Genomic DNA, 114,740 nt, shown 5'->3' with positions numbered 1-114,740 from the left:
TGGGGGAGATGTCCCGAAGGGACAGAGGGGGGCGACGCAATCTCTGCAGGTTCTGAAGCCGGCGAAACATCTACAGCAGGCGCTTCCTGTTCTACAACAGGCGTCTCAACCTTCTGAGAATCCTCCGCAGGCGTCTGCTCCTCAGCCGGCTTCTCACGGCCGAAGGTGAAGACTTTTTTTATGAAACCGAGCGCCATGAAGTGTCCGTTGAAGCATTAAGCCGCGTCGGCGGCCAGAAGTTGCATGTCGAGATGCTTGCCATTGTGGCCGGTGATTGCGACCTGCACAAGGTCGCGCGGGCAAAGGCCAGGAGCGGCGACAAGCGTGAAGTTCTCCGTATGCGCCAGTCCGCCATTCTCCACAAGCAGCCATTGCCGTGTGCCGACCATCTTGTCCAAATGGGCTTGGTGCAATCTCAGCCCGGCCTCGCGCAGGCGGGCGGCGCGCTCCTTGATCACGCCGCGATCGAGCTGCGGCATGCGGGCGGCCGGCGTGCCGGGGCGCGGGCTGTAAGGGAAGACGTGCAGATGCGCGATGCCGGCTTCTTCCGCCAGACCGATAGCATTGACAAACATCTCTTCCGTCTCTGTCGGAAAGCCGGCGATCATATCGGCGCCGAAGCTCGTCTCTGGGCGCAGACGGCGCACATCCTCGATGAAACGGATAGCATCGGTGCGCGAGTGCCGCCGCTTCATGCGCTTGAGGATCATGTCATCGCCATGCTGCAGCGAGAGATGCAGATGCGGCATGAAGCGCGGCTCGTCGGCAATGAGATCCATCAGGTGGCCATCGGCCTCGATGCTATCGATGGAGGAGAGACGCAGCCGGCGGATCTCCGGAATCTGCTTCAGCAGCGTCTTCCCAAGCAGGCCGAGCGTCGGCGTTCCCGGCAGGTCGGCGCCATAGCTCGTCGCATCGACGCCGGTCAGCACGATCTCGCGATAGCCGCTTTCGACCAGCTTACGGGCTTGATCGACCACAGCACCCATCGGCACCGAACGCGAATTGCCCCGGCCATAGGGAATGATGCAGAAGGTGCAGCGGTGATCGCAGCCGTTCTGCACCTGGATGAAGGCGCGCACATGGCCATCGATATGGCGGATCATCTGCGGCGCGGTCGCCCGCACGCTCATGATGTCGTTGACACGCAGCTTCTCTTCGGCCGACACACCGAAATCCGGAAGCGCGCGGTAGGAGGCGCTCTTCAGCTTCTCCTCGTTGCCGAGCACGGCGTCCACTTCCGCCATTTCGGCGAAGGTCTGCTTCTCGGTCTGCGCGGCGCAGCCGGTGACGATGATGCGGGCATGCGGATTGTCGCGCCGCGCACGGCGAATTGCCTGGCGCGCCTGGCGCACGGCCTCGCCCGTCACGGCGCAGGTATTGACCAGAATGGCATTGTCGAGCCCGGCTTTCTCCGCCTCGGCCCTCATCACTTCGGATTCATAGGTATTGAGACGGCAGCCGAAGGTAATGACCTCGACCCCGCTCACCGCGCCTGAGCCCCCTGCTCCGGATCGCGCGAGAAGCTGCCAGTGACCGGATCGACCGTGCCGGACCATTCCCATTCGGCGGGCCCGGTCATGACCACATGGTCGTTACTGTCTAGCCATTCGATGGTGAGCTTGCCCGGCGCGGGTGCTGAGGCAACCTCGATCGTCACCTTGCGGCCGGTGCGGCCGGTGCGCGCGGCGCTGACGGCGGCAGCACAAGCGGCCGAACCGCAGGCAAGTGTCAGGCCGGCGCCGCGCTCCCAGGTGCGGGTGCGCAGCGAGGTCGGCGACAGCACCTGCGCCAGCGTGATATTGGCGCGCTCGGGAAACATCGGGTGGTTTTCGAGCAGCGGGCCGAAACGATCGAGATCGAAGGACATCGGGTCCTTGTCGACCCAGAAAATCGCATGCGGATTGCCCATCGACATCGCCGAAGGCGAATGCAGGACCGGATTGTCGATCGGCCCGATCTGCAGCTCGATGCGGCTGGTATCGGAAAATTCCTCGGCAAGCGGGATCTTGTCCCAGTCAAAAACGGGCGTGCCCATATCGACCGAGATCGTGCCGTCCTCATGCTCTCTGGCATTGAGGATTCCGGCGACGGTCTGGAAGGTGAAAACCTTCTTGCCGGTTTCGGCCGCCAGCGCCTGCACGACGCAGCGCGTGCCGTTGCCGCAGGCCTGCGCCTTGGTGCCGTCGCAGTTCAGAATGTCGATCCAGGCATCGGTGCCCTGCAGCTTCGGATCGTGGATCGCCATGATCTGGTCGAACTGGGTGGCCGGATCGGCATTGAGCGCGATCGCCGCCGCGGGCGTCACCACATCCTTGCGGCCGCGCATGTCGACGACCAGGATCTTGTTGCCAAGCCCGTTCATCCTCGCGAATTCGACCGTGTTGCTCATGAGATCATTCCTGTTGTCGAGCTGTATATGGCGGAAATGCGGGGGAATTACCAGTGGTGCGTGAAGGACGGCACTTTCAAGATTTACCAGAGTGATCCGGGCCGTCTCTATCCTTCGAGGCTTCGCTCTTCGAGCTCCGCACCTCAGGATGAGGCGGGGTTAACATCGTCGCTGCGCCATGATTTGTGCTGCAGTGCCTAGTTTCCGGAAATGTATGGTCGACACAAGAGATTAGCCCTCATGGTGAGGAGGCCTGCAGGGCCGTCTCGAACCACGAGGGCGGGTGGCTCGTCCTTTGACCACAGCGAAGACCTCACCCAGAAACCTTGACGGAATTCATTTTGAGAAAAAATCATTCTCGATGTCGGAATATCAAAAGCTGCCACGTCCTAGGCTCGTCCACTCCGTCAAACCATAGGGATTATGACCATGCCGAACACCATACGCCTGCACCGCGTTCTGGCCACCAGCCCGGAAAAGGTCTATCGCGCATTTATCGAGGCCGACGCACTTGCCAAGTGGTTGCCGCCGAATGGCTTTACCTGCAGCGTGCATCACTTCGAAGGGAAAGTCGGCGGCACGTTCAAGATGTCGTTCCGCAACTTCACGACGGGCGAGAGTCATTCCTTCGGCGGCGATTTTCGCGAACTGATCCCGGGCGAACTTGTGCGCTACACCGACAAGTTCGACGACCCGAACCTACCCGGCGAAATGGAAGTGACCGTGACCTTGAAGAAAGTCCTCGTCGGAACTGAGGTCAACATCACACAGGCGGGCGTACCCGATGTCATCCCGCCGGAAGCCTGCTATCTCGGCTGGCAGGAATCGCTGATCAATCTGGCGAAACTGGTCGAGCCTGAGATTAAGCAGTAAGGTTCGCCGACGCACGACGCAATCCTTCTCCCCTCGGGGAGAAGGTGCCGACAGGCGGATGAGGGGGCTTGCCCGAGCACGCTGAACTCAATGAATTCGAGGCGACTTAACCCCCTCATCCGACCCTTCGGGCCACCTCTCCCCAGGGGGAGAAGGGATATTTGGCGCCCCCTCACACAATCGGCACGTCAAAGACTTCGCCAGCCCGGAGCGGGCGAAAGCGATCCGGCTCCACGCCCTCGGCCTTCAGCGCGACATCCAGCGCCTGCACCGGCGCATCGATCCCTTCGTCCGTCAGCTGAAAGGTCGCGAAATGATGACCGGCGACATAGGCTGCATTGCAGAGCTTCATGCCCTTGACTGCTTCTTCTGGATTCTGATGTTGGCCCTTCATGAACCAGCGCGGCTCATAGGCGCCGAACGGCAGGATTGCGAGGCGGAAGCCTCCATGCTTTTGCCGGGCGGCCTCATAATTGATGCCGTCGTGAAAGCCGGTATCACCGACATGGTAGATCTTGCCCGCTGGCGTGTTGAGCACGAATGCCGCCCAGAGCGCCATGCGCCGGTCTCCCATGCCCCGCGCCGACCAGTGATGGCAAGGCTCGGCATCGATGGTCACACCGGCCTTGAGGGCGATACGATCGCCCCAGTCGACAACAGTGATGTCGGCATCGGGAACGGCACGGCGGATGATCGTGTCGTTGCCGAGCGGCGTGACGATCTTTGGCCGGTGCGCCTGCTGCAGGCGGGCAAGGGTCACGAGATCGAGATGGTCGTAGTGATTATGCGTCACCAGCACGAGGTCGATATGCGGCAGGTCCTCGAAGCGGATGCCAGGCGGCACCACGCGCTTCGGCCCGACGGAGCGGAAGGGGCTCACCCGCTCCGACCAGACCGGGTCAGTCAGAACGTTCAGTCCTGCAATCTGCACCAGCATCGAGGCGTGCCCGACCATAGTCACCCGCATCTGATTGCCGAAGACATGCCGATCGGGCTTGGCCAGCGGAAAGGCGCTGATGACGGGATTGGGCCAGCGCACCCTCCCGCCGCCGAGCTGCCAGCGCAAAAGATCGAACGCATCGCCGGGCGCGACACCACCAGGATTGAAGAAACGTTGGCCATCGAAGTGGTCGGATACCGGACCCTGATAGTAGGGGTTTTTCCTAGCCGAGCGGGATGAGCTTGTCATGCCTTGTCCGCTCCTTGCGCGCCCGTCGCTTCGCCGGCCGGCACACCAATCCTGGCGAGCCATTCCACCACCTCCTGCGTCGTCAGCGCCTCATCGACCACGACGTTCGCCGGCATTGCGAATAGCTGCGGCGTGAAGAAACTCGTGTCCCACAATGCCGCGCCTGCCACCGGCGGGGAAAGCAGGATGACCCGCCGGCCATCGATGCGCGAAATCGTCTCGACAGAGGCCTCGCCGGAAATGTCGACAAGAGCTGACTCATCCGGCCGCATCGTCTGATAGCACCACCAAGGCTCGTCATTGCCCTCTTCTGCCACGGTCACGCAGCGCGCCATATCGACAATGAACCTGTTGGGCGTACGGCCGCCCGGCAATCTCTCGCCGAAGGCTGCCTGGATAAGCGTGAACAGATGAAAGCAATTGACGATATTCTCATACCGCAGACGAAAGCCCTGGCGGCTCGGTAGATGCAGCACCAGCAGATCGTCGCTGCGGCTCAACAGCACCTGACGGACCCAGGCGGCACCCGGCGTATAATCCTGCAGTTCGGCAAGCTGCGCCATCAGCGCCTTGTCGCCAGCCGCAAGCTTACGCTGCTCCGGCATGCCGGAAAGATGCGAAACCGCCGATTGGCCAAGCAGCTGAAATGCATCCAGCAGCTGCCTTTGCCGCGGGCTCAGCTCCTTGCGGCCGGCAAAGCCGCGATGGATCTGCGGCAGCCAGGCCAGATAAAGCTCCCATACGGCCGGACCACTGCGCTCCACCGCGCCACCCTTCTCGACGATGGTGCCGAGCATATTGGCAAGGATCGCAGCACCCGGTGGCGGCAGGCGGCCAAGCTCGCGCGCTGCCCGCGCCGCGATCTTCGGCTGCGCCATCGCCCCCGCGTAGAAGGTCTGCGCCACCGCGTTGAAACGGGCGTCGACCCGGCCACCGGCATAGTTTCGGCAGGCGGCGAGGAGATCGGTCAGGGCTGCATCATTCATTCGGAGCTGTCTCGGGGAATCATTTGGCGGCCGGGGATCGATACAACAATTCGAAGACGGTGGTATGGTCAAATCGACATCGATATCGTGATGTCATCCGTGCATTTCAGGCATTTCGGCCGCATTGGGTTGACTTTGCCGGCCTTTTCCTGTTTATCGTCCGCAATCTGCGACGAGCACAAGCCTCCGAGCCACCGACCGGGACCCATTAAGGTATAAAGAGATCCCGGAGGTCAACACCCGACAGCGCGATGCGCCCTCGGGTGCTTTTTGGCTTTGCGTCTTGTTTTCGTCATGGAAAAGCACGACGTTTTCGGGCGAGGAACCGCGCAAACTTGCGCCAAATCCAAATCCCAAGCGATCGATAAGGAAGAAACGATGTTTGAAAACCTCCAGGACCGTCTTGGTTCCATTCTGAATGGACTGACAGGCCGCGGCGCGCTTTCGGAAGCCGATGTTTCCGCGGCACTGCGCGAGGTTCGCCGTGCGCTGCTCGAAGCCGACGTGGCGCTGGATGTCGTGCGCTCCTTTACCGATCGCGTCCGCGAAAAGGCCGTCGGCGCCGAGATCCTGAAGTCGATCAAGCCCGGCCAGATGGTCGTCAAGATCGTCCATGACGAGCTGATCGAGATGCTCGGCGGCGAAGGTGTCGGCATCGACCTGAATGCCCCCGCCCCGGTCGTCGTTATGATGGTCGGCCTGCAGGGCTCGGGTAAGACCACTACCACGGCCAAGATCGCCAACCGCCTGACCAGCCGCGACCGTAAGAAGGTCCTGATGGCCTCGCTCGACACGCGCCGTCCGGCCGCGCAGGAGCAGCTGCGCCAGCTCGGCGTGCAAACCGGCGTCGACACGCTGCCGATCATATCAGGCCAGTCGCCGACCGATATTGCCGCACGCGCCGTGCAGGCCGCCAAGCTCGGCGGCCATGACGTCGTCATCCTCGACACCGCCGGCCGTACGCATATCGACGAGCCGCTCATGGTCGAGATGGCGGATATCAAGAAGAAATCCAATCCGCACGAAATCCTGCTGGTCGCCGATAGCTTGACCGGTCAGGACGCCGTCAATCTCGCCCGCAATTTCGACGAGCGCGTCGGGATTACCGGCCTCGTGCTGACCCGCATGGACGGCGACGGCCGCGGTGGTGCCGCCCTTTCGATGCGCGCCGTGACCGGCAAGCCGATCAAGCTGATCGGCGTCGGCGAAAAGATGGGCGAGCTGGAGGAATTCCATCCTCGCCGTATCGCCGACCGCATCCTCGGCATGGGCGACATTGTCTCCCTCGTCGAGAAGGCTGCCGAGAATATCGACGCCGAGAAGGCAGCCGCCATGGCTGCCAAGATGGCCAAGGGCAAGTTCGACCTCAACGATCTCGCCGATCAGCTCCAGCAGATGCAGAAGATGGGCGGCATGGGCGGTATCATGGGCCTGATGCCCGGCATGTCCGGCATGAAGGACAAGATGGCTGCCGCCGGCCTCGACGACCGCCTGTTCAAGCGCCAGCTCGCCATCATCTCCTCGATGACCAAGGCCGAGCGCGCCAATCCGGATCTCCTCAAGCATTCCCGCAAGAAGCGTATCGCCGCCGGTTCCGGCACCGACGCCTCCGACATCAACAAGCTTCTGAAGATGCACCGCCAGATGGCGGACATGATGAAGATGATGGGCGGCAAGGGCAAAGGCGGCATGATGAAGCAGCTGATGGGCGGCCTTGCCGGTAAGATGGGCCTCGGCGGCGGTATGGGGGGAATGCCTGACCTGTCGAACATGGACCCCAAGCAGCTCGAAGCCCTGCAGAAGCAGGCCGAAGCAGCAGGCCTCGGCCGTCCCGGCGGCCTGCCGGGTGGTTTGCCTGGCCTGGGCGGCGGGGGCGGTTTGCCGGGCCTCGGCGGCGCCAAGCTACCTGGTCTCGGCGGTGGTTTCCCGGGCCTCCCCGGTTTGCCGAAGAAGAAGTGAGAGGGATCGCTGACCATGATTGATCCAGACGTCAAAGCCCAACTGGGCAAATACCGCCAGTCGATCGACAATATCGATGCTGCACTGGTGCACATGCTGGCCGAGCGCTTCCGCTGCACCAAAGAGGTCGGCGTGCTGAAGGCCAAGTACGACCTGCCGCCGGCCGACCCGGCACGCGAAGAATTTCAGATCGAGCGTCTGCGCCGCCTGGCAAAGGACGCCAATCTGGACCCGGATTTCGCCGAGAAGTTCCTGAACTTCGTCATCAAGGAAGTCATCCGGCATCATGAACAGATCGCTGCGGATTTCAAAGGGTAACCCCCTGGCCGCATGATCCCGAAGACGCAGGACGTTTTCAGGGGATCACGCAGCAAGAAAAAAGCAGCGCGACGTAACCATACCGCACAACGAAGCGGTCAAGAAAAGCCTAAGGAGAATGAACATGGCATTGAAAATTCGTCTCGCCCGCGGTGGCTCCAAGAAGCGCCCGTACTACCACGTTGTCGTAGCCGACGCTCGCTCGCCGCGCGACGGCCGTTTCCTGGAGACCCTGGGCTCCTGGAACCCGATGCTTGCCAAGGACGACGCCAAGCGCGTTGAACTGAAGGTCGAACGCATCAAGCACTGGCTCGACCACGGCGCACAGCCGACCGACCGCGTTCTGCGCTTCCTCAACGAAGCCGGCATCGCAAAGCGCGAAGCCAAGAATAACCCGGAAAAGGCAAAGCCGGGCAAGAAGGCTCAGGAGCGCGCTGCCGAAAAGGCACAGAAGGCTGCTGACGCCGCTGCTGCTTCCGAGTAATCGGACCCCGCATTGATTGAAAACGGGTGGCATGGCGACATGCCGCCCGTTTTTTGTTTCCCATCGGCAAATGTTCAGCCTATGAGAGAACCAAAGACAGCGCCGCGTGTCACAAATGAGTGCCAAGGTCGGTCGCTGTAGCATTTTGGATCTGCTGCATAATCCCGGCAATCGGCGAAGAGACCATGACGAAACTGCAAAATCCGGTATTGATGGCCACCATCGGCGCCGCACAGGGCCTGAGGGGCGAGGTGCGTGCCCGCGCCTATACATCCGATCCGACCGCGCTTGGCGATTACGGCCACCTGCACAGCATGGATGGCCGCAGCTTCGAAGTTCTGGAAATCCGCGAGGCCAAGAATGTCGTCATCGTGCGTTTCCGCGGCATCAACGACCGCAATGCCGCCGAGGCACTGAACGGCTTGGAACTCTATATCGAGCGCGACCACCTGCCGGATGATGAGCTCGACGACGACGAATTCTTCTACACCGATCTCGAAGGGCTGGAAGCCGTCGACGACCAAGGCGTCGGCTACGGCACTGTCAGCGGCATCTATGATTTCGGTGCGGGCGACCTGCTGGAGCTGAAGGGGCCGGGCAAGCGGCCCGTGCTGATCCCCTTTTCCGAAGCCGCCGTGCTCGAAATCGATCTCGAGGGCGGCAAGATCCTGATCGATCCGCTGGCCGCCGGCCTGATCGACAACCCCGACGATCTTATCGGCAAGCCGGCAAAGCCGGAAAAGCCCCAAGGCAAGCCGAAGAAGTGATCCTTATTGGGAAGTGACCGCGCCATGAGTTTTCGAGCGACTATCTTGACGCTCTATCCCGAGATGTTCCCCGGCCATCTCGGCACGTCGCTTGCCGGCAAGGCGATGGAACGCGGGCAATGGTCGCTGGACACCGTGCAGATCCGTGATTTCGCCACCGATAAGCACCGCACCGTCGACGACACGCCGGCCGGCGGCGGCGCCGGCATGGTGCTGAAACCGGATGTGCTTGCCCGCGCCATCGACCATGCCAGCGAAAACGACGGCCGCCCCCGCCTGCTGATGAGCCCTCGCGGCAAGCCGCTGACGCAAAAGCGCGTGCGCGAGCTTGCAGGCGGCGATGGCGTCATCATCGTCTGCGGCCGCTTCGAAGGCGTCGACCAGCGCGTCATCGACGGCCGTGGCCTCGAAGAAGTCTCGATCGGCGACTATATCCTCTCGGGCGGCGAGCCGGCCGCCCTCATCCTGCTCGACGCTATCGTTCGCATCCTGCCCGGCGTCATGGGCAATGATCTTTCCGGCTTGCACGAAAGCTTCGAAGGCGGCCTGCTGGAACACCCGCACTATACCCGCCCGCAAATCTGGGAGGGCCGAGAGATCCCCGCCATTCTCACCTCTGGCAATCACGCGGCGATCGCCAAATGGCAGAGGGAGCAGGCTGAGAAGCTGACGAAAGAGCGGCGGCCGGATTTGCTGGACGAGTTGCGAAAGAAGTAGCGACAACACGTCTGGATGAACGACATTGGTTCAAGCGCGCCGCAAAACTGGCGCTAATCGCCACTTAATTCAGCCGCAAGGGGTGACAAAGGCGTGACAATAGGGTATGTGCGCGCCCGGCATGGGAAATTTCCCATCAACCAGCAAAGAAGAGCAGACGTATTCGCTCCTGCCTGAACGGGCATATATCCGAGGCGTGATCTCCGGGTCCGACCAAAGATAGAATGATGAGCGCTCTGGCTGTTGAACCAACAACGAGGTTGATACTATGAACATCATTCAGCAGTTGGAAGCCGAACAGGCTGCCAAGATCGAAGCCAAGCGCACGCTTCCCGAATTTTCCGCTGGCGACACCGTTCGCGTCAACGTGAAGGTCACGGAAGGCAACCGTACCCGCGTTCAGGCCTATGAAGGCGTTTGCATCGCTCGCTCCGGCGGCGGTCTGCAGGAAAACTTCACGGTTCGCAAGATCTCCTACGGCGAAGGCGTCGAGCGCGTATTCCCGGTTTACTCGCCGATGATCGAAAGCGTCGAAGTCGTTCGCCGCGGTAAGGTCCGTCGCGCCAAGCTCTACTACCTGCGCGACCTGCGCGGTAAGGCTGCCCGTATCGTCGAAAACACCGGCACCCGCGCCCGCAAGCTCAACGATGCCGAGCGTCAGGCTCTGGCCGATGAGAAGGCACGCATCGAAGCCGAGAAGGTTGCAGCCGCTCAAGCGCTCGCAGCCGAGAAGGCCGCAGCCGAAGCCGCAGAAGCAAAGGCAGCTGCCGAAGCTGCTGCTGCAGCCGAGCCGGCAGCAGAATAAGTTTCGATCCACTTGGGATCGCAAAGCTTGAAGGCGGCCCTCGGGTCGCCTTTTTGCTGTCCGGCTCACGCCCACGAAAGAAATTTTCTCCGCCGGCTCCCCGCTTAGAGTTGCTTTTCCATTTTTATGATCGCAGCCATGGCAATGGCCTTGCCATTCACTTTCCAAATATGACAGTTTTCCGCCAGCCTGGCGCCGGATGATTTCAGGTCGAATCGACCTGAAATCTAAATCCGCGCCAGAATCAAATAAGGAGAGCATGATGTCGTCCGAAAACCGCTGACACTTTTCGGCATCATGCTCTAATCGGGGAGATTTTCATGGCATTCCGTCGTTCGTTCCTTCTGGGCCTTGGCGCCCTCGTGCTTGCACCTTTCGCCGCCTTCGCCGCCGATCTGCCGAACCTGAACGGCAGGACCGTCGTCGTCGTCACAGAGAATGCCTATCCGCCGCTGCAGTTCATCGACCCCAAGACGAACAAGGCGATCGGCTGGGAATATGACGCGATGAACGAGATCGCCAAGCGTCTGAATTTCAAGGTCGAGTACCAGAACACCAGCTGGGACGCGATGATCCAGGCCGTTTCCGAAGGCCAATACAACATCGGCATGACCGGCATCACCATCAAGGAAGACCGCAAGCAGAAGGTCGATTTCTCTGATCCCTATATGCGCTCGCAGCAGTTCATGCTCGTGCGTGGCGACGAGAAGCGCTTCACGGATGCCAAGAGCTTCGCCGCGGTCAAGGAGGCCCTGATCGGCGCGCAGCCGGGCACGACGCCCTTCTACACCGCCGTCTATGAAGTCCTCGACGGCAACGAGCAGAACCCGCGCATCAAGACCTTCGAAACCTTCGGTGCGACAGTGCAGGCACTGAAGACGGGAGACGTCGACATGGTGCTGACCGATGGCACCGCCGGCAAGGGCTATGTCGATGCCTCCAACGGCGGTCTGAAGCTGGTCGGCGGCCCGCTCGGCACCGAGGATTTCGGCTTCATCTTCCAGAAGGGTTCCGATCTCGTCGCCCCGATCAACACCGCCATCGCCAGCCTCAAGGCCGATGGCACGCTCGACGCGCTGAACAAGAAGTGGTTCCTCGACTACAAGATGGGCCAATGAGCTCTGAAGACCGATATATTGGAAGCCCGCTCTGATGGCACCTTTGGCAGGTCCGGGCGGGCACCGCGGCAAGGAAGACTTTCCCTGGTGGCTGGTCGCCCTCGCTATCCTCGGCATCGCCGCCTCATTCGCAATTGCAGCGAACGGCCTCTATGCCCAGATTTTCTCTCTTCTGCTGAATGGCATCGGCGTCACGGTCTTCGTGACGCTGGTCGCCTTTACGCTGGCCATGCTGCTCGGCCTGGCACTGGCGCTGCTCGGCCTTTCCGATTTCCTCGTGCTCAGGCAGATGGCGCGCTTCTATATCGAGATCGTGCGCGGCATCCCGATGCTGGTGCTGCTCTCCTATGTCGCCTTCGTCGGCACGCCGGCCTTCGTCGCTGTCTATAATTTCATCACGTCTCCATTGGCCTCCGCTGGCTGGACGACACCGCTCGTCACCCGCGATGTGCCTTTCGTCTGGCGCACGATCATCGCGCTGACGATTGGCTATTCGTCCTTCATCGCTGAAATCTTTCGCGCCGGCATCCAGGCCGTCGACCAGGGCCAGATCGAAGCGGCAAAAGCGCTAGGCCTCAGCCGCTTCCAGCGCTTCCGGCTCGTCGTCTTCCCCCAGGCGATCCGCGTCATCTTGCCGCCGCTGTCGAACGATTTCATCGCCATGGTGAAGGACAGTTCGCTCGTGTCCGTGCTCGGCGTCGCCGATATCAGTCAGCTCGCCAAGCTCTATTACTCGGCCAATTTCCGCTACTTCGAAACGCTGTCGATCCTCGCCTTCATCTATCTGCTGCTGACGATCGGTCTCTCGCTTTTACTCCGGCAGCTCGAAGCCTGGATGCGCCGCCGCTCCGGCAGCGACCGCTCCGCCTTCCCCCGTCTGGCCGCGGGCCAGCCACCCGGTGCGCAGGTGTGATGGCCAAGGCGACCGTACCGATACTGCCTATCGTCGCCATTGCCGAAGGTTTTGAAAATTGATATGAGCATGGCCATGAGTAAGATCATGAGCAAAGACGGACGTTACGTCACGGCTTTCGTGCTGCAGGACCATAAGCGCCTGCCGGCACGTTTCTTTGCGATGATTTCGGGCGCGCTCAACAGCCGACTTCGCTGATCACACCCGAGGCCGGCGGTCCTGATCCGTCACCCCCCATCTTCGATAATGCCAATATGGATCTGTAGCCATGAGCGCTCCACGCACACTGTACGACAAAATCTGGGACGACCATCTGGTCGACGCCCAAGACGACGGCACCTGTCTTCTCTATATCGACCGTCATCTCGTTCACGAGGTGACGTCGCCGCAGGCTTTCGAAGGTCTGCGCATGTCCGGCCGCAAGGTTCACGCGCCGCAGAAGACGCTGGCCGTCGTCGACCATAACGTGCCAACCTCGCCGGATCGCCACCTCGGCATCAAGAACGAGGAAAGCCGCATCCAGGTCGAACAGCTCGCCAAGAATGCCGCTGAATTCGGCGTGGAATACTACTCCGAAAACGACAAGCGTCAGGGCATCGTCCACATCATTGGCCCCGAGCAAGGCTTCACCTTGCCCGGCATGACCATCGTCTGCGGCGACAGCCACACCTCGACCCACGGCGCCTTCGGCTCGCTCGCCCATGGTATCGGCACCTCCGAGGTCGAGCATGTGCTCGCCACGCAGACGCTGATCCAGAAGAAGGCCAAGAACATGCTGGTGCAGGTCGACGGCCAGCTGCCGCCGGGCGTCACCGCCAAGGACATTATCCTCGCCATCATCGGTGAAATCGGCACCGCAGGCGGCACCGGCTACGTCATCGAATATGCCGGCGAAGCCATCCGCTCGCTGTCGATGGAAGGCCGCATGACCATCTGCAACATGTCGATCGAAGGCGGCGCCCGCGCCGGCCTGATCGCTCCGGACGAGGTCACCTTCGAATATATCAAGGGCAAGCCGCGCGCGCCGAAGGGCGAGGCGCTGGAGCAGGCAATCGCCTACTGGAAGACGCTGAAGTCGGATGAGGGCGCACATTACGACCGCATCGTCAAGCTTGATGCCGCCAACCTGCCGCCGATCGTTTCCTGGGGCTCCTCTCCGGAGGACGTCATCTCTATTCAGGGTATTGTTCCGAACCCGGATGAGATCCAGGACGAAACCAAGCGCGCTTCCAAGTGGCGTGCGCTCGACTATATGGGCCTGAAGCCGGGCACGCCGATGACCGAGATCAACATCGATCGCGTCTTCATCGGCTCGTGCACCAATGGACGCATCGAAGACCTGCGCGCCGTTGCCAAAGTCGTCGAAGGCAAGACGGTGGCTTCGACCGTCGACGCCATGATCGTTCCGGGCTCCGGCCTCGTGAAGGAACAGGCGGAAGCTGAAGGTCTCGACAAGATCTTCAAGGCTGCCGGCTTCGATTGGCGCGAGCCTGGCTGTTCCATGTGCCTCGCCATGAACGACGACCGCTTGAAGCCGGGCGAGCGCTGCGCTTCGACCTCGAACCGCAACTTCGAAGGCCGCCAGGGCTTCAAGGGCCGCACGCATCTGGTTTCGCCGGCTATGGCCGCCGCCGCCGCGATCGCCGGCCACTTCGTCGATATCCGCGAGTGGAAATGATCTGCTTCGATTGATTGACTGCAAAAGGCGGCCTCAGAGCCGCCTTTTTTCTCTGCTGTGAAAATTCTCCCACCTGAGCCGTCTATCTCGGAATTCAGCGACAGCTCTTAGCCGTACCGCCTCAGGCCCGGTTTTCGCGACACCCGCTCGTCTTATATTTCTGAAATTTCTATTTGAGATTGCAGCCGGAAGATGATTTTATGCGGCCCGTCTGACTCATTCCCCGCGCTCCTCCCGATTTTTGATCCGAGAGGCCCATGTCGATTTCAGATAAGATCTACCGCCCTTTCGAAAGGTTGATCCGGCCGCTCGACATCCCCTACCGGCCACTGCCTCCCTCGGGGCCACTGGCCGTTCTTCTTCACTTCATCCTCATGTTTCGCGGCATTCTGATCACGCTCGCCCTCTGCATCATGGCGATTGAAGTCATGAGCCTGACCATCGTTTGGGGCCTGTCCGTCATTGTTGATGGTGTCACGCAGCAGGGTGCTGCCGCTTTCCTGCATAACGACCGGATGCTGCTGATCTTCCTTGGGCTGATGCTTTTCCCCTGCATCCCGATTGGCTCTTTCCTCGTCAATACGTTGAACTCGCATACGCTTGGGATCGGCATGCCGGCCGCCATTCAATGGCAGGGCCACAGGGCGGTGGAGCGGCAGGATCTCGCCTTCTTCCACGATCTCTATGCCGGCCAGGTCGCCTCGCGCCTGCAGCAGGTAGCCTCAGCCGTCCAGCAGCAGGTCGTTTCGGCCTTCCAGTCCATTCCGCGCTTTATCATGCAGATGGTCGGCTCCGTCATCCTTCTGGGCGCGCTCTCCTGGCAGCTTGCCCTTCCGTCCATCATCTGGATCACGCTCAACGTGCTTCTCGCCGTCAGGCTGGCACCTGTCTTCACTGAGCGCTCACGCCGCTCGGCCAAGCGTCGCAGCCTGATTTCCGGCGCGATTACCGATCTCTACGCCAATATGCAAATGGTCAAGCAATTCGCCGCGGAAGACAGCGAGGCCGGCGCCATCAGAGGCATAATCGGCAAGGCTATCGAAGCTCAGCAGAGCGAACAACGCATCTACCGTACCGCTGAGGTCATCGTCGTCGTTCTCAACATGATGCACTGGCTGGCTATCCTGTCGATCGGCTTTACCGGGCTCGTGGATGGCTTCGTCACGATCGGCGAATTCACCGCCGCCGTTTATGTTCTCAACCGCCTCTCCGGTCACACATTTACTTTCCTGCAGATGGGCCAGCAGATCTTCCAGGCGATCGGCACGATCAAGGACGCCATGCCAGTCATGACGACGCCGCCCACCATTACCGACGGGCCGGACGCGCGGGATCTTGTCGTCCCGAACGGCGAAATCCGCTTCGAGAATGTTCGTTTCGCCTACAAATCTGGCAAGCCCGTCATCAATGACCTTTCGCTGACGGTGCGGCCGGGCGAAAAGGTCGGCCTCGTCGGCCTCTCAGGCGCGGGTAAGACGACGCTCGCCAACCTGCTCCTGCGCTTCTACGATATTAAGGACGGCGCGATCTTGATCGACGGGCAGGATATCCGCGCCATCACGCAGACAAGTCTTCGCCGCGCGATAGGCGTCATCGCGCAGGATGTCGCGCTGCTGCATCGCTCGGTCGGCGACAATATCCGCTACGGACGGCCGGAGGCGACCAAGGACGAAATTGAGGAGGTCGCGAAAATGGCTAGCGCCGATGCCTTCATTCCCGATCTCGCAGATAGCGAAGGCCGCAAGGGCTATGACGCCTTCGTCGGCGACCGCGGCGTCAAGCTTTCCGGCGGCCAGCGCCAGCGCGTGGCCATCGCCCGCGCCCTGTTGAAAGACGCACCGATCCTGGTGCTGGATGAGGCAACCTCGGCGCTGGACAGCGAATCCGAAGCCGCCATCCAGGATAAGCTCAATTTGGTGATGGAGGGCAAGACGGTGATTGCCATCGCTCATCGCCTTTCAACCATTGCCAAGATGGACCGCATAGTCGTGCTTGATCACGGGCGCATCGTGGAAGAAGGCAGGCCCGAGGAACTGGCCGAACAGAATGGCCTGTTTGCCCGCCTGTGGAAACGCCAGACTGGCGGCTTCATTCCTGAAGACATCAACGAACTTCTGCCGACATCGTCTACCATCTGATATCAGAAGTCCGGAGGCAACTGCTGCCTCAAGCATGTCGCGCAAAATACGAAGCGGTTTGCGATAACGACATGCGCAAAATCACGAGCCCAAGCGCGGCAAGCGAATCTGAAAGATCGCCACGCGCCTTAGCAGCCTTCTATCCTCTCGGCGCGGTTGCTGGGTGCCTGGCGGGTGCTGATTTTTTGGTGGATGGGGCCTGCTGCGCCCGCTGGCTCAGCCAGACGCTGCCGAGCACGATGACGATGCCGAACATCTGCATCGTGCTCAGCTGCTGGCCGAGCACGACCCACCCCAGGATCACCGCCGTTGTCGGACTGAGGAAGCCGAGCGGCGAGACCATCGAAGGCTCGAGCCGCGAGAGACCCCGAAACCAGAGAATATAGGTGAGTGCTGCGCCGATCAGCCCGAGATAGGCGAAGCCGAGAATGTTGGCGCCGGTCAGATGCGGCAGCGGTGGCTCAAGCAGCAGCGCCACCGGCAGCAACAGCATGCCGCCGGCCGTCAGCTGCCATGCCGTAAAGGTCAGCGGCGAGACATCGGGCCGCCAGCGGCGGCTGAGCACGGTTCCCGCCGCCATGGAGAAGGCACCGGCAATACCCGCAGCGATGCCGATCGGATCGAGCGTCGCATTCGGCGTCAGAATCAGCAGTGCGACACCGCCGATGCCGGCAATGGCGGCAACAATCGAAAGGCCGCGGATGGGCGATCCCAGCAGCAAGCGCGCCAGCACGATGACGATCAGCGGCTGGACTGCACCGACCGTCGCTGCCACACCACCGGGCAGGCGATAGGCCGAAATGAACAGCAGCCACCAAAAGACGGAGAAGTTCAGTGCGCCGAGGGCCAGCGTTTTCAACCACCAGATCCCGCGCGGCAGCCGCCGCACGATCACAAGCAGCAGCAGCCCGGCCGGCAGGGCGCGCAGCATCGCGACCGTGAGGGGATAGCCCGCCGGCAGCAGTTGCGTCGTTACCAGATAGGTGCTGCCCCAGATCGCCGGCGCGATGGCGGTCAGCAACAGGTCGAGATTGCGGTTCATGATCTTGGCCTCAATTTATCTCGACCTCAAGATAACCTGAAATACCTTGACGTCAAGATAAATTCATGGCGAAGTTCCGGCATGGATCGCATCGACAAAATTCTCGCCCAGTGGCGCCGCGAACGACCGGATCTCGACACCACGGCCATGGGCCTGTTCGGGCGCTTGCGCAATCTCGCGCTCCATCTCTCGCGCGAGATGGAGAAGACCTTCGGCCGCTTCGGCCTGAACTCGGCAAATTTCGACATGCTGGCGACCCTGCGTCGCTCGGGCGAGCCTTATACTCTCTCCCCCAGCGACCTTATGGAGACGATGATGGTCTCGTCGGGCACGATGACCAATCGCATCGATCAGCTGGAGAGGGCCGGCCTCGTCGCTCGCAGCCAGAACCCAGATGATGGCCGCAGCTTCCTGATATCTCTGACGCCGAAAGGCTTCGAGCTTATCGATGCGGCGGTGACGGCGCATGTCGAAACACAGAAACGCCTGATCTCCACCCTTTCCGAAGGCGAACGCATGGCTCTTGACCGCCTGCTGCGCAATTATTTAGCCGACTTCGAATCTGATTGATCGCTCCGACGCGATCCGGCGCAGACGTCGCGAATGCAGCCCCTCAGCCAGCGGTGCGCCGGGTCCGCATCCATGCGCGGATGCCAGAGCAGCGAGATCGTCACATCGGATGTCGGCATCGGCAGCGCGAAACTATGCATGCCGACACGCAGATTGCCCGTATAGCGCTCCGGCACACTGACGATCAGGTCGGAGGCGCGCGCCAAGGCCAGCGCCGCCGAGAAGCTGCCGACAATCGTTGCGATCTGCCGCGCCAGCCCCAGTTTCTCCAGCACCTCGTCGATCTGACCCTTCTGCAGGCCACGCCGCGAAACGAGAATATGCCGGCCGGCGGCATAACGCTCCGGGGTGATCTCCCCCTCGCTCAAGGGATGCCCGCTTCGGACCACGCCGATGAAGCGATCATGAAACAGCGCCTGCGTCCTGAGCTCCGGACCGGTATCGTCTCCCACCACGCCGGTCTCGAAATCGATCGTGCCGTCGCGCAGAGGCATGCTGTCCTTGTCCAGCTTCTGAGTGAAGTAGAGCCGAACGCCAGGCGCCTGCTCGGCAATGCGTGCGATCAGTTCGGCGCCGAAATTCTCCACGAAGCCTTCGCGGGTGCGCAACGTGAAGATTCGAGCAAGCTGCTTCAGATCGAGGCTTTCGGCGGGCCGCAAGGTCGCTTCCGCCTCCTGAACAAGATGACCGACGCGCTCGCGTAGCTCCAGCGCCCGCGGTGTTGGCACCAGTCCGCGCCCAGCCCTGACCAACAATGGATCGCCCGTCGTCTCGCGCAGCCGCGCCAGCTGCCTACTCATGGCGGACGGGCTCAATCGCAATCGCCGGGCGGCGCGCGCGACGCTGCCCTCGGCAAGCAGGACATTGAGAGTGGCGAGCAGGTTGAGATCAGGCGTGGACATGATGCGACCATAACATGGTTTTCTTGATGCATAGCGTCAAATGCACTGATCAAGTGCAAATGCTGCGTATTCCGCCATATCATGCCGAGAGCTACCTTTCTGCCGGAAGTTTTATTACGTCACTAGAAATGGAGCTCATGTTGCAGCCAATCATTGAAGATCCGGACAAAGCCGGCCACACAAAGTCCACATCCTGCATCCGCTGGGCCCTTACCAGCCTATCGCTGTCCATGCTGATGCCTTCGCTCGATACCAGCATTGCCAATGTCGGGTTGCCAACGCTCGCCCAGGCATTCGGCGCCTCCTTTCAGCAGGTGCAGTGGATCGTGCTTGCCTATCTGCTTGCCATCTCCACGCTGATCGTCAGCGTCGGACGGCTGGGTGACATTTTCGGCAGGCGGCGCCTGCTGCTGATCGGTATCAGCCTTTTCACCCTCGCCTCGCTCTTCTGCGGCATTGCGCCGACACTCTGGCTATTGCTCGCCGCCAGAGGTCTGCAAGGTCTCGGCGCCGCCATGATGATGGCGCTCACTGTCGCGATGGTCGGTGAAACCGTGCCGAAAGAGCGCACAGGCAGCGCCATGGGCCTGCTCGGCACAATGTCTGCGATCGGCACTACGCTCGGCCCGTCGCTCGGTGGCATCTTGATCGCCAGCCTCGGCTGGGAAACCATCTTCCTTGTCAACGTGCCGCTCGGGATCGTGAATTTCCTGCTCGCTGCGCTTTTCCTGCCAACTGAGCGGCAAAACAGCAAAAGAGCTCAGGGACGCCCGGACGAAATCGGCACTTTTCTGCTGGCTCTGACGCTGGCTGCCTATGCGCTGGCAATGACGATCGGGCATGGAAGCTTTGGCGCTTTGAATATCGGCCTGCTGTTGGCCGCAGCTTCAGGCATCGCCCTGTTTGCCTTCACCGAAACGAAGGTAAAGTCGCCGCTGCTGCGCCTTTCTATGTTCCGCGATCCTAAGCTCAGCACGGGTCTTGTCATGAGCACCCTCGTTTCCACCGTCATCATGACGACGCTGGTGGTCGGGCCTTTCTATCTCTCCCGCGCTCTCGGCTTCGATGCGGCCCAGGTCGGCGCCATCATGTCCGTCGGCCCGCTGGTGTCAGCGCTGACGGGAGTGCCGGCCGGTCGCATCGTCGATCGCTTCGGCGGCCACCGCATGACTATGACAGGTCTTGTGGGCATGATCATCGGCCTGGTCCTGATGGCAGCACTGCAAGGCAGATTCGGAGCCGCTGGCTATATCGGGCCGCTGGTCATCATCACCTCCAGCTACGCGATGTTTCAGGCGTCCAACAACACCGCGATCATGAAGGGCATAGGCTCCGAGCAACGCGGCGTCGTTTCAGGCATGCTGAGCCTGTCGCGAAACCTCGGGCTGATAACGGGCGCGTCTGTCATGGGCGCCATCTTCACACTAGGATCGGGAACGAGCGATATTATCACAGCACGCCCGGAGGCCATTGCAACAGGCATGCAGATCACCTTTGTGGTCGGCGCCCTGCTGATCGTCGCGACGCTGGCCATCGCCGTCACAGGCATGGCACGTTCAAGGCGTGGCGCCCTTGCGCAAGAGGTCTCGTGAGAATGAGCCGAGAGGATGGCGGAGGATAATCCCGCCATCCGGTCACACCGGTCCGTGGCCGCCGAATTGCGCCGAAACGAAATCGAGAAAGCTGCGGAGCTTCGGCGTGATGCGGCGATCCGGCGCATAGAGAACATGCAGCTGGCGCGTCGGCACGCTGTACCCGGGCAAAAGCGGCACCAGTGCTCCGGTTTCCAGGCTCGACTGAATGAGTTCGGACGACTGCAGAACGATACCGAGCCCTGCCAGCGCGGCTTTCAGCAGCGCCTCACCATTGTCGATCATCAGCCGGCCGGAAATCGGAACGCTCACATTCCCCTGTGGTCCTTCAAAATCCCAATGAGTCCTCAACATTGTATGCGAGAAGATCAGGCACTCATGATTTCGGAGATCGTTCGGTGTGGAGGGGGTGCCGTGGGCGCGCAGATAGCTCGGCGCAGCACAGATCACCAGGCGATAAGGCCCTAGACGGCGGGCGATCAATCCGCTGTCAGCGAGCTCACCGATTCGAAAGACCGCGTCATAGCCCTCGTCGATTAGATCCACCATGCGGTTCGTCAGCGACAGATCGATAGAAACTTCCGGATTCGCACTCAGATATTTCGGAAGCACCGGCGCGAGCGCATGGATACCGAAGGTGACCGGGGCATTGACCCTCAGCTTGCCGCGCGGCACGGCCCGGGTTTCCGCCGCCAACGCCTCCGCTGCCTCGACTTCTGCCAGAATATTGCGCGAGCGCTCGTAAAACTGGCTGCCGACCTCCGTCAGGTGCTGACGGCGCGTGGTGCGGTGGAGAAGCCGAACACCAAGATGTTGTTCGAGAAATTGTACATGTTTGCCGACAAGCTGCGGCGACATGTTCAAGGCCTCTGCCGCGGCGCTGAACGAGCCGAGCTCGACTGCCTTGACGAAGATGCTCATGCCGGACAAACGATCCATTAGAAACAATCCATTTCAAGTATCGATATATCTAGATCATTTATCTGAATATGGATATAATTTTATGTGTTTGTCAGTCACAACAAGGAGCTGACGAACATGAAAATCGCTGTCATTGGTACCGGAAATATGGGGGCGGGACTGGCTCGTCTGCTGACCCAAGCAGGGTCTGACGTGGTCATTGGCCATCGCGATCCCGCAAAGGCAGCAGCCTTTGCCGCCGAACTGGGCGCTGGCGTCGAAGCGGGCGGAGTTGCCGCCGCTATCAAGCTTGCCGATATCGTCATACTGGCGCTGCCCTATAGCGTTATCGCGGAAACGCTGAAGGAAGCCGGAAATCTCAAGGGCAAGGTGCTGATCGATATCAGCAATCCCGTCACCGCAGATTTCAGCGGCCTCGTCGTCGGGCACTCGAGTTCGGCCGCCGAAGAAATCCAGGCGCTTGCGCCCGAGGCGACGGTGGTGAAGGCTTTTAATACAATTTTCGCACCGCTGCTGCCCGCCGAAGGACGTAACGGCAAGGTGCTGCAGGTCCTCATTGCCGGAGACGACGAGAAGGCCAAGCGCGCCGTATCCAGCCTCGTCAAATCCATCGGCTTCGAGCCGGTCGACGCGGGTCCGCTCCGCAATGCCCGTTTCATCGAACCGATCGGCGAGATGAACATCCACTTCGGCTTCTTCCTCGGCAAAGGTCCGACGGTGGCACCGGCCTGGGTCCAGCTCTGACGGCACTCAGGACTCTAAAGCGCGTCGCGCGATCTTTCAGAGTCGTTTCCCACGCTTTAGGTCTTTGATTTTGTGCATGTCGTTGTCGCAAAACCGCCGCGCACTTTTGCGCGACATGCTTTAGGATGAAAAAAGGGCTCGGAGCCTTCACTCCGAGCCCCTTTGCATAAGCGGATCGCAACCTGCGATCAGAAACTCGCCGTCAGCGGGTCCGGGCCGATGCGGCCACTGGCCGAATCGAGCTTGGCCATCTCGGCCAGGTCTTCGCCGTCGAGCTTGAAATCGAAAACCTTGAAGTTCTCCTCGATGCGGCTCGGCGTCACCGATTTCGGGATGACGATCAGGCCGTTGTCGATATGCCAGCGGATGATGATCTGCGCTGGCGTGCGGCCATGTTTGGCGGCGACCTTGCCGATGGCGGCGTTGGTGAGAAGCTTGCCCTGGCCGAGCGGGCTCCAGGATTCTGTCTTGATGCCGAGCTTGTCGTGAACGGCACGCAGTTCCTTCTGCTGGAAGGTGGGATGCAGCTCGATCTGATTCAGCACAGGCGTCACGCCGGTCTCGCCGATGATACGTTCGAGATGCGCGGCGGCAAAATTGGAAACGCCGATCGAACGGGCGCGGCCTTCTTCCTTCAGGCGCACGAAAGCCTTCCAGGTGTCGAGGTAGCGGTTGCGGTGCGGCGACGGCCAATGGATCAGGTAGAGATCGACATAATCGGTGCCGAGCCGCTTCAGGCTTTCGTCGAAGGCCTTCAGCGTGGAATCGAAGCCCTGCGCCTCGTTCCAGAGCTTGGTTGTGAGATAGATATCCTCACGGGCGACGCCGGACTGGCGCATGCCTTCGCCGACCCCATCCTCGTTGGCATAGATGGCTGCGGTATCGACATGGCGATAGCCGGCTTTCAAAGCCGTGCTGACGGCCATCGGCGCAACATTCTCCGGCGTTTGCCAGACGCCGAGGCCGACCTGCGGAATGGAATGGCCGTCATTGAACGTGATTGTCGGTTGCGTGGTCACGATAAGTCTCCAAAGGATGATAAGTGGGTGGAGTGAAGGCGTGATTTAAATTCTGAAAGGAAAGGGCCGGCCTGGTCCGCACAGGCGACCGGTCGAAATCCCATATAGTGGAGAATATCGGGATGTTAACCCCGGGCGACCTTTCAGACAACCCGGACCGTCATACCTCTTCGCAATGATGGCAGGATGCGCTTCATGTCGCGCAGGCTGACCGCGATGCACCCGGCCGTCGGCTCATATCCCGGCCTGATCAGGTGAAAGAAGATCGCCGAGCCGCGGTTGCGCCTGCGAGAGCTCACATTCCAGTCGAGCACCAGGCAGACGTCGTAGAGGCCGTCGCCTCGCCGCAATTCCTCATGGCTCGGCCCGAAGGGAGCCTTCACCAGCCTGTTGTAGTTGGGATCGCCGGGCTGGTCGCACCAGAGCATATCCTCCCGGATATGCCGCATCGGCAGCGCCGTCCGCAAAAAGCGGACCCGATCGCCGCGCGTGAAGCCGTGAAGCAACTTCATATCCGCAATTGGCGTCGCGCCGTCGCCCTCTCGCTTCAATATGCTGCGCCCGGATCTGCCGATCGCCGCCGGTACCGTCATGCTCCCCACCTGTACCAGCGCCCGCGTTTTCTTACCCGGCGCAGGACGCACGACGATTGTCGAAGCGGTCCGCCCTGCCCCCGCCCTTGTCTTTTGCATTTTCCTCACATGTTTTTGCTTTGCGCGTGATTTCATTTGAAATCATAGCAGTTTCAACCAAACGACCAAGCCTGAGCCGCGTCGCGACTTGCTAAAAATGCAATTTGGCGTAGGACTTAAGTGGGATTAGAACGAGGACCCGAACGGCATGACCGCACGCACCATTCTCCTGGTGGACGATGATAACGACCTGCGTGAAATGTTGGTCGAGCAATTATCGCTTTACGAGGAATTCAACGTCCTGCAGGAGGCGACCGCCGGAAAAGGCGTGCAGACCGCGCGCACCGTACCCGTCGATCTCCTCATCATGGATGTCGGCCTGCCCGATATGGATGGCCGCGAAGCCGTGAAGCTGCTGCGCAAGAACGGCTTCAAGGCGCCGATCATCATGCTGACGGGGCATGACACGGATTCCGACACTATCCTCGGGCTTGAAGCCGGCGCCAACGACTATGTGACGAAGCCCTTCCGCTTCGCCGTCCTGCTCGCCCGCATCCGCGCACAATTGCGCCAGCACGAGCAGAGCGAGGATGCGACCTTCACGGTGGGACGCTACCTCTTCAAGCCAAGCCAGAAGCTGCTCACCACGGAAGACGGACAAAAGATCCGGCTCACCGAAAAGGAAGCCGCCATTATCCGGTATCTCTATCGCGCCGACCAGAAGGTCGTGACCCGCGATATCCTTCTCGAAGAGGTCTGGGGCTACAATTCCGGCGTGACCACCCATACGCTCGAAACCCACGTCTACCGCCTTCGCCAGAAGATCGAGCGCGATCCCTCCAACGCCGAAATCCTTGTCACGGAAAACGGCGGCTACAAGATCATTCCATAGGCGATCGATGGCGCTGAACGACGATATCCGACTGCTGTCGCAACTGCCGCTGTTTCACGGCATGGGCGATGAGCCGTTGCGGCTGATCGCCTTCGGCGCCGACCGCCGCCATGTGAATGAGGGCCAGACGCTGTTCCGGGAAAAATCGCCCGCTGAATGCGCCTATGTCATCACGCGCGGCAGTTTCGAGCTCAGCACCATCGATGCAAACGGCCAGACACAGGTGGAAGCGGTGGTCCAGGCAGGCACCATGCTTTCGGAACTGGCGATGGTGACCTTGGTAGAGCGGAAATACACGGCCGTTGCCGCCGAAGAATCCGACGTGATCCGCATCACCCGCGCCCTCTTTCACCGCTTGATCGAGGAATATCCAGACGCCGGCCTGCTGATCCAGAACCGTATCCGCGAAAACTTCGCCGCCCTTGCCAGGCAGGCAGCCGCAATGCTCGGCCGCTTCTCCTGACAGCAATTCCAGGAAAAGTATGAAGCGGCTTTCCGTCCGGAATTGCGTAAATACAAAAGGATAGAGCGTTTTCGCGATTCAAAGAAAAGCGCAAACGCTCTAGCAAGTTCAATCCCGCTTCAGAGATTGAAATGCGCCACGACCGGCACATGGTCGGACGGACGATCCCAGCCGCGCGCCGCCTTCAGAATCTCGATCCGCTGCAGATGCGGACCCAGATCGGAGGAGGACCAGATATGGTCGAGGCGGCGACCGCGGTCGGCAGCCTCCCAATCCTTGGCGCGATAGCTCCACCATGTATAGAGCTTCTCGCTTTCCGGCACCTGCTGGCGCATCAGGTCGAGCCAAGCGCCGCGTTTCATCACCTCGAGCAACCCTTCGGTCTCTACAGGCGTATGGCTGACGATCTTCAGGAGCTGCTTGTGCGACCAGACGTCGTGCTCCAGCGGAGCGATATTGAGATCGCCGACGAGGATCGCAGAGGTGTTCTGCTCGGCATTGGCATGCAGCTTCTTCATCTCCTCGATGAAATCAAGCTTGTGGCCGAATTTCGGATTTATCGTTCGATCCGGCTCATCGCCACCCGCCGGGACATAGAAATTGTGCAGGCGGATGCGCCGGCCGCCGCGCTCGAAGATGGCCGAGATATGCCTGCTGTCGCCAACATTGCAATAATCCTGGCGATGATCCTCGGTCAGCGGGAAACGCGATGCGATGGCCACCCCATGATAGCCCTTCTGGCCATGAATGATGATGTGCTCATAGCCAAGCGCCCGGAGCGGCGCATGGGGGAAAAGCTCGTTCGGAACCTTGGTTTCCTGCAGGCAGAGAATATCGGGCCGGGCCTGCATGACGAACTGCTCGACGATCGGCATACGCAGCCGCACCGAATTGATATTCCAGGTCGCAATCGAAAATCCCATACCCGAGCCTTTTCCTTGGAGCAATTCGAGGAAAAGTGCGCAGCGGTTTTCCGTCCGGAATTGCGTCAAAACAGACAGTCGGAGCGACTCGGCGATTCGATGAATCACCGCTCTCTCCGGTCAGCGTAAGGCTTTAGACCGGCTGTAGTGGAAAGAAAAGCGCCATTCGCCGCTTATCTATGGCTCGGGATGGAGTCGACCGTCAGCGCGTATAGTCGATGCGGAAAACGCTGTCGTCGAAGGCGACGTTCGTCTTCACGTTGTTGATGATAACATCGGTTGTCTTGCCCTGCGGATCGATAACGGTCCATTGGCGCAGGTCGTAGCTTTTCGAATCGAAGATCATCGTGATCGTCGAATCGCCAAAAACGGTGCGGTTGCCGAGCGTGATCTTGGTCAGATCCGGCTGCGAATCGACATTGCGCACCATGTCGGCCGAAAGGTCGATCTTGTTGGCGAGCAGCAGGCTCAGCGGCGTCTTCGATAGCTGATACATATTTCTTGTCTGCGTCTGGTCGTTGATGACCTGTACGTTATTGCCGTCGCAGATTACGCGCATGCGCGACGGCGGATCGTAGTTGAAACGCATCTTGCCGGGCCGCTGGATGAAGAATGCGCCGCTCATCTGATCGCCGCGCGGTCCGATCTGCAGGAAACCGCCCTTCATCGACTTGATGGATGAGAAATGATCGGCAATGGCCTGGGCGATACCGGGATTGAGGGTCGCTGCAGCTGCCTGCGTCTGTGCTTGAGCCTGCGCGAAAGCCGAAACCGGCAGAGCGCCTGCCCCGCCGACGGCGAGCACGGCGCCGAGTAGGTGCCGGCGGGTCAGGGACAGTCGGCTAGACGGCTGCGCATCAAATTTCGTCATCGAATTCTCCTTCATGCTTCGTCCATGGCGCGCAAAATCGGCGTCTTCATGGCGCAACGGCCCAAGGCCGGTAAGGGGCGGCAATCAAATTTCCCTGAACATAGACGGGATATGCGACACGGAAAGGCTGATTGCCTCAGCGATCGAGAATATCGGCTTCGGTGGGAACGAGGATCTCACGTTTGCCGGCGTGGTTGGCCGGGCCGATCACACCTTCCTGCTCCATGCGCTCGATCAGCGACGCTGCACGATTGTAGCCGATGCCCAGTCTCCGCTGGATATAGGAGGTCGAAGCCTTGCCGTCGCGCAGCACGATCGCAACAGCCTGATCGTAGGGATCTTCCGAATCGGAGAGATTGGACGTGCCAACCGGACCGTGGCCGTCATCATCCTCGTCATCATCGGCGGTGATGGCATCGAGATATTGCGGTGCGCCCTGCGTCTTCAGATAGGCGACGATATCCTCCACCTCGCCATCGGAGACGAAGGGGCCGTGAACGCGCTGGATGCGCCCGCCGCCGGCCATGTAGAGCATGTCGCCCATGCCGAGCAGCTGTTCCGCACCCTGCTCGCCGAGAATGGTGCGGCTGTCGATCTTCGACGTCACCTGGAAGGAGATGCGGGTCGGGAAGTTCGCCTTAATCGTGCCGGTGATGACGTCGACGGACGGACGCTGCGTTGCCATGATGACATGGATGCCGGCGGCACGCGCCATCTGCGCCAGACGCTGCACGGCGCCTTCGATATCCTTGCCGGCGACCATCATCAGATCGGCCATTTCGTCGATGATGACGACGATGTAGGGCATCGGCTTTAGGTCGAATTCTTCCGTCTCATAGATCGCCTCGCCGGTCTGGCGATCGAAGCCGGTCTGCACGGTCCGGCTGATCGCCTCACCCTTTGCGACGGCCTGCTCGACGCGCGTATTGAAGCCGTCGATGTTGCGCACGCCGATCTTCGACATCTTTTTGTAGCGCTCTTCCATCTCACGGACGGTCCATTTGAGCGCAACGACGGCTTTCTTCGGATCCGTGACGACGGGCGAGAGCAGATGCGGAATGCCGTCATAGACGGAGAGTTCGAGCATCTTTGGATCGATCATAATCAGGCGGCACTGCTCCGGTGTCATGCGGTAGAGCAGCGACAGGATCATGGTGTTGATCGCAACGGATTTACCCGAGCCGGTGGTGCCGGCCACGAGCAGATGCGGCATCTTGGCGAGATCGGCAATCACGGGTTCGCCGCCGATCGTCTTGCCGAGCGACATGGCAAGCTTCGCCTTGGACGTCTCGAAATCGCGGCTGGCGATGAGCTCGCGCAGATAGACCGTTTCGCGCGTCGAGTTCGGCAGCTCGATGCCGATGGCGTTGCGGCCGGGAACGACGGCGACACGGGCGGCAATCGCGCTCATCGAACGGGCGATATCATCGGCAAGGCCGATGACGCGGGACGATTTGATGCCTGGCGCCGGCTCCAGCTCATAGAGCGTGACGACCGGGCCGGGGCGGACGTGAATGATCTCGCCCTTGACGCCGAAATCCTCGAGCACGCCTTCGAGCATGCGGGCATTCTGCTCCAGCGCATCGGCCGAGAGCGTCGCATCGCGGGCGACGGCCTTCGGCTCGGCAAGCAGATGGACGGCGGGGAGCTGGAAGCCATAGGGACGGATGAAGGAGGTCTGCGCCTCGCGTTCCGCCCGCGCACCCGGTTTCGGACGCGGCGCGGCCGGAGTGACGCGATGGCCGGCAGCGGCTCCCTTTGGAGCAGCCGGGGCCAACGGCCACTCGTCATCCTCATCGTCAGGCAGGATATCGGCCGGGCGCCGCGGATCGCGATCATAAATCGAATCCTCGTCTTCATCCTCGTCATCGCCGAGACTGATCGACGGCGCGGAAACGACGCGGCGCGCCGGACCATCCATGGACGGCTCCAGACGGTCGCCCCGAGCCATGGGTGCCTTGGCGCGCACCGGCTCGTTCAGCGTACCGAATTCGTCGTCGTTGAAATCATAAGGCGCATCGAAGGCATGGTCGCGGCGCTTGCGCGGCCCCATGCCGAACAGCCGGCGCAGGCGAGCCTGCGTGTTGTACCAGGCATGCATGACCGCACCATAGGCCATGAAATTGGCGAGGAAACCGCCACGGTCGTCATCCTCGTCCTCATCGCCGACCCGGCGGGCACGGCTGCGGGTTTCCTCGTAATCGTCCTCATCACTTTCGTCTTCCACGAGGTTTTCGCCGATGACGCCCGAGGCGAAGAGCATGAGCCAAATGGCCGGAACGGCGAGGACCGAACCGATGATGATGGCGACGACACCGCTCGGATAGGTACCGATGAAGAGGGCTGGAAGACGCAGAAGAAGATCGCCGACGACACCGCCGATACCGTTAGGAATCGGCCAGGTGGGCGGCGCCGGGAAGCAGGCGATGGAGCCGGCCGCGACGATGCAGCCGCCGAACCAGGCGCCGAGGCGCGAGGGCACACGATGAAGCTTGCGGTTGGCAATCAGCGCGAAGGCCCAGGCGACGACGGGTAGCATCGCCAGGATCGAGGTGAGGCCGAGCGACTGCATCATGATATCGGCAAAAGCGGCGCCGGGAAAACCGAGCAGGTTGGTCGGCGCATTGGCAGTTGCGTAGGAATAGCTCGGGTCCATGACGTTCCAGGTCGCCAGCGCTGCAACCGCAAGCGCCAGCAGGAACAGTATCGCGAAACCTGTCAGCCCCTTGATCTGACGCCAAACCACGCTCGAAAGCGATAAACGGTCGGGGCGACCGCTCAACGCCGCCGAATTGCTTCTGCCCATGATATCCAGCCCCGTTCCTGTCCAAAGCGCAAACGAATCGGTCCATGCCCACTCGCCGGCAGGTTAGCCATACCTAATCAGAGGAGGGTTAATGGCATGTTAACCATGCACGCCAACCTCATGAATCGCCTGTCGTCTGAAGAAAAATGGCTGTGCACGAACGAAAAGGGCCCGAACCAAGGTCCGGGCCAAGGGCGCCTATTTGCGATGAAATAGGACGCGACGGGATGTTGAGCGAAACCGGAGAGTTTGCTCCGGTTTCGCAAGCTCCGATCAGGAATTGTGGTAGGCGGCTTCGCCGTGCGAGGCGAGGTCGAGGCCTTCGCGTTCGGCTTCCGGAGCGACGCGCAGGCCGATGATGACGTCGACGACCTTGTAGAGGATAGCCGAGCCGATGCCGCACCACAGGATTGTCGTGACGACGGCGGTCAGCTGGACAACGACCTGGCTGCTCATCGTGACACCATCGGCATAGCCGACGCCGCCGAGCGAGGCGCTGGCGAAGATGCCGGTTGCGATGGCGCCGAAGATACCACCGATGCAGTGTACGCCGAAGACGTCAGCCGTATCGTCGTAACCGAACTTGTTCTTCACGACCGAGACGAAGAAGTAGCAGAGCGGTGAGACGATCAGGCCCATGACGATAGCGCCCATCGGACCGGCGATGCCGGCTGCAGGCGTGATGGCGACGAGGCCGGCAACCATGCCCGAAGCGCCACCGAGCATGGAAGCCTTGCCGCGGGTGAAGGTTTCGACCAGCGACCAGGAGATGATGGCGGCTGCCGTTGCGACGAAGGTGTTGACGGTTGCGAGCATCGCGCCGCCGGAAGCTTCGAGGTTGGAGCCGGCATTGAAGCCGAACCAGCCGACCCAGAGCATCGATGCGCCGACCATGGTGAGCGTCATGGAGTGCGGAGCCATCATGTCCTTGCCGAAGCCGACGCGCTTGCCGACGAGAATGGCGCCGACGATGCCTGCAATACCGGCATTGATGTGAACGACGGTGCCGCCGGCGAAGTCGAGTGCACCCATCTTGAAGAGCATGCCGTTGGAATCCCAGACCATGTGAGCGATCGGGAAGTAGACGAAGGTCGCCCACAGCGCGCAGAAGAGCACGGCTGCGCCGAACTTGATGCGCTCGGCGAAGGCGCCGATGATGAGCGCCGGCGTAATGGCGGCAAAGGTCATCTGGAACAGCATGAAGATGAATTCAGGGATGACCACGCCCTTGGTGAAGGTCGATGCCGTCGTCGAAGTCGAGACGCCCGACAGGAACATCTTGGCCGTGCCGCCCCAATAAGGGCTCGAACCGCCGCCGAAGGCGAAGGAATAGCCGTAGAGAACCCAAAGGATCATCACGACCGCGCCGATCATTGTGCACTGCATCAGAACCGAGAGCATGTTCTTGGCGCGGACGAGACCGCCGTAAAACAGCGCCAGACCCGGCACCAGCATGAAGAGCACGAGAATGGTGGAGATGAACATGAAGGCGGTGTCGCCCTTGTCCGGAACCGGTGCGGCGGCGGTCGCAGCGGCTGCAGCCGGAGCGGTCTCCTGCGCAAAGGCGATCGCCGGCGCAAGCAAGGCCGCAGAAAGCGCACCCACCCGTGTCAAGGCGGAGGAAAGCTTAGAAAATGACATGCAAATAACTCCCTGATCCGCCGTGTCTTACAGCGCTTCTGAATCGGTTTCGCCCGTACGGATGCGTACGGCATGGTCAATGGAATAGACAAAGATCTTGCCATCGCCGATCTGGCCGGTCTTGGCTGCCGACGCGATGGCCTCGACGGCCTTGTCAACGGTTTCGGATGCGACTGCGACCTCGATCTTCAGCTTCGGCAGGAAGCTGACGGCATATTCGGTGCCGCGATAAATCTCGGTATGCCCCTTCTGGCGCCCGTAACCCTTCACTTCGGTCACAGTCAGGCCCTGGATGCCGACAGCCGTGAGGGCCTCACGGACCTCATCGAGCTTGAACGGCTTGATAATGGCCATCACAATTTTCATCTGGTTTCCCATCCTTTGTTAGCCTCGGCACGGAGCCGACTCTCCTTGCCGCCGACGAGTGTTTCTGCAGCGACTGGCCATATACATTCAAAGGACGTGCCAGATTCGTGACACATTTATAACGTGTTGAAATAAAACAGTTTTATTGCACAGACCCAATAAAGCGGCATTTCTCATTGTGAGAGCCGCACAAATAAAGTGCAAATTTATAAATTTGCCACAAATTTAAGCATTTGCCTTTTTACGAATCAGCCCTTCCTGCGCTACCGACGCAATCAGGATACCGGATCGCGTAAACAGGCTGCCGCGGGTAAATCCGCGGGCGCCGGAGGCACTCGGGCTCTCCTGGCTGTAGAGCAGCCAGTCGTCGAGCTTGAAGGGACGATGGAACCACATGGCATGGTCGAGGCTCGCCACCTGGACGGTCGGATCCAGTACCGATGTGCCATGCGCATTCAGGGAAACATCGAGCAGCGTCATGTCGGAGAGATAGGCGAGCACGGCATTCTGGTAAAGCCGGTCATCCGGCACCGGCCCCGTGAGGCGAACCCAGATATTCTGCCGCTGGCTCGGCTGCGCGCGCGAGAAATAGCTCTCGATCGAAACGGGCCGGATCTCGATTGCCCGCTTGCGCTCCCAATAGCGGCGGACATTCTCCGGCGCGTGAGCAAGATAGCGCTGCTTCACCTGCTCCTCGTCCATCAGTTCTTCCGGCATCGGCACGTCGGGCATGTCGCCCTGATGATCGAAGCCTGGCTCGTCGACCTGGAAGGACGCCGTCAGCGCAAAGATCGCCTTGCCGTGCTGGATGGCCAGTACACGCCGCGTATTGAAGCTCGAACCGTCACGCAGGCGATCGACCTGATAGAGGATCGGAACCGAGGGATCGCCGGGCAGCATGAAATAGGCGTGCAGCGAATGCGCGAAGCGATCCCCATCCACCGTTCGCTGCGCCGCCATTAAGGCTTGGCCGATGACCTGCCCGCCGAAGACGCGCTGCCAGCCGACCTGCGGGCTATTGCCGCGAAACAGGTTCATCTCGATCGTTTCGAGATCCAGTGTCGCCAGTACGGTTTCCATCGGGGTGAGCTTCTCGGTCTCTCGCGACATTTTGCTTGAACTCCCATGGTAGGAACCGTCAACAGGATGCTCTATATAGAGCAGGACGTGACAGTAAGACACAGGGAAGCGCTATGTTGGACATGCTGGTAGTGGGTGGCGGATATGTGGGTCTTGCCGCAGCGGTCGCAGTCAAGCAGGCAGCCCCCCACCTCGATGTCATGATCGTGGAAGCCGCACCGGAATCCGCCTGGAAGAAGGATATGCGCGCATCGGCGATCATCGCCGCTGCCTCCAAGATGCTTGAAGTCCTCGGCGTCTGGAACGAGATCGCGCCGGAGGCCGAGCCGATCACCCGCATGATCGTCACCGATTCGCGCACAGGCGATCCCGTCCGCCCGGTCTTTCTCACCTTCGACGGCGAAGTGGCCGACGGCCAGCCCTTCGCACACATGGTGCCGAACCTCACCATGGTTGGCGCGCTCCGTGGCGCCTGCGAGCGTCTTGGCATTACGATCAAGCATGGCCTCAGCGCCACGGATTTCGTCACCGACGACAACAAGACCACGCTCACCCTTTCGGACGGCAGCACGCTCGAAACGCGGCTTCTGGTTGCCTGCGACGGCGTGCGCTCGAAGCTGCGCGACATGGCTGGGATCAAGACCGTCAATTGGGATTACGGCCAGTCCGGCATCGTCGTCACCGTCGAGCATGAGCGCCCGCATGGCGGCTGCGCCGAGGAGCATTTTCTGCCCTCCGGCCCCTTCGCCATCCTGCCCTTGAAGAACAACCGCTCCTCGCTCGTCTGGACGGAGCGCACCCCCGACGCCGAACGGCTCGTGGCTTCCGACGATCTCTTGTTCGAAGAGGAACTGGAGCGCCGCTTCGGCCACAAGCTCGGCGCACTGCGCACGATCGGCGAACGCCGCGCCTTCCCGCTCGGCCTGACGCTTGCCCGCGCTTTCGTCGCGCCGCGCTTTGCGCTGGCCGGCGATGCCGCCCACGGCATTCACCCGATCTCCGGCCAGGGCCTCAATCTCGGCTTCAAGGATGTGGCGGCCCTTGCCGAAACCATCGTCGAGGCCGACCGCCTCGGCCTCGATATCGGCTCGATCAACACCCTCGAACGCTACCAGACCTGGCGCCGCTTCGACACCTTCCGCATGGGGGTGACGACCGACGTGCTGAACCGGCTGTTTTCCAACGACAACACGCCGCTGCGCATCGCCCGCGACTTCGGACTAGGGATCGTCAACCGCCTGCCCAGCCTCAAATCCTTCTTCATCGGCCAGGCAGCGGGGACGACTGCAAGGAATAATCCGCGGCTGTTGGCTGGTGAGGCGATCTGAAGCGCAGCAAATTGGAAGAGGTGTAATTCGCCGCAGATGTCTGCGAATGGTCGGGAGAGGACCGGAAGGTTTCAGGCGCCAAATGTTTTGGAAAGCCGCCATTAATCTGCACTAGGCTGGCTACGCCAGCACTATGCCAGCCTTCTCCGCACAGTAGACTCGTTCGCGCGCCTGCTCGATGATTTGCCGATTGTAGCGGGCCAGCATTGGACGATTGTTCTTCGTCACCGTCACATTGATTGTGGCCTGGGACCGCTGCCGCCAAGCGGCTAAGGCACTCGCCCCAAATGCAGGCGCAGCGCGACCTTCGACCAAGGTCGCAGCGTCGGCGAAAACGTAGTCCGCGAAGGCGCTGGAACACAGATTGAAGGACATCGCCATGTGCGCGCCGTCTGGAATGGGCTGGCAGTAGCTTCGATCCGAAAGCAGGCAGACGTCTTGGTCGTAGATCCAGACAAAGGCTGCAGCCTGCGTGTCGCGCGCCTCAAATAGCGCCTTAATCATGCCTTCGAACAGGTTCGTCCGGTCATCCCCGATCTGCATCAACAGAACGAAGATCAGCCGGAGCCACTCGACATAGGTCTCCTGCGATACGTCGAGTTGCCGGCACAGGTGAGCCTGGTGCGGCTTCTGTCCGTTGACGATCCGTCGATAGACAGCTAACAGTTCCGGATCGGTCGGTTCGTACTGTCCAACGCCGGGAAAGCTGTTCAACACCTTCTGGATGCAGAAGGGATTGCGGATGAAGTTCAGCAGCTTTACGGCGAACAAGTCAATAAGCTCAGTCTTGATGTCCGTGCTGCCCGCTGCCAGCTTTTCGAGCAGGCCTTTGGTATGAATCTCGACCTTCGCTTCGTACTTGTGGAACAGCGCCTCGAGGTTCATGCGCAGCGGTCCGCCTCCCGGCACGTCGAAGCTGAAGAGGTCAAGCATCGACAAGGTCGATACGATCGCACGCCCGCGGGGGTTCTCCAGCTCAATCCTGGAAGCCTCTCGATCCGCGATGCGAAACGAGTAGATCCGGAAATTACCGCCGGTGCTGTTCGGGTTGCTCGCGTTGAGCCTCTGCTCAACCTGCGACACAAAGTGCTGATTGCGTGTCTCGTTACCGCGCATGCTCCGACGTCTGTCTCCCTCAATTAAATTGTGGTACGGCCACCACCGCAGTGGCGGCGCCGGGATCGCGCGCCAATATGCCTAATTCGCCTCAAAGGCAGCTAAGGCGCTTGGCGCGCGCCACTTTGTCTGACCGCCTTGGAGACGCAAAGTCGCCATTCCATTGATCTCTGAGAGAAACGGCCGGCCTCTACTCCACAGTACCAGAGGGGCACGGTCCTCAATCCTCGATACGTCTTGCCTCCGAAATCAGCATGATCGGAATGCCGTCGCGGATCGGATAGGCGAGACGCGCCTTTTCCGAGATCAGCTCGTTCTTTTCCCGGTCGTAGCTCAGCCGCCCCTTGGTCAGCGGGCAGACGAGAAGATCGAGCAGTTTCGGGTCGACCTTGCTGACGGTGACATCCATCTGAAACTCCTACTGCAGCAGGGAATCGGTGTCGCCGGAGCCGGCGAGCACGATCTTGACGATGGCGATGAAGGTTTCTGCCCGGGTCTTCAGGTCGGGCGCCTCGAGAAGGGCCTGTTTCTCGGCCGGATCGAAGGGCGCCATCATCGATAGCGAATTGACCAACATCATGTTGTCGGCCCGCTCGACGCTTTCCCAATCCGCCTCCAGCCTGTTGGCCTCCAGATAGGCACGGAAAGCCGAAAGCAGTGCCGGGCGATCGACCGTGCCTTCCTCATGATGGGATTTCAGGTCGGAGATAAAAGGGGTGATGCGGAATGTGCGATAGGGCTGGTGGGCAGTGATTTCATCCATCAGCCGGAAACGGCATATGCCCGTCAGTGCGGCAATATAACGCCCATCGCCGGTCTCCGAGAGGGAGGTAATACGTCCGAGGCAGCCGACATGCGCCAGATTGGACGAATCCGGCGGCTCTCCCAGCGCCGGCTGGATCATGCCGATCAAACGATTTCCGGCGATCGCCGCATCGAACATGGCGAGATAGCGCGGCTCGAAGACATTGAGCGGCAGTTGCGCCCCGGGCAGCAGCAGCGCGCCGGATAAGGGAAAGACGACCACCGATTCGGGCAGATCGCCCGGCTTCAGATATCTCGCATTGCCGACTTGCATCTTTTCCATCCCGCTAGATCGCCCCGACGCGCTGCGCGCCGCAGTGGGCCGCGCAGGAACGACACACATTCGCGGTCATCGCCCCTTTTCGCGCCGCGTCACCGACAATGTGAGCCCGTCTGCCGAAAACACAAGAGCATTTTCGATGAAAACGCCGATGGGAGTCGTTTGCCGGATACATAGGACGGCCTCTAACAAGCGATCGCCCGGAAGGTTCCGCGCGATCGCCATGCCCGTAGGACAACCGACCCGTTATGAAAACAGAATGGAGGAAAGCTTGCGCCGCGCCGCGATCGTGGCGGGATCCTTGGCACCCCATACCTCGAAGAATTCCAAAAGCTGGCGGCGCGCGCCGTCATCGTCGTAGCTGCGGTCCTTGCGCATGACGGTCAGAAGATGCTCGGCCGCCTCCTCGCGCTTGCCTTCGACATTGCGGATCTTGGCGAGCTTGATGCGCTGCTCGTGATTGTCGGGATTGGATACCAGCTCCCGTTCGATCGCCACGGGATCGCCGAGCTTGCGGGCTTCGTCGATCTGGTCGAGCTTCTTGACCACGGCCTGGATACCGGCATCGTTGGCGAGCGTCTCCGGCAGATCGGCCAGCGCCTCGCGGGCGCGCTGGCTCTGGCCGGCGGCGATCATGCATTCGGCCATGCCGGCGAGCGCCTTGGCATTTTCCGGGTCCGCCTGCAGCACCGCGCCAAAAAGCTCGGCCGCGCCATTGACGTCGCCGGCGACAAGCAGGCCGCTTGCCTCTTCCAGAACGGCAGCAATCTCGGCTGCCGGATCGTCGCCGCCAGCGGGACCGCCGAGGCGATCGATGAACTGGCGAACTTGGCTTTCCGGCACCGCACCCATGAAGCCATCGGCCGGGCGGCCGTTGACGAAAGCGATGACGGCCGGGATCGACTGGATGCCGAGCTGGCCGGCGATCGAGGGATGATCGTCGATATTCATCTTGACCAGCTTGACGCGGCCCTTCACCTCGGTGACGACCTTTTCGAGCACCGGCGTCAGCTGCTTGCACGGGCCGCACCAGGGCGCCCAGAAATCGACCAGCACCGGCTGGTTGCGCGATTCCTCGATAACGTCCTTGGCGAAGGTCGCTGTCGTCGTATCCTTGATCGGCGAAGCGCCGCCAGCGGCTGGCGTGGCGCCGAAGGATGCCGAGGCCGACATCTGCCCGCCGAAGGAAGCGTTATAGGGATTGTTCGAACCGCTCATGAGTGTCTCCCGCCTGCCGGCATCCTTGATTTTGTGAGAAGCATGATCTCCAGACGAGACGACGAGGTTCGCCTGCCAGCACGCTCCATGAAGTGGCCAAAGCGACCGGACAATCCGAAGAGAAGCCGACCGCTATAATCTTAGCGCTAAAATCGTACGTTAGCTCGTCACTTTCAAGACTAGCGGCGTATGACCCGTCGCCTCCATAAAGCGCAGGAGATCACCGCTGGCAATCGACGTCGTCGCATCGTTCGACAAGGGATGGCAATTGACGATGTCATGCGCCATCAGCTCGGAATCGAGAACGAAGGTGACATTGTTGGCGATGTCGTTGATCGCGCCGAAGGCCGTGACGGAGCCCGGGATGACGCCAAGATATTCCATCAGCTTTTCCGGCTTGCCGAAGGACACCTTGCTGGCCGCACCGATCAGCGTGTGCACGGTCTTCAGGTCGACCGTCGCGTTTTCCTCGACGGTCAGCAGGAAGAAATTGTCCTTCTTGTCCTTCACGAAGAGGTTTTTCGTATGGCCGCCCGGAATTTCGTCGCGCAGCGATACCGATTCGGCGACGGTGAAGACCGGAGCATGATCCTTGGTCGTATGGCTGATACCGAGCCCATCCAGGAATCGGAAAAGATCGTCGCGGTTTTTCGGGCTGGTCTCGGTCATGGCGTCTCGCAATCGAAAATGGTTCGCCCCTGATACGTCGCCCACAATTTCATTGCAATCTTCGAGACGACAAAGCCCGGCGTTTCCGGGCTTTCCAATGGTTCGCGAAAAGAAGATGCAATTTTTCTTCGCGAACTCGTCATTTCCCTGTTGCATTTGAAAAATGGTTAGGCCATATAGCGCCCGTCGCCGCAAGACGACGCCCAGCGGTCCAACACACTACCCCGGATCGCGACGGGAATGAGCGGGTGTAGCTCAGGGGTAGAGCACAACCTTGCCAAGGTTGGGGTCGAGGGTTCGAATCCCTTCGCCCGCTCCAGTTTTCAAATTTTCCTATGGAATAAAGACGCTACGGCTTGGCCGTAAGAGCGCCTTTCCGACTGGAAGGCGCATTTTTCACGCGCCTGTTTTCTTTTCCTCTCGCGCTCCGCGCAATGCGCTCGTGCTAGTTACGAACCGCGATCGTCGCGGCAGCACTTCCCATGCAGAAGGCTGCGCCGCGATTCATCAGGCGCATCGCCCGAGGCGATTGCAGGGACCGGCGCGTCTTCGCTCCAAGAATAGCGAAAGGGAACTGCACGGCGGTCAGGATGACGGCGGTTATCGCCAGAAGAATCGGAACGTCGGTGGCCGATAGCGCCCGGATGTCCACGACCGTCGGCAGGATGGAGATATAGAACAGGATCGATTTGGGATTGCCGAGCGTGACCAGAACGCCCGAAATGAATGCATTTGCGCCACTCCCCGGCTGGGCCACATGGCTTTCATCGAAGGTCTCGCCGGATCGCCAGAATTGCACAGCCAGCCAGCAAAGATAGGCGACGCCTGCCCATTTGATCGCAATCAGCAAATAGCTGAAGGTTTCCGCGATGAACGCCAATCCGGCAAGAACCGCGGCGAGGTACAATACGTCGCCGAACACCATACCGGCCGTCATCCATGCTGCACACCGATAGCCGCTCTTCAAAGCTTGCGCCACGATGGCAACGATTTGCGGACCCGGAATGATTGCTGCAATCGCCAGCGCACTGGAATATGCGATGAATCCCGACTGAGTCATTTGCTTTCCCGTTCCTCTTCGATGCCGGAAACCGATTTTAACTCTTAATTCGTAAACATGCTCAGAGATGGCGGCAAGCATGTTTCTCCCCTCACCCACCTTCGCTCGGCGGCCGAAGCGCGGGTCTCAAATCAGTCTCATTTGACGTTCAGGTCTGAGCATCGGATGGGCCTATGGAACTTGGTATTGCACGCATGAAAAGAAAAACTTCCCTGCTGATGGCGATACTGTCGCTTCTGCCCGTTCCCGCGCTTGCCCATCCGCATATCTTCATCGACGCCAAGTTCGAGGTCGTCTCGGCGCCTGACGGCTCCATCAGCGAGCTGCGCAATGTCTGGAGCTTCGACGAAGTGTTCACCTCTTCCGTCCTTATGGATTACGGCAAGAGCGGCGACCAAGCTTTGAGCGCAACCGAGCTCAAGGCGGTGGGAAAGACGGTTCGGGATTCGCTGGCGCAGTATGACTACTACACGAACGTCACCAGCAACGGCAAAACAGTGCCGATGGCCAAGCCGGATGCGATCCAGGCGGACTACAAGAATGGTTCGCTGACGCTGACCTTTTCGCTGAAGCCGGAGCAGAAGACCTTCCTCAAGGGAACCACCATCTTCGGGATCTACGACAAGACGCTCTATACGGCGGTCGATTTCGCCACCGACAACGATTTGAGCACATTGGGACCGGCCTTCGGCCGCTGCAAGCGCAAGGTCATCAGACCCAATCCCAAGGAAGTCATGGCGGAAAACCAGGCCGCGCTGACAAGCATGTTCTTCAGCGATCCGAAGGGCACGGACTACTCGCTGCTGGTGGCGACGCGGCTCGAAGTCCAGTGCTGATCCTGCCAAGGACACCTTCCCTCATTTGAAAGGCGGACCGTCGTCTTCGGAAGGCCTCTTGCCGCTTACGGCAGGCGATATATAGCGGCGGGCGATGATCCAGCAGGCGAGCGCCCAGCTCGCGCCGGCACACCAGCCGCCGAGGACGTCGGTCGGGTAATGCACGCCGAGATAGATCCGGCTCGCGCCGATCATCAATGTCAGCAGGATGCCGGCCGCGACGGTGAAGACCCGCGTCGAGCGATAGCTTCGCGTGCCCGAGATCAGCGCGGCAAGGGTCAGATAGGTCACGGCGGACACCATCGCATGGCCGCTCGGAAAGCTTAGATCGTGAACCTCGACCAGATGCGGCACGATATCGGGCCGCGCCCGCGCGACACCGACCTTCAAGGCTGTGCTCAGCGCCCATCCGCCCAGCACCGAAGCGAGGACAAAGATGGCGATGGCGCGCTGCCGGTCGAGCAACAGATAGATCGTCACCAGTGCCGTCATCAGCGCAAGCACAGTCGTTCCGCCGAGGCTTGTTATGTCCTTGACCGCATGGGTCAGCCAACCCGGACCGATCGGCACAGAGAGATCGCCGGGCTGACGAAGCGCCAGCAGGATCGCCTCGTCGAATCCCTTCGTGCTGCCTTCGAGCACCTCTCCTGTGAGATAGATGAAAAGAAGAATTCCGCCCGAAAGCGCGGCGAACATTACAAGCAGCAAGGGCTCATAGCGGTTCAACCATCCAGGAATACCCGATGTGCCTAACGGCCGATCCTTCATGCGCTAAAACCCGCCTTGCCTGCTCTCATATCGTTTCGTCCACGAACAAAGCCCGGACAAACCCTATCTAGGAATAAAATGCGCGGGTTCCAATCGATCAAAGCCGCGATGATATGTTCGGTGCCGCAGGCGCTTCAGGTTCGTGAAATAAACTGTCTCTATCTTGACGCGAATTTGCTGCAGCCGGCGCAGGGAGGATGTGGTCGGCGTCGTTTCCTGCTCAAGGATCACGATAAAGGATACCGTCAATGAACCAGACCAGCATCGCCTCCACGAGCCGTGCAAAAGGCAATTCGGCAACAGGTTAGACGACGTGTTTGCTTTCGAACTTTCCGCTATTTTCCAGGCCGCGAGCTGTGCTAGTAGTGCTGCAGGGGCGATCAGGCATCAGGTGTTTTCAGAGTGTTAAATGTTGGGACATCTTTCTCCGCCCGGCTGTCTGCGCTGGCCGGAACGGGGCTGCTGGCAGCGTCTATTGTCGGCATGTTTCCCGCCTCATCCAGGGCGGACGATGCAGCCAAATCCTCATCCGATACCTGGGTCGTGACGCTTGGCGCAACCGTGGAATATGGCCCGAGCTATGAGGGATCGAAGCATTATACCTTCGGTGCCCTGCCGTCCTTCGATATTCACCGTTTGGGTGAGGCGCAGGAATACAGTGCCCCGGACGACAATTTCGATTACCAGCTCTTCGATCTCGGAGGCCTCGAAATCGGCCCTGTGGTCGGCTTGAGAGACGATCGCTTCGATCTCAATGATTTGCATCTGCAAAGCCAGCGCAAGGTGCGCTGGAATTTCGATGCGGGCGGCTTCGCCCAATATTGGCTCATGGATAATCGGCTCCGCTTCCGCACGGAGATCCGCCAGTCGCTTTGGGGCGGCGATGGACTGGTCGGCGATTTCGCCCTCGATTGGTTCCAGCCGCTCGGAGACAAATGGCTATTGTCCGCCGGCCCTCGCCTGTCGATGGCAAATTCGGTCTATATGCGCACCAACTTCGGCATCTCGGAAAGTGAAGCCGCGAGGCATGGCCATATCAATGCCTTCGATGCCGGTGCCGGCGTGAAATCGGTCGGCTTCACCGTGGCTGCGACCTATACGATCTCGCCGGAATGGAGCGTACAGGTTTACGGAAAATATAACCGTCTGGTGGGCGATGCGGCCGACAGCCCGATCACCTCGCGCTTCGGCTCACCCGACCAGAACATCATCGGCTTTACGCTCAATAGAACCTTCAACGTCAAGTTTTGAAGCGCTGCGCGCTTCATTCTCGGCGATATAATTGCGCGTCAGCGGAATGATGTCATTTCGCTTGGCGATCTGGATCTGGAAGACGACGAGATCCTCGTAGCGGAAGGCGGCCTCCGCCGTCGAAAGATAATATTCCCACATACGGCAGAAGCGCTCGTCGTAGAGCTTGGCGGCTTCATCCCAGCGCGCCATGAAACGCTCCCGCCATGCCTCCAGCGTCTTGGCATAGTGCAGCCGCAGCACCTCGACATCGGTGATGGCAAGCCCCGCCGCCTCGATCTCCGGCACGATCTCCGACAGGGCCGGAATATAACCGCCTGGAAAGATGTATTTGTCGAGCCACGGCGTGGTGAAGCCCGGTGTCGCCGAACAGCCGATAGTGTGCAGCACCATGATGCCGTCATCCTCCAGCAGCTCAGCACACTTGCGGAAGAAGGTGCGATAGGACGCAAGCCCGACATGCTCGAACATGCCGACGGAAACGATCCTGTCGAAGCGGCCGGTCAGGCTGCGATAGTCCCTCAGCGCAAATTGCACCTCAGCCGGCGTTCCCCTGGCCCTGTCGGCAACCCGCTTGGAGGCATAGTCGTGCTGCTCCTCTGACAGGGTCACGCCGAGCACGTAACCGCCCGGCGCATGTTCGGCCATATGCAGCGCGAGGCCGCCCCAGCCGCAGCCGATATCGAGGATGCTGTTGTTCGGCTCGATCAAAAGCTTGGCGGCGAGATGCCGCTTCTTGGCGATCTGCGCGTCGTCAAGCGATTGGTCGGCATGCTCGAAATAGGCGCAGGAATATTGCCGGTCCGGATCGAGGAAGAGCTCGTAGAGCCGGCCGTCGAGATCGTAATGATGGGCGACATTGGCTTTCGAGCGCCCGGGCAGGTTACGATGGCGGAAGATCCTGAGCTTGGTCCGGATATGATCGATGATGCGGGCAATAAGGGGGTGGGTGCTGTTCTGCCCCTCACGCAGCATCATCGCCACGAAATCGTAAAGCGTGCCGCATTCGACAATAAAGCGACCATCCATATAGAGTTCGCCCAGCCGCTTATCGGCGTCGATGAGGAGTGCCCATTCAGCACGGTCATCGGTGAAACGGAAATGGACCGGCGCACCCGTGCCGTCGCCGAAGGTCAGCACACGGCCGCTGGCCGTCGTCACGGTCAGCGCGCCCCGCGTGACGATGGAGGAAAGTCCACGCTTCAGGCACCAGTCGACAAGGCTGGAGAAAATGGCGGGGGTTTTGCCCTTGGGGCGGTTGTCAGCTTGCATGTTGGACATCACCTATCCTTGCCGGTCCCCGTACGCAGTTCCTCCTGCTTCGGCTCCAATTCCTCATGATGCTCCTCCGTCTCGACACCGGCGCCTGCAATCAGCCAGACGCCCGTCAGGATCAAGCCGCTGCCGACCATCTGCAGGGCGACCACCCGCTCGCCGAAGACGAACCAGCCGGTCGCGACGATCAGCACATAGCTGATGCCCGTCAGCGGAAAGGCACGGCTTAGATCGAGCTCAGCCAGCACATTCATCCAGATGAAGAAGCCGACGATCTCGATGGCGATAGCCACCAATATCCATGGAGAGGAGAGAGCCTGCCACAGCCATGCCTGCATGCCTTCATCGTGCAATTGCCCGGCACCGAGCTTGATGAGGACTTGGTACAGGGTGCTCAACACCGGCACGGCAAGCCAGAAAAACCGCATATTGGGCATTACGCATCCGCCTCGTCTGTCGAGAACAGCGGCGATACCAGTCGCAGCACACTCTGAAGCAAGGGATTGCGATGGTGAAAATACATCGCATTGGCGGTCAGCCTGCTGCCGAGGCGCACCTTGTTTGCATAGTGAGCCTGCCCGCTCTGATAACGACCCAGGCCGTTCTCCAGGCAGTAACGCAGATTGGTAAACCAGCTGATGAAATAGAGATTATAGGGCCGGCCCTTTTCCCCATCCATGCAGAAGAACTTGTCGATAGCCACGCGCTCGTTATGCACGATCAGATTGGCGGCAAGCAGCTTGTCCTCGACGAAATAGAAGGCGCAGAAAGATCGGCCGGGCATATGGGCGAGAATGCCCTGGAAATAGGCAGGAGTCAGCTCCTCGAACTGCCATTCGCTGCGATTGCGCGTATCATGATAGAGCGCCATCACCTGAGGCAGGAACTCGCCGAAATCCGTCCGCATCTCCACCCTGACCTGGTCGAAGGATTTCATCTTGCGGCGCATATCCTTGCGGGTGCCAGCCGAAAGCCTGGCGAGATATTCGTCGATCGTCTTGAAATCGATGTCGAGCCACGCCGTCGGAAGAGCGCCGATCGAGGCATAGCCGCGCGCGGCAAACAGATCGCCGAACTCGGCCGAAGCCTGCTCCGGGATATCCTTGAGACCGATCAGCGCACACCGCTCCGTCACGGCAACCTGCTCGAAGAAGGACAACATCTCCGTCAGCAGGACGCGACGACGCTCCTGCGGGATGTCGGGATGAAAGCCGATCGCACCGGTCTCGGTGCAGGGCGATCCTAAACATGCAAGGCGCAGCTTCAGAAAACCTGGAAAATATCGCTGCACCCTGCGCACGGACCGGCGCAGGAATCCCTCATCCAGCGTCGTATCGAGAGCGTAGAGGCAGACAAAGGCCGGCATGGCGACGCTCACGCGCCCACCCTCCGTAACGGTAATATAGCGCCATTCGAACCCTTCGAGGCCGGCTTCCTCGATCGCCAGCAGGCAATCATAATCCTCGACGTCATTCGGGAAGCATGCATTCCATGCGTCGCGGCCGATAGCGCGGATGCTGAAGTGAACTTCGGCCACCGGGTCACCAATCGACTGCGGTACGATTTTAAGCAGCGGCTGCGACATGACGCGCCTCGAAGAAGTCGGCCGTGAAATCGGCCACCTGCCGATGCTGCCGGTCGACATGGATCATATGATAGCTGTCCGTGATCCATTTCAGCTCATGCGGAGCACCGATATGCTCGGAAATATAGCGGGCATGCTTCGGGCTGGCGAGATCATCGTCCTCGGCATGCAGGATCAGCGTCGGCGTCTGCATCTGCGGCAGCAGGCTGCGAAGCGTCTTACCCAGCCGATGCATCTCGACCAGGCCCTTGCCGGGGAATTTTTCCAGAACCCCTTCGCTCGCCATGCCTTCGATCAGCCGGCGCATGCGCTCGTCCTTGATCCCGAGCGAGGTGGTCTCGCTGAAGCTCAGCCGGTCGAGGAACGGAACGCGCGACAGCCAGCCGATCTGCGAGGCCAGCAGCGGATAGTAGAAGGGAACGTCCCAGCCGTCATAACTGAAGCAAGGCGAATAGATCGCCACCGCACTGATGGTCTTCTTCTGCTGTTCGGCGGCCAGCATTGCCAGCTTGCCGCCGACGCAGATGCCGGCAGCAAAGACCTCCTGCGTTCTGGAGGCCAGCAGCTCCGATGCTTCGACGACAGAGGCGAGCCAGTCTTCCCAGCGGGTCTGGCGCAACGTCTTTGCATCGACGCCGTGGCCCGCCAGCAGCGGCGCATAGATGCTGTAGCCCCTGCGGTTGAGATGCCGAGCCACTAGTTTCATTTCGGCAGGCGCGCCCGTCAGTCCGTGGACCAGAAGGACGCCCTTGCCATTTGAGCCCTCCATGAAGAAGCTCAATTCATCAGCTTTCATGAGATAGCTCCGACTGCCGGTTTTCCTTGGCCATGAAGCCAAGCGCATGGCAGGTGCTGATCACATGCGTCCCGTTCTTTTCCTGCTCTTCCTTGATTTGCTCGTGCAGCGCCTGCAGCTTCGTCCAGTGGGTGCGGGGACGATAATGGTGCTCGGCATGATAGCCATTGCCGAACCAGAGCCAGTTGTAGAAAGGCTTGTGACTCGAAACGCCCCAGGCAATCGGCTCGTCCGGATCGCCGTTCAGATGCTCGTAATAGCCGTTCAGCGACGACAGGCAATTGCCGATATAGTAGAACGGCACGAAGAACAGCACCGCCTTCCAATCGTAGATCAGCGCGACCGCGGCAAGCCCCAAGAAGAAATAGAGCTCGAAACGCCCCCAAGCCGCATCGAAGGGGCGGTTGCGGGCAATCGCCTTGTGAATGTCGCCAAGGCTGTCCCGGAAGAAGCTCAGGAACGTATAGGACCAGACGTTTTCCGGTTGGCCGTCGCGGCCATAGCGATAGATCGAGAGCATGTCGATCGTCTCGCCCTTTTCATTCGGACGGTCGCTGTTGCCCGAATGATGGCGCATATGCACCCAATGATAATAGGTCTGCGAAAAGCCGATCGCGACCGACTCCAGGAGACTGAAGCTGTAGTTCATCCAGCGCGGCTTGAAATAGGGCGTGTGGATGAAATTATGCGATATGCTGTTGATGTTCCAGGAGATTGAAACGGCATAAAGACAGCCAAGAATGGCCGAGAGCCAAAGTGGCCGGCTTTCGAAGCCGACAATCAGATAGACGTCGAAGGCGAGATGGGCGACGGCGGCAAGCACCGGTGCCAGATCCCATCGGGTGTGCGCAAAGATTTTCATAGTCCTGTAACTCCCACGCAAACCACACCGGCGGTGACGAGAAACACGCCCGTCGCGTGGCGCAGGTTGATGTTTTCCTTGAAGATGACGGCGCCGGCGAGCACGATGACGACATAGCTCATCGCCATCAGCGGAAAGGCGATGGTCAGTGGCACGTGCTCCAGAACGGCCGTCCAGGCGAAAAGCTCCACGGCCCAGAGCAGAATGCCGAGCCAGGTGACCGGTTTTGCCAGTGCCTTAAAGGGGGCGTTCTCACTGGCGGATTGCTTGAAGCAGACTTCGCGGGCGGTTTCCGCGACTACGCAGAACAGGATGAGCCCAAGCATGGGAAGTGTCAGGCTGCCAGTCATTGCATATACTCCGCCAGCACCTCCAGCAGGGCATGATTGGCCGCGCTGTTGATGTTTCTCATTGTTTCGGCACCCTGCCGCATACGCGGCTGATCGATGAAGATCTCCGCGCGCTTCATGAACTGTGTCCGAAGGCTGCCAGCATAACTCGGGGTCGAATAATCCCCGATGACATCGGCGCCGATAATGCGGTGACGGCTGCCGATTTCGCTGATGAGGGAGAGGAGATAGGGCAACCGCATGCGGCCCTGATCCCAATTGGTAACGGCATCGTCGGCAGCCAGCACGTCCTTATCGATCGTCACGTAGACCGCCTCGGTGCGAATGCGGCTGAGCATATGATCGATGAAATTTTCCTCGCCGATTTCGGCGATCGATTTCCAGTGCAGCGCACCTCTTTCCTGTCGGTAGCTGGCACCGGTGCCGTAATCGGCCAGTACACGGCTCGGCGGATGTTCGTAAGGATAGAGTTCCAGCTTGCCGTCGGCGAGCCAATGCAGGTTGGCCCCCTTGCGCTCGGGGCTGCGAAGATCATGACTGCAGACGCCGATCGTAATGACCTTCTGGATGCAGGGATTGGCAAGGGCGCGATTGACCCAGGAGCCGCAATGCATGCCGCCGTCGAACTTGACCCAATCCGGATGATTGTCGAAATGGATCAGTGTGGCCGCACCGGATTGTCGCTCGAGTGCGCCATCGAGCAGCAAGGCCGTGACATGGTGGAAATCGCCGGAGCCCATGAAGCACAATTGCGGGTCCTTGCCGGTCGTCGGTCTGTTCTTGACGATCTCGCGACTGAGATCATCAAGGGCGCTCTGTTTGCTCCACAGCCGAACCTGTTGCCCCGCATTCTTGCCGAAATACTGGTGCGCGCCGGCAAATTTGCAGGCGCGCACAAAGTCAGGCTGCAACTCCAAAGCATCATCGAGATGAAGAAGCAGCAGTTGCACCGTCTTATCTCCGGGCAGCACGCGTCAGAAGCTGATCGAGCAGGGCAAGCGCCAGATCGATCTCTTCGCGGGTGATCAGCAGGTTCGGAGCGAAGGTGATGACGTTCTTGTGATAGCCGCCGACATCGAGCACGAGGCCGTAGGTCCTGCCGCCGACCTGAAGGTCGCCCTTCATGCCTTCGTCGCACATCCAGTCCATCGTCGCCTTGTCCGGCGTGTAGCTGTCGTCCTTGCAGATTTCCATGCGCAGGGCGAGGCCGAGACCGTCGACTTCGCCGACGATGGCATGGCGCTTCTGCAGCTGCTTCAGCCCGTCGAGGAAATGCGCGCCCTTTTCCATGATCGCAGCGCCGAAATCCTGCTCTTCCAGCATCTTCATCGTTTCGAGCGCGACGGCGGTGCCCATCGGATTGCTGGCGAAGGTCGAATGCGTGGAGCCGGGCGGGAAGATTGTCGGGTTGATCAGCTCTTCGCGAGCCCAGACGCCGGAAAGCGGATTGAGGCCGTTGGTGATCGCCTTGCCGAAGATCAGCGCATCCGGCGAAACGCCGAAATGCTCGATCGACCAGAGCTTGCCGGTGCGGTAGACGCCCATCTGGATTTCGTCGACGACGAGCAGGATGCCGTGATCGTCGAGCACCTTCTTCAGTTCGACGAAGAAGTTCATCGGCGGAATGACGTAGCCGCCAGTGCCTTGGATCGGCTCGATATAGAAGGCCGCATATTCGGACTTGCCGGCCTTCGGGTCCCAGACGCCGTTATATTCGCTTTCGAACAGGCGGGCGAATTTCTGGACGCAGTAATGTCCGTATTCTTCCTTCGACATGCCCTTCGGGCCGCGGAAGTAATAGGGGAATTCAACGAACTGTGCACGATCGCCGAAATGGCCGTAGCGGCGGCGATAGCGATAGCTTGACGTGATAGCCGAAGCGCCGAGCGTGCGGCCGTGATAGCCGCCTTCGAAAGCGAACATCAGGCTCTTGCCGCCTGTATAATTGCGCACGAGCTTCAGCGAATCCTCGACGGCCTGCGAGCCGCCGACATTGAAGTGAACGCGACCCTTGTGACCGAACTTACGCTCGGCATCCTGGGCGATCATCGCCGCAAGCTCCACCTTTTCGCGGTGCAGATATTGCGAGGCGACCTGCGGGAGACGGTCGAGCTGGCGATGGGCGGCTTCGTTCAGGCGCTCGTTGCGATAGCCGAAATTGACGGCGGAGTACCACATCTGCAGATCGAGGAACGGCGTGCCGGTCCGATCGTAGACATAGGAGCCTTCGCATTCCTCGAAGAATTTGGGCTTATCCGTGTAGTGAACCGTATCGCCATGAGAGCAATAGAGCTCCTCAAGAGCGCGCAATTCCTCTTCGGAGCGGACGGACTCGGTCTCGCCGCTGAAGGCTTCGGCTACATTCGTTTTCATTCAATGCCTCTCGGTCTGTTTTACGCTGTCTTGAAATGCGGCAGCGTACGGGAGCGTCGCTCGACGCTCGGGAGAACGGCTTCCATCTTTGGAAGCAGGTCGGAAAAGTCTGCGAAACCGACATAGGGAATGCCGTTTTCCTCGCAGTAATCGACAAGCTTGGCCTTGGCGAAAACGAGGTCGACCTTGTCGGAAACACAAAAGTCGCTACGCCCGTCGCCGATATAGACGTGCAGGTCGCTGCTATCGACGACGCGGCATTTGCAGACGCCGGCACCGGATACGCAGCCCGTCGCCGTAAACGGTGGAAACAGCGAATAGGATTCGCGGCCCTGGGAAACGCTGCAGGTCAGCACATTGGCGACGATCGGCAGACCCTCGATGCCGTGACGCGCCAGGATGCGCCGGATGAAATAGTCCACACCATCGCTGACGATCGTGACAGGCAATTCGTCGCGGCGGCAAAAGGACAGGAAACTCTCGAAGCCCGAATCGATCGACAGCGTGTCGAGAAACCGGTCGAGTTCGCCCCGGCTTGCCTGGATGAGAGCGATCTGCCGGCGCATGCATTCACCCGAGCCGATCAGCCCCTGCTTCCACAGCTGTTCGATATCTTCCCACTCGGGGCCGGCGAAACGGGACAACACCATATCCGTCGCGTCTTCGATGGATATGGTTCCATCAAAATCGCAAAACACCTGCATGAAATACCCCTTCGCCTAATCCTAAGTTGCGTCTAACAACCTGAGATGAGCCGGGCATGAGCGGAAAATGATGCGAAAATGAAAAACGACGAGGCGTTGTACTTTTAACTCAAGGGCAATCTTAGATCGACCTGAAGACCGTTACCCAAACGTGAGGTAGAAAGATCGACCGTTGCCGAGAGACGGTCCGCCGTATCCGCAACGATAGCGAGACCAAGGCCGGCCCCTTCCGTGTGAAGCGTGTTGAGGCGATAGAAGCGCTGGAATACCGCTTCCCTCTCGTGCGGCGGGATGCCGGGACCGCTGTCGCTGATGGAAATGCAGCCAAAACCGTCCTCCGAAGCGATCGAAACTTTGATCTCCCCTCCAACGGGCGTGTATTTGATGGCATTGTCGAGCAGATTGGTGACCAGCATGCGTAGCAGCGACTCGTCCGTCCTGACCTGGATCGGCTCGTCCCCTTCGAGCACGACCTCGAGCTCGCGGCTGGTGATGATGTTGCCGAATTCGGCAATGAGCGACGCCATCCAGTGATAGAGCGGTACCGATGTCAGATTGAGGGGATGGTGGCTGACTCTGGCGAGCCGCAGCAGCTGCTCGATCAGATGGATGGTGCGGTTGTTGCTGGCCACGAGATCGGAAATGATCGCCTGCCGCTCGTGATCGCTGTCGCTGTGTTCGAGCATCCGCAAAAGCAGCTTCACGCTCGCCTGGGGTGTGCGCAACTGATGCGCGGCAAGGTCGGAGAAGCGCCGCTCCAGCGTCAGCGACTGGCCGAGCTTCTCCAGAAGCTGATTGATCGACCGGCCAAGCGGCAGCAGATCGCGCGGCAGCTCTTCAACGGGGATAGCCGAGAGATCATCGGGCGATCGCGTGCGGATCTGCCGCACCAGCCCGTGGATGGTGCGCAGACCGCTATTGATGCCGAGCCAGATGAGAAAGCCGATGACCGGCACCAGCATCAGCAGCGGAAAGAACAGATTGAGGAGAATGTTGGAAACGAGCGTTTCTCGAAGCGCGATCTTTTCGCCGAGCTCGATCACGATGGTCGTGTTCGGGATCGGCAGGGAATAGACGCGCCACTCGTCTCCCCCATAGGTCAGCGTGGTGAAGCCAACCTTCTGCTGCGGCACATCGGAGAGAAAGGCCGTGCTGCTGTAGAAGCGGATATTGCCATCGACCCAGGCGCGAAACATGTGCGCATCGGCATAATCATCGGCGTCTTCATTGAAGGCCAGCTGATTGTCCATGTTGAAGTCGATATCGTCGATCTGCTTGGCCGTATGGTCCGGATTCTTCTCCAGCGGGCGGCGCAGCAGGCTCCAGATCACATTCGCATCGTCGATGAGCTGGGCGTCGTAGATATTGTTGATCTCCCGCGTCGCGCTGTTGAAGGCGAAAGCTGCGATCACGACGATCGTCACCACGACGACAGGCGCGATGCGCAGAAACAGCTTGCGGGTAAGCGTGGAATTGTTCATCGCTCGATCATGTAACCGACGCCGCGGATCGACTTGATGAAATCCGTGCCGAGCTTCTTGCGCAGATTGTAGATCGTCACTTCGATCGTGTTGCTCTCGACGGTGTTTTCCGCGTCATAGAGCGCATATTCGATATCGTTCTTCGTCACATATCGGCCGCTGCGCTCCATCAGCAGCTTCAGGAGATGGAATTCCTTCGCCGTGGTATGAACCTGCACATTGCCTTTGCGCGCCACCATGGCGGAGGGATCGACCTCCACGTCGCCGCAGCGGATGACGCTTTCGGTCCGCCCGTCGCGCCGGCGGATGAGCGCGCGCAGCCGCGCCAGCAGCTCGTCGAGATCGAAAGGCTTGACCAGATAGTCGTCGGCGCCTTCATCGAGGCCTTCGACCTTCTGGCGCACGGAATCCATCGCCGTCAGCAGCAGCACGGGCACGGAATTTCCCCGCTGGCGGATGCGCCGCAACACCTCCATGCCGCTCAGCTGCGGCAGATTGATGTCGAGCACGATCGCCGCGAAATGGGAATGCGCCGCCGCCTCGAGGCCGGATTCGCCATCGCGCATCCAGTCGACGCCATAAGCGTGCTTTTCCAGCGCCTTCTTCAGCGATGATCCGAGGATATTGTCGTCTTCAACAAGCAGAACGCGCACGACCAACCTCACTTAGCCGAATATTTCATAGCCGATATCGGCCGCAATTGGAGCGGCGATGTGGCAAAGCTATGACGGATCATTTCCGCCTGGCAAGAGCGCGGGCGTCCTGCATCTTCCGAACAGGTCGAAAACGCTCCGCAATCCACTGGCGGAAAATACTATCTCAGTTTCCGCATGGAGGCCTCCAGCGCCTCGAAGATCCGGGGATCGATCGACTGCGCGACATTGAAGCGCATGAAGCGTCCGGCCGTATCCGAGAGGCTGAAAACATTGCCGGGCGCAAGGACGATGCCTTCGGCAAGGCAGGCACGCGCGACATCGGCGGCATCGAGCCCTTCCGGCAGCCGGCACCATAGAAACATCCCGGCCCGGGGCTTCAGCCAAGGCACGACGCCGATCGCCTCCAGCCGCGTCGACACCTCCGCCAAGGTCTTGGCAAGCCGTACCCGCAGGGCCTCGACATGCCGGCGATAGCTGCCATCCTTCAGCGCGAGATGGACAAGCTCGGCCGACAATTGCCCGCAGCTGAAGCTGCTGGCAACCTTCAGATCGACAAGACCGTCGATCCAATCCCGCCGCGCCGCGATGAAGCCGCAGCGCACCGAGGCCGAAAGCGTCTTTGAAAAGCTGCCGATATGGATCACCCGGTCGAGCCCGTCATAGGCAGCGAGACGTGGCGCCGGAACATCCTCGAAATCGGCGAAGATATCGTCCTCGATGATCGTCAGCCCGGCAGCATCCGCCAGCTTCAGCAGCCGGTGTGCCGTCACGGGCGAGAGCGTCGCACCCGTCGGATTGTGGATGGCTGAATTGGTGATGTAGAGCCGTGGTTTGTGCCGTTCGAGGATCTGCCCGAACAGCTCGACATCCGGCCCCGTGGGCGTGAAAGGTACGGAGACGACATTGGCACGATGCGCCCGCAGGAGCGCATGAAAATTGAAATAGCAGGGATCGTCCACGAGCACGGTATCGCCCGGCTCGAGCAGGAAACGGCAGAGAAGATCGATCGCCTGCGTGCCGGATTCCGTCAGCAAGATCTGATCCGGCGACACCGTGATACCATGTTCGCCAAGGCGCCGGGCGAGCAACTGCCGCAGCGGCGGCAGGCCCAGCGGCGTGCCGTAATTGGCAAGCGTTCCCATGTCTCCACGCGCCAGCGTTCGCATCGCCCTGCGCAACGCCGCCTGCGGCAGCCAGGAGGGTGGAAGCCAGCCGCAGCCGGGCTTCAGGACATCGTCTCCCACCTCCAGCGATTGCCTGGAAATCCAGAGCGGATCGACGTTGCGATCCGATCTTGCTCCGGTCTCGGACAAGGAAAGCGGCGGCAGCGGGCCGCAGACGTAAAATCCGGCACCCGGCCGTGAACGGATCGTGCCCTCTGCGGCAAGCCGCTCATAGGCCTCGACCACGGTTGAAACAGACACCTGCATCGTCTTTGCGAAGCTGCGCACAGAGGGAAGCCGCGCGCCTGGCATCAGGCTGCGAGTGGCGATACGGTCGGAAATCGCAGCCATCACTCCCTCGATGCGCGTGCCGCCGCCTGCGCTTGCCACCAACAGACCATCCATCCGTACCGCCTCTTATACCATAACAGTTCATGAGAATTGTACTGTACCGTCTCTGGCTTGGCCAGACAAATGCGTCGATACCGCGAACATCAAGAAGGAGCATGCGCGATGGACAAGACGACGACAGGATGGATCTATGGTTTGGCGGGAGTGGTCATCTTCAGCGGCTCCCTGCCGGCGACGCGGGTGGCCGTGATGGATTTCGACCCTCTGTTCCTGACAGTTGCCCGAGCCGCAATCGCCGGCCTCCTGGGCCTCGGCCTGCTATTTGCTTTTCGCGAAAAGCGCCCGACCCGCGGCGATATCACCTCGCTCGTCATCGTCGCCCTCGGCTGCGTCGTCGGCTTTCCGCTCTTGACGGCACTGGCGCTAAAGCACGTCACATCGGCCCATTCCATTGTCTTCATCGGCTTGCTGCCGCTGGCAACCGCCATCTTCGGCGTGATGCGCGGCGGCGAGCGGCCACGCCCGGCCTTCTGGATATTCTCCATCCTCGGCAGTGCGCTAGTCTGCGGCTATGCGCTTGCGCAAGGCGTGTCGGCCTCGCCTGTCGGCGACCTCCTGATGCTTGCAGCCGTGATCATCTGCGGCCTTGGCTATGCCGAAGGTGCGGTCCTCTCGCGCCGGCTGGGCGGCTGGCAGGTCATCTGCTGGGCTCTGGTCCTGTCCCTGCCCGTCACCGTCGCGCTCTGCTTCATGACTATGCCGCACAGCATTGACGGCATCGGCGGTCCTGCCTGGCTCGGCCTCCTCTATGTCTCGCTCTTCAGCATGCTGATCGGCTTCATCTTCTGGTATCGCGGGCTCGCCCAGGGCGGCATTGCAGCTGTCGGCCAGCTGCAATTCCTGCAGCCCTTCTTCGGCTTCGCGCTTGCCGCAGCCCTCCTCAAGGAAAGCGTCAGCTGGTCGATGCTCGTCGTGACCCTGGCCGTCGTCGCCTGCGTCGCCGGAGCGCGAAAATTCGCCCATTGAGTCCATCACCCGGCAAATCGCGGTGCTTGACCTTCTAAACCGATCAGTCTATTAACGACAAATCGGTTTAGAAGGAGCACATCATGCCGACCCCACTCGTCCCGCCTTTCACCCGCGAAACCGCCATCGCCAAGGTCCGCATGGCAGAGGATGGCTGGAACAGCCGCGATCCGGAACGCGTCTCCAAGGTCTATACGGAAGACAGCCAGTGGCGGAACCGCGCCGAATTCCCGCGCGGCCGCAAGGAAATCGTCGAATTCCTGACGCGCAAATGGGCACGTGAACTGGACTATCGGCTGATCAAGGAACTCTGGGCCTTCGAGGGCAATCGCATCGCCGTGCGCTTTGCCTATGAATGGCATGACGACAGCGGCCATTGGTTCCGCTCATACGGCAATGAGAACTGGGAATTCGATGCCGACGGCCTGATGCGGCGCCGTTTCGCCTCCATCAACGACATGCCGATCAAAGAAGAGGACCGGAAATTCCACTGGCCGCTCGGCCGCCGTCCGGACGATCATCCCGGCCTCTCCGACCTCGGCCTTTGAGAGGTGCGTACCGTCTTCGAAAGATCCGATGCCATCGCCCTCGTTGCCGAAGTCTTCCGCGAACTCGGCTACGAAGGTGCGTCGATGAGCGAGATCACCGCCCGCACGAAATTGTCGAAAGGCAGCCTCTATCACTTCTTTCCGGGCGGCAAGGAAGAAATGGCGGCGGAGATCATGGCCAATATCGATGCCTGGTTCGTGACGGAGATGTTCAAGCCGCTGGAAGAGGGCGAGCCACGGTCAGCGATTGCCCGCATGTGGGAGACGACAGACAGCTATTTCCGCTCCGGCCGCCGGGTCTGCCTGATTGGCGCCTTCGCGCTCGATGAAACGCGCGATCGCTTTTCCACCGCTATACGTAACTATTTCCATCGCTGGGTCGAAGCGCTTGCCGGCGCTCTGCTCAGGGCCGGAGCGCCAGGCACCGAGGCGAAAATGCTCGCCGAAGAGGCCGTCATCGGCATACAGGGCGCTTTGACCCTTGCCAGAGCCCTTGGGGATGAGGCAGTGTTTGGCAGAACCTTGGCGCGGCTGAAGCGACGGCTGGAAACGGCGCTCGGCTAAACCGTTTCATCGACACGAATCACCACATAGCCAATGCTTCGCCCCTTTTCGAACAGGCTCGCGCCGACCGCTATTCGTGCGCTTCTGCTGGCGATATCGCCGAAAATCACCTGGAAAGGACATCTTCAAGCCCTCAGGGCTGGGGATGACCACCTCAACAACCCACTGATATTAAAGAATCCTCCACAAAAGTATGTCATCGTTAATCATGTTTGATTTGCAACTATCCAAGCTCCTATGTTCAGCAGGGAATGGGAGCATCGAGGAGATGGATAGAAGATGCTGCAGCAGGTAACTGAAACCGACGACGCGCTGATCGACCGATTGCAACGTTCGGCCTTCGACTATTTCATGCTTTACACCAATCCGGAAAACGGACTGGTGGCGGATACGTCGATCAAGACGAGCCATTGCAGCATTGCCGCGGTCGGCTTTGCGCTGTCGAGCTATCCGGTCGCCGTCGAGCGTGGCTGGATTAGCCGTGCCGATGCGGCCAAACGGGTGCTGGCCGCCCTCGATTTCTTCGCCGACAGCCAGCAGGGCACCGAGCGTGGCGCCACCGGCCATCGCGGCTTCTACTATCACTTCCTTTATATGGAAACTGGCAAGCGCGCCTGGAACAGTGAGCTTTCGACGATCGACACGGGCCTGTTGCTGCTCGGCGTGCTGACCGCAGCCGCTTATTTCACCGGAAACAGCCAGGTCGAGCGCGATCTCCGCAAGCAGGCGAAATTCCTCTATGAGCGCTGCGACTGGCATTGGGCCTTGAACAAGGGCCAGACCATCAGCATGGGCTGGAAGCCGGCCAGCGGTTTCCTGCGCTGGCGCTACCAGGGTTATGACGAGGCGATCTTCCTCTATGTGCTGGCGCTCGGCTCGCCCACGCATCCCGTCCCGCCATCAAGCTACGACGCCTTTGCCTCGACCTACACCTGGATGATGTTCAAGGACACGCCCTTCCTCTATGCCGGGCCGCTGTTCATCCACCTCTTCTCGCATGCCTGGATCGATTTTCGTGGCATCCGCGACAAGCATGTCGCCGACAAGGACATCGATTATTTCCGCAATACGCAAACGGCGATATCAGTGCAGCGCGACTATACCGAGCGCAATCCTGGCCATTTTGTCGGCTATACGAAGGATATCTGGGGCCTTTCCGCCTGCGACGGCCCGAACCCGACAGGCACCAAGCACAGCCTGCGCTATGCTCCGAAGGTCTTCGGCTATGCCGCCCGCGGCGCCCCGCTCGGTCCCGACGACGGCACCATCGCCCCATGGGGACCGCTGTCCTGCCTCGCGTTCGACCGCCAGGCTGCACTCGACGGCACGCGGGCGCTGCTTTCGACCTATCCCAACCTGCTGCTCGACGGCCGTTTCCCCGGCGGCTTCAATCCGAGCGTCAAAGGCCCCGGCCCGGAAGGATGGGTGGACGACCGCTCCGTCGCCATCGACCAGGGCCTGCTGGTCATGATGATCGAAAACGCCCGTACCGGCATGATCTGGAACCTGATGCGGCAATCGCCGATCCTCCGCACCGGCCTGGAGCGCGCCGGCTTTACCGGCGGCTGGCTGAACGAGAAGCCGGCCATCGCGTGAGAGCGGATCGAGGGTGGCAGTCAGGCGTCTCCGTCAATGTCGTGACGATGTGCCTGGCCCCTCACCCTAGCCCTCTCCCCGCAGGCGGGACGAGGGGACGATAGAGCCAGCCAACTAGAGCCGTTTCGCTTTTCTTCGAATCGCGAAATGCTCTATCTCTTTGTTCTCTCGCAATTCCGGACGGAAAACCGCTACGCACTTTTCCTGGAATTGCTTGCCTCTCATCCGTGTAGCGCGCTGCTTTGCGCGATAACTCCCTCGCCCCGCTTCTGGCAGGGTATCCCATATGAGCGGAAATCGCCGCTGTCCCCCTTCTCCCCAGCGGGGAGAAGGTGCCGCCAGGCGGATGAGGGGGTGCCCGCCAAGACCACAAAAATCCATGAATTCAAATCGATAACCCCCTCATCCGACCCTTCGGGCCACCTTCTCCCCAAGGGGAGAAGGAGCTTATGGTGCTCGTCCGCCTCCATATGCGATAGCCCTGCCGCGAGCGGGGAGAGGGCTGGGGTGAGGGGCCGTGCACAAGAGCAAGACCAAAACACACACTTACCCGACCATCGCCTCAAAGCCTCTCGATCACCGCGATCACCTCGTCCTCGACAGTAATCCCCTCCGTCAGCGCAAGACGCCGCGAACTCTGCCCGCGCCGACCCGGCAGGCGGACATTCGGATCGCGGGTGATTTCACCCGCCAGCAAAGCCAGCCGTTGTGCCGTATCGGCAGCACTCGTCGCCGCCGGATTGATCGCGATGATCGTTTGGCCGAGCGCCGGCGGAGCGCCTTTGTCGTCGAAGAGCGAGGAAGCCTCGAAGGCGTAGTTCGCACCGGTCAGGCCCGCGGCCAGAATTTCGACCATGAGGGCAAGTGCCGCACCCTTGGCATCGCCGGCCGGGATCATGGTGCCGGCCAAGGCTTCTTCGGCATCCGTGGTCGGCCTCCCCTCGCGGTCGAAAGCCCAGTCAGCCGGGATCGGGGCACCCTGTTGCCGCGCCGCCATCACCTTGCCACGCGCCACCTTCGACAGCGCCAGGTCGATGACAACAGGCTCCTCGCCGGGCAGCGGCGCAGCGAAAGCAATCGGATTGGTGCCGAAAACCGGTGTCTTGCCGCCCCAGGGCGCCATCGAGGCCGGCGCATTGGCGACCATCAGCGCCACCAGACCCTGATCGGCAAAACGCTCCACCGTCAGGCCCATGACACCGGCATGATGGGAGCGGCTGATGGCGGCAAGCGCAATCCCCTGTTCGCGGGCGACGGCCGGAAGCTCGGCAACGGCAAGATCGAGCGCGGGATAGGCATAGCCATTGCCGGCATCGATGCGCAGCACGGCGGGAAAAGGTCGGCTAAGCTGCGGCCTGGCAAAACCGTCGGTCTTGCCGACCTTGGCCTGGCCGGCATAGGCAGGGACGCGGCGCAGACCATGACCACCCTGCCCGGCAGCCTCCGCCGCGACAAGCGCGACAGCCACAGAACGGGCATTCTCGGCACTGACCTTGTTTCGCTGCAAAGCCTCCATGACCAGTGTTTCGGCTTCGGCAAGCGACAGATACATGGGACAAGACCTTGAAAACACATGGGAAGACAAGAGCTTTCTACGCCTTCATCCTCTCCATCGCAATGCAGCAAGGCTCTCGCGCTACTCGACGTCGAACTTGACACCCTGGGCCAGCGGCAGCGTCCGGCCATAATTGATCGTGTTGGTCGCTCGACGCATATAGGCCTTCCAGGCATCCGAGCCGGATTCGCGGCCGCCACCCGTCTCCTTCTCGCCGCCGAATGCGCCACCGATCTCGGCACCGGAGGGGCCAAGATTGACGTTGGCAATGCCGCAATCCGATCCGCGAGCTGAGACGAAGGTTTCGGCTTCCCTCATGTCATTGGTGAAGATCGAGGAAGACAGGCCTTGCGGCACAGCATTATGCAGCGCCAGCGCCTTGTCGAAATCGCTGTACTTCATGACATAGAGGATCGGCGCAAAGGTTTCCTGCTCGACCGGACCTGTCTGTTCCGGCATTTCGACGAGAGCCGGTCGAACATAGAAGGCATCGGCTGAGCCGCTTTCAATGCGTTCACCGCCTGTCACCTTGCCGCCGGCCGCCTTCGCAGCTTCAAGCGCTGCCTGCATGCGGTCGAAAGCCTGCTTATCGATCAGCGGTCCAACCAGAGTACCGGCTTCAAGCGGATTTCCTATCGTGACCGAACCATAAGCCTTCTGCAGGCGCGGCACGAGCTGGTCGTAGACGCTTTCATGAACGAAAAGGCGGCGCAGCGTCGTGCAGCGCTGGCCGGCCGTGCCCATGGCGGAAAAGGCAACGCCACGCAGGGTGAGATCGAGATCGGCCGTCGGGCAGACGATTGCGGCATTGTTGCCGCCGAGTTCGAGGATGGCGCGGGCGAAACGGCCGGCCAGACGCGGGCCGACCGCACGGCCCATGGCCGTCGAGCCGGTTGCCGAAACCAACGGCACTTGGCGATGATCGACCAACGACTCGCCAAGATCGCGGCCGCCGATCAGCAGCGTCGAAAGATTGGTAGGCGCGTCGCCACCCTCGGCGACGTAACGCTTCAGCGCCTTTTCGAATAGAGCTTGCACGGCAAGCGCCGTCAGCGGCGTCTTTTCCGATGGCTTCCAGATAGTGGAATTGCCGCAGACAATGGCAAGCGCCGCATTCCACGACCAGACGGCAACGGGGAAATTGAAGGCCGAGATGATGCCGATCGCGCCCAGCGGATGCCAGCTTTCCATCATCCGGTGCTCGGAGCGCTCGGTGGCGATGGTGAGGCCGTAGAGCTGGCGCGAGAGACCGACGGCGAAATCGCAAATATCGATCATCTCCTGGACTTCGCCGAGGCCCTCGGAGGTGATCTTGCCCACTTCGATCGAGACGAGACGCCCAAGGGCCGCCTTGCCGGCGCGCAACTCTTCACCAAGCAGGCGGATCAGCTCACCACGCTTTGGCGCCGGCACGTTGCGCCAAGACAGAAACGCGTCGTGTGCCGCCGCGATCGCAGCCTTCGCCTCGTCAGTCGAATGCTCCTTCAGCCGGCCGATCTCGGCACCGGTTACAGGTGAGGTAACGGCAAGCGTTCCGCCGGTGTAGCGATCGGCTGAGACGCCAAGCTCCGTCAGTATTGCCTTGGTTTCGGCAGCAAGATCTGATGTCGCGGTCATCTTGTTTCCTCTTCCCGTAATGCCGGTTCAGTTATTTTTAGACTCTGGCGCCGACGAAATGCGCGGCCTGGGCGCCAGCCTCGTACCACATTTCCTTCGCCGCCCTGAAGCTCGGCTCGACGACATCGGTCACCGGCAGCGGCAGATCGGCCTCGGAAATCTGTCCGAGAATGTGGCTGGCCAAAACCTTGCCGAACACGGTTCCTGGCGCGATGCCACGGCCGTTATAACCGGAGAAGCCGACGACATTCTGGTCCAGCTTGTGGAAGCGCGGCAGCGCGTTGTCGGTCATGCCGATCTTGCCATACCATTCGCATTCGAAAGGAATATCGCCAAGCTGCGGAAAGAGTTTTCTGATCGAACGCCGAGCCCAGCTCTTGTGAATGGCAAGACCTGTATTGCGCAGCGCCCCGACGCTGCCGAATACGAGCCGTCCGGCCTGGTCCATACGGAAGGACGAGAGCACTTCCTTGGTATCCCAGGCGCCTTCACGCCCCGGCAGCACGGATTTGCGCAAGTTGTCGCCAAGCGGGACGGTGGCGAAATTGAAATAGGGCAGATGCACCTGTTCGTTCCGAACCTTTTCCCACGGGCCGGTGCTATAGGCGTCCGTGGCCACCACGATCCAGTCGGCGCTGACCTTGCCGCCATCAGTCGAAACCACCCATTTCGCACCGCTTCTTTCAGTCGATGTCACCCGGCTACCGGTGTGAATGGTAGCGCCAGCCTTCACTACGGCATGGGCAAGGCCGCGCGCATAGGCAAGCGGCTGCAGGGTACCGGCGCGCATGTCGAGCAGCGCCCCGGTGTAGGCCGAGCTGCCGACGCGGCGCTCCGTTTCCCGCGCATCCAATACCGTGACCGGCGCACCGCGCTTTTCCCACTGCCGGGCGCGCTCCTCAATTTCCTTCAGCCCTTCCGGCCCAACAGCGCAATGCAGTGTGCCGTTGCGTTCCAGTTCGCAGGCGATGCCATGCTTGTCGATCAGCTCCATGACCAGCTTCGGCCCATTGCCGAGGAGATCGAGCAGCCGCTCGCCATGAACGGGACCGAGTTCGCCGGGCAGGTCGTCCGGCATCACCCACATGCCGGCATTGATGAGGCCGACATTGCGCCCGGCGCCGCCGAAGCCGATTTCATTGGCTTCCAGCAGCACGACATTCGTGCCGGCTTCCGCCAGATGCAGCGCCGTCGAAAGACCGGTATAGCCGCCACCGACGACCACGACATCGGCATTGATATCACCGGAAAGCGGCTTGGTTGCCGGCGGTGGGGGAGCGGTCTTTTCCCAAAGACCGTGGGAGCGCGGGTCATTCAGCATGAAATCGGTCCAATCGACAGAGATAATCGCGCCAATCTAGCGCCATGCTCGAAATTGCGGAAGCGGCAAGAGCGACATCCGATGGACATGGCATGATGCCAAAAAATCATCGGCTCTGGAGAAAAACTTGCATGGCGAAGGCGCTTTCGACCATGATAGAGAAAAGCCGGCCGCTATGGCGGCGGCAGACAGAAGCAGGACATTCTCATGAAGCCCATTTTCGTTCAGCTCCAATGCGCTCCCGGCAAGACCTATGAGGTCGCCGATGCGATCTACCAGACGGAGCTGGTTTCGGAACTGTATTCCACCAGCGGCGACTACGACCTGCTGATGAAGGTCTACATCGCCGAGGAGCAGGATATCGGCAAGTTCATCAACGACCACATCGCCAATATCCCGGGCATCGTCCGCTCGCTGACGACGCTGACCTTCCGAGCGTTTTGAGAGGCTTGGACTCGGATCGCAATTGAAGTCACATTCGCGGGATTGCCCCTCACTCCCGCCCTCTCCCCGCTTGCGGCAGGGCTATCGCATATGGAGGCGGACGAGCACCATAAGCTTCTTCTCCCCTTGGGGAGAAGGTGGCCCGAAGGGTCGGATGAGGGGGTTATCGATTTGAATTCATGGATTTTGGTGGTCTTGGCAGGCACCCCCTCATCCGCCTGTCGGCACCTTCTCCCCGCTGGGGAGAAGGAGGACGGCGGCGATCTCCGCTCATATGCGATACCCCTGCCGCAAGCGGGGAGAGGGCTAGGGTGAGGGGCAGGTCACAGGAGCAACCGACAATCATGGTGTCGCGCCACCGCACATTCACCAGACAAGCTCCTCCCACTCCGCAAGTCGGCCCGACATTAACCCTCTTGTCCGAAACCGCTCGGCTTTCTGCGCAGAATTAAACCCTTTTTAACCGACCCGATGATCTGCTTTTGCCGACTGATCAACGGGCGGCGCGCTGCAGCGCCGGATTGCCGGTGCATGGCGCGGCATAGGGGTCGAGGGTGGATCGATGACATCGGCTGTTGCGGATATTCAGGCAAACAAGCAGGCCGGGCCGCTGATCGTGCATGTCGTGCGTCAGTTCCTGCCGAACAAGGGCGGCCTTGAAGATGTCGTTGCCAATCTGTGCCGCCAGCTGGTTTCTCGCGGCTATCGCGTGCGCGTCGTTACCTGCAACAGCCTGTTTTCCGATCCCGACCGCCAACTGCCTGAAGGCGAAACGATCGACGGCATCGAAATCGTCCGCATTCCCTGGTCCGGCTCCAGCCGATATCCGCTGGCGCCCAAGGTTTTCCGCCATCTGGCCGATGCTGACCTCGTTCATGTCCACGCCGTCGATTTCTTCTTCGATGCGCTGGCCTGGGGCAAGCTGATGCACGGACGGCCCATGGTCGCCACCACCCATGGCGGCTTCTTCCACACGCAGAAATATGCGGCCATCAAGAAGGTCTGGTTCAACACGGCAACGCGGCTTTCCGCGCTCGGTTATGCCTCTCTCATCTGCTGCAGCCAGTCCGACGCGCGGCTCTTTGCGCAGATTGCCGAAAGCCGCGTCCACCTGATCGAAAACGGCGCCGATGTCGGCAAGTTTTCCAATTGCGCCGCTTTGGAAGCACGTCGCCGCATCGTCACGATAGGCCGTTTCTCGATCAACAAGCGGCTCGATCACCTGCTCGACGTCATGAAGGTGCTGGCAGGCCGCCATGAGGACTGGCATCTCGACATTATCGGCGCCGAATCGGATCTCGACCGGGCAACGCTGGAAAAGGAAATTGCCGTTCGCAATCTGGAGCGTAACGTCGCGCTGCATGTCTCGATCGACGAAGGCTCGATCCGCAACATCATCGCCCGCGCATCGCTCTTCGCCTCGGCCTCCGAGTACGAAGGCTTCGGTCTCGTGGCGATCGAAGCGATGAGCGCCGGCCTGCTGCCGGTGCTGAACGCCAACGAAGCCTATAAGGCGATGGCCGAAACCCACCCGGCCCTCATGCTCTCGGATTTCTCCAATCCGGAAGCTGCCGCCGATGCGCTGACCGCCGCCTTTGAGCGTCTACAGGGCGACGACCTGAGCCTGCGACAGGAGCTATTGCGCGATGCCCGCGCCTATGCCTGGGACGAGGTCGCCCAGCGCTATATGGATATCTATGCGGAAACCCTGACGCCGAAAGGCAAGTCGCCTCAGTTCCTGCGCCAGCGCGGCCAGGCGGCGTAACCTTCCAGAATGCCCACCAGCCAGGCGCGCTTGTAGCGGGCCGCATCAAGGTTGAATCGTGCCAGCGCCGCCAGCCAGCCGGCGACCGGGCGAAACAGGCGATAGCTGACATAATACAAGGGAAAGGCCTGCTTGCGCATCAGCGCGCCGAAGCCACGCCCATATTTGCGCGCACGCTCCACCTGCCGCGGCCCGTATTCGCTCGTGACCTGATCGTGATGGACGATGAGCTCGGGAAAGAACATCGCTTGTCTGCCGGCGCCAAGCGCGCGAAGCAGGAAATCCGCCTCTTCGCCGCTCTGGAACGGCGATTCCGAGCCGACGCCGAGATCCTCGTCGAAACCACCGATATCGGCCAGGGCCGCACGGCGCACGAAGATGCCATTGGAATTGCCGCACCTCAGATAGTTCCACCGGGTCAGGGCAAGCCGCGTCTCACCCGTCGGGCTGACGGAGGCAAGACCTTGGGCATCAAGCGTTCGGCCGGTGACGATCGCGAGGTCGGGATGCTCGGCAAACAAAGTCGCGGCCATCGAAAGCGTGTCGGCCTCGTACCAGCAGTCATCGTCGGGAAAACAGACGTAATCACCCTCCGCAACCGCCATGCCTTTGTTGCGCGCCCGCGAAAGTCCCTTCGGCGAACGGACGTGACGAATGAGGAAGGAGGGGGAAAAGCGGTCGATAAGCTCGCGCAACCGGTCGTCGAGGTTCTGATCGACGACGATGACCTCGAAATCCTTATGACTCTGCCCCACCAGCGAACGGAATAGCCGCTCCAGCTGATCGAAACGATCGATCGTGCAGACGATAAGGCTGAACAATGAAACCCTCCGCACAAGCCCTAGAGCGGCCAATATCAGAGAGAAAGAATATTAGCCGAAGTAAAAAATGAACTTAGCGCAGCATTAAACCCTAAATATTAAGGCATATGAAATAGAGCTGACGCTATCCCCACGAAAAGCCGGACATGTGCGGTAGGTTCCGGCAATTTGAGGAACGGTCTATCTTCATGACGAAGAGCATAATGGCAAATTCGGTTTTGAACGCGGCGGCGGGATTGACCCTGCTTGCGACCGGCTTTGCATGTTCGATCATAGCGGCGCGCCTGCTGGGGCCTGAGGCCAATGGCATCATCGCCTTTTCTCTGTGGCTGACGACGACGGGAGCACTGATCGCCGAGCTCGGCGCCGGCGTTACCCTGCTGCGCATTCTGCCCCAGCTGAAGGGGAACGGCTATTCTACCGAAGAACGGCTTGGTTTTGCCGCGTATCTTCTGCAGCCGACGATTCTCGCAACCGTGATCCTGCTTGCAGGCTACGCCGCCTATTATTGGGATACGGAGCGGCTGCATTGGGCGGGCGATGCATCTGAAGTCATTGTCATCACGGGCGTATTCTTCGCTCTTCAGTCTCTCGGCGCCTACAGCAAGAACTATCTGATCGGCGAGCAGCAAGTCGGCGCGTTCCTGCGCATCACCATAATAAGTTCGGCACTGCAGCTCGTTACCGTCCTTGCAGGAGCGATCTTCTTCGGCGTCAGCGGCGCGCTCGCCGGTTATGCGATTGGGCAGCTGCCGATGTTCATCGCGACGCTCCGGATTGCGATCGCGCGCAAGAACAGCTGCGGCGTCGGCCTTTCCGCTCTCATCGGCTCGTCGCTCATCCTCTCGATCGAACTCATCAACAGCTCGATTTTTCTCAATCGTATCGAACTCGTCTTCCTGCAGCGCTACTGGGGCATCGAAGCGGTCGGCTTTTATGCCGTCGGCCTGTCGCTCGCCAATCTCGCACTGCAGCTGCCCGTACAATTAAGCGGCAGCCTTCTGCCCTATTATTCCGAACAGATGCATGCGCGGGCATCGGACAAGCTGCCGGTCGAGGTCTTTGCCGGCGTGGCGCGCAGCATAGCCTATATCACCCTGCCGATGAGCTTCGGACTTGCCGCCATTTCGCCGGAGCTTGTCGTGACGATCTTCGGCCCGGCCTTTGCGCCGAGCGGCGGCATGGTGGCGCTGCTGTCCCTGACCGCGGTGCCCTATGTCTTCATGCAGATTTGCACGCAATATCTTTATTCGCTGGATCGCGTGCGCGAACGCACCGTCCTCGGCGTCATCGCCAGCGTCATCATGGTCATCGGCTGCGTCATCGCCGTACCCTTTTTCGGAGGGGAGGGTGCGGCGCTGGTTCGTCTGCTCGCCTTTGTCGCCCTGTGCCTGATGACGGTACGCCGCATGGAATTCGAAGGATCGACGGGCGGCATGCTCATCAACCTTGCAAAAGTTACGGTTGCTGCCATTCTATGCGCGGTTGCAGCCTATGGTTTCGTTCAGGCGCTGACCGGTGTCGCAGGTCTCGTGGGCGCCATCATCGCCGGCGCTCTGGCTTATGGCATTGCGCTCAGAATGCTGAAAGCCGTTCCAGCCGAAGATATCGAGGTCATGCAGAAGATCGCGACGCGGTTGCCTGCACGTATCAATCCGATTGCCACTCAGGCTCTGGCTCTCTTAGCGCCGCGCCGAATGTGAGGAGACTAGCATGGCTGGTTGGGGAGCCGCCGAGGAAAAAGACAAAGGAAGGCAGTCAAGATCGGCAGCGGCTCCGGTAACCTTCGCCGGAACGGTCGGCCTGTTCACATCGGCCATGGCACCTTCGCGCAACACCGCCGCCCTGTTTCTCAGCCCCTGGGGCTTCGAGGAAATGTGCGTGCGCAAGTTCTGGCGGATTCTGGCGGAAGATCTCGCCGATATCGGCATAGCCAGCCTCCGCTTCGATTATATCGGCACGGGTGATGCGCTTGACCTGGCCGATGAAGGCGAAGGTCTGGAGCCGTGGCATGAAACCGCTCTCGCGGCGGCGGCAAAGCTGAAGGCGCTTTCCGGCTGCGAGCGGTTGATTCTCGTCAGCCAGGGGCTTGGCGGAACCATTGCCGCCACGCTCGCCGAACGGCTTGACGGCATTGACGGCGTCGCCTTTCTTGCACCGGTCGTTTCAGGCCGCGCCTATCTTCGCGAACTGACCGTCTGGTCGAAGATGATCGATGAAAGCATGGGGCTTTCCGAAGCGCAGCGTCAGACCGAGGGCGTCACCGTCGCCAGCCTGCGCATGCCCGATAGCGCCGCTGATGCGGTCAGGAAGCTGAACCTCATGACGCTTGATCGACTGGCCACGCCGAATTGCTTGATACTGACACGCCCGGGCCGCCCGGGAGACGACGATTTCGCGCGTCATCTCGAAACGCTCGCCCCCCGGGTCACGCAGGCCTCCTATGATGGTTACGACGATCTCGTCTCGAACCCGACCATCGCCACCATGCCGACGGCGGCCCGCCGGAAAATAGCCGAATGGGTGCGGTCGATCGCCGGCAACACCACTGAAATCGCATCGCCCGATCTTACGCCGCCGGTCCCGGAATCTCTCATCGGCGAAGGCTTTCGCGAGACGTCGCTGCGTTTCGGCGCGGACAATCGACTGTTCGGCATTCTCTGCGAGCCGCAGGGTGCCCGAACGGGCGCGACCGCACTGCTCCTGACGACAGCCTATGACCGACATGCGGGCTGGGGCCGGATGTCGGTCACCATGGCGCGTGCGCTTGCCCGGGACGGCATTGCCTCGCTGCGTTTCGATACGGCCAATGTCGGCGACAGCCCACCGCTTTCCGGGGCACCCGAGCAGGTGCTCTATTCCCGCGACCAGCATCTCGATGTTATTGAGGCATTGGACTTTCTGGAGAAGCGGGGCTTGCTGCCAGCCTATGTGGTAGGACGCTGCAGCGGCGGCTATCTCGCCTTTCAGGCAGCGTTACGCGATGTGCGCTGCCGCGGCCTCATCACGGTCAATCCCTACAGCTTCCATTGGGATGAGAGCCGATCGGTCGATGAAGCGCTGCGCTTCGCTCCCCGATCGCTCGAAACCTACGGGCGCAAGCTCCTGCAGATGGAAACGCTGAAGCGGCTCTTCGGCGGCCAGATCGATGCAAGGAGCGCCATATGCAACATGGCGACCGGGCTCGGACGGCGGGTGATACGAACGGCTCGCCACCTGCTCGGTACGTTCCCCATCTTTGCTGCGGCTCAAGGACCTGTGCTGGGTGGTTTCCGAACGCTTACCAAACGCGGCGTCGACATGTCCCTGATCTACAGCGCCCATGATATCGGCCTCGATCACCTGCATGACGAGTTCGGCGAAAACGGCGCGGGCCTGAAGCATTTTCCGGACATACGCCTCACCATCATTCCCGAAGCCGACCACAATCTGACCCCGCCCTATGCGCGCAAGGTCTATCTGAGGGAGGTCCGTGAGATGGGCCTAAGGCTCGCCAGCCGGTGATCCACTGTCTGGAAAACCGCGGGAATTGTTCGCCATATCCGACACTTGCTGTATAGTCGCTTCATGAGGCTCCTGATCGTCGAAGACAACCGCGAACTGGCGTCCTGGCTCGGCAAGGCGCTGCGTCAGGCGCAGTATGTCGTCGACATCGCTTATGATGGCGAGGATGCCGAGCACATGCTGAAAGTGGCGGCCTACGCCATCGTCATCCTCGATCTGTCGCTACCGAAAATGGACGGGCTGACGCTGCTCAAGCGGCTGCGCCAGAGCGGCAATAAGGTGCCTGTCATCATCCTGACGGCCAATGCCAGTCTCGACGGCCGGGTCGCCGGCCTCGACAGCGGCGCCGACGACTACCTCGCCAAGCCTTTCGAGATTGCCGAGCTGGAAGCCCGCATACGCGCGGCCGTCCGCCGCGGCCACGATCGCGCCGCGCCGGAGATCGCCGTCGGCGACTTGGTGTTCGATGGCGGTACGCGGCAATTCTATCTGGCCGGCGAATCGCTGGCGCTGACGCCGCGCGAACATGCCGTGCTCGAACATCTCGTCATGAAAGCCGGCACGACCGTCACCAAGGCGACGCTTTCGGAAAGCGTCTTCGGCTTCGACGACCTCGCCGACACCAGCGCCATCGAGATCTATGTGCATCGCGTCCGAAAGAAGCTCGAAGGCAGCTCCGTGCAGATCGCGACACTGCGCGGCTTGGGCTACCTCCTCCGCCATGCACAATGACGAGACGTCTCCATCCAAAGGCCTTGTAAGCCGCGCCTTGAGCGGGGTAGCCAGTAGTCTTCGCGCGCAGCTGTTTGCCTGGGTCGTGTTGACCCTGATCGGCGCGATCTGCATCAACCTTTATCTAAGTTTCCGTTCGGCCGATGCGACGGCCGATCTTGTCACCGATCGCACGCTCCTCGCCTCGGCCCGCGTCATCGCGGAAGCGACGCATGTCGACGGCAGCGGCACCGTGCAGATCGATATCCCTCCAGCAGCGCTGGAAATGTTCGACACCGGCTATGGCGACCGCGTCTTCTATCAGGTGGTCACGGCGTGGGGGAACCTCATCGCCGGTTTTCCCGATCTGCCACGACCGAAACGGGATTTTAGCGGCGAGGACATGACATTTCGGACCGATGGCGTCCGCGTACTCATGCTGAGCCACCCGGTTGTTGGCCTTGATCAGGACAGCACGATTTCCGTCACCGTTGCCGTTACCCATAACAGCCAGTATGCCATGCGCCGCAGGCTGTGGCTGTCGGATTTCACCAAACAGCTCGCGCTTGTCCTGCTTGCCGGGCTGGTGACCATCATCGGCCTGCAGCGCGGCCTTGCCCCTGTACTGCGCCTGCGCGACGCCGTGCGCGAGCGCGGCCGCCAGCGCCTCGATCCGCTGGATCCACACATGGTGCAGAATGAGCTTCGGCCGCTCGTCCACGCCCTCAACGATCATATGGAGCGGGTGCAGAACCAGATGGCGGCGCAGCGTCGCTTCGTCTCGAATGCCGCTCACCAGCTGCGGACACCGCTCGCCCTGATCTCGACGCAGGCAAGCTTTGCTGCCCGTGAAACCGACAATGTCAGGCGCGACGAGGCTCTGACGGCATTGCGGTCCAGCACCCGGCAGGTGACGCGGCTTGCCAGCCAGCTCCTGACGCTTTCACGCGCTGAGCCCGGCAGCCGCCGGCCACGAAGCGATACGATCGATCTGGCGGAAACGGCCCGGCGCGTGCTGGAAACGCTCGCCGAGGAAGCCCTGCGGCGCAATATCGACCTTGGGCTCGAGGCGGATGAAACGGCGGTCCATATCGAAGGCGACGGCACCATGCTGCGCGAAATGCTGGTCAATCTCGTCGACAATGCGCTCCGCTACACGCAGCCGGGCGGCCGCGTGACGGTCGGCGTCGGCCGGGAAGGCGATACGGCCCTGTTATGGGTCGAGGACAACGGACCGGGCATCCCGGAAGCCGAACGCACCCAGGTTTTCGAACGCTTCTATCGCATCATGGGCACCGAGCCGGAGGGCAGCGGCCTCGGCCTCGCCATCGTCCGCGAAGTCGTCGATGGCGCCGGCGGCTCGGTCACGCTTGGCGACGCATCCGGCGGCGGGCTGCTGGTCAGCGTGCGGCTGCCGGCTGTTTGAAAGTGCGGCGGCGCTGATGGCGGGATAGTCCCCTCTCCCCGCAAGCGGCAGGGGTATTGCATATGAGCGGAGATCGCCGCCGTCCCCTTCTCCCCAGCGGGGAGAAGGTGCCGACAGGCGGATGAGGGGGTGCCTGCCAAGACCACCAAAATCCATGAATTCAAATCGATAACCCCCTCATCCGACCCTTCGGGCCACTTTCTCCCCAAGGGGAGAAGGAGCTTATGGTGCTCGCCCGCCTCCATATGCGATAGCCCTGCCGCGAGCGGGGAGAGAGAGTTCCTACATCGGCACAACAAAAAAGGCCGGGCGAAACGCCCGGCCCCTGGCCTTGGGAGGTGCCAGAAAAGCAACGCTTAATGCGTGTCGAGGCTCTGCTGCGGACGCCAGCGGGTGATGCGGTTTTCGATGAGCGTCATCACATATTCGGCGCCGAGCGTGACGATCATCACCAGGATGATCGCGGCATAGAGGCCGGCTGCGTCATAGGTGCCCTTGGCAATCGAGATCAGGTAGCCGATGCCGGCCAGCGATCCGACGAACTCACCGACGATTGCGCCGATGATGGCAAAGGAGAAGGAGATGTGCAGGCTTGCAAAAATCCAGCTCATCGCCGACGGCAAAATCACCTTGCGGGTGACCTGCCAGTTGGAAGCACCGAGAATGCGGGCATTGGCGATCATGTTGCGGTCGGCTTCGCGAACGCCCTGGAAGGCATTGGCAAACACGACGAAGAACACCATGATGAAGGCGAGCGCCACCTTCGACGCCAGGCCGAGACCCATGATCATCACGAAGATCGGCGCGAGAACGACGCGCGGGATCGAGTTGATCGCCTTGATGTAGATCGAGAGGATATCGGAAGCGAGCTTGTTGCGGCCAAGGGCGACGCCGACGAGAACGCCGGTCACAGAGCCGATGATAAAGCCGATCAGCGCTTCTTCCATGGTGACTCCGAGGTGATACCAGAGCGAGCCGCTCTCGGTGCCGTCGACGACCCACTCCCAGAGGCGCAGCGCGATGCCATAGGGGCTAGAATAGAAAAACGGATCGATCCAGTGCAGATCGGAGGCGAGCTGCCAGAGGCCGAGGATGGCAAGCAAAATGCCGATCTGCCATGCCTTGACGACATACTTGCGACGAGCGAGCGCCTTCAGTGCTGCGGCTTCGATTTCCGCGTCCGAGGTGCCGGCGCGGAAGATCGGGGCATTGCCTGCTTCGAGAGCTGTGTTTGCCATGATCAATCCTCCCTTATGCCGCTTCCGCGGCACGGCGATAGCTGGTTTCGACTTCTTCGCGCAGGTCGTCCCAGATCGTCTTGCAATAGTCGATGAAGTTCTGCTCGTAACGGATTTCCGAGACGACACGCGGGCGCGGCAGGTCGATCGTGTAGACCGATTTCACCGTCGCCGGACCGGCCGTCAGCACATAGACCTTGTCGGCCAGCGCAACGGCTTCTTCGAGATCGTGCGTCACGAAGACGACCGAAGCCTGGCGCTCCGCCCAGAGCTTCAGCAGCTCCTCATGCATGACCGTGCGCGTCTGCACGTCGAGGGCCGAGAAAGGCTCGTCCATCAGCAGGATTTCCGGCTCGTTGATGAAGGTCTGCGCCAGCGAGACGCGCTTGCGCATGCCGCCCGACAGCTGATGCGGATAGTGGTGCAGGAACTTTGAAAGGCCGACGCGGGCGAGCCAATCCTTGGCCATCTTCTCAGCCTCGGCCTTCGACTTGCCGCGGAACAGCGGGCCGGCCATGACGTTTTCGATGACATTCTGCCAGGGAAAGAGCGCATCCGTCTGGAAGGCGAAACCGACGCGCCGGTCGATGCCGTCGACCGGGCCGCCCATCAGGCGGACTTCGCCCGCGCTCGGCTTGGCAAGGCCAGTGACGAGATTGAGCGTCGTCGACTTGCCGCAGCCCGTCGGCCCGACAACCGCGACGAATTCGCCGCGCTCGACGGTCATATTGAAATCGCGCAGTGCGGTCAGCGACTTGCCGGTCGGCGATACGAAACGGCGGCTGACATTGATGAGTTCGATCGCCGGGGTACGGCGTTCATCCTGTTGCATGGTGCTGATCCTGACGCGTGCCTTTAGGGCGTGCACGCAAAGCCCAGTGAACTGCGAAGTCTCTTGGACCGCCGCTTCCGGAAACTGCCGGAAGCGGCGTCATGACTGCTTACTTGACGTTCTTCACGAATTCCGTCGTGTAGGTCTTCGACAGGTCGATCGTCTTGCCCTTGACGTTCTTGGAGAACTGCGAGAGCACGGCGAGAACCGTCTTCGGACCATCTTCCGGCATCACGCCGTCGGCCGTGAACATTTCCTTGCCGGCGTCGAGAGCCTTGATGTAGCCTTCCTTGTCGCCGACGTAGAAGTCCTTCGGCATCTTCTCGGCAATTTCAGCGGCGGAATGCGTATGGATGAAGCGCAGCGTCTTGACGAAGGCGTTCGCAAGCTTCTGCACTTCTTCCTTATGGGCGTCGACCCATGCGGCATCCATATAGAGCGAAGCAGCCGGATAGGTACCGCCGAGCGCTTCCTCGGTACCCTTCAGCGTGCGCAGATCAACGAGGATCTTGGCTTCGCCGGTCTTCAGCAGGCGCGAGATCGTGGGCTCGGTGGTCATGCCCACCTGGATGGCATCCTGCTGCATGGCGGCGATGAAGGTCTGGCCGGCACCGACCGGAACCGGCGTGATGTCAGCCGGGGAGAGGCCCGCCTTCGACGCCATATAGAGCGTCAGGAAGTTGGTGGACGAGCCGAGGCCGGTGACGCCAGCACGCTTGCCCTTCAGGTCGGCGAAGGACTTAATATCCGGATATTTGGCCGAAACCAGCTCGACTTCGCCCGGTGCCTGGCTGAACTGCACGACGGACTTGATGAACTTGCCCTTGGCCTGCAGGTCGACACAGTGATCGTAGAAGCCGACGACGCCCTGAACGGCACCTGCCAGCAGCTGGTTTTCGGCGTCGACGCCGGCGGATTCGTTGAGAAGCTCGACCTCGAGGCCTTCATCCTTGAAGTAGCCGAGGGATTCGGCGAGCTTGGCCGGCAGATAGATCTGCTTTTCGTAGCCGCCCACCATGATGGAAATTTTGTCGGCAGCATTGGCGGCCGTGGCTGCAAGCGAAGCAGCAGTCATGACGAGGGAAAGGGCTACGGTATGAAAAAAGGTGCGCGATGGACGCATCAATGTCTCCTCCTGTTTTATTCTTGCGCCACACGACGCTCTGGAAAGGCGCTTCCTCCACGAAGCTCGGCGAGACTAGCGCGGGCAACCTTTCAGTCAGCTTTCAGTGCGCAACCCTGCGAGGGAACATTGCGATTTTATGAACGCGGACGCCGACGGCTGGACTATACCGCCGGCGCCGGAAACGCTATCGGCGCTATTTAGCGTTCTTGACGAACTCGGTCGTATAGGTTTTCGACAGATCGATCGACTTGCCTTGCACATTCTTCGAGAATTCGGAAAGTACGGCAAGAACGGTTTTCGGGCCATCTTCGGGCATCACGCCATCGGCGGTGAACATGGCCTTACCATTTTCGAGCGCCTTCACATAACCTTCCTTGTCGCCGACATAGAAATCTCTAGGCATCTTGTCGGCGATCTCCGCGGCCGAATGGGTGTTGATGAAATGCAGCGTCTTGACGAAAGCGTTCGCAAGCTTCTGCACCTCCGCCTTGTGATCCTTGACCCACGACTCCTGCATATAGAGGGACGCGGCAGGATAGGTCCCACCCAGAGCGGCTCTTGTTCCGTCCATCGTACGCATATCGATCAAAACCTTGGCCTCGCCGGTCTTCAGGAGACGCGAGACCGTCGGCTCCGTCGTCATGCCGGCCTGAATAGCATCCTGCTGCATGGCAGCGATGAAGGTCTGGCCGGCACCGACCGGAACGGAGGTGAATTCCCCCAGCTTCAAGCCGGCCTTGATGGCCAGATACTGGGTCAGGAAATTGGTCGACGAACCGAGGCCGGTGACGCCCAGGCTCTTGCCCTTGAAATCGGCGGCAGATTTGATTTCCGGATGCTTGGCCGAGACCAGCTCGACTTCGCCCGGCGCCTGGCTGAACTGTACGACGGATTCGACGAATTTGCCCTTGCCCTGAAGATCGATGCAATGGTCGTAGAAGCCGACGACGCCCTGAACGGCGCCCGCCAGCATTTCGTTTTCCGCATCGACGCCTGCAGGCTCATTGAGAAGTTCGACGGTCAGCCCCTGTTCCTTGAAATAGCCAAGCCCTTCGGCAAGCTTGGCCGGCAGATAGATCTGCTTCTCATAGCCGCCCACCATGATGGAAATCTTGTCAGCGGCATTGGCCACAGTGGCAGCAAATCCGGCCGCAGCTATCGCAAGGGAAATCGCGGAATATCTGAGAATGCTGGATGCACGCATGAAGTCCTCCTCTCCATTTGTGTACCGGCGCCGATTGACAACGGCACGGCACGCGCTTCCTCCTGAAGCGGAAAAGACATGCACGCCCAACCTTTCATTGAGCTGAAAGCAACTCGTCGCCCCATTTGGCAATTTACTTCAGGACGGCTGCGACTGCCGGCACCCGAACAGTGTGAAAGCATACAGCCGCACAACGGGAAGCGTCATTGCATCTTGGCATTTCCCGTATCGCGACTATTTTAGATTCAGCGCTTTCGCTGGGAGGAACCATCGATGAGGATCATTGCCGCAGCCCTTATTCTGACGGTGATGGCGATAGCCGGGCCGGCATCGGCAATTTCCCGCTATGAGTCGCTCGGCAAGACTTGCGCATCGGTGCAGCAACTGATTGCCGCCGAACGCGCGGTGATATTACGTTATCCATCGTCCCGTGGCGGCCCCGTTCTCTACGACCGCTATGTGGCTGGCCGCGGGCAATGCGACATCTCCGACTATGCCAGCCGCAGCTACGTGCCGACGAAAGATAACCCGGCCTGTCCTGTCTATAATTGCAAGCCGTCCTCGGTCTTCAATCCGCATTGACGCGAATCAGCTTTTCTGCGGTTTATGCGTGTACGGAGTCACAAAACTTAATATAAAAAGACTTTTAGTTGAGCTCCACCCACATTTAACGCACATTTCGCGGGCAGATAGAGCACGCGCCCTTTGTCGTTAAGGGCCAAAGTATGGTGTAATCCGCCAGCCCTATTTGAATAAGGAGATTGCGCAGTGAGTGCAAAAGTACCGAACCCGATCGATGCCTATGTAGGCTCTCGCGTCCGCACGCGCCGTCTTATGCTTGGCATGAGCCAGGAGCGGCTTGCCGAACAGATCGGCGTGACGTTTCAGCAGGTGCAGAAATACGAAAAGGGCACCAATCGCATCGGCGCCAGCCGACTGCAGGCCATTGCCGGCGTGCTCGCCGTGCCGGTTGCCTTCTTCTTCCAGCAGGACAATTCCCAGCCGCTGAACACCGACGGCCTCGGCGCAATCAACGGGCTGGAGGATCTGTCGGATTTCCTGACGTCCAAAGAGGGCCTGAGCCTCAACAAGGCGTTCATGAAAATCAACGATCCAAGCATTCGCCAGTCCGTGCTGACATTGATCAAATCGCTGGCAAGTACTTCCGATGCGCTGCCGGACCACCTTCCGCGCGCAACGAACGCATCGGTCGGCCTGCGCAACTAAAGCATTTGCGCAAAAGTGCACAGCGCTTTTGCGAGGACGACATGCGCGAGATCAAGGCCCTAAAGCGCAAGGAGCGAATCCGAAGGATCGCGACTCTCTTTGGGTCCTGAACTCTCCCCGAAAATTCCAGTCCGTCTAGCCTGGCATCGGCGCGAAGCGGGCCGCCAAGATTGACATCCAGGCGGCACCAAAATCACGCTGATGGTAGAAGCATAGGCGGATTTTGCGCGCAAATGGTCGACGCGAAGCGCCCTCCTGCTCCTTGCATGCCGTATTTCACGCCTTGAAATTGCAAAAGCAAAATTTTGCAGCAATCACGCATCGTGTCACGCTGCATGTCACGCGCCAAGCTGCAAAACATCCGTTACGGTTTGCTCATGTTTCCGGCCAGACACGATTCGTCTGCCGGGAACGGGGGCAATAGAGGGTACGAAATGACAGCAGCACTTCCGATCGACGCAGCATACCAGGATCCGGACTCGCTCAAGGAACTGGCCTCAATCGCTCGGCTCATCACTTATGCACGGCAGAGCGCCAAAAACCTGAATGCGGAATTCCCGGTCTGGTGCCTGGACTTGGCGCTTGGGGCCGTGCTGCAGGAAATGTATGAAAATGGCTTGCCCAATCCCTTGTTCGAAGAGGGAACGGACACGGCAAACGTGGTGGCACACTGAATTAAAGTAATCCCGGCCTTTGTCGGATACGGAATGATGCCGGTATGGCTCAGCAGGCCATGTCGGCATTTTTCTTCGTGAACCAAGATCGTCGGGGACAGCCGACTGAAAGCATGTCGCGCGGAAGCCTGCAGTGGCTTTGCGACAATGACCTCCATAAAATCAAAACCCCACGCGCAAGAAGCGAATTCAAAAGATCGCGGCGCTTCAGCAGCCACCTTTGCGCGGCTGGACGCCAGCGGTAAAAATCCCGATGCAATGGCGCAAATGGCGCAACCGCGTTTCGCGGTCCGGCCAATCTTTCGGACGGCCCGGCCTGGAGATCATCGCGTCGAAGATCATGCTCATCAGCATGCGCGCTCCGCTTGCCGCATCGGCAATTTCGATCAAGCCGCGCCGCTGCTGCTCGATAAGCCAATCCGCCAGCAACTGCTGTGATTGTCTGGCGCCATAAGTATGTAGCAGCCTGGCGATTTCCGGAGATTGCTGCGACTCACTGATGGCAAGTTGAATGAAGGCGTCCCGTTCGCGCTCCTGATCTTCATCGATGTCGATCATGAATATCAGTTCGAGCGCCTTGTCGAACGGCAAATTCTCGTCTGCAGGCCGCGGCAGGGCCAGCATCGATGCGCGATGCTCGGCGATGATGGCCGCGAAGAGATCGGTCTTGCTCGGAAACAACCTGTAGAGGGTCTGCTTCGAAATCCGGCACCGGGCAGCAACCAGATCCATGGTTGTGCCGCCGTAACCCAGCTCATAGAAGGTTGCGCGCGCCTCCGCGACGATCTCCGCGCGGCGCGCATCGTCGTTCACGGTTTTCGGGCGGCCGCGCGGGCGGCGCTTGGCAACCTGGTCGGCCTTGGCTGCTCGTTCCTTTGTCAGCACACCGTCTTGACCCCAACAGTCGAATACGATTGACATTTGAAGCAGTACAAATATTTTCTGTACGACTTGGTACTATAAATAAGGCAACAGGAAATAGCAACGTGCGAAAGCTCGCCCCTCCCACTTCTGTACCCGCAAATCCGGTGATATCAGCCCGCCTTCCGGTTGGCCGCGGATCGCTGACCGCCGTCGGAATTGTCGCCGCGATGTTGCTGGTGGGCTGCAACCAGCAGAATTCCGCCCAGAGCACTGCTCCCGCCGTCAAAACGGAAGTGAGCGCGATGTCGCTGCATCCGCAATCCGTTGCCATCACCGCCGAACTGCCTGGCCGCACCAGCGCCTACCTCGTCGCCGAAGTGCGGCCGCAGGTTGGCGGCATCATCCGCAGCCGCAACTTCAAGGAGGGCAGCGAGGTCCGGGAAGGCGATGTGCTCTATGAGATCGATCCGTCCTCTTATCAGGCATCGTATGACAGCGCCGCAGCCTCGTTGCAGAAGGCGGAGGGCGCCGTGCCCAGCGCCCAGGCCAAGCTCGACCGCTACAAGGGCCTGAGCGCCCAGAATGCGGTCAGCAAGCAGGATTTCGATGACGCGCAGTCCACGCTCGTCCAGGCACAGGCCGATGTCGCCTCTGCCAAGGCGGCGCTCGAGACAGCTCGCATCAATCTCGATTATACCAAGATGAGAGCGCCGATCTCCGGCCGCGTCGATGCCTCCACCGTTACCGTCGGCGCACTCGTGACTGCCGATCAGACCACGGCACTGACCACCATTCGCCAGCTCGATCCGATCAATGTCGACGTCACGCAGTCGAGCACCAACCTGCTCGAATTCCGCCGCGCCGTCGCCGACGGCCGGCTGAAAACGAGCGGCGACAACGTTTCCGTGCATCTGACGCTTGAGGACGGCAGCCAATACAAGGAAACCGGCAAACTGGAATTTGCCGAATCCTCCGTTGCGGAAACGGTCGGCACCATCACCGTGCGCGCCGTCTTCCCCAATCCGGATCGCATCCTGCTGCCGGGCATGTATGTGCGCGCCACCATTCAGGAAGGCATTGCCGAAAACAGCTTCCTCGTGCCGCAGCGTGCCGTGACCCGCAACACGAAGGGCGAGCCGATCGCCATGTTCGTGACCGCCGAGGGCAAGGTGCAGCAGCGGGTGTTGAAGGTGGAACGCAGCATCGGCAACAGCTGGCTTGTCAACCAGGGCGTTGCCGATGGCGATCGCGTGATCGTCGAAGGCGTCCAGCGTGTTCGCGACGGTCAGGAAGTCACCGTTTCTCCGGTAACGATTGACGATGCGACCGGCGAAGTGAAGCAGGCTGCCGCCGATAGCAAGCCGTCCGCGGAGCAGGCCGGCCTGGAAAAGACCGATATGAAAGCCGCCTCCGGCGTCCAGAAGTGAGGTTAGACGATGTCTCGTTTTTTCATCGACAGGCCGATCTTCGCCTGGGTGATCGCCATCGTCATCATGCTGGCGGGCACACTTTCGATCTTCACGCTGTCGATTTCGCAATATCCGCAGATCGCCCCGACGACAGTCAGCATCAGCGCCACCTATTCCGGGGCTGACGCCGCAACCGTTGAAAACTCGGTGACCAAGGTCATCGAGCAGGGCATGACCGGCATCGACAATCTCGACTACATGACATCGACCTCGACCTCGACGGGTCAGGCCTCGATCTCGTTGACCTTCACCAACAAGGCCGATCCTGACGTCGCGCAGATGCAGGTGCAGAACAAGCTGCAGCTCGTCACCGCCCAGCTGCCGCAGACCGTTCAAAATACCGGCATCACCGTTTCGAAATCGACCTCGAACTTTCTGATGGTCGTCGGCTTCGTGTCGACGGATGGCAAGCTCAACTCGAACGATCTTGCCGATTACGTCTCCAGCACCCTGAACGACACGCTGAAGCGTATCGAAGGCGTCGGCAATACGCAGATCTTCGGTGCCGGCTATGCCATGCGCATCTGGGTGGATCCGGACAAGCTTGCCAAATATCAGCTGATGGTGAGCGACGTAACGAGCGCAATCCAGGCCCAGAACTCGCAGGTCTCGGCTGGCCAGCTGGGTGCCTTGCCGCAGCGCAAGGGCCAGCAGCTCAATGCGACGGTCACCGCAAAGAGCCGCCTGCAGACGCCGCAGCAGTTCGAAAACATCATCCTGAAAAGCCAGTCCGACGGCTCGCTGGTACGCATCAACGATGTCGCCACCGTGGAACTCGGCGCAGACAGCTATACGACGTCGACCACCTATAACGGCCATCCCTCCGCCGGCCTCGCGGTGATGCTCGCCTCCGGCGCCAACGCCATCAATACGGCCGAAGCGGTGCGGACAGCCATCGGCAATATGAGCGAGACCCTGCCGCCGAACGTGGAGATCGTCTATCCCTACGATACGACGCCCTTCGTGAAGCTTTCTATCGAGGACGTGGTCAAGACGCTGTTCGAAGCCATCGTGCTCGTCTTCATCGTCATGTTCGTCTTCCTGCAGAACCTGCGCGCCACGCTGATCCCGACGCTCGCCGTCCCTGTCGTCCTGCTCGGCACCTTCGGCGTGCTGGCGATGTTCGGCTATTCCATCAACACATTGACCATGTTCGGCATGGTGCTGGCGATCGGCCTTCTGGTCGACGACGCCATCGTCGTCGTCGAAAATGTCGAGCGCGTGATGGAGGAAGAGGGGTTGTCGCCGCGCGAGGCGACGATCAAGTCGATGCAGGAAATCACAGGCGCGCTGATCGGCATCGCCACGGTCTTGTCGGCCGTGTTCATCCCGATGGCCTTCTTCTCCGGTTCGGTCGGCATCATCTACCGGCAGTTCTCGGTGACGATCGTCTCGGCGATGGTGCTATCAGTCATCGTCGCGCTTATCCTCACGCCGGCCTTGTGCGCCACCATTCTCAGGCAGCCCAAACATGGTGCGAAGGAAAAGGGCGTGTTCGGCTGGTTCAACCGCAATTTCGAGCGGGGAACGAGAGGATATCAGCGCGGCGTGCACGGCATGATCCGGCTGAGCATCGTCTTCCTGCTGGTGTTCGTCTTGATCGGCGGCGCAGTGGCCGTCCTGTTCAACCGCCTGCCGAGCTCCTTCCTTCCGGAGGAAGACCAGGGCATTTTGCTGACGGCGATCCAGCTGCCTCCAGGCGCCACGGATTCCCGTACCTGGGCGGTGCTCGACCAGGTGAGAGATTACTATCTCAACAACGAGAAGGACTATGTCGAGGGCGCATTCGCGGTCGCCGGATTCGGATTCAGCGGCCAGGGCCAGAATGTCGGCCTCGTCTTCGTCAGGTTGAAGGATTTCGATCAGCGCAAGACACCGCAGTCGAAGGCACAAGCCATCGCCGGTCGCGCCATGGGAGCCTTTTCCAAGATCAAGGACGGTAGCGTCTTCGCGCTGGCACCGCCGGCAATCCCCGGCTTCGGCAGCTCGAGCGGCTTCGATTTCTTCATCAAGGATATCAATGGCGCTGGCCATGATGCACTCATAGCGGCCCGTAATCAGCTGCTTGGGGCAGCCGCACAGAACCATAAGCTGCTCGGAACGCGCCCGAACGGCCAGGAAGACACGCCGCAATATTCCGTGAATATCGATCAGGAAAAGGCAAGCGCACTGAACATCGGCCTTTCGGATATCGACACGACGCTATCGACGGCCTGGGGCGGCACCTACGTCAACGACTTCATCGACCGCGGCCGCGTCAAGAAGGTGTATGTCCAGGCCGACAAGGATTTCCGCATGCAGCCCGAAGACCTGGGCCGCTGGTATGTGCGCAATTCCGGCGGCGACATGGTGCCATTCTCCGCTTTCTCGAGCGGCGAATGGACCTACGGTTCACCGCGTCTGGAGCGCTATAACGGCTCGTCCGCGGTCGAAATCCTCGGCTCCGCGGCGCCTGGCGTCTCCTCGGGCGACGCCATGAACGAGATCGACAAGATCATGGCAAGCCTGCCGCCTGGCTTCAGCCACGAATGGACCAGCCTGTCCGCTCAGGAAAAGCTCTCGGGTAACCAAGCAAGCCAGCTCTACGCGATTTCGATCCTGGTCGTCTTCCTGGCGCTTGCCGCCCTTTATGAGAGCTGGTCGATCCCGCTTGCCGTCATGCTGTCGGTCCCGATCGGCATCTTCGGCGCACTGCTGGCCGCAACCATCTTCGGTCAGTCGAACGACGTCTACTTCAAGGTGGGCCTGCTGACAACAATCGGTCTGGCGGCAAAGAACGCCATCCTGATCGTCGAATTCGCCATCGAGCAGCAGAACCAGGGCAAAAGCCTGATCGACGCAACGCTGGAAGCATCCCGCCAGCGCTTGCGACCGATCCTGATGACCTCGCTTGCCTTCATCCTCGGCGTGCTGCCGCTGGCGGTCGCCAACGGGGCCGGTTCCGGCAGCCAGAATTCGATCGGTATCGGCGTCATGGGCGGCATGATCTCGGCAACCGTACTCGGCATCTTCTTCATCCCGCTGCTCTTCGTCTCCGTCCGCCGTGTCTTCAAGGGCAATGTTCGGTCGACGGCAGCTCCGGAGGCCACCAACCCTGACGTGGCGCATTAAGGCCTCTCCACTCGCTCTCTCTCGAAAGAGAGCGAGTGGAGATCTCGATCAGGCACCGGATGTGTCGTCTTGAATTACCAAATTTGTCATCAATGATTAATGTGCAATCATTGATGACAGGGTATTTCTATGGCCAGTATGACGATCCGCAACATCGACGATCATTTAAAGACCCGGCTCCGCATTCGCGCCGCCGCACACGGGCGATCGATGGAGGATGAGGCGCGAGACATTCTGCGGGCGGCCTTGTTGACGGAAGAAAAGCGTCAGCCCAATTTGGCTGAAACAATCCGTCGTCGCATGGCTGCTAGTGGTGGGGTCCTGCTGGATATGGCTCCCCATGAACCGATCCGCCTGGTCGATCTCGATCCATGATCATTCTCGACACAAATGTCATTTCTGACCTATTGGCACCCATCGCCATCGCCAATGGTTGAAGCGTGGCTGGCCGCTCAGCCTTCTCTTTCCATCTTTACGACGGCAACGACGCAGGCGGAAATCCTTTACGGACTCCGGCTGCTGCCTATGGGCCGACACCGAAGCGAATTGGAAGCTGCTATTCTCCCCATATTCGAAGAGGATTTCGCCGGAAGAGCTTTACCCTTCGATAGCGAAGCCGCAGGAGCTTATTCCTTCATTGCAACATCGCGGCGTCGGGCCGGCAAGCCGATCAGCCAATTCGATGCTCAGATCGCCGCAATTGTAACGTCGCGAGGAGCAACCCTTGCCACCCGCAATGTGTCCGATTTCCTGGACACCGGAATAACTGTCGTCAATCCGTGGGACTATAAGGGCTGATCCGGTCCGTCCATACATCGCTAGAGCCGGATGATTTTAGGTCGAGCCGACCTAAAATCTGAATCTGCTCTGAAATCAACGAAATAGAGCGTTATGCCGTTCGAAATCGCCTCACACTTTTCAGCATCACGCTCTAACCGCTCAAGTTGATTGCGGCGATATTGGCGGTGCCGAAGCTTGCGCCTTCGGCGACCATTTCGCATGCAGCTTGGCAAGCATCAGGTAGATGATCGGCGTGGTATAGAGCGTCAGCACCTGCGACACGACGAGGCCGCCGACGATGGTGATCCCGAGCGGGCGTCGCAGCTCCGAACCGGGGCCGGTGGCGATGATCAGCGGGATGGCGCCCATCAATGCTGCCAGCGTCGTCATCAGGATCGGCCGGAAACGCTTCAGGCACGCCTGATAAATGGCCTCTTCCGAAGACAGGCCGAGTATGCGCTCGCCCTGCAGCGCGAAGTCCACCATCATGATGCCGTTCTTCTTGACGATGCCGATCAGCAGGATGATGCCGATGAAGGCGATGATCGTCAGCTCGGTACCGCTGATCGCAAGCGCCAGCAGCGCGCCGAGGCCGGCGGACGGCAGCGTCGAGATGATCGTCAGCGGATGCGCCAGGCTCTCATAGAGGATGCCGAGGACGATATAGACCGTCAGCAGTGCCGCCAGCAGCAAGAGCGGCTGGCTGCCGGAAGATTGGGTGACGCTCGCCGCATCGCCGGCGAAATCCGCATGCAGCGTGTCGGGCAGGTGCATGTCCAGCACAGCCTTCTGGATGGCATCGTTGGCGACCTGCAGCGGCGTGTTGAGCGCCAGATTGTAGGAGATGGTGACGGAGGGATATTGACCCTGGTGATTGACCACCAGCGGCGCCAGCGTGCGGTCGATCGACGCCACTGCGCTCAACGGCACCTGCGTACCGCCGGAGGCGGGCACGTAGAGCTTCGAAATGTCATGCGGATCGAGCGCATAGTTCGGGTCCGCCTCCAGCACGACGCGATACTGGTTGCGCTGCGTGTAGATCGTCGAGATCTGCCGCTGCGCGAAGGCATTGTTGAGCGCGGAATCGATAGACTGGATGTTGACGCCGAGCTGGGAGGCAAGACTGCGGTCGATATTGACGGTCGCCTGCAGGCCGTTGGGCTGCCTGTCGGTCGCGACATCGGTCAATCCCGGCAGGGCCTGCATCCGCTCCAGCACCTTGGGCGCCCATTCCACCAGCTCATCGTAATTCGCACCCCAGAGCGTGAACTGATACTGCGATTGCGACTGGCGCGCGCCGGCGCGGATATCGCCCGGCGAAAACAGGAAGGTGCTGAGGCCGGGAACGGCCATCAGCTGCTTGCGCAGCCTGTCTATGACCTCGGCTGTTGGCGCACGCTCCGATTCCGGCTTCAGCGAGATGAAAAGCTGGCCACGATTGATGGAGCTGGAAAAGCCGCCACCGCCGACGGAAGAGCCAATACCGGAAACGGCGGGATCCTTCGAAGCGATATCCGCCGCCTGTTGCTGCAGCTTGACCATGGCGGGATAGGAAATATCGGTCGCAGCCTGCGTTCCGCCCTGGATGAAACCGGTATCGTCCTGCGGAATGAAGCCCTTCGGAACCTTGACGTAGAGATAGCCCGACATGACCACGCAAGCGATGATGACGACCACGGAAAGGAAACGGTGGTGCAGCACCGCCCGTAGCGTCCGGCCATAAAAGCCGGTAATCGCACCCAGTGTGCCCTCGACGATGCGGCCGAACAGGCCAGGCCGGGCATCGATATCGTGCTGGCGCAGGCGATGGCCGCAGATCATCGGCGTCAGCGTCAGGGACACGAGCGTCGAAACGACGATGGTAAAGCCGAGCGTCAGCGAGAAGGTCTGGAAGAAGCGACCGACGATGCCGCCCATGAAGAATAGTGGAATGAAGGCGGCAAGCAGCGACAGGCTGATGGAAATGACGGTAAAGCCGATCTGCTTGGCGCCTTCGAGCGCTGCCCGCATCGGCTTCATGCCCGTTTCCAGATTGGCATAGATATTCTCGATCATGACGATGGCATCATCGACGACGAAGCCGACGGATACGGCAAGCGCCATCAGCGAGAGATTGTCGATCGACAGCCCGAAGAGCCACATCGCGGCAAAAGTGCCGGCGAGCGATAGCGGCACAGTGACGCCGGCAGCGACTGTGGGGGTAGTGCGCCGCAGGAACACGAAGACGACGGCCATGACCAGACAAATGGTGGCAAGCAGCGTCCACTGCATGTCGTTGACGCTGGCATGGATCGTCGTCGTGCGATCGGAAAGGATCGAGATATTCACACCGGCGGGAATGAGCCGCTGCAGTTCGGGGATCAGCTGCTTGACGCCATCGACGGTGGCGATGACGTTCGCATCCGCCTGCTTGGTGATGTTGAGCAGCACGGCTGGCTTGCCGTCATACCAGGCATCCGAGCGGCTGTTGCGCACCCCAGGCTCGACAGTGGCGATGTCGGAGAGGCGAACGGCGGTGCCATCCCCGCTCTGTACGATGATCCGTCCGTAGGCTTCCGGCGTCTTCAACTGGCTGTTGACGGCAACGGAGAAAGCGCCGCCGGCACCGTCGATCGAACCGAAAGGCCCGAGCACGTTGGCGTTGACGATCGCCGTGCGAACGGCATCGAGCGACAGGCCCATCGCCGAAAGCCGGTCCGGATCCAGCCGGACGCGGATGGCGGGTTGATCGGCGCCGCTCACGGTCACCCCGCCGACGCCATCGACCTGCGAGATGCGCTGCACCACAACTGTATCCGCCGCATCATAAATAGCGCTCGGAGAGACATTGTCTGAGGTCAGCGCCAGGATGAGAACCGGGGCCGCCGCCGGATTGATCTTGCGGAAGGACGGGAGAGTGGGCAGATCGCCGGGCAGGTCCGTCGCAGCCGCGTTCAACGCCGCCTGCACATCCTGCGCCGCACCATCCACGCTACGCGAGAGATCGAACTGGACGATGATCGTACTCGAGCCGAGCGAGCTGACGGACGTCAATTGCGTAACGCCGGCAATGGTCCCGAGATGACGCTCCAGTGGGGCGGCCACGCTCGCCGCCATACTGGCCGGATCGGCCCCTGGGCGGCTTGAGGAAACGACGATTGTCGGCAGATCGACGGTCGGCAGGCTCGCGACTGGCAGGAAGCGATAGGCAACGATGCCGAGGATCATCAGCCCGATCGCCAGAAGCGTCGTCCCGACAGGGCGTTTGATAAACGGCTCGGAGATGTTCATCTCTCGCCACCCGCCAATTCGTTCATCTCGGCGCTCGGCATGCCACTAGTGCGGCCGACGATCTTGGCGCGCAGGCGCTCGAAGGCGAGATAGATCACCGGCGTCGTATAGAGCGTCAGGAGTTGTGACAACACGAGACCGCCGATGATGGTGATGCCAAGCGGAATACGCAGCTCGGCGCCCGTGCCCTGCGCCAGTGCCAGCGGCAGCGCGCCGAAGAGTGCTGCGAGCGTGGTCATCATGATCGGCCGGAAACGCAGGATCGAGGCTTTCAGAATGGCCTCGCGCGGCTCCAGGCCTTCCTTGCGCTCCGCCTCCAACGCGAAGTCGATCATCATGATCGCATTCTTCTTGACGATACCCATCAGGAGCACGATGCCGATGAGCGCGATAATCGACAGATCCTGCCCGAACAGCATCAACGCCAGCAGCGCGCCGACACCGGCCGAAGGCAGTGTCGACAGGATCGTCACCGGATGCACGGCACTCTCATAGAGCAGGCCGAGCACGATATAGATCGTCACGACTGCCGCCAGGATCAGCCAGGGTTCACCCGCGAGCGAGGATGCAAACTCTTCGGCATCGCCGGAATATTTGCGCTGGATATTATCGGGCATGCCGACATCCAGCTCCGCCGCCTTGATCTCGGCGACGGCATCGCTGAGCGACGCCCCCTTGGCGAGATCGAAGCTGAGCGTCACGGCCGGGAACTGCTCATCATGGCTGATGACCAGCGGCGCGGTCGTGAAACTCGCCGTCGTGAAGGCGTTGAGCGGCACCTGCGTGTCGCTGGCGCCGGCGACATAGAGTTTGTCGAGAGATTTCGGATCCGACTGATATAGCGGTGCCGCCTCCAGGATGACGCGATACTGGTTGGCCTGGCCGTAGATCGTCGCGATCTGCCGCTGGCCGAAGGCATCATTCAAAGTATCGCTGACAGCCTGCATCGATACACCGAGCCGCGAAGCAGTCTCGCGATTGACATCGACGAAGATACGCCCGCCGCCCATCTCCACTTCGGAGGCGACATCCGTCAGCTTCGGGCTTTCCTGCAGCCGCTGGACAAGCTTCTGCGCCCAGTCGACCACCGTATTCGTGTCCGTGCCCGTAAGGGTATATTGGTAGGGCGCACGGCTGGCCCTGGTGCTGATCGAGATGTCGCGCACGCTCTGGAAGGTGACGTGGATGCCGGGCAAGCCCGTCACCTCGCCGCGCATCCTCTCGATGATCTTATCGGCGGACGCGTTACGCTCACTCCGCGGCTTCAGCACGAGACTGAGATTGCCGGTGTTGAGCGTCAGATTGCTCGCGCTGGCGCCTATGACGGCAACGACGCCGGCAACATCCGGATCCTTGCGCAGCCGGTCGGTCACATCAGCCTGGATCTGCTTCATGATTTCGAAGGAGGTCGTCGGCTCGGCTTCGATGACGGCGGTGATGAGGCCCGTGTCCTGCGCCGGCAGAAAGCCCTTGGGGATGACGACATAAAGCGCGATCGTCGCAGCCAGCGTCACCACCGTCATCAGCAGCATGAGAGGGCTGCGATCCACGGCCCAGACAAGGCTGCGCCGATAGCCTTCAACCATCCAGTCGGTGAAACGGTCGGCACCGGCCAGAAAGCCGCCCTGATGCTCTTTCGGCTTGCGCAAGATACGCGCGCACATCATCGGCGTGAGCGTCAGCGAGACCACGGCCGACACGACGACGGCAATGGTGAGCGTCAGTGCGAATTCGCGGAACATGCGGCCGACAATGCCAGTCATGAACAGCAGTGGAATGAAGACCGCAACCAGCGAGACGGTCAGCGAAATGATCGTGAAGCCGATTTCGCCGGCACCCTTCAGCGCCGCCTGCATCGGATTTTCGCCCTCTTCGATATGGCGCGCGATGTTCTCGATCATCACGATGGCGTCGTCGACGACGAAGCCGGTGCCGATCGTCAGTGCCATCAGCGAGAGATTGTCGAGACTGAAGCCGGCGAACCACATGACGCCGAAAGTGGCAATCAGCGACAGCGGCAGCGCGACGCCAGCAATGAAGGTCGCCGTCATCGTCCGCAGGAAGAGCAGGACGACGAGGATGACAAGACCGATGCTGATAACCAGCGTCCATTGCACATCATGGATCGAAGCGCGGATGGTCTCGGTGCGATCATTGACGATATCAAGGGAGACGCCGGCCGGCATCGCCTGCTTCAGCTTTGGGATCTGCTTCAGCACATTCTCGACCGTCTGGATGACGTTGGCGCCCGGCTGACGCATGATATCGAGAATGACGGCGGGCTGGCCCTGATACCAGGCGCCGACGCGGTTGTTTTCCAGTCCTTCGACGACGGTTGCGACGTCCTTCAATTGCACCGGCGCGCTGTTGCGGTAGGCAACGATGACCGATTTATAGACGTTCGGATCGACGATCTGGTCGTTGGCGGCAAGCGTGAAGCTTTGCTGCGTGCCGTCGAGCGAACCCTTCGCACCGGCAACGCTGGCATTGGTGATCGCCGTACGGATGTCCTCCAGGGCAAGTCCATAGGAGGCAAGACGCGGCAGATCCGCCTGGATGCGGATGGCAGGCTTGACGCCACCCTGGATATTGACGTCGCCGACCCCCGACACTTCGCTCAGGCGCTGCGCCATCATGGTATCGGCAAAATCGCTGAGCTCGCGGATCGAATAGCTGTTGGAGCGCAGAGCCAGCGTCACGATCGGCGTATCGGCGGGGTTCACCTTCGAATAGGTCGGCGGATAGGGAAGCGTGCGCGGCAAGGTCGATCCGGCAGCATTGATGGCCGCCTGAACATCCTGCGCCGCGCCATCGATATCGCGGCCGAGATCGAACTGGAGCGTGATCTGGCTGATGCCAAAGGCGCTCGACGAGGTCATCGAAGCTAGCGACGGGATTTGGCCGAGCGGCCGCTCCAGCGGCGCCGTCACAAGCGCCGCCATCGTATCGGGATCGGCACCCGGAAGCTGCGTCGTCACTTGGATCGTCGGAAAATCCACCTGCGGCAACGGCGCGACCGGCAGGAAGAGAAAACCGAGAATGCCGCCCAAGAGCACCGCCACCCCGAGGAGCGAGGTGGCGATCGGTCGGGAGATGAAGAGCGACGAGACGTTCATTGTTGCTGCGTCGGCGTAGCCGAGGAATTGTTGGAGGCCGAGCCGCCGCCCGTATCCGCACCCTGTTCGCCAGCGGCGGCTGACTGACCATCCTGGCCGCGATGGCCATTATGACCGCCGGCACCGCCCTGCCCTTGGCCGCCTTGACCACCCTGGCCGTTGTGGCGGCGATGCGGACGTTCGCTCGCATTTGCGGTGCCTGAAGCAGCATTCTGTTGGTCGTTCTCTGCAACAGGCTGCCCGTTATTGTCGGTTGACGGAACAGCCGGCGACGCCTGATCCGGATTGGCCGAAATCTGCACCTTCGACCCATTCTGAAGCCGCGCGAAACCGGTCGTCACCACCTTGTCACCGAGCGTCACGCCATCGGCGATGACCGCAAGCGTATCGTCCTGCTGGCGCACCTTCACCGGCTTCATCGCAACAGTCTGGTCCTGGCCGATGATATAGACGAAGGTTCCGTTCGGGCCACGCTGCACGGCGCCGCTCGGAATGACGGTAACGCCCTTCAGCGTCTCCACAAGCAGGCGGGCATTGACGAAGGCACCGGGCCACAACGCCAGCTTGTCGTTGGGGAAATTCGCCTTCAGCTTGACCGTGCCGGTGGTGGGATCGACCTGATTGTCGACCACTCCAAGCGAACCATTGTCGACTACCGTCTCGCCATCGTTGCCCAAAGCCTGAACGGAAAGCGTTCCGGCCGCACTGGCCGCATTGACGCGGGCAAGCTGTTGCTGCGGAATGGAAAACAGCACGGAGATCGGCTTGATCTGCGAGAGCGTTACGATGCCGGTCGCATCGGACGAGCTGACGAGATTGCCGACATCGACGTTGCGGATGCCGGTGCGCCCATCGAAGGCTGCCCTGATCGTCGTATAATCGAGCGTTGCTTGCGCACTCTCGATAGCAGCCACATCCGCCTGGACCTGTGCGGTATATTGGGCCACCAGCGAAGTCTGCGTATCGACCTGTTGCTGCGTACCGGATGCGCTCTTCACCATCATCTGGTAGCGGGCTAGATCGCGCTGGGCACCCGCGAGCAAAGCTTCGTCCTGCGCCTTCTTGGCGATTGCCTGATCGAGCTGTGCCCTATAGACGGAATCGTCGATGCGGGCGATGACGTCGCCCTTCTTGATGTCCTGGCCCTCGACGAAATTGATTTCGACAATTCGTCCGCTGACCTGCGGGCGCACTGTCACTGTATTCAGCGCCTTCACCGACCCAACGCCGTTGATGTAGACGGGGACATCGGCGGTCGTCGCATCGGCAGCAAGTACGGGAACCGGTCCGCCGAACTGCGACATGCCGCGCCGTCTGCCGCTGCCGCCGCCCTGCCCCTGGCCGCCGCGGCGCTCACCTTGGGCTTGCTCGCCTGGCGCAGCCGCGCTCTGATAGCCGAGCAGCTTCTCTGCCGGCCCAAGCCAACGATCGCGGATCGCATAGGCGCCGTACCCAACCACGCCAATCACAGCCAACCACACGACGACCCGAAACGTCCGAGCCATTCACGCACCTTCCTTCAAAGCTCGGGGTGATCGACGATCCCCCGATATTCATGGCGCGACCTTAGCTTGCATCGCGCCGCTTAGGAATTTGGTATGGCCATTAAATTTTGTCCATTTTAGCGCCACTTAGCGTAACAAACTGTAACATTGGACGAAAAACTAGGGTTGTGGTTGCAAGGTGGATGCGTCTACCCGCACAAGCCGCTGCAGCGCCTCAAAGCACGCCCCAGCCACGGTAGCGACCACGGCCTGTCATCTCGCGCAGGCCGAGTTCGGCCACCAGATTGAGCGCACCTCTGGAGGTGACGCCGACATGACGCGCGATCATCTTCGCCGAAACGATGGGCCGCGACAGCACGATATCGATGACTTCGGGCAAGCTGCTGTTGGACCGCCGATCCTTGAGCCGGAGCTCCATCTGCAGCCGGGCAAGCGAAAGGCGATCGAGCTCCTTCAGACCTGAATCGGCCGAAAGTGCCATGGCTTCGAGAAAGGCTGTCAGCCGCGTGGTGCGATCTGGCGCACGCCGGCGGTCGTGACGGACGGCTTTCAGGCCGACATTCAGGCAAAAGAGATGGGATGTGACCTTGCCCCGGCTGCGCAGATAGGCGCTGACCAGCAAGCCGCCGAGCCAATGCTGCCGCCGCAGTGGCTCTATTCGCTCCCAGGCATCGAAAAGCACCGCCGCGCCGAGAGCGGGCGGCAGCAGATCCGCCTCGCGAATGACAGCGCGCCAGCTCTCCAGCCGCTCATCCTCATCCCAATCCTCATCACGGATGAGTGCAAGGGGATCGTCAACGTCAACGGTCGGCTGCCGAGCTTCCGGAACGCCGCCATTCAGGATCTTGTCGGATCGGGCGAGGATCGCGTCGATCTCGGCGAAATCAACGCCGAAATCGTCTTCCCCATCCACCGGCTCGTCCGGCTCCATGGCCGGGGCAGGCGTCGAACGCGGCGCAATGATGTCTTCGGTTTCGCCGACGTCACCGCGCAGGACGGCAAGACCCGCCGCCTCCAGGCCCCAGGAAGGATCGGCGGTCCAAAGGCGGCGCCTGCTACGCAGCACCGCATGGGCGATGGTCAACTCGTGCGTCGGTGTGCGCGTATCCATGCGCGCATCATGCAGGACGAGATCCTCCACATGCACGAGTTCGCCGCCGACCCAGAGCGCACCAGCGGCATCGAAAAAGTGCCCCCGCTCGCGAAAACCATCCGCCACCGCATGCCTCAAGACACGCTCATCCAGCCGCGCCAACATATCCTCCGCCTTGACGATGGCAGGCAGAAGCGTGGCAAGTTGCAGCGTGGTCAGATCATATCGCATTGGAATCACATCATTGCATCGATCTAACGGAACTTATCATCGCCGTCCGCGGCGAGATAGGAAGGCAACCCTGTGAACTGTGGATGGCAATCACTATTTTCCGTCTTGACCTTCCAGCGATGGGAAGGTTCATAAGGCTTTCCGACGCCCTTTCGGGCAAAGGAGTAAGACATGGCACAGCACAACGAGCACGATCACGGCCATCATGGCCACGGTCATCACCATCATCATGATGCCGACATTCAGGATGTGGTGATCCGCGATCCCGTCTGCGGCATGACCGTCGATCCCGATGCTGGCAAGCCATCGCTGGATTATCGCGGCCGTACTTTCCACTTCTGCAGTGACGGCTGCCGTACAAAGTTCCAGGCTGCACCGGAAAACTACCTCACGGCGAAAGACCCGGTCTGCGGCATGCCGGTGGACCGTGCCACCGCCCGCCACTTCCTAAAGCACGAGGGCGAAAAATTCTATTTCTGCTCGGCCAGTTGCAAGGCAAAGTTCGAGGCAAATCCAGCCTCCTATCTCGACGGTAACAAACCGGCGCCAAAGCCGGTGCCGAAGGGCACGCTCTATACCTGCCCGATGCACCCCGAGGTCATCAGCGACCATCCCGGCGACTGCCCGAAATGCGGCATGGCGCTGGAGCCGATGGGTGTTCCCGCCGCCGATCACGGCCCGAACCCGGAGCTTGCCGATTTCACTCGCCGGTTCTGGATCAGCGCCGCCCTATCACTGCCGCTGCTTGTTATCAGCATGGGTCCGATGATCGGCTTGCCCATTCGCGACTGGATCGGCGAACCTCTTGCCACATGGGTCGAACTTCTGCTCGCGACGCCGGTCGTGCTTTGGGCGGCGCTGCCCTTCTTCCGCCGCGCCTGGAATTCGCTCGTCAATCGCAGCCCCAATATGTGGACGCTGATCGGTCTCGGCGTCGGCACCGCCTATCTCTATAGCGTCATCGCCACGCTCGCCCCCGGCCTGTTTCCCATGAGCTTCCGAGGCCATGGTGAGAGCGTCCCCGTCTATTTCGAGGCGGCTTCCGTCATCGTCGCATTGGTCTTCGTCGGCCAGGTACTCGAGCTGAAGGCCCGCGAACGCACCGGCTCGGCCATTCGCGCGCTTCTCGATCTCGCCCCGAAAACAGCACGGCGCATCGGCGCCGATGGCAGCGAAACCGATGTGCCTGTCGACGAAATCCAGGCCGGCGACCGGCTACGCGTGCGCCCCGGCGAGCGCGTCCCTGTGGATGGCTCCGTCATCGAAGGGCAATCAACTGTCGACGAATCGATGATTACGGGCGAACCTCTGCCAGTCGAAAAGGCCACGGGCGACGCCGTGACCGGCGGCACCATCAACAGGAACGGCGGACTCATCATGCAAGCCGAAAAGGTCGGCGCCGAGACCACCCTCTCGCGCATCGTCGAGCTTGTCGCCAAGGCGCAGCGCTCGCGCGCGCCGATCCAGACGATGGTCGATCGCGTCTCCGCCGTTTTCGTGCCGGCTGTGGTCGCGGCCGCCATTATCGCCTTCGCCGTCTGGGCCTTTGTCGGGCCGGAGCCGAGGCTGGCGCATGCGCTGCTTGCCGCCGTCGCCGTGCTGATCATCGCCTGCCCCTGTGCGCTGGGGCTGGCAACGCCTATGTCGATCATGATCGCCACGGGCCGAGGCGCACATGAGGGCGTACTCGTGCGCGATGCCGAGGCGCTGGAACGCTTCGCCAAGGTGGACACGCTGATCGTCGACAAGACAGGCACGCTGACCGAGGGCAAGCCGAATCTGACCGACATCGTCCCCGCGACAGGCACAGACGAGGCCCGCCTGCTCTCGCTTGCTGCCAGCCTGGAGCGCGGCTCAGAACACCCGCTTGCCGAAGCGATCGTCGCCGGCGCCGAGGAGCGCAAGGCGCGATTCGTCGAGATCTCCGGCTTTGCGGCGGTGACAGGCAAAGGCGTCGAGGGCCACACCGGCGAAGCCGCGATCGCCCTCGGCAACGCGGCGATGATGTCCGATCTTGGCGTCTCGATCGAGGCCTTGAAGGCCGAGACGGAGCGCTTGCGCGGCGAAGGCAAGACCGTCATGTTCGTCGCCATCGACAGGAAGCTTGCCGGCCTCGTCGCCGTCGCCGACCGGATCAAGCCGACCACGGCCGCCGCCATCAAGGCGCTGCATGAGAGCGGCCTGACCATCGTCATGGCAACCGGCGACAACGGCAAGACCGCCGCTGCCGTCGCGAAGCAGCTCGGCATCGACGAAGTACGCGCCGACATGCTGCCGGAAGGCAAGAAGGCACTGATCGACGAACTACGCGCCAAAGGCCGCATCGTTGCCATGGCCGGCGACGGCGTCAACGACGCTCCCGCGCTTGCATCAGCCGATGTTGGCATCGCCATGGGCACGGGCGCCGACGTCGCCATGGAAAGCGCCGGCATCACGCTGGTGAAGGGCGATCTCAACGGCATCGTGCGGGCGCGCCACCTCTCGGAAGCGACCATCCGCAACATCAAGCAGAACCTTGCCTTCGCCTTTGGCTACAATGCGCTCGGCGTGCCGCTCGCAGCCGGCGTGCTCTATCCGGTCTTCGGCCTGCTTCTGTCGCCGATGATCGCTGCAGCGGCGATGAGCCTGTCCTCGGTCTCGGTGATCGCCAACGCACTCCGGCTGCGGTTGGTGAAATGAGGACATCGACCGCGTTTGTTCGCCTTCTCCGCACCCACGCGGCCCCTCACTCCTGCCCTCTCCCCGCCAGCGGGGAGAGGGGGCTTTGATCTAATAGCCTACGATCTGCCTGCAAATTCGCCGTCTGGCGCGGTCGTCCCTTCTCCCCGCCAAGCGGGGAGAGGGCTAGGATGAGGGGCATACTCGCAGGCGCGGCATCGGCAGATGCACCTGACTTGCCCGAATTCGCTTACCCAACCCGCTCCACAGCAATCGCCGTTGCCTCGCCGCCGCCGATGCAAAGGGCTGCGACGCCCTTCCTTGCACCCTGACGCTCGAGCGCATGCAGCAGCGTCACGATCAGCCGCGCACCGGTCGCACCGATGGGATGGCCGAGCGCGCAGGCGCCACCGTTGACATTGAGACGATCGCGAGCAATGCCGAGCTCCTTGGCAGCTACCATGGCGACAACGGCGAAGGCCTCGTTGATCTCGAAGAGATCGACATCGCCGATCTTCCATCCGGTCTTATCGAGCAGCTTGCGGATCGCCGGGATCGGCGCGGTGGTGTACCAGGCCGGCTCCTGGGAATGCGTCGCATGCGCCTTGATCTCGGCAAGAATGGGCAATCCCTCGCGCTCGGCAACCGAGCGGCGTGTCAGGATAAGCGCGGCCGCACCATCGGCATTGGCTGAGGCGCTGGCCGCCGTAATCGTGCCATCCTTGCGGAAGGCGGGCTTCAGTGTCGGGATTTTTTCCGGCGAGACCTTTTGCGGATGCTCGTCCTTGGCAATGGTAATGGGGCCGCCCTTCGCCATGATGGAAACCGGGGTGATTTCGGCTTCGAAGGCGCCGTTCTCCGTTGCGGCACGGGCGCGCGATAAGGTCTCGACCGCATAAGCATCCTGATCGTCGCGGCTAAACTGATAGGCCTCAACCGCCAGCTCGCCGAAATCGCCCATGGAACGGCCCTTCTCGTAGGCGTCCTCGAGCCCGTCGAGCATCATGTGATCGAAGATGCGGTCATGGCCCATGCGATAGCCGCCGCGAGCCTTGGCCAGCAGATACGGCGCATTCGACATGGATTCCATGCCGCCGGCAACGGCGATCGAGACCGAACCAGCGAGAAGTAGGTCATGCGCCAGCATGGTGGCCTTCATGCCGGAACCGCAGACCTTGTTGATCGTGGTGGCGCCGACGGCATCCGGCAGGCCGGCCCCGCGCGCAGCCTGTCGGGCCGGCGCCTGTCCCTGCCCCGCAGGCAGGACGCAGCCAAACAGAACTTCATCCACTTTCTCCGCCGAAAGACCGGCACGCCTCAGCGCCGCGCGGATGACATGCGCGCCAAGCTCGTGCGCCTGCAAGGGCGAGAGATCTCCCTGGAAACGGCCCAGCGGCGTGCGGGTAGCGGAAACGATGACGATGGGATCGGTAGCGGACATGACATCTCCTCACGGACAGCAAACCATATCTTCGGACCATTCCTATCACGTTAGATGATGATCGTCATCTAAATATCGCAGAAAGTAGGATACAGCCAACGGCGCACATGATTGCCTTCCTCGCGCAGAGAGCTTAAGGATATCCATAGAATTTAAAGGGATATTCCATGCCGCTTTACATCAAGGACGATGCCATTGATCGATTGGCGCGGCGCTATCAGGCGCTGACCAAGGCCACGACCAAGACGGAAGCCGTGCGGCGTGCCTTGCAGAAGGCGCTGGATGAGGAGCTGACCAAGCCGGCGCTTGCCGACGTCGCGGTCACTTTCTGCCGCAATCTCAAACAGAAGGCCACCGCCAAAAGCGAAAGCGCCGGCATAGCGGAAGAGATTTGATGTTTATCGACGCTTCAGTGCTGTCGGCGATGATGACCGACGAGGAGGAGGCGCGTGCCTTCGCCATCCGCATGCAGCCGGCAACAGCGCGAATGACTTCGCCGCTTGTCGCGGCGAATGCCGCAATCCTTGTCTCCGATACTTTGGGATTGTCGCCGACCGAGGCCGGCGAAGCTGTCCGCACGTTTCTGCAGCTTATGAACGTTCAGCTGCTTGCTGTGCCGCCCCGCGCCGCCACCTTGGCGACGGAGGCCTACGAGCGCTATGGCCAAGGCGACCATATGGCGCGCCTCAGCCTTGACGATTGCATGACCTATGCCTGCGCTCGCTATTATCGCCAGCCGCTATTGTCGAAAAGCGACCGGTTCAAGCAGACGGATATCGAGCTGGCTTAAGACCAGCTCGAGCCATCACGCCGTTACGGGCAAAGCGAAGCGGAGCCTGCACTATAGGTGCTCGAACGAGCGCCGACGGAGTTAGGGGCAGCAGCGCATTGCAGGCGGGAAATGGAGTCGCCGGCGCGGATCGGACCTGTCACCGACGGATCGGTGTTGATGGTGCCGTCCGGGAGAATTGCGTCCTTGGAATGGTCGACATTGCCAACATCGGCCTGGAACGCCTCGACATTGACGCGCTTGGGATGATGCTTGTGAGCCTGCTCCGCCATGGCGGCGCTGGACATGCCGAGGACGAGAGCGGAGATGGCGAGGGTTCTGAGCAGCATGGGACTGCCTCCTGTGGGAGTTGACGCGGATTGCATATGGGAACTGGCAGCCCACATTACAGCGGCTTGCCTGTCAATATCGTTAAGAATTTGAAGGTTTTGATCAGGTCTTCACTTTATGGCGGGATACCTCTGCACCGGCATCGTGCGGCAGGCTGATAAAACGCAATGCGGAGATGCCACCGATAAGGCCAACGATGAGGAAAGCCCAGCGAAAATCGACAAGCGAAAGCGTTTCCCCACCATGAATCGTGCGCGAGAGATTGAGAACCGCAGCAGCGACGGCAACGCCAAGCAGCAGTGAAACCTGCTGCAGCATGCTCGACAATGTGGAGGCGGAGCTGCGCTGCGCGGCATGGATATCGGCAAACCCCAGCGTATTCAGCGCCGTGAAATTCATCGACCGCGAAAGCCCGGCGATGAATAGCAGACAATATATCAATAACTCCGGCGTCGACGGAGACAGAAACGCGCATCCGGCAATGCTGGCCGACGAGATCAGACCGTTGACCACGAGCACGTTGCGGAAGCCGAAGATTCTCAACATCTGCGTGGTGATCGCCTTCATGCCGAGATTGCCGGCGAAATAGAAGAGCAGATAGGTGCCGGCATCGATCGCCGTGCGCCCGAAGCCGACCTGGAAGAGCAGCGGGATCAGGAACGGCGTGGCGTTGATCGCCACACGGCTCGCCGTGCCGGCCGAAAGCGTCGACATGGCGAAGGTCTGCACCTTGAAGGCGGAGAGATCGAGCAAGGGCGCATCAACCGTCATAAAATGCCGGGTGGCGATGATGGAAAACACCACGCCTGCAGCGATCAACCCTATGCTGGGCGCCAGCCCCGTCGTGCCCTGCACCACGAATTCAAGGCCGGCAAGCAAGAATGTCAGCCCTGCCGCCGATTGCAGGAAGCCGACGAAATCGAGGCGGGCGACCTTTTCCTCCCGCTGATCCGGCACGAAGCGCAGGACGAGACCCAGACCGATAATGCCGATCGGGATATTGATCAGGAAGTTCCAATGCCAGCTGAGATAGGTGGTGATGAAGCTGCCGAGGACGGGGCCGATGACAGGCGCCGTCAGCGCCGGCCAGGTGATCATCGACATCGCATGCACCAGATCGGACTTGCGCGCGTTTTTCAGCACGATGATGCGGCCGACAGGCGTCATCAGCGCGCTGCCGACACCCTGCACGGCGCGGGCAATGATGAATTCGGTCAAATTCCCCGAAAGACCGCAGAACAGCGATGCCACGGTGAAGATGGTGATCGACGCCAGGAACACCCGCCGTGCACCATAGCGATCGCCGGCCCAGCCGGCCAGCGGCACGAAGGCGGCCATGGTAAGCAGATAGACCGTGATGCCGATGCTCATCGACACCGGCTCAACTCCAAAGGTTGTCGCCATCTGCGGCAGCGAGGTGGTGACGATGGTGCCGTCGAGGATCTGCATGAAGAAGGAGACGGCGACGACGAAGGCGATGATGCGGGACTGCCGGCCGAAACTTGCTTCGGAAGGCTCTTCTATGGTCCTGGCAACGGTCATGAGATGAAATTTCGGATATTGGCGTTCAAGGAAGCCGAGTACTCCCGGCAACAATCATACGATCATTGAATACGCCCATCATGGCGGCTTGCAAAGCCACAAACCCAGACGTCGCCATCAAAAATTGCCACGGTGACATAAGAACCGCGATTCGGGAGGGCCAGTGCAGGGTACTCACCCGCAAAGCGCCGAGAGCGTCAATCGTCCGAGTAACGCTGCTCCCGCCAGGGATCGCCATACATGTGATAGCCGTTCTTCTCCCAGAAGCCGGCCCTGTCGGCACCGATGAGCTCGATGCGGTTCAGCCACTTGGCGCTCTTCCAGAAGTAAAGATGCGGCACGACGAGACGCATCGGGCCGCCATGCTCACCGGTCAGCGGCTGGCCCTCCCAGGCGGTGGCCAGAATCGCATCCTCAGCCGCGAAATCCGCAAGCGGCAGATTAGTAGTATAGCCGTCATAGCTCGTCAGCAGCACATGCTGCGCCTCCGCCGTCGGCATGGCAAGATCGAGGAGATCGCGTGTAGAAACCCCTTCCCAGCGATTGTCGTAGCGTGACCAGGTCGTCACGCAGTGGATATCGCTGACACGGGTGCTTTGCTCTATCGCCTGGAAAGCGGCCCAATCGAGGCTGAGTCGATTTTCCACGAAGCCGATTACATCGAGCCGCCAACTCGACAGAGAAATTTGCGGCTGCACGCCGAGATCCAGCACCGGCCAGTTCTTCACGAGATGCTGCCCCGGCGGCAGCCGCTCCGTCTCCGGCCGGCTGATACGCCCCGTCAGAAACTTGCCCTCCGCCGCCCAGCGGCGCTTGGAAGTCGTAAGCTTGCTATCGGCGGGGATCTGATCGTCGCTCATGCAGCTATCCTCTTTCTACTAGATAGAAATAGGATGACCGAGCTGGACAGGTGTCAAGTCAAGGAACGGCAGATAGCTGACTATATTGCCGCGATGGCGATATGGAACAGCTGCGCCTTACCCGAGATCGAGTGCCCCCCGGCGCTGTCGTTGGAAATCAAAAGGCAATCGCCAGCATCAAGCGCCATGCCATCGATTTCGGCATTGCCGCGATGGCAAAGAACCAGATTGGTCCCGGTCTCGAAAGCGACCTCCCTATGTTCATCTATAGCAACCCGCCGCACGGAATGCGTAAAACGGCCCCGCCGCGTCATCACATTGAGATCGGTAATCGTGCCGTCGATCAGCGTCGCCGAAGTCGGCGCATCGGCAGCAAAGGGCAGCGGCTCGCTCGCCTGCGTCAGACGCTCGGGCGCGCGCCCCTCAATGAAGAGTGTCATGCCCTCACCCTCGAGAATGGATAGTGTGCGATCAATGCCGGGAAAGACCGAGAACGGCCCATCTGTGGCAACAGTCGCCATGCTGACGCGCCAGTCGAAGTCGGCAAGCCCGGCGCCGTCGGGCGAAACGGCGATCTCCACCGTTTCGCCGCCGCCGTTTTTCCAGGGCATGCGCTTGTGGTCACTGGCGCGCAGCAGCTTCATCTTAGTTCCCCAGGATGGCCGGCAGGCGCAGGCCCTGCTTCTTGGCCCAGTCGAGCGCGATGTCGTAACCGGCATCGGCGTGGCGCATGACGCCGGTCGCCGGGTCGTTCCAGAGAACGCGCTCCAGGCGCTTGGCCGCATCATCCGTGCCGTCGGCGCAGATGACCATGCCGGAGTGCTGGGAAAAGCCCATGCCGACGCCGCCGCCATGATGCAGCGATACCCAGGTGGCGCCGGACGCGGTGTTGAGCAGGGCGTTCAGGAGCGGCCAGTCGGAAACGGCATCCGAGCCGTCCTTCATGGCTTCCGTTTCGCGGTTCGGCGAGGCGACCGAGCCGGAGTCGAGATGGTCGCGGCCGATGACGACGGGCGCCTTCAGCTCGCCGTTCCTGACCATTTCGTTGAAGGCAAGTCCGAGGCGGTGGCGATCGCCGAGACCGACCCAGCAAATGCGCGCCGGCAGACCCTGGAAGGAAATGCGCTCGCGCGCCATGTCGAGCCAATTGTGCAGATGTTTGTTGTCGGGCAGCAGCTCCTTCACCTTGGCATCAGTCTTGTAGATATCTTCCGGATCACCCGAAAGGGCAGCCCAGCGGAAGGGGCCGATGCCGCGGCAGAAAAGCGGGCGGATATAGGCCGGCACGAAGCCCGGGAAAGCGAAGGCGTTTTCGAAACCCTCTTCCTTGGCGACCTGGCGGATGTTGTTGCCGTAGTCGAGCGTCGGCACGCCGGCATCCCAGAAGGCGACCATGGCTTCGACATGCACCTTCATAGAGGCACGGGCGGCAGCTTCGACGGCCTTCGGATCGCTCTCGCGCTTGGCCCTGTGTTCGGCGACCGTCCAGCCGATCGGCAGATAGCCGTTCAGCGGGTCGTGAGCGGAGGTCTGGTCGGTGACGATATCCGGGCGCGGGCCACCGGCCTTCATGCGCTTCACCAACTCAGGGAAGATCTCGGCGGCATTGCCGAGCAGGCCGACGGACTTGGCTTCACCAGCCTTCGTCCACTTGTCGATCAAAGCAAGCGCTTCGTCGAGCGTCTTTGCCTTCTCGTCGACATAACGGGTGCGCAGGCGGAAATCGATGCGGGTTTCGTCTGATTCGACGGCAAGGCAGCAGGCGCCGGCCATGACGGCCGCCAGCGGCTGTGCCCCGCCCATGCCGCCGAGACCACCCGTCAGGATCCACTTGCCCTTGAGATTGCCGTTATAGTGCTGGCGACCGGCTTCGACGAAGGTTTCGTAAGTGCCCTGCACGATGCCCTGCGTGCCGATATAGATCCACGAGCCGGCCGTCATCTGGCCATACATGGCAAGGCCCTTCTTATCCAGCTCGTTGAAGTGATCCCAGGTCGCCCAATGCGGCACGAGGTTGGAGTTGGCGATCAGCACGCGCGGCGCATCCTTGTGGGTGCGGAACACGGCAACCGGCTTGCCGGACTGCACCAGCAGCGTCTCGTCTTCGTTGAGCGTCTTCAGCGTCGCGGCGATACGGTCGAAGTCGTCCCAGGTGCGGGCGGCGCGGCCGATGCCGCCGTAGACGACCAGCTCGTTCGGGTTTTCCGCAACGTCCGGATCGAGATTGTTCATCAGCATGCGCAGCGGCGCTTCGGTCAGCCAGCTCTTGGCGTTGAGCTCCGGACCACGAGGCGCGCGGATTTCGCGGATATTATGGCGTGGGTTGGTCATGTCACATCTCCAAGGAGGGCAGGATGTTGGTTGAAATCGAGGCATTGAGCACGCCGGAGCCGATAAGCTCGCTGGCGGCTTTCAGGTCGTTCGCCATGTAGCGGTCCTCTTCCAGCGACGGCACGGCGGCGCGGATCGAAGCAATGGCAAGGGTCAGTTCCGGGCTGGTCGTCAGCGGCGCGCGCAGCTCGACGCCTTGGGCGGCGGTCAGCGCCTCGATGCCGATGATGCCGAAGAGGTTTTCGGTCATTTGCAGCAGGCGGCGCGCGCCATGACAGGCCATGGAAACATGGTCTTCCTGGTTGGCGGAGGTCGGGGTCGAGTCGACGGAGGCCGGATGCGACATCTGCTTGTTTTCGGACATCAGCGCCGCCGAGGTCACTTCGGCAATCATCAGGCCCGAGTTCAGGCCTGGCTTCTTGGCGAGGAAGGCCGGCAGGCCGTAGCTGAGCGCGGGATCGACGAGCAGCGCAATGCGGCGCTGTGCGATCGCGCCGATTTCGCAAACGGCGATCGCAATTTGGTCGGCAGCAAAGGCAACCGGCTCGGCATGGAAATTGCCGCCGGAAACGACAGAATTGTCAGACAGGACAAGCGGATTGTCGGTGACGGCATTGGCCTCGACTTCAAGCGTGCGGCCGACAGAGCGCAGGAGGTCGAGGCAGGCGCCATCGACCTGAGGCTGGCAGCGGATGCAATAGGGATCCTGCACACGCTCGTCGCCTTCGATATGGCTTTCGCGGATCACGGAACCGGCCAGCAGCCCGCGAAGGGCTGCGGCGGTATCGATCTGACCCTTATGGCCGCGCAGCGTATGAATATCGGGATGGAATGGGGCGGAGGAGCCCATCGCAGCATCCGTCGACATCGCGCCGGTGATGAGGGCGGCCTGGGCGGCACGATGGGCGCGGAAGAGACCCGCAAGCGCAAGACCGGTCGAGACTTGCGTACCGTTGATCAGCGCCAGCCCTTCCTTGGCGGCGAGCACGACCGGCGTCAGGCCGGCCTTTTCGAGCGCCGCCGCGCCGGAAAGCCGCTCGCCGGCATAAAAGGCTTCCCCATGCCCCATCATGACGGCGGTCATATGCGCGAGCGGCGCGAGATCGCCCGAAGCACCGACGGAACCCTTTTCGGGAATGACGGGGACGACGCCCTTTTCGAGCATGCCTTCGATCAGCCGCACCAACTCCAGCCGCACGCCGGAGGCACCGCGCCCGAGCGAAATGAGCTTCAGCGCCATGATGAGGCGAACGACGTTTTCAGGCAGCGGCTGACCGACGCCGCAGCAATGCGAGAGGATGAGATTGCGCTGGAGCGTCGCGACATCGGCGCTGTCGATCTTGATCGATGCCAGTTTGCCGAAGCCAGTGTTGATGCCGTAAACCGGCGCATTGCCGGCAGCGATTTCGGCAATACGGGCGGCCGCCTTGGCGATGCCGGCATCGAAGGACGCATCGAGCTTAGCCGGCTCACCGCTCCAATAGATCGTCGCCAGCTGCTGCAGCGAGACGGAACCCGGATGGAGAACGACAGTCATCGGTTGAACCTCTTTCCCTTAAAGACATGTGCATGGAGGGGATTGAAGCCGATGCGGTAGACCAGCTCCGCCAGGCTTTCGACATCCCAGATGGCAAAATCGGCCGACTTGCCGGCCTCGAGCGTCCCCGTTTCGCTCAGAAGACCAAGGGCACGCGCGCCTTCGCGGGTGGCGCCGGCGATGCATTCCTCGACCGTCAGGCGGAAAAGGGTGGCCGCCATGTTCATGGTCAGCAGCAGCGAGGTCAGCGGCGAAGTGCCGGGATTGGAGTCGGTCGCAATGGCGATCGAGACGCCCGCTTCACGCAGGGCCTGAACCGGCGGCTTCTGTTTCTCGTTGATGGCATAGAAGGCGCCGGGCAGCAGCACGGCAACCGTACCCGCCGCAGCCATCGCCTTGACGCCATCCTCATCGAGATATTCGACGTGATCGGCTGATAAAGCACCATAGGAGGCGGCAAGCTTGGCACCGCCGAGATTGGAAAGCTGTTCGGCATGCAGCTTCACCGGAATACCGAGCGACTTGGCAAGATCGAAGACGCGCGCGATTTCCGCCGTCGAAAAGGCGATGCCTTCGCAGAAGCCGTCGACGGCATCGACAAGACCTTCGGCATGGGCCTGGCTGAGGCCCGGCAGCACGACGTCAGTGATATAGTCGCCATTACGACCTTTATACTCCGCTGGCGCCGCATGCGCGCCGAGATACGAGGTGACGACGCGAACCGGGCGGACTGTCTCCAGCTTGCGCGCGGCCCGCAGCATCTTCAGTTCGGATTCAATGTTGAGGCCGTAACCTGACTTTACTTCGATTGTCGTTAGGCCTTCGGATAGCAGCGTGTCGAGGCGCGGCAAGGCCACAGCGACAAGCTCATCCACCGACAGCGCCCGCGTTGCATTGACGGAGGAGACGATACCGCCGCCGGCACGGGCGATTTCTTCGTAGCTCGCGCCTTCCAACCGCATTTCGAATTCGCGGGCGCGATTGCCGCCATAAACGATATGCGTATGGCAATCCACGAGCCCGGGTGTCACCCAGCGCCCTTCGAGGTCGATGCTTTCGGCGCCCGATGTATCGGGCAGATCGGCTTCGCTGCCGGCAAAGACGATACGGCCGCCCTTGGTCAGGATCGCGCCCTTCTCGATAGTACCGAGCCGGGCCTCGCCCTCTTTCAAGGTTGCAAGGCGAGCGTTGCGCCAGACGCGGCTTGCCGTATCGCCGTCCTTGCCATCTTCGGAAAAATTATTCCCACCCATCAGCTTTACGCCTTTCCTCGTTGGCTCATAATGTATATACATAATCGAAAGGCTGACAAGAGGGATTTTGGACTCCATGTCCGAAAGGAAAGGGTGAGACCATGACGAGACTTCATGCACGCTCGGCACTGCTTGGCGACGGATGGCACGAGAATGTAAGGCTGACCCTCGAAGGCGGCCGCATCGCCGAGATCGCGACCGATGTCGCTCCCGAAGCCGGCGACGACAGGCAGGATGTTCTGGTTCCGGCGATGCCGAACCTGCACAGCCACGCCTTCCAGCGCGCCATGGCCGGCCTTGCCGAAGTCCGCGGCCCGGCCAATGACAGCTTCTGGAGCTGGCGCACCGTCATGTACAAATTCGCTTTGTCGATGACGCCGGACCATGTCGAGGCCGTCGCCGCACAGCTCTATATGGAAATGCTCGAAGCCGGCTTCTCCCGCGTCGGTGAATTCCACTATTTGCATCATGACAAGGATGGCAGCCATTATGCCAATATCGCCGAGCTGGCCGAGCGCATTGGCGCCGCCAGCTCCGAAACCGGCATTGCGCTGACGCTGCTGCCCGTCTTCTACGCTCATTCCGGCTTCGGCGGTGCCGCTCCCATCGACGGCCAGCGCCGCTTTATCAATTCGATCGAGAGCTTCGAAGCTCTTATGGCCGGCTGCCGCCCGGTCACGAGCCGCCTGCCTGGCGCCGAACTCGGCATCGCGCCGCACAGCCTGCGGGCCGTGACACCGGAAGAGCTGGCAAAGCTCGTGCCGATCGCCGGCGATGGGCCGATCCACATCCATGTCGCCGAGCAGGTGAAAGAAGTGGAGGATTGCATCGCCTGGTCGGGTGCCCGGCCGGTGCAATGGCTGCTCGACAATGCGCCCGTCAATGAGCGCTGGTGCCTGATCCATGCCACGCACATGACCGAGGATGAGACGCGGCGCATGGCTAGAAGCGGCGCGATCGCCGGCCTTTGCCCGATCACCGAAGCCAATCTCGGCGATGGCGTGTTCCCGGCACCGCTATTCTTGGAGGAAGGCGGCCACTACGGCGTCGGTTCCGATTCCAATATTCTCATCTCCGTGCCGGAGGAGTTGCGGCAGCTCGAATATTCGCAGCGCCTGGCGCTACGCGCCCGCAACGTCATTGCCACGACGGGCGGTTCGACCGCCCGCATGCTGTTCGACGGCACTCTGGCGGGCGGTGGCGCGGCTCTCAAGGCACCGGCCGGCCTCGCCGTCGGTAATCACGCCGATATCGTTTCGCTCGATGTAAGTGCGGTACCCTATCTCTCCGGCGACCGTATTCTCGATCACTGGACCTTCGCCGGCGGCGTCACCGTGGACGGCGTGTGGGCCCTGGGTAAAAAGCAGGTGGACGGGGGCCGACATCTGAGGAGAGAGGCAATCACCACGCGATTCCGCAAGGCGATGGCTGAACTTATCGGTTAAAAACCGCTTTTCCTCCCATCGATTGACCCCTAAATAACTTGCGGGAAATCCCATGTCTCACACGGAACAGATGGGTGGCATGACCACGAGCAAAGAGGCGACCCTCCATCAGCGCATCTTGAGCGATATCGAAGGCCGGATCGTTTCCGGCGCCTGGCCTCCAGGGCATCGCATCCCGTTCGAGATGGACCTGGCGGAGCAGTATGACTGCTCGCGCATGACGGTAAACAAGGTGCTGACCCAGCTTGCGCGTGCCGGCTTGATCGAGCGGCGAAAGCGCTCGGGCAGCTTCGTCACGCATCCGCAGGCACAATCCGCCGTGCTTGAGATTCACGACATCAAGTCCGAGGTCCTGTCACTCAATCTGCCCTACTCGCACAGGCTGATAAAGCGTGCCGAGCGGCGTGGGCGGCCGGAGGACGCGCGCAGGCTGCAGTTCGTCGGCTCTATCCCGGTGATAGAGATCACCTGCATCCACTATGCCGGTCCGCGCCCCTTCTGCCTGGAAAATCGCGTCATCAATCTCGACGCGGTGCCGGAAGCGGCGAAGGCAGACTTCGAAACGCTGCCGCCAGGCCCCTGGCTCCTCAACCAGGTGCCGTGGAGCACCGCCGAACATCAGATCCGTGCCATATCGGCCGAAGGCGACGCCGCCGCCAATCTCGATATCCAGAAGGGTGCGGCATGCCTCGTCGTCGAACGGCGCACCTGGAGCGCCGCCGGTCCGATAACCCATGTCCGCCTCACCTATCCCGGTGATCGTCACAGCCTTGTGGCGCGCTTTACGCCCGCAAGCTGACCATTCCCGGCGCCAACTTAGGGGCGCTGCGGCGACTCTGTCGGCGGCGGAATGAGGCTATCGGATTGCCGGACAGGCTGGGCAGGATCGACCAGCAGGATACTGAGCGCAATCAGAACCAGTGCCAGAATCAGGAGGATTCCGATCAAAAGCGGACGAATCGCGGTCATTTCGTTCTCCAATCTCCCCAGCCCAGCGACAAGCGCGATAGGGAATTCGAGATAACCAGCGCAGTCTAACGGTAAACGTTAAGCAATGCTTGATGTTCTGCGAAAAAATGGGCTTTTTCCAGGAATTTCTGCCCGCGCCGAACGGGATAGCAATCTCACGCTTGTTTGAATGGCGGGTGATGGAAGCGGCGCATAGGATCGCGATGTAGATGGCTTCGAAGCCGCCCCGCGGCTTCCGTCGACCAATTCCAACCTTCTTACCAAGCACGACCGGCGCATCGCGCGGCCGATATTTCAAGGGAGACCCCACCCATGGATCGCAAACGTCTGATCGCGGCTGCGCTGATGCTCTCCGTCCCCATGCTTGCCGCGTTGCAAAGCGCCGAGGCTGCCGAGCGTGTAAGGGTGCGTGGCACCGTGGAAAGCCTCGATGGCGACACGCTCAAGGTCAAGTCCCGCGACGGCAAGGACGTGACAGTCGCGCTGAGATCCGGCTGGAACGTCGGCGGCGTCGTCAAGGCCGCCGTCAGCGACATCAAGCCCGGCGACTTCGTCGGCATCGCCTCGCAGCCGACCGACAGCGGCATCAATGGCGCGATCGAAGTCGTCATCTTCCCGGCCTCGATGAAGGGAACCGGCGAAGGCGATCGCCCCTGGGATTCAGCGCCGAACAGCTCGATGACCAACGCCACGGTCGCCAATGCCGTGACGTCCGTCAGCGGCCCGACATTGACCCTCACCTACAAGGGCGGCGAACGCAAGATCAAGATTCCGGATGGCACGCCCGTAGTAACACTGACATCGGCAACGAAAGCAGATCTGAAGCCCGGTGCCGGCGTCTTCATCACCGGCGAGCAAACCGGCGAAACCACCGTCTCCGCCGACCGGGTTGCCGTCGGCCTCAACGGCACCGTGCCGCCGATGTGATCGCTCCGATCCAGTAACTCCTTTTCCCTTGTCGATGTCGGCGAACGACTGATACGCCGTGTCGTCGGCTCGACGCCATATGACGACGGCCGATAGTTATTCGCCGACATGCAGCATGGCCTCGGCCAACGAAATGTCCGACTTGATCTCCCGCGTCGACATCGACGTCACGGTATGCCGGACGCCCGGCAGCCGGTTGAGCTCCTGCCGAAGCAACCGGTCGAGCGCCGCCATATCGGTCGCCAGAATATGCAGGAGATAATCCGCCTCGCCCGTTGTCGCATGACAGCGCCAGATCAGCGGATGGCGGCGTACGGCGGCTTCGAAGGCATCGAAGCGCTCGACATCGATCGACACCTGCACGAAAGCCTCCAGCCCGAAGCCGAGCTTGGCCGGGTCGAGAAGCGTCCTGTATCCCCGGATCATACCCGCTTCCTCCAGCGCTTTTACGCGCTTCCAGCATGGCGTCTTGCTGAGACCGGCCAGATCGGCAAGCGCAGCAAAGGAGAGGCGGGCATCAGCCTCCAGCGCGGTAATGATCTTACGATCTACGGCATCCAACTCCATCGTTCTCTCCATAGCCACAAAGATGATCGATCGTACTCTATTTTTTCCAAAATGGATGACAAATAGGAACAATGTTCAAGCTGAATTTCGTATCCTTGAAAGCGAGCAAATATGCTGGACGGCCGAAGGCCGGAACAAAGGGGACGAAGATGCAGAAGAAAGACTATTACGCGCGCATCGAGGCGCCCGAAATGCGCGACTACGGCGTCTACCTACAGTGCGACAAGCTGCTCGCCTGTCAAAAGCCGTTGAACGGCATGGTCAACGGCGACGAACTGCAGTTCCAGATCGTCCATCAGGTCGAAGAACTCTGGATGAAGCTGATGGCCTATACGCTGGTCGATGTCATCGGCTTCATGGAGGAGCGCAACACGCATCGCGTCGTGACCCTTATGGGCCGCGTGCACCGGATCATGCGCATGATGACGACCCAGCTCGATCTTCTGGAAACCATGTCCCCGAAGGAATATCAGCAGATCCGCCTGCAGCTCGGCAATGGCAGCGGCCAGGAATCGCCCGGCTTCGGGTTTCTGCTGCGCATGCCACCGGATCTCTGGCACGCCTTCAAGGCGAACTATCTCGATGCCGCCGGCCTGACGGTCGCGGATATCTATGACGATAAATACGATCACGGCGACAGCTACGTGGTGGCCGAAGCGCTGGTCGAGTATGACGAACTGTTCCAGAAATTCCGCGCCAATCACATCTATCTGATTCAGCGCTCCATCGGCCTCGGCTCTAAATCGTTGAAAGGTCGTCCCGTGGAGCTGCTACAGGCCGGCACGCGCCATCGCTTCTTCCCCGATCTGTGGGATATTCGCCACGAAATGACCGATCGCTGGGGTGGCCAATATGGCGTCGTCCGCGATTCCATTTCCAAGCACGACGCGGCCGAATAGGTTCTGACCGGCGACCGTCTTCCGCCGCTTCGGTGGCGGAGGGCCGCCCGGACAAGATTAAGCGAGCTGCGCCAAGCCTCAGCACTCACGCTCTAAGACGCATCGGCCCGCCATGGGCAAAAGACACCGTCTCGCCGCTCGCAACCTCCTGGTTGATCCAACCTTCCCTTCACAGACGCAGGCATTACCAGCGCCGCCCACCCCGACACCCGTCTCCTAAAGCGCGTCGCGATCTTTCAGAGTCGTTTCCCGCGCTTTAGGTCTTTGATTTTGTGCATGTCGTTGTCGCAAAACCGCTGCACACTTTTGCGCGACATGCTTTAGGACCGGCAGGCCACAGCCTCGGCCGGAAGCGATGCAATGACCATTGAAATATAGCCTATTGCATAATTTTGTTATCGGTCATATTTATTTAGTAGTCTCATAGCACGATCCTCCCGGAGCCCCGCATGACGCAAGTTCAAGAAGCTGCAGTACAGGGGCGCGCATGGCAGTTTGCCAGCCGCGACGAGGACGATCGTCCGAGCCTTCCCGAAGTCAATGCCACGGTTAAGGTTCCTCACGGCGGCAGCTGGATTCGGCGCCTGATTGCTTTCGTCGGCCCCGGCTACATGATCTCCGTCGGCTATATGGACCCCGGCAATTGGGCGACCGATCTCGCCGGCGGCGCGCAGTTCGGCTATACGCTTCTCACCGTCATCATGCTGTCGAACCTGATGGCGATCCTGCTGCAGGCGCTTTCCGCAAGGCTCGGCATCGCCACCGGCCGTGATCTCGCCCAAGCCTGTCGCGATCACTATCCACGGCCGGTCAATCTGGCACTGTGGTTCGCCTGCGAGCTCGCCATCATTGCCTGCGATCTTGCCGAAGTCATCGGTACGGCGATCGCATTGCAGCTGCTCTTCGGAATTCCGCTGATCGGCGGCGCGCTGATCACCGCGCTCGACGCATTTTTGTTGCTGCTGCTGATGAGCAAGGGCTTCCGCTACCTCGAAGCTTTCGTCATCGCGCTGCTGACCGTCATCGCCATCTGTTTTGCCATCCAGATCGCCGCGGCCGCACCGCCGGTGACCGCGATCCTCCAAGGCTTCATCCCCTCGCCCGAAATCGTCACCAACCACGAGATGCTCTATATCGCCATGGGCATCATCGGCGCGACGGTCATGCCGCACAATCTCTATCTGCATTCCTCCATCGTCCAGACCCGCGCCTACAAACGCACTGAAGAGGGCCGTCGCGATGCGATCAAATGGGCAACCATCGACAGCACTGTCGCCCTCATGCTGGCGCTCTTCGTCAATGCCGCGATCCTGATCGTCGCAGCTGCCGCCTTCCACACCAGCGGCCATTCCGACGTCGCCGGGATCGGTCAGGCCTACGAGCTGTTGTCACCGCTGCTCGGCCTCGGTATCGCCTCCACCCTTTTTGCGATCGCGTTGCTCGCATCCGGCCTCAACTCGACGGTAACGGCGACGCTTGCCGGCCAGATCGTGATGGAAGGTTTTCTCCGGCTCAGGATTCCGCACTGGGCAAGGCGACTTTTGACCCGCGGCCTCGCAATTATTCCGGTTGTGTGCGTGACCGCCATTTATGGTGAAAAGGGCACTGCGAACCTGCTCGTGCTGAGCCAGGTCGTGCTATCAATGCAATTGCCCTTTGCCGTCATTCCACTGGTCCAATTTGTCACGAATCGCGAGAAAATGGGCAGTTTCGTCATCCCCAGAAGCATCGCGGTTCTCTCGTGGATAGTTGCGGCGATCATCCTGGCGCTGAACTTCAAACTGCTCTACGACACCATCTTCGGTTGACGAATCATCTTGAACGCGCAAATCTCGCCCTGTGGATGATCACGGCAGTTAACCGACTCGTAATATTTGCCTAGATTTTGCCATGATTTGCCCTAGTTTGGGCCCACCGCAATCTGCAGGGTTCCTCACTTCATGGCCGAAAGTCCATTGCGCGTTCAATTTCCTGCAGAGGCTGCGATCCAGGCGCGGCCGCATCACGATTTTCATATTCCCTTTCTGCCGCGCTCTGCCCATCTTCGCCACCTGATCGTCATCGGTCTCGCAGGCACTGCCTCCTTCGGCCTGCTCGCCACCGTGCTCTATCCCCTGCTGGCGCGTCACACGATCGAACGGGCGACGCCGGTGCGCACGGCCCAGCTCGCGCGCTCTCAACCAGCCATGCGCAAAGCCAGCCGGCTGGCTGCAAAACAGCGCTTCGACGGCGCCCGCTTTGCGCAGGTGGCCGAAAAATTATCCAGCGGCGAAACCCGCATTTTCACCTATCATCGCACGACGCTGGTCTTCAAATCCGACGAAACCGCCCTGGCGCGTGACGGCGGGGGCGCCATCAATGCCTTCTATGGCGACGAGCGCGCCGACAATGTGGCATTTTCGCCGCCTTCGCTTTCCGATATCCGCCACGGCATCTATCCGCAGACCACGCATTACGATGCCGTGCGCCGCTCTCGCTTTCCGGTTCGCGGCGTGCCGCTGAACGTCAGCGTAGCGCGCGCGACGACCGGCGAAGCCGGGCGCGAGTTCCACAGGCTCGTATCCATGCCGAAGGACAAGCAGGATCTTCAGGATATCCTGGCGTCTGCCGGCCTCGGCAGCGACGCCGGCGACGAACTGCAGCGCGCCCTGGAGACCGATACCGTTTCTCCCGGCGACAGCCTGGAACTGCTGCTAGAGAAAAAAGGCCCCAATGCCCGCCCGAAGCTGATCATGGCGCGCCTTAGCGGCGACAAGACGCCGGAGCGCGTCGTTGCCCGCGATGATGCCAATGGCTTTGTTCCGATGGCCAATGACAGGCTGTTTTCCACGCTCTACAGCGAAAGCCAGGCCGACGCTCCATCCTCGACGGAGGTCGCCGCCGTCGATTTGAAGGGTGTCGACGAGAGCGACGAGCGGGCAGTCAGCGACAAGCTCGAAAGAGCCGGCCTGACCAAGGAATATGCCTCGCAGCTCATCAAGCTCGCCAAGGCCAAGGGCATTTCGCTCACCAGCATCGACGATGCTCCCGACAGCGTCGACCTGCTCTTCCGCAAGGCGGAAGACGGCCGCACCGAACTGATGTTCATCGAATTCCATGCCGACGGCGACACGCATCGTTTCTATCTGCATAAGAATGAAGGCGAAGGCCCCTCGGAATTCTACGATGAGAGCGGCCACTCGATCGCAAAGTCGCTTGTGCACCGGCCCGTTCCGAATGGCACGCTTGGTGACGGCTTTGCCTGGCGCATCCATCCCATTCTCGGCGTGAAGAAATTCCACAACGGCGTCGATTTCCGTGCGCCGATGGGAAGCCCCATCCAGGCCGCCGGCGACGGCGTCGTCGAAAAGATCTCCTGGGAAACCGGCTACGGCAAATATGTCCGCATCCGCCACGACGGCGGCTACGAGACCACCTATGCCCATATTTCGGCAACGCCGTCGGATCTTCGTGTCGGCCAGCGCGTCACCCAGGGCCAGGTCATCGCCTATGTCGGCTCGACGGGCTACTCCACCGGCCCGCATCTCTATTACGAACTGCGCGTCAACGGCCGTTACGAAAATCCGCTGACAGCGCAATTGCCCGCCGGCACCAATCTGACCGGCAAGTCGCTCGACAGCCTGCGCTCACAGGTCAACCACGTCGAGAACATCATGAGCTACCTCGACGTTCCGCCGGCTCGCGGCAATCCCTCCGCCCCCTTCGCCAACTTCGAGCAGGGGCCGAGCTTCGGGCCGAATTCAGGATCGGACTTCGGACCGAATTTGGGACCGGGCTTTGGGCCGAGCCATTTCGGCGCGCCGTCTCCATAAGCCAGCCAGAAATCCGCACGAACGTCCTTCCCGATCCTTGCAAACCCGATTCCCGCGGGCGGCAATGGCGCCTCGATGACGAATGCGATAACAATCCTTCTGTATTTCGCCATGGAGAAGATATCGCCGCGCACTATCTGACGCGATGCCGGATATCCTCACATGGTAACCTGCAAGGAGCAGAAATTGGCGCGCAAGCCGTTGCCGGAACCAAAACCCATGCTGCCGAATGAAAGCAGGCGTCTGCGCGCCGATGCGCGACGCAACTATGACAAGTTGATCGAAGTTGCAGCACAAGCTTTTGCCAGCCACGGCACCGCCGCCTCCCTGGAAGACATAGCTCGCCGCGCGGATGTCGGCATTGGCACGCTCTATCGCCATTTTCCGAGCCGGGAACACCTGGTGGAAGCGGTTTATCATCACGAAGTCGAAGCACTATGCGATGCCGCCGAAGAACTTTCACGCGAACGCCCACCGGATCAAGCTCTGGAGGAATGGATGCATCGCTTCGTCGGTTACATCGCGACGAAGCGGGGCATGGCCGACAGTCTGCGCATCCTTTTCAACAGCAATTCCAAGCTCTTCGCCGACAGTTACGGTAAGGTGCCGGTCGCGCTCGCAAGTCTCATCGACCGCGCAGTCGCCGCCGGCGCGATCCGCACCGACGTCGACAGTACCGACGTGCTGCAGGCACTTTCCGGCACCTATTCCATGCCCGATTCACCGGAATGGTATGACCGATCCCGCCGCCTCGTACGCCTCCTCATGGATGGCCTACGCTGGGGGGCTTTGAAAACGCCGGGGTCGCAAGGGACCTGATAATCGGCAGGATGCTTCCTATATCCCTTTGAACTGAGATCGTCAGGCGAGTTTGGTTCTGCCGCAGTTTCGTGCATGGCCCCGCATCGCGGAGAGAGGGCTAGAGCTTTTCAGGTTTTGACGGAAGCGTATCCGGCGTTGGCGAAGTAGTTGCTGCATTCGCTAGGCTCGATGGTTGTGACGAGGTGTCCGATG

At 60.8% G+C, this 114,740-nt stretch carries 103 protein-coding genes, 1 tRNA gene and 1 pseudogene (1 of these 105 running past the window's edge); 47 read left to right on the top strand and 58 right to left on the bottom strand.

The features are described 5' to 3' along the window. The 3 genes in view from ftsY to dapF are tightly spaced (at most 18 nt apart) and all read right to left on the bottom strand, a layout consistent with a single transcriptional unit that may run on beyond the window. On the bottom strand, positions 1-197 hold the beginning of the coding sequence (ftsY, locus tag FBZ99_RS27400; RefSeq protein WP_145636014.1) for a signal recognition particle-docking protein FtsY. It extends 1,351 nt beyond the left edge of the window; 197 of the gene's 1,548 nt are visible here — the first part of the coding sequence; its start codon is at positions 195-197; the stop codon falls past the left edge of the window. 18 nt (positions 198-215) lie between these two features. Next, positions 216-1,490, bottom strand: coding sequence for a tRNA (N(6)-L-threonylcarbamoyladenosine(37)-C(2))-methylthiotransferase MtaB (gene mtaB, locus FBZ99_RS27395; RefSeq protein ID WP_145636012.1), 1,275 nt, complete (start codon positions 1,488-1,490; stop codon positions 216-218). Then, complete coding sequence (gene dapF / locus FBZ99_RS27390; RefSeq protein ID WP_145636009.1) at positions 1,487-2,392, bottom strand: diaminopimelate epimerase; 906 nt, start codon at positions 2,390-2,392, stop codon at positions 1,487-1,489. Before dapF ends, mtaB begins: the two co-directional genes overlap by 4 nt. 429 nt (positions 2,393-2,821) lie before the next feature. Here dapF and FBZ99_RS27385 point away from each other — a divergent pair, with 429 nt between their 5' ends. Then, entirely contained in the window at positions 2,822-3,265 is a 444-nt protein-coding gene (locus tag FBZ99_RS27385) for an SRPBCC family protein (protein WP_162746327.1), read from the top strand. Between the two features lie 172 nt (positions 3,266-3,437). Here the strand turns inward: FBZ99_RS27385 and FBZ99_RS27380 are convergent, their stop codons facing one another. Next, positions 3,438-4,454: an MBL fold metallo-hydrolase gene (locus tag FBZ99_RS27380; RefSeq protein WP_145636007.1), complete on the bottom strand. Its 1,017-nt coding sequence runs from the start codon at positions 4,452-4,454 to the stop codon at positions 3,438-3,440. Further along, complete coding sequence (locus FBZ99_RS27375; protein WP_145636004.1) at positions 4,451-5,440, bottom strand: hypothetical protein; 990 nt, start codon at positions 5,438-5,440, stop codon at positions 4,451-4,453. The genes FBZ99_RS27380 and FBZ99_RS27375 overlap by 4 nt, the downstream gene beginning before the upstream one ends. Before the next feature lie 378 nt (positions 5,441-5,818). On the opposite strand from FBZ99_RS27375, the gene ffh reads away from it, so the two are divergent. The 10 genes from ffh (at position 5,819) to FBZ99_RS27325 (ending at position 16,337) form a co-directional block, all read left to right on the top strand. After that, a complete protein-coding gene (gene ffh, locus FBZ99_RS27370; protein WP_145636001.1) occupies positions 5,819-7,399 on the top strand; it encodes a signal recognition particle protein in 1,581 nt (526 codons plus the stop codon). A gap of 15 nt (positions 7,400-7,414) precedes the next feature. Then, positions 7,415-7,717, top strand: a complete 303-nt coding sequence (locus tag FBZ99_RS27365; protein WP_069614775.1) for a chorismate mutase — start codon at positions 7,415-7,417, stop codon at positions 7,715-7,717. A gap of 124 nt (positions 7,718-7,841) precedes the next feature. Beyond that, entirely contained in the window at positions 7,842-8,201 is a 360-nt protein-coding gene (rpsP, locus tag FBZ99_RS27360) for a 30S ribosomal protein S16 (protein WP_069614776.1), read from the top strand. Between the two features lie 185 nt (positions 8,202-8,386). Beyond that, the gene (rimM, locus tag FBZ99_RS27355; protein WP_145635998.1) at positions 8,387-8,968 is read left to right on the top strand and encodes a ribosome maturation factor RimM; all 582 of its coding nucleotides are present in this window, start codon (positions 8,387-8,389) and stop codon (positions 8,966-8,968) included. Positions 8,969-8,992: 24 nt separating this feature from the next. Beyond that, on the top strand, positions 8,993-9,685 hold the full coding sequence (gene trmD, locus FBZ99_RS27350; protein WP_145635995.1) for a tRNA (guanosine(37)-N1)-methyltransferase TrmD: 693 nt from the start codon (positions 8,993-8,995) through the stop codon (positions 9,683-9,685). Between the two features lie 268 nt (positions 9,686-9,953). Beyond that, a complete protein-coding gene (gene rplS, locus FBZ99_RS27345) occupies positions 9,954-10,490 on the top strand; it encodes a 50S ribosomal protein L19 (protein WP_069614778.1) in 537 nt (178 codons plus the stop codon). Between the two features lie 320 nt (positions 10,491-10,810). Then, positions 10,811-11,608: a transporter substrate-binding domain-containing protein gene (locus tag FBZ99_RS27340; protein ID WP_145635992.1), complete on the top strand. Its 798-nt coding sequence runs from the start codon at positions 10,811-10,813 to the stop codon at positions 11,606-11,608. 34 nt (positions 11,609-11,642) lie between these two features. Further along, a complete protein-coding gene (locus FBZ99_RS27335; RefSeq protein WP_113352922.1) occupies positions 11,643-12,521 on the top strand; it encodes an amino acid ABC transporter permease in 879 nt (292 codons plus the stop codon). A 268-nt stretch (positions 12,522-12,789) separates the two neighbouring features. Next, positions 12,790-14,199, top strand: a complete 1,410-nt coding sequence (gene leuC, locus FBZ99_RS27330; protein WP_069614781.1) for a 3-isopropylmalate dehydratase large subunit — start codon at positions 12,790-12,792, stop codon at positions 14,197-14,199. Between the two features lie 257 nt (positions 14,200-14,456). After that, positions 14,457-16,337: an ABC transporter ATP-binding protein gene (locus FBZ99_RS27325; RefSeq protein WP_145635989.1), complete on the top strand. Its 1,881-nt coding sequence runs from the start codon at positions 14,457-14,459 to the stop codon at positions 16,335-16,337. 139 nt (positions 16,338-16,476) lie between these two features. Here FBZ99_RS27325 and FBZ99_RS27320 read toward each other — a convergent pair whose 3' ends face one another. Beyond that, positions 16,477-17,379, bottom strand: coding sequence for an EamA family transporter (locus tag FBZ99_RS27320; RefSeq protein WP_145635986.1), 903 nt, complete (start codon positions 17,377-17,379; stop codon positions 16,477-16,479). Positions 17,380-17,460: 81 nt separating this feature from the next. Between FBZ99_RS27320 and FBZ99_RS27315 the strand changes: the two genes are divergently transcribed. Further along, complete coding sequence (locus FBZ99_RS27315) at positions 17,461-17,949, top strand: MarR family winged helix-turn-helix transcriptional regulator (RefSeq protein ID WP_113330864.1); 489 nt, start codon at positions 17,461-17,463, stop codon at positions 17,947-17,949. Here the strand turns inward: FBZ99_RS27315 and FBZ99_RS27310 are convergent. Then, the gene (locus FBZ99_RS27310; protein ID WP_145635983.1) at positions 17,922-18,851 is read right to left on the bottom strand and encodes a LysR family transcriptional regulator; all 930 of its coding nucleotides are present in this window, start codon (positions 18,849-18,851) and stop codon (positions 17,922-17,924) included. The genes FBZ99_RS27315 and FBZ99_RS27310 overlap by 28 nt on opposite strands. A gap of 137 nt (positions 18,852-18,988) precedes the next feature. Here FBZ99_RS27310 and FBZ99_RS27305 point away from each other — a divergent pair, with 137 nt between their 5' ends. Further along, complete coding sequence (locus tag FBZ99_RS27305) at positions 18,989-20,443, top strand: MFS transporter (protein WP_233790189.1); 1,455 nt, start codon at positions 18,989-18,991, stop codon at positions 20,441-20,443. A 42-nt stretch (positions 20,444-20,485) separates the two neighbouring features. Here the strand turns inward: FBZ99_RS27305 and FBZ99_RS27300 are convergent, their stop codons facing one another. Further along, a complete protein-coding gene (locus tag FBZ99_RS27300; RefSeq protein ID WP_145635976.1) occupies positions 20,486-21,382 on the bottom strand; it encodes a LysR family transcriptional regulator in 897 nt (298 codons plus the stop codon). Positions 21,383-21,448: 66 nt separating this feature from the next. Between FBZ99_RS27300 and FBZ99_RS27295 the strand changes: the two genes are divergently transcribed. Beyond that, a complete protein-coding gene (locus tag FBZ99_RS27295) occupies positions 21,449-22,108 on the top strand; it encodes an NADPH-dependent F420 reductase (protein ID WP_267904852.1) in 660 nt (219 codons plus the stop codon). 188 nt (positions 22,109-22,296) lie between these two features. Here FBZ99_RS27295 and FBZ99_RS27290 read toward each other — a convergent pair whose 3' ends face one another. Both FBZ99_RS27290 and FBZ99_RS27285 read right to left on the bottom strand, forming a co-directional pair. Then, positions 22,297-23,127 carry an aldo/keto reductase gene (locus FBZ99_RS27290; RefSeq protein WP_145635969.1) on the bottom strand — a complete coding sequence of 277 codons (831 nt, stop codon included), beginning with the start codon at positions 23,125-23,127 and terminating at the stop codon, positions 22,297-22,299. A 143-nt stretch (positions 23,128-23,270) separates the two neighbouring features. After that, positions 23,271-23,819, bottom strand: coding sequence for a L,D-transpeptidase family protein (locus tag FBZ99_RS27285; protein WP_145635966.1), 549 nt, complete (start codon positions 23,817-23,819; stop codon positions 23,271-23,273). 148 nt (positions 23,820-23,967) lie between these two features. On the opposite strand from FBZ99_RS27285, the gene FBZ99_RS27280 reads away from it, so the two are divergent. After that, complete coding sequence (locus tag FBZ99_RS27280; RefSeq protein WP_092717256.1) at positions 23,968-24,651, top strand: response regulator transcription factor; 684 nt, start codon at positions 23,968-23,970, stop codon at positions 24,649-24,651. 7 nt (positions 24,652-24,658) lie between these two features. Continuing rightward, positions 24,659-25,114 carry a cyclic nucleotide-binding domain-containing protein gene (locus FBZ99_RS27275; protein ID WP_145635963.1) on the top strand — a complete coding sequence of 152 codons (456 nt, stop codon included), beginning with the start codon at positions 24,659-24,661 and terminating at the stop codon, positions 25,112-25,114. Positions 25,115-25,233: 119 nt separating this feature from the next. Here the strand turns inward: FBZ99_RS27275 and FBZ99_RS27270 are convergent, their stop codons facing one another. From FBZ99_RS27270 to tesB, 6 genes are all read right to left on the bottom strand, one after another. Next, entirely contained in the window at positions 25,234-26,037 is an 804-nt protein-coding gene (locus FBZ99_RS27270) for an exodeoxyribonuclease III (RefSeq protein WP_145635961.1), read from the bottom strand. Positions 26,038-26,239: 202 nt separating this feature from the next. Beyond that, entirely contained in the window at positions 26,240-26,908 is a 669-nt protein-coding gene (locus FBZ99_RS27265; RefSeq protein WP_145635958.1) for an outer-membrane lipoprotein carrier protein LolA, read from the bottom strand. 136 nt (positions 26,909-27,044) lie between these two features. Further along, the gene (locus FBZ99_RS27260) at positions 27,045-29,714 is read right to left on the bottom strand and encodes an FtsK/SpoIIIE family DNA translocase (protein WP_145635954.1); all 2,670 of its coding nucleotides are present in this window, start codon (positions 29,712-29,714) and stop codon (positions 27,045-27,047) included. Positions 29,715-29,987: 273 nt separating this feature from the next. After that, positions 29,988-31,355, bottom strand: a complete 1,368-nt coding sequence (locus FBZ99_RS27255) for an ammonium transporter (RefSeq protein WP_113330874.1) — start codon at positions 31,353-31,355, stop codon at positions 29,988-29,990. 27 nt (positions 31,356-31,382) lie between these two features. After that, positions 31,383-31,733, bottom strand: a complete 351-nt coding sequence (locus tag FBZ99_RS27250) for a P-II family nitrogen regulator (protein ID WP_015341499.1) — start codon at positions 31,731-31,733, stop codon at positions 31,383-31,385. Positions 31,734-31,946: 213 nt separating this feature from the next. Further along, on the bottom strand, positions 31,947-32,831 hold the full coding sequence (tesB, locus tag FBZ99_RS27245; RefSeq protein WP_113352933.1) for an acyl-CoA thioesterase II: 885 nt from the start codon (positions 32,829-32,831) through the stop codon (positions 31,947-31,949). An 83-nt stretch (positions 32,832-32,914) separates the two neighbouring features. Here tesB and FBZ99_RS27240 point away from each other — a divergent pair, with 83 nt between their 5' ends. Beyond that, positions 32,915-34,129 carry a ubiquinone biosynthesis hydroxylase gene (locus tag FBZ99_RS27240; RefSeq protein ID WP_246661211.1) on the top strand — a complete coding sequence of 405 codons (1,215 nt, stop codon included), beginning with the start codon at positions 32,915-32,917 and terminating at the stop codon, positions 34,127-34,129. 120 nt (positions 34,130-34,249) lie between these two features. On the opposite strand, the gene FBZ99_RS27235 is transcribed toward FBZ99_RS27240, so the two are convergent. From FBZ99_RS27235 to FBZ99_RS27215, 5 genes are all read right to left on the bottom strand, one after another. Beyond that, entirely contained in the window at positions 34,250-35,245 is a 996-nt protein-coding gene (locus FBZ99_RS27235) for a hypothetical protein (RefSeq protein WP_145635948.1), read from the bottom strand. 220 nt (positions 35,246-35,465) lie between these two features. Continuing rightward, positions 35,466-35,654: a Trm112 family protein gene (locus FBZ99_RS27230; protein WP_037154712.1), complete on the bottom strand. Its 189-nt coding sequence runs from the start codon at positions 35,652-35,654 to the stop codon at positions 35,466-35,468. A gap of 9 nt (positions 35,655-35,663) precedes the next feature. Further along, entirely contained in the window at positions 35,664-36,323 is a 660-nt protein-coding gene (locus tag FBZ99_RS27225) for an LON peptidase substrate-binding domain-containing protein (protein WP_113330883.1), read from the bottom strand. A 252-nt stretch (positions 36,324-36,575) separates the two neighbouring features. Next, complete coding sequence (gene trxA / locus FBZ99_RS27220) at positions 36,576-37,547, bottom strand: thioredoxin (protein ID WP_145635945.1); 972 nt, start codon at positions 37,545-37,547, stop codon at positions 36,576-36,578. 159 nt (positions 37,548-37,706) lie between these two features. After that, positions 37,707-38,216: a prolyl-tRNA synthetase associated domain-containing protein gene (locus FBZ99_RS27215; protein ID WP_145635942.1), complete on the bottom strand. Its 510-nt coding sequence runs from the start codon at positions 38,214-38,216 to the stop codon at positions 37,707-37,709. 244 nt (positions 38,217-38,460) lie between these two features. Here FBZ99_RS27215 and FBZ99_RS27210 point away from each other — a divergent pair. Beyond that, positions 38,461-38,535, top strand: a tRNA-Gly gene (locus tag FBZ99_RS27210). A gap of 126 nt (positions 38,536-38,661) precedes the next feature. Here FBZ99_RS27210 and FBZ99_RS27205 read toward each other — a convergent pair. Beyond that, the gene (locus FBZ99_RS27205; protein ID WP_145635939.1) at positions 38,662-39,276 is read right to left on the bottom strand and encodes a LysE family translocator; all 615 of its coding nucleotides are present in this window, start codon (positions 39,274-39,276) and stop codon (positions 38,662-38,664) included. A gap of 194 nt (positions 39,277-39,470) precedes the next feature. Between FBZ99_RS27205 and FBZ99_RS27200 the strand changes: the two genes are divergently transcribed. After that, positions 39,471-40,112 (top strand): DUF1007 family protein, encoded by a 642-nt coding sequence (locus FBZ99_RS27200; protein WP_145635936.1) that lies wholly within the window; start codon positions 39,471-39,473, stop codon positions 40,110-40,112. 21 nt (positions 40,113-40,133) lie between these two features. Here FBZ99_RS27200 and FBZ99_RS27195 read toward each other — a convergent pair whose 3' ends face one another. Further along, complete coding sequence (locus FBZ99_RS27195; RefSeq protein ID WP_145635933.1) at positions 40,134-40,880, bottom strand: phosphatase PAP2 family protein; 747 nt, start codon at positions 40,878-40,880, stop codon at positions 40,134-40,136. A gap of 402 nt (positions 40,881-41,282) precedes the next feature. Between FBZ99_RS27195 and FBZ99_RS27190 the strand changes: the two genes are divergently transcribed. Continuing rightward, positions 41,283-42,131 (top strand): MipA/OmpV family protein, encoded by an 849-nt coding sequence (locus FBZ99_RS27190; RefSeq protein ID WP_113352939.1) that lies wholly within the window; start codon positions 41,283-41,285, stop codon positions 42,129-42,131. Here the strand turns inward: FBZ99_RS27190 and FBZ99_RS27185 are convergent. From FBZ99_RS27185 to FBZ99_RS27130, 12 genes are all read right to left on the bottom strand, one after another. Further along, a complete protein-coding gene (locus FBZ99_RS27185; protein ID WP_442966517.1) occupies positions 42,072-43,403 on the bottom strand; it encodes a class I SAM-dependent methyltransferase in 1,332 nt (443 codons plus the stop codon). The two genes, FBZ99_RS27190 and FBZ99_RS27185, sit on opposite strands and share 60 nt — an antisense overlap. A gap of 8 nt (positions 43,404-43,411) precedes the next feature. Continuing rightward, positions 43,412-43,843 (bottom strand): EamA family transporter, encoded by a 432-nt coding sequence (locus FBZ99_RS27180; protein WP_113389985.1) that lies wholly within the window; start codon positions 43,841-43,843, stop codon positions 43,412-43,414. After that, complete coding sequence (locus FBZ99_RS27175) at positions 43,843-44,991, bottom strand: peptidogalycan biosysnthesis protein (protein WP_145635927.1); 1,149 nt, start codon at positions 44,989-44,991, stop codon at positions 43,843-43,845. The genes FBZ99_RS27180 and FBZ99_RS27175 overlap by 1 nt, the downstream gene beginning before the upstream one ends. Next, positions 44,972-45,787 (bottom strand): alpha/beta hydrolase, encoded by an 816-nt coding sequence (locus FBZ99_RS27170; RefSeq protein WP_113352943.1) that lies wholly within the window; start codon positions 45,785-45,787, stop codon positions 44,972-44,974. Before FBZ99_RS27170 ends, FBZ99_RS27175 begins: the two co-directional genes overlap by 20 nt. Beyond that, positions 45,777-46,649 carry a fatty acid desaturase family protein gene (locus FBZ99_RS27165; protein WP_145635924.1) on the bottom strand — a complete coding sequence of 291 codons (873 nt, stop codon included), beginning with the start codon at positions 46,647-46,649 and terminating at the stop codon, positions 45,777-45,779. The genes FBZ99_RS27170 and FBZ99_RS27165 overlap by 11 nt, the downstream gene beginning before the upstream one ends. After that, entirely contained in the window at positions 46,646-46,999 is a 354-nt protein-coding gene (locus tag FBZ99_RS27160) for an EamA family transporter (RefSeq protein ID WP_069614805.1), read from the bottom strand. The genes FBZ99_RS27165 and FBZ99_RS27160 overlap by 4 nt, the downstream gene beginning before the upstream one ends. Further along, a complete protein-coding gene (locus FBZ99_RS27155) occupies positions 46,996-47,949 on the bottom strand; it encodes an arginase family protein (protein ID WP_113352945.1) in 954 nt (317 codons plus the stop codon). The genes FBZ99_RS27160 and FBZ99_RS27155 overlap by 4 nt, the downstream gene beginning before the upstream one ends. Before the next feature lie 4 nt (positions 47,950-47,953). Continuing rightward, positions 47,954-49,372, bottom strand: a complete 1,419-nt coding sequence (locus FBZ99_RS27150; protein ID WP_113330895.1) for an aspartate aminotransferase family protein — start codon at positions 49,370-49,372, stop codon at positions 47,954-47,956. 20 nt (positions 49,373-49,392) lie between these two features. Beyond that, positions 49,393-50,076 carry an MtnX-like HAD-IB family phosphatase gene (locus FBZ99_RS27145; protein ID WP_145635921.1) on the bottom strand — a complete coding sequence of 228 codons (684 nt, stop codon included), beginning with the start codon at positions 50,074-50,076 and terminating at the stop codon, positions 49,393-49,395. 104 nt (positions 50,077-50,180) lie between these two features. Further along, complete coding sequence (locus FBZ99_RS27140; RefSeq protein WP_113330897.1) at positions 50,181-51,557, bottom strand: sensor histidine kinase; 1,377 nt, start codon at positions 51,555-51,557, stop codon at positions 50,181-50,183. After that, positions 51,554-52,210: a response regulator transcription factor gene (locus FBZ99_RS27135; RefSeq protein ID WP_069614823.1), complete on the bottom strand. Its 657-nt coding sequence runs from the start codon at positions 52,208-52,210 to the stop codon at positions 51,554-51,556. The genes FBZ99_RS27140 and FBZ99_RS27135 overlap by 4 nt, the downstream gene beginning before the upstream one ends. Positions 52,211-52,371: 161 nt before the next feature. Further along, positions 52,372-53,781 carry an aminotransferase-like domain-containing protein gene (locus tag FBZ99_RS27130; RefSeq protein ID WP_145635918.1) on the bottom strand — a complete coding sequence of 470 codons (1,410 nt, stop codon included), beginning with the start codon at positions 53,779-53,781 and terminating at the stop codon, positions 52,372-52,374. A 108-nt stretch (positions 53,782-53,889) separates the two neighbouring features. Here FBZ99_RS27130 and FBZ99_RS27125 point away from each other — a divergent pair, with 108 nt between their 5' ends. From FBZ99_RS27125 to FBZ99_RS27110, 4 genes are all read left to right on the top strand, one after another. Beyond that, a complete protein-coding gene (locus tag FBZ99_RS27125) occupies positions 53,890-54,753 on the top strand; it encodes a DMT family transporter (protein ID WP_145635915.1) in 864 nt (287 codons plus the stop codon). 83 nt (positions 54,754-54,836) lie between these two features. Next, positions 54,837-55,301 (top strand): nuclear transport factor 2 family protein, encoded by a 465-nt coding sequence (locus FBZ99_RS27120; protein WP_145635911.1) that lies wholly within the window; start codon positions 54,837-54,839, stop codon positions 55,299-55,301. 3 nt (positions 55,302-55,304) lie between these two features. Then, positions 55,305-55,865 (top strand): TetR/AcrR family transcriptional regulator, encoded by a 561-nt coding sequence (locus FBZ99_RS27115; protein WP_145635908.1) that lies wholly within the window; start codon positions 55,305-55,307, stop codon positions 55,863-55,865. Between the two features lie 279 nt (positions 55,866-56,144). After that, complete coding sequence (locus tag FBZ99_RS27110; protein ID WP_145635905.1) at positions 56,145-57,461, top strand: glucoamylase family protein; 1,317 nt, start codon at positions 56,145-56,147, stop codon at positions 57,459-57,461. A gap of 562 nt (positions 57,462-58,023) precedes the next feature. Here the strand turns inward: FBZ99_RS27110 and FBZ99_RS27100 are convergent. The 3 genes from FBZ99_RS27100 to FBZ99_RS27090 form a co-directional block, all read right to left on the bottom strand. Next, a complete protein-coding gene (locus FBZ99_RS27100) occupies positions 58,024-59,013 on the bottom strand; it encodes an Ldh family oxidoreductase (RefSeq protein ID WP_145635899.1) in 990 nt (329 codons plus the stop codon). Between the two features lie 84 nt (positions 59,014-59,097). Then, complete coding sequence (amaB, locus tag FBZ99_RS27095) at positions 59,098-60,633, bottom strand: L-piperidine-6-carboxylate dehydrogenase (RefSeq protein ID WP_145635896.1); 1,536 nt, start codon at positions 60,631-60,633, stop codon at positions 59,098-59,100. Positions 60,634-60,670: 37 nt separating this feature from the next. Beyond that, a complete protein-coding gene (locus FBZ99_RS27090; RefSeq protein ID WP_145635893.1) occupies positions 60,671-61,954 on the bottom strand; it encodes an NAD(P)/FAD-dependent oxidoreductase in 1,284 nt (427 codons plus the stop codon). 207 nt (positions 61,955-62,161) lie between these two features. Here FBZ99_RS27090 and FBZ99_RS27085 point away from each other — a divergent pair, with 207 nt between their 5' ends. Further along, entirely contained in the window at positions 62,162-62,398 is a 237-nt protein-coding gene (locus FBZ99_RS27085; RefSeq protein ID WP_015341532.1) for an Lrp/AsnC ligand binding domain-containing protein, read from the top strand. Positions 62,399-62,960: 562 nt separating this feature from the next. Continuing rightward, the gene (locus tag FBZ99_RS27080) at positions 62,961-64,163 is read left to right on the top strand and encodes a glycosyltransferase family 4 protein (protein ID WP_145635890.1); all 1,203 of its coding nucleotides are present in this window, start codon (positions 62,961-62,963) and stop codon (positions 64,161-64,163) included. Here the strand turns inward: FBZ99_RS27080 and FBZ99_RS27075 are convergent. Further along, positions 64,130-64,984 carry a glycosyltransferase family 2 protein gene (locus FBZ99_RS27075; RefSeq protein ID WP_145635887.1) on the bottom strand — a complete coding sequence of 285 codons (855 nt, stop codon included), beginning with the start codon at positions 64,982-64,984 and terminating at the stop codon, positions 64,130-64,132. The genes FBZ99_RS27080 and FBZ99_RS27075 overlap by 34 nt on opposite strands. Positions 64,985-65,187: 203 nt before the next feature. On the opposite strand from FBZ99_RS27075, the gene FBZ99_RS27070 reads away from it, so the two are divergent. The 4 genes from FBZ99_RS27070 (at position 65,188) to FBZ99_RS27055 (ending at position 70,625) form a co-directional block, all read left to right on the top strand. Next, a complete protein-coding gene (locus tag FBZ99_RS27070) occupies positions 65,188-66,687 on the top strand; it encodes a lipopolysaccharide biosynthesis protein (protein ID WP_246661210.1) in 1,500 nt (499 codons plus the stop codon). A gap of 10 nt (positions 66,688-66,697) precedes the next feature. Next, entirely contained in the window at positions 66,698-68,488 is a 1,791-nt protein-coding gene (locus tag FBZ99_RS27065) for an alpha/beta fold hydrolase (protein WP_145635879.1), read from the top strand. 63 nt (positions 68,489-68,551) lie between these two features. Beyond that, complete coding sequence (locus FBZ99_RS27060; protein ID WP_095433066.1) at positions 68,552-69,220, top strand: response regulator; 669 nt, start codon at positions 68,552-68,554, stop codon at positions 69,218-69,220. Then, entirely contained in the window at positions 69,210-70,625 is a 1,416-nt protein-coding gene (locus tag FBZ99_RS27055) for a sensor histidine kinase (RefSeq protein WP_145635877.1), read from the top strand. Before FBZ99_RS27060 ends, FBZ99_RS27055 begins: the two co-directional genes overlap by 11 nt. A 356-nt stretch (positions 70,626-70,981) precedes the next feature. Here FBZ99_RS27055 and FBZ99_RS27050 read toward each other — a convergent pair whose 3' ends face one another. From FBZ99_RS27050 to FBZ99_RS27035, 4 genes are all read right to left on the bottom strand, one after another. Then, the gene (locus tag FBZ99_RS27050; protein WP_145635874.1) at positions 70,982-71,863 is read right to left on the bottom strand and encodes an ABC transporter permease; all 882 of its coding nucleotides are present in this window, start codon (positions 71,861-71,863) and stop codon (positions 70,982-70,984) included. Positions 71,864-71,876: 13 nt separating this feature from the next. Then, on the bottom strand, positions 71,877-72,695 hold the full coding sequence (locus FBZ99_RS27045; protein ID WP_113249660.1) for an ABC transporter ATP-binding protein: 819 nt from the start codon (positions 72,693-72,695) through the stop codon (positions 71,877-71,879). Between the two features lie 109 nt (positions 72,696-72,804). Beyond that, the gene (locus FBZ99_RS27040) at positions 72,805-73,818 is read right to left on the bottom strand and encodes an ABC transporter substrate-binding protein (protein ID WP_069611619.1); all 1,014 of its coding nucleotides are present in this window, start codon (positions 73,816-73,818) and stop codon (positions 72,805-72,807) included. A 196-nt stretch (positions 73,819-74,014) separates the two neighbouring features. Beyond that, positions 74,015-75,025, bottom strand: coding sequence for an ABC transporter substrate-binding protein (locus tag FBZ99_RS27035; protein ID WP_145635871.1), 1,011 nt, complete (start codon positions 75,023-75,025; stop codon positions 74,015-74,017). A 273-nt stretch (positions 75,026-75,298) separates the two neighbouring features. On the opposite strand from FBZ99_RS27035, the gene FBZ99_RS27030 reads away from it, so the two are divergent. The 3 genes from FBZ99_RS27030 to FBZ99_RS27020 all read left to right on the top strand — a co-directional run bounded on the left by FBZ99_RS27030 (position 75,299) and on the right by FBZ99_RS27020 (position 76,926). After that, positions 75,299-75,607: a hypothetical protein gene (locus FBZ99_RS27030; protein WP_113331586.1), complete on the top strand. Its 309-nt coding sequence runs from the start codon at positions 75,299-75,301 to the stop codon at positions 75,605-75,607. Between the two features lie 186 nt (positions 75,608-75,793). Further along, positions 75,794-76,252 carry a helix-turn-helix domain-containing protein gene (locus FBZ99_RS27025; RefSeq protein ID WP_113331585.1) on the top strand — a complete coding sequence of 153 codons (459 nt, stop codon included), beginning with the start codon at positions 75,794-75,796 and terminating at the stop codon, positions 76,250-76,252. Between the two features lie 434 nt (positions 76,253-76,686). Then, positions 76,687-76,926: a hypothetical protein gene (locus FBZ99_RS27020; protein WP_092719326.1), complete on the top strand. Its 240-nt coding sequence runs from the start codon at positions 76,687-76,689 to the stop codon at positions 76,924-76,926. Between the two features lie 207 nt (positions 76,927-77,133). On the opposite strand, the gene FBZ99_RS27015 is transcribed toward FBZ99_RS27020, so the two are convergent. Then, complete coding sequence (locus tag FBZ99_RS27015; RefSeq protein ID WP_233788632.1) at positions 77,134-77,811, bottom strand: TetR/AcrR family transcriptional regulator; 678 nt, start codon at positions 77,809-77,811, stop codon at positions 77,134-77,136. Between the two features lie 101 nt (positions 77,812-77,912). Here FBZ99_RS27015 and FBZ99_RS27010 point away from each other — a divergent pair, with 101 nt between their 5' ends. The 4 genes and pseudogenes from FBZ99_RS27010 to FBZ99_RS26995 all read left to right on the top strand — a co-directional run bounded on the left by FBZ99_RS27010 (position 77,913) and on the right by FBZ99_RS26995 (position 83,168). After that, positions 77,913-79,217: an efflux RND transporter periplasmic adaptor subunit gene (locus tag FBZ99_RS27010; RefSeq protein ID WP_281408413.1), complete on the top strand. Its 1,305-nt coding sequence runs from the start codon at positions 77,913-77,915 to the stop codon at positions 79,215-79,217. Between the two features lie 9 nt (positions 79,218-79,226). Beyond that, positions 79,227-82,370, top strand: a complete 3,144-nt coding sequence (locus FBZ99_RS27005) for an efflux RND transporter permease subunit (RefSeq protein WP_145635868.1) — start codon at positions 79,227-79,229, stop codon at positions 82,368-82,370. Between the two features lie 129 nt (positions 82,371-82,499). Beyond that, positions 82,500-82,745 (top strand): FitA-like ribbon-helix-helix domain-containing protein, encoded by a 246-nt coding sequence (locus FBZ99_RS27000; protein ID WP_113353742.1) that lies wholly within the window; start codon positions 82,500-82,502, stop codon positions 82,743-82,745. Beyond that, positions 82,742-83,168 (top strand): annotated as a pseudogene (locus tag FBZ99_RS26995) (type II toxin-antitoxin system VapC family toxin). The gene FBZ99_RS27000 and the pseudogene FBZ99_RS26995 overlap by 4 nt, the downstream one beginning before the upstream one ends. A 141-nt stretch (positions 83,169-83,309) precedes the next feature. Here the strand turns inward: FBZ99_RS26995 and FBZ99_RS26985 are convergent. The 4 genes from FBZ99_RS26985 to FBZ99_RS26970 form a co-directional block, all read right to left on the bottom strand. Further along, on the bottom strand, positions 83,310-86,420 hold the full coding sequence (locus tag FBZ99_RS26985) for an efflux RND transporter permease subunit (RefSeq protein WP_145635865.1): 3,111 nt from the start codon (positions 86,418-86,420) through the stop codon (positions 83,310-83,312). Continuing rightward, a complete protein-coding gene (locus FBZ99_RS26980; protein ID WP_113353745.1) occupies positions 86,417-89,536 on the bottom strand; it encodes an efflux RND transporter permease subunit in 3,120 nt (1,039 codons plus the stop codon). The genes FBZ99_RS26985 and FBZ99_RS26980 overlap by 4 nt, the downstream gene beginning before the upstream one ends. Further along, positions 89,533-91,041 carry an efflux RND transporter periplasmic adaptor subunit gene (locus FBZ99_RS26975; RefSeq protein WP_113353746.1) on the bottom strand — a complete coding sequence of 503 codons (1,509 nt, stop codon included), beginning with the start codon at positions 91,039-91,041 and terminating at the stop codon, positions 89,533-89,535. The genes FBZ99_RS26980 and FBZ99_RS26975 overlap by 4 nt, the downstream gene beginning before the upstream one ends. A gap of 214 nt (positions 91,042-91,255) precedes the next feature. Beyond that, a complete protein-coding gene (locus FBZ99_RS26970; RefSeq protein ID WP_113353747.1) occupies positions 91,256-92,365 on the bottom strand; it encodes an RHE_PE00001 family protein in 1,110 nt (369 codons plus the stop codon). Positions 92,366-92,536: 171 nt separating this feature from the next. Here FBZ99_RS26970 and FBZ99_RS26965 point away from each other — a divergent pair, with 171 nt between their 5' ends. Next, on the top strand, positions 92,537-95,044 hold the full coding sequence (locus FBZ99_RS26965) for a heavy metal translocating P-type ATPase (RefSeq protein ID WP_113353748.1): 2,508 nt from the start codon (positions 92,537-92,539) through the stop codon (positions 95,042-95,044). Between the two features lie 229 nt (positions 95,045-95,273). Here FBZ99_RS26965 and FBZ99_RS26960 read toward each other — a convergent pair whose 3' ends face one another. Beyond that, complete coding sequence (locus FBZ99_RS26960) at positions 95,274-96,464, bottom strand: acetyl-CoA C-acyltransferase (protein ID WP_145635862.1); 1,191 nt, start codon at positions 96,462-96,464, stop codon at positions 95,274-95,276. A 167-nt stretch (positions 96,465-96,631) separates the two neighbouring features. Between FBZ99_RS26960 and FBZ99_RS26955 the strand changes: the two genes are divergently transcribed. Both FBZ99_RS26955 and FBZ99_RS26950 read left to right on the top strand, forming a co-directional pair. Then, positions 96,632-96,859 (top strand): type II toxin-antitoxin system VapB family antitoxin, encoded by a 228-nt coding sequence (locus FBZ99_RS26955; RefSeq protein ID WP_145635859.1) that lies wholly within the window; start codon positions 96,632-96,634, stop codon positions 96,857-96,859. Further along, complete coding sequence (locus FBZ99_RS26950) at positions 96,859-97,254, top strand: type II toxin-antitoxin system VapC family toxin (protein ID WP_113353751.1); 396 nt, start codon at positions 96,859-96,861, stop codon at positions 97,252-97,254. Before FBZ99_RS26955 ends, FBZ99_RS26950 begins: the two co-directional genes overlap by 1 nt. Before the next feature lie 23 nt (positions 97,255-97,277). Here FBZ99_RS26950 and FBZ99_RS26945 read toward each other — a convergent pair whose 3' ends face one another. The 7 genes from FBZ99_RS26945 to hutI all read right to left on the bottom strand — a co-directional run bounded on the left by FBZ99_RS26945 (position 97,278) and on the right by hutI (position 105,107). Then, a complete protein-coding gene (locus FBZ99_RS26945; RefSeq protein ID WP_112341489.1) occupies positions 97,278-97,583 on the bottom strand; it encodes a hypothetical protein in 306 nt (101 codons plus the stop codon). A 103-nt stretch (positions 97,584-97,686) separates the two neighbouring features. Next, positions 97,687-99,126 carry an MFS transporter gene (locus FBZ99_RS26940; RefSeq protein ID WP_113353752.1) on the bottom strand — a complete coding sequence of 480 codons (1,440 nt, stop codon included), beginning with the start codon at positions 99,124-99,126 and terminating at the stop codon, positions 97,687-97,689. Between the two features lie 197 nt (positions 99,127-99,323). After that, a complete protein-coding gene (locus FBZ99_RS26935) occupies positions 99,324-99,986 on the bottom strand; it encodes a sulfite oxidase-like oxidoreductase (RefSeq protein ID WP_113353753.1) in 663 nt (220 codons plus the stop codon). A gap of 80 nt (positions 99,987-100,066) precedes the next feature. Then, positions 100,067-100,630, bottom strand: a complete 564-nt coding sequence (locus tag FBZ99_RS26930; protein ID WP_113331568.1) for a HutD/Ves family protein — start codon at positions 100,628-100,630, stop codon at positions 100,067-100,069. A 1-nt stretch (position 100,631) separates the two neighbouring features. Continuing rightward, positions 100,632-102,317 carry a urocanate hydratase gene (gene hutU / locus FBZ99_RS26925; RefSeq protein WP_113331567.1) on the bottom strand — a complete coding sequence of 562 codons (1,686 nt, stop codon included), beginning with the start codon at positions 102,315-102,317 and terminating at the stop codon, positions 100,632-100,634. A 1-nt stretch (position 102,318) separates the two neighbouring features. Continuing rightward, positions 102,319-103,854 (bottom strand): histidine ammonia-lyase, encoded by a 1,536-nt coding sequence (gene hutH, locus FBZ99_RS26920; RefSeq protein WP_113331566.1) that lies wholly within the window; start codon positions 103,852-103,854, stop codon positions 102,319-102,321. Then, entirely contained in the window at positions 103,851-105,107 is a 1,257-nt protein-coding gene (hutI, locus tag FBZ99_RS26915) for an imidazolonepropionase (protein ID WP_113331565.1), read from the bottom strand. The genes hutH and hutI overlap by 4 nt, the downstream gene beginning before the upstream one ends. Positions 105,108-105,208: 101 nt before the next feature. On the opposite strand from hutI, the gene FBZ99_RS26910 reads away from it, so the two are divergent. Next, complete coding sequence (locus FBZ99_RS26910; protein WP_113331564.1) at positions 105,209-106,552, top strand: formimidoylglutamate deiminase; 1,344 nt, start codon at positions 105,209-105,211, stop codon at positions 106,550-106,552. A gap of 79 nt (positions 106,553-106,631) precedes the next feature. After that, positions 106,632-107,351, top strand: a complete 720-nt coding sequence (gene hutC, locus FBZ99_RS26905) for a histidine utilization repressor (RefSeq protein ID WP_113331602.1) — start codon at positions 106,632-106,634, stop codon at positions 107,349-107,351. Positions 107,352-107,368: 17 nt separating this feature from the next. Here hutC and FBZ99_RS33275 read toward each other — a convergent pair whose 3' ends face one another. Further along, positions 107,369-107,521, bottom strand: a complete 153-nt coding sequence (locus FBZ99_RS33275) for a hypothetical protein (protein ID WP_173002556.1) — start codon at positions 107,519-107,521, stop codon at positions 107,369-107,371. Between the two features lie 312 nt (positions 107,522-107,833). On the opposite strand from FBZ99_RS33275, the gene FBZ99_RS26900 reads away from it, so the two are divergent. Further along, positions 107,834-108,448: a hypothetical protein gene (locus FBZ99_RS26900; RefSeq protein ID WP_113331563.1), complete on the top strand. Its 615-nt coding sequence runs from the start codon at positions 107,834-107,836 to the stop codon at positions 108,446-108,448. Positions 108,449-108,544: 96 nt separating this feature from the next. Here FBZ99_RS26900 and FBZ99_RS26895 read toward each other — a convergent pair whose 3' ends face one another. Next, positions 108,545-109,015, bottom strand: coding sequence for an Lrp/AsnC family transcriptional regulator (locus FBZ99_RS26895; RefSeq protein ID WP_113331562.1), 471 nt, complete (start codon positions 109,013-109,015; stop codon positions 108,545-108,547). A gap of 149 nt (positions 109,016-109,164) precedes the next feature. On the opposite strand from FBZ99_RS26895, the gene FBZ99_RS26890 reads away from it, so the two are divergent. The 4 genes from FBZ99_RS26890 to FBZ99_RS26875 all read left to right on the top strand — a co-directional run bounded on the left by FBZ99_RS26890 (position 109,165) and on the right by FBZ99_RS26875 (position 114,545). After that, entirely contained in the window at positions 109,165-109,914 is a 750-nt protein-coding gene (locus FBZ99_RS26890) for a tryptophan 2,3-dioxygenase family protein (RefSeq protein ID WP_069611656.1), read from the top strand. 449 nt (positions 109,915-110,363) lie between these two features. Beyond that, complete coding sequence (locus tag FBZ99_RS26885) at positions 110,364-111,722, top strand: Nramp family divalent metal transporter (protein WP_145635856.1); 1,359 nt, start codon at positions 110,364-110,366, stop codon at positions 111,720-111,722. 132 nt (positions 111,723-111,854) lie between these two features. Further along, positions 111,855-113,726 carry a M23 family metallopeptidase gene (locus tag FBZ99_RS26880; protein ID WP_145635853.1) on the top strand — a complete coding sequence of 624 codons (1,872 nt, stop codon included), beginning with the start codon at positions 111,855-111,857 and terminating at the stop codon, positions 113,724-113,726. A 162-nt stretch (positions 113,727-113,888) separates the two neighbouring features. Further along, positions 113,889-114,545, top strand: a complete 657-nt coding sequence (locus tag FBZ99_RS26875) for a TetR/AcrR family transcriptional regulator (protein ID WP_113331559.1) — start codon at positions 113,889-113,891, stop codon at positions 114,543-114,545. The last annotated feature ends 195 nt before the right edge of the window (positions 114,546-114,740 follow it).

This window comes from Rhizobium sp. ERR 1071 (assembly GCF_007828675.1).
Lineage (GTDB): Bacteria > Pseudomonadota > Alphaproteobacteria > Rhizobiales > Rhizobiaceae > Rhizobium > Rhizobium dioscoreae.
Note: the sequence above shows the minus strand (reverse complement) of the source record. Positions and strands in the feature narration are given on the sequence as shown.

Excerpts from the sequence above, each read along its gene's own strand:
- hutU (WP_113331567.1), bottom strand. The coding sequence starts at position 102,317 with ATGACCAACCCACGCCATAATATCCGCGAAATCCGCGCGCCTCGTGGT.
- FBZ99_RS27250 (WP_015341499.1), bottom strand. The coding sequence starts at position 31,733 with ATGGGAAACCAGATGAAAATTGTGATGGCCATTATCAAGCCGTTCAAG.
- FBZ99_RS27235 (WP_145635948.1), bottom strand. The coding sequence starts at position 35,245 with ATGCGCGGTAACGAGACACGCAATCAGCACTTTGTGTCGCAGGTTGAG.
- FBZ99_RS27325 (WP_145635989.1), top strand. The coding sequence starts at position 14,457 with ATGTCGATTTCAGATAAGATCTACCGCCCTTTCGAAAGGTTGATCCGG.
- FBZ99_RS27045 (WP_113249660.1), bottom strand. The coding sequence starts at position 72,695 with ATGCAACAGGATGAACGCCGTACCCCGGCGATCGAACTCATCAATGTC.
- FBZ99_RS26945 (WP_112341489.1), bottom strand. The coding sequence starts at position 97,583 with ATGCTGCTCAGAACCCTCGCCATCTCCGCTCTCGTCCTCGGCATGTCC.
- FBZ99_RS27065 (WP_145635879.1), top strand. The coding sequence starts at position 66,698 with ATGGCTGGTTGGGGAGCCGCCGAGGAAAAAGACAAAGGAAGGCAGTCA.
- FBZ99_RS26900 (WP_113331563.1), top strand. The coding sequence starts at position 107,834 with ATGGATCGCAAACGTCTGATCGCGGCTGCGCTGATGCTCTCCGTCCCC.
- FBZ99_RS26955 (WP_145635859.1), top strand. The coding sequence starts at position 96,632 with ATGCCGCTTTACATCAAGGACGATGCCATTGATCGATTGGCGCGGCGC.
- FBZ99_RS27040 (WP_069611619.1), bottom strand. The coding sequence starts at position 73,818 with ATGCGTCCATCGCGCACCTTTTTTCATACCGTAGCCCTTTCCCTCGTC.
- FBZ99_RS27225 (WP_113330883.1), bottom strand. The coding sequence starts at position 36,323 with ATGCAAGTCGGCAATGCGAGATATCTGAAGCCGGGCGATCTGCCCGAA.
- hutH (WP_113331566.1), bottom strand. The coding sequence starts at position 103,854 with ATGACTGTCGTTCTCCATCCGGGTTCCGTCTCGCTGCAGCAGCTGGCG.
- FBZ99_RS27125 (WP_145635915.1), top strand. The coding sequence starts at position 53,890 with ATGGACAAGACGACGACAGGATGGATCTATGGTTTGGCGGGAGTGGTC.
- FBZ99_RS27165 (WP_145635924.1), bottom strand. The coding sequence starts at position 46,649 with ATGAAAATCTTTGCGCACACCCGATGGGATCTGGCACCGGTGCTTGCC.
- FBZ99_RS26960 (WP_145635862.1), bottom strand. The coding sequence starts at position 96,464 with ATGTCCGCTACCGATCCCATCGTCATCGTTTCCGCTACCCGCACGCCG.
- FBZ99_RS26970 (WP_113353747.1), bottom strand. The coding sequence starts at position 92,365 with ATGCGATATGATCTGACCACGCTGCAACTTGCCACGCTTCTGCCTGCC.
- FBZ99_RS27180 (WP_113389985.1), bottom strand. The coding sequence starts at position 43,843 with ATGCCCAATATGCGGTTTTTCTGGCTTGCCGTGCCGGTGTTGAGCACC.
- FBZ99_RS27110 (WP_145635905.1), top strand. The coding sequence starts at position 56,145 with ATGCTGCAGCAGGTAACTGAAACCGACGACGCGCTGATCGACCGATTG.
- FBZ99_RS27100 (WP_145635899.1), bottom strand. The coding sequence starts at position 59,013 with ATGTATCTGTCGCTTGCCGAAGCCGAAACACTGGTCATGGAGGCTTTG.
- FBZ99_RS27280 (WP_092717256.1), top strand. The coding sequence starts at position 23,968 with ATGACCGCACGCACCATTCTCCTGGTGGACGATGATAACGACCTGCGT.
- FBZ99_RS27375 (WP_145636004.1), bottom strand. The coding sequence starts at position 5,440 with ATGAATGATGCAGCCCTGACCGATCTCCTCGCCGCCTGCCGAAACTAT.
- rimM (WP_145635998.1), top strand. The coding sequence starts at position 8,387 with ATGACGAAACTGCAAAATCCGGTATTGATGGCCACCATCGGCGCCGCA.
- trmD (WP_145635995.1), top strand. The coding sequence starts at position 8,993 with ATGAGTTTTCGAGCGACTATCTTGACGCTCTATCCCGAGATGTTCCCC.
- FBZ99_RS27055 (WP_145635877.1), top strand. The coding sequence starts at position 69,210 with ATGCACAATGACGAGACGTCTCCATCCAAAGGCCTTGTAAGCCGCGCC.
- FBZ99_RS27160 (WP_069614805.1), bottom strand. The coding sequence starts at position 46,999 with ATGACTGGCAGCCTGACACTTCCCATGCTTGGGCTCATCCTGTTCTGC.
- FBZ99_RS27305 (WP_233790189.1), top strand. The coding sequence starts at position 18,989 with ATGTTGCAGCCAATCATTGAAGATCCGGACAAAGCCGGCCACACAAAG.
- FBZ99_RS27185 (WP_442966517.1), bottom strand. The coding sequence starts at position 43,403 with ATGCAAGCTGACAACCGCCCCAAGGGCAAAACCCCCGCCATTTTCTCC.
- tesB (WP_113352933.1), bottom strand. The coding sequence starts at position 32,831 with ATGTCGCGAGAGACCGAGAAGCTCACCCCGATGGAAACCGTACTGGCG.
- FBZ99_RS27035 (WP_145635871.1), bottom strand. The coding sequence starts at position 75,025 with ATGCGTGCATCCAGCATTCTCAGATATTCCGCGATTTCCCTTGCGATA.
- FBZ99_RS26980 (WP_113353745.1), bottom strand. The coding sequence starts at position 89,536 with ATGAACGTCTCGTCGCTCTTCATCTCCCGACCGATCGCCACCTCGCTC.
- hutI (WP_113331565.1), bottom strand. The coding sequence starts at position 105,107 with ATGGGTGGGAATAATTTTTCCGAAGATGGCAAGGACGGCGATACGGCA.
- FBZ99_RS27060 (WP_095433066.1), top strand. The coding sequence starts at position 68,552 with ATGAGGCTCCTGATCGTCGAAGACAACCGCGAACTGGCGTCCTGGCTC.
- FBZ99_RS27090 (WP_145635893.1), bottom strand. The coding sequence starts at position 61,954 with ATGCTGAATGACCCGCGCTCCCACGGTCTTTGGGAAAAGACCGCTCCC.
- dapF (WP_145636009.1), bottom strand. The coding sequence starts at position 2,392 with ATGAGCAACACGGTCGAATTCGCGAGGATGAACGGGCTTGGCAACAAG.
- FBZ99_RS26940 (WP_113353752.1), bottom strand. The coding sequence starts at position 99,126 with ATGACCGTTGCCAGGACCATAGAAGAGCCTTCCGAAGCAAGTTTCGGC.
- rplS (WP_069614778.1), top strand. The coding sequence starts at position 9,954 with ATGAACATCATTCAGCAGTTGGAAGCCGAACAGGCTGCCAAGATCGAA.
- FBZ99_RS27380 (WP_145636007.1), bottom strand. The coding sequence starts at position 4,454 with ATGACAAGCTCATCCCGCTCGGCTAGGAAAAACCCCTACTATCAGGGT.
- FBZ99_RS27070 (WP_246661210.1), top strand. The coding sequence starts at position 65,188 with ATGGCAAATTCGGTTTTGAACGCGGCGGCGGGATTGACCCTGCTTGCG.
- FBZ99_RS33275 (WP_173002556.1), bottom strand. The coding sequence starts at position 107,521 with ATGACCGCGATTCGTCCGCTTTTGATCGGAATCCTCCTGATTCTGGCA.
- FBZ99_RS27085 (WP_015341532.1), top strand. The coding sequence starts at position 62,162 with ATGAAGCCCATTTTCGTTCAGCTCCAATGCGCTCCCGGCAAGACCTAT.
- trxA (WP_145635945.1), bottom strand. The coding sequence starts at position 37,547 with ATGAGCGGTTCGAACAATCCCTATAACGCTTCCTTCGGCGGGCAGATG.
- FBZ99_RS27265 (WP_145635958.1), bottom strand. The coding sequence starts at position 26,908 with ATGACGAAATTTGATGCGCAGCCGTCTAGCCGACTGTCCCTGACCCGC.
- FBZ99_RS27270 (WP_145635961.1), bottom strand. The coding sequence starts at position 26,037 with ATGGGATTTTCGATTGCGACCTGGAATATCAATTCGGTGCGGCTGCGT.
- hutC (WP_113331602.1), top strand. The coding sequence starts at position 106,632 with ATGACCACGAGCAAAGAGGCGACCCTCCATCAGCGCATCTTGAGCGAT.
- FBZ99_RS26975 (WP_113353746.1), bottom strand. The coding sequence starts at position 91,041 with ATGGCTCGGACGTTTCGGGTCGTCGTGTGGTTGGCTGTGATTGGCGTG.
- FBZ99_RS27320 (WP_145635986.1), bottom strand. The coding sequence starts at position 17,379 with ATGAACCGCAATCTCGACCTGTTGCTGACCGCCATCGCGCCGGCGATC.
- FBZ99_RS27240 (WP_246661211.1), top strand. The coding sequence starts at position 32,915 with ATGTTGGACATGCTGGTAGTGGGTGGCGGATATGTGGGTCTTGCCGCA.
- amaB (WP_145635896.1), bottom strand. The coding sequence starts at position 60,633 with ATGACCGCGACATCAGATCTTGCTGCCGAAACCAAGGCAATACTGACG.
- FBZ99_RS27215 (WP_145635942.1), bottom strand. The coding sequence starts at position 38,216 with ATGACCGAGACCAGCCCGAAAAACCGCGACGATCTTTTCCGATTCCTG.
- FBZ99_RS27340 (WP_145635992.1), top strand. The coding sequence starts at position 10,811 with ATGGCATTCCGTCGTTCGTTCCTTCTGGGCCTTGGCGCCCTCGTGCTT.
- FBZ99_RS27145 (WP_145635921.1), bottom strand. The coding sequence starts at position 50,076 with ATGCAGGTGTTTTGCGATTTTGATGGAACCATATCCATCGAAGACGCG.
- FBZ99_RS27120 (WP_145635911.1), top strand. The coding sequence starts at position 54,837 with ATGCCGACCCCACTCGTCCCGCCTTTCACCCGCGAAACCGCCATCGCC.
- FBZ99_RS27365 (WP_069614775.1), top strand. The coding sequence starts at position 7,415 with ATGATTGATCCAGACGTCAAAGCCCAACTGGGCAAATACCGCCAGTCG.
- FBZ99_RS27385 (WP_162746327.1), top strand. The coding sequence starts at position 2,822 with ATGCCGAACACCATACGCCTGCACCGCGTTCTGGCCACCAGCCCGGAA.
- FBZ99_RS27080 (WP_145635890.1), top strand. The coding sequence starts at position 62,961 with ATGACATCGGCTGTTGCGGATATTCAGGCAAACAAGCAGGCCGGGCCG.
- FBZ99_RS26985 (WP_145635865.1), bottom strand. The coding sequence starts at position 86,420 with ATGAACATCTCCGAGCCGTTTATCAAACGCCCTGTCGGGACGACGCTT.
- FBZ99_RS27230 (WP_037154712.1), bottom strand. The coding sequence starts at position 35,654 with ATGGATGTCACCGTCAGCAAGGTCGACCCGAAACTGCTCGATCTTCTC.
- FBZ99_RS27285 (WP_145635966.1), bottom strand. The coding sequence starts at position 23,819 with ATGCAAAAGACAAGGGCGGGGGCAGGGCGGACCGCTTCGACAATCGTC.
- FBZ99_RS26880 (WP_145635853.1), top strand. The coding sequence starts at position 111,855 with ATGGCCGAAAGTCCATTGCGCGTTCAATTTCCTGCAGAGGCTGCGATC.
- FBZ99_RS26895 (WP_113331562.1), bottom strand. The coding sequence starts at position 109,015 with ATGGAGTTGGATGCCGTAGATCGTAAGATCATTACCGCGCTGGAGGCT.
- FBZ99_RS27130 (WP_145635918.1), bottom strand. The coding sequence starts at position 53,781 with ATGGATGGTCTGTTGGTGGCAAGCGCAGGCGGCGGCACGCGCATCGAG.
- FBZ99_RS27310 (WP_145635983.1), bottom strand. The coding sequence starts at position 18,851 with ATGTCCACGCCTGATCTCAACCTGCTCGCCACTCTCAATGTCCTGCTT.
- FBZ99_RS26965 (WP_113353748.1), top strand. The coding sequence starts at position 92,537 with ATGGCACAGCACAACGAGCACGATCACGGCCATCATGGCCACGGTCAT.
- FBZ99_RS26885 (WP_145635856.1), top strand. The coding sequence starts at position 110,364 with ATGACGCAAGTTCAAGAAGCTGCAGTACAGGGGCGCGCATGGCAGTTT.
- FBZ99_RS26890 (WP_069611656.1), top strand. The coding sequence starts at position 109,165 with ATGCAGAAGAAAGACTATTACGCGCGCATCGAGGCGCCCGAAATGCGC.
- rpsP (WP_069614776.1), top strand. The coding sequence starts at position 7,842 with ATGGCATTGAAAATTCGTCTCGCCCGCGGTGGCTCCAAGAAGCGCCCG.
- FBZ99_RS27255 (WP_113330874.1), bottom strand. The coding sequence starts at position 31,355 with ATGTCATTTTCTAAGCTTTCCTCCGCCTTGACACGGGTGGGTGCGCTT.
- FBZ99_RS27300 (WP_145635976.1), bottom strand. The coding sequence starts at position 21,382 with ATGGATCGTTTGTCCGGCATGAGCATCTTCGTCAAGGCAGTCGAGCTC.
- ffh (WP_145636001.1), top strand. The coding sequence starts at position 5,819 with ATGTTTGAAAACCTCCAGGACCGTCTTGGTTCCATTCTGAATGGACTG.
- FBZ99_RS26950 (WP_113353751.1), top strand. The coding sequence starts at position 96,859 with ATGTTTATCGACGCTTCAGTGCTGTCGGCGATGATGACCGACGAGGAG.
- FBZ99_RS26930 (WP_113331568.1), bottom strand. The coding sequence starts at position 100,630 with ATGAAGCTGCTGCGCGCCAGTGACCACAAGCGCATGCCCTGGAAAAAC.
- FBZ99_RS27140 (WP_113330897.1), bottom strand. The coding sequence starts at position 51,557 with ATGAACAATTCCACGCTTACCCGCAAGCTGTTTCTGCGCATCGCGCCT.
- FBZ99_RS26935 (WP_113353753.1), bottom strand. The coding sequence starts at position 99,986 with ATGAGCGACGATCAGATCCCCGCCGATAGCAAGCTTACGACTTCCAAG.
- FBZ99_RS27195 (WP_145635933.1), bottom strand. The coding sequence starts at position 40,880 with ATGAAGGATCGGCCGTTAGGCACATCGGGTATTCCTGGATGGTTGAAC.
- FBZ99_RS27260 (WP_145635954.1), bottom strand. The coding sequence starts at position 29,714 with ATGGGCAGAAGCAATTCGGCGGCGTTGAGCGGTCGCCCCGACCGTTTA.
- FBZ99_RS27170 (WP_113352943.1), bottom strand. The coding sequence starts at position 45,787 with ATGAAAGCTGATGAATTGAGCTTCTTCATGGAGGGCTCAAATGGCAAG.
- FBZ99_RS26910 (WP_113331564.1), top strand. The coding sequence starts at position 105,209 with ATGACGAGACTTCATGCACGCTCGGCACTGCTTGGCGACGGATGGCAC.
- FBZ99_RS27335 (WP_113352922.1), top strand. The coding sequence starts at position 11,643 with ATGGCACCTTTGGCAGGTCCGGGCGGGCACCGCGGCAAGGAAGACTTT.
- leuC (WP_069614781.1), top strand. The coding sequence starts at position 12,790 with ATGAGCGCTCCACGCACACTGTACGACAAAATCTGGGACGACCATCTG.
- FBZ99_RS27205 (WP_145635939.1), bottom strand. The coding sequence starts at position 39,276 with ATGACTCAGTCGGGATTCATCGCATATTCCAGTGCGCTGGCGATTGCA.
- FBZ99_RS27030 (WP_113331586.1), top strand. The coding sequence starts at position 75,299 with ATGAGGATCATTGCCGCAGCCCTTATTCTGACGGTGATGGCGATAGCC.
- FBZ99_RS27275 (WP_145635963.1), top strand. The coding sequence starts at position 24,659 with ATGGCGCTGAACGACGATATCCGACTGCTGTCGCAACTGCCGCTGTTT.
- FBZ99_RS27020 (WP_092719326.1), top strand. The coding sequence starts at position 76,687 with ATGACAGCAGCACTTCCGATCGACGCAGCATACCAGGATCCGGACTCG.
- FBZ99_RS27175 (WP_145635927.1), bottom strand. The coding sequence starts at position 44,991 with ATGTCGCAGCCGCTGCTTAAAATCGTACCGCAGTCGATTGGTGACCCG.
- FBZ99_RS27050 (WP_145635874.1), bottom strand. The coding sequence starts at position 71,863 with ATGGCAAACACAGCTCTCGAAGCAGGCAATGCCCCGATCTTCCGCGCC.
- FBZ99_RS26875 (WP_113331559.1), top strand. The coding sequence starts at position 113,889 with ATGGTAACCTGCAAGGAGCAGAAATTGGCGCGCAAGCCGTTGCCGGAA.
- FBZ99_RS27005 (WP_145635868.1), top strand. The coding sequence starts at position 79,227 with ATGTCTCGTTTTTTCATCGACAGGCCGATCTTCGCCTGGGTGATCGCC.
- FBZ99_RS27200 (WP_145635936.1), top strand. The coding sequence starts at position 39,471 with ATGAAAAGAAAAACTTCCCTGCTGATGGCGATACTGTCGCTTCTGCCC.
- FBZ99_RS27000 (WP_113353742.1), top strand. The coding sequence starts at position 82,500 with ATGGCCAGTATGACGATCCGCAACATCGACGATCATTTAAAGACCCGG.
- FBZ99_RS27150 (WP_113330895.1), bottom strand. The coding sequence starts at position 49,372 with ATGAAAACGAATGTAGCCGAAGCCTTCAGCGGCGAGACCGAGTCCGTC.
- FBZ99_RS27315 (WP_113330864.1), top strand. The coding sequence starts at position 17,461 with ATGGATCGCATCGACAAAATTCTCGCCCAGTGGCGCCGCGAACGACCG.